97 protein-coding genes, 2 tRNA genes and 1 other RNA gene (2 of these 100 cut by a window edge) are annotated in these 115,343 nt (G+C 65.5%); 32 read left to right on the forward strand and 68 right to left on the reverse strand.

Annotated features, from left to right (window positions below; genetic code table 11):
- The 3 genes in view from GPA25_RS00555 to GPA25_RS00565 are tightly spaced (at most 32 nt apart) and all read left to right on the forward strand, a layout consistent with a single transcriptional unit that may run on beyond the window.
- Positions 1-2,547, forward strand: partial view of an EAL domain-containing protein gene (locus GPA25_RS00555; RefSeq protein WP_169258399.1) — the 3' portion only. It extends 57 nt beyond the left edge of the window; the window shows 2,547 of its 2,604 coding nt (coding positions 58-2,604); its start codon lies off the left edge, out of view; the stop codon is at positions 2,545-2,547.
- Between the two features lie 27 nt (positions 2,548-2,574).
- On the forward strand, positions 2,575-3,951 hold the full coding sequence (locus GPA25_RS00560) for a cyclic di-GMP phosphodiesterase (protein ID WP_169258400.1): 1,377 nt from the start codon (positions 2,575-2,577) through the stop codon (positions 3,949-3,951).
- Positions 3,952-3,983: 32 nt separating this feature from the next.
- Complete coding sequence (locus tag GPA25_RS00565; RefSeq protein ID WP_343034778.1) at positions 3,984-5,693, forward strand: putative bifunctional diguanylate cyclase/phosphodiesterase; 1,710 nt, start codon at positions 3,984-3,986, stop codon at positions 5,691-5,693.
- Between the two features lie 18 nt (positions 5,694-5,711).
- Here the strand turns inward: GPA25_RS00565 and GPA25_RS00570 are convergent, their stop codons facing one another.
- On the reverse strand, positions 5,712-7,481 hold the full coding sequence (locus GPA25_RS00570) for an autotransporter assembly complex protein TamA (RefSeq protein ID WP_169258401.1): 1,770 nt from the start codon (positions 7,479-7,481) through the stop codon (positions 5,712-5,714).
- Positions 7,482-7,544: 63 nt separating this feature from the next.
- Entirely contained in the window at positions 7,545-11,207 is a 3,663-nt protein-coding gene (putA, locus tag GPA25_RS00575) for a trifunctional transcriptional regulator/proline dehydrogenase/L-glutamate gamma-semialdehyde dehydrogenase (protein ID WP_169258402.1), read from the reverse strand.
- A 190-nt stretch (positions 11,208-11,397) separates the two neighbouring features.
- On the opposite strand from putA, the gene GPA25_RS00580 reads away from it, so the two are divergent.
- Positions 11,398-11,862 (forward strand): winged helix-turn-helix transcriptional regulator, encoded by a 465-nt coding sequence (locus GPA25_RS00580; protein ID WP_169258403.1) that lies wholly within the window; start codon positions 11,398-11,400, stop codon positions 11,860-11,862.
- 34 nt (positions 11,863-11,896) lie between these two features.
- On the opposite strand, the gene GPA25_RS00585 is transcribed toward GPA25_RS00580, so the two are convergent.
- On the reverse strand, positions 11,897-12,898 hold the full coding sequence (locus GPA25_RS00585; RefSeq protein ID WP_169258404.1) for a class 1 fructose-bisphosphatase: 1,002 nt from the start codon (positions 12,896-12,898) through the stop codon (positions 11,897-11,899).
- Between the two features lie 255 nt (positions 12,899-13,153).
- On the opposite strand from GPA25_RS00585, the gene GPA25_RS00590 reads away from it, so the two are divergent.
- Positions 13,154-14,419, forward strand: coding sequence for a D-amino acid dehydrogenase (locus GPA25_RS00590; RefSeq protein WP_169258405.1), 1,266 nt, complete (start codon positions 13,154-13,156; stop codon positions 14,417-14,419).
- Positions 14,420-14,508: 89 nt separating this feature from the next.
- Here the strand turns inward: GPA25_RS00590 and GPA25_RS00595 are convergent, their stop codons facing one another.
- The 14 genes from GPA25_RS00595 to GPA25_RS00660 form a co-directional block, all read right to left on the reverse strand.
- A complete protein-coding gene (locus tag GPA25_RS00595; RefSeq protein WP_169258406.1) occupies positions 14,509-14,970 on the reverse strand; it encodes a ClpXP protease specificity-enhancing factor in 462 nt (153 codons plus the stop codon).
- A gap of 43 nt (positions 14,971-15,013) precedes the next feature.
- Complete coding sequence (locus GPA25_RS00600; protein WP_169258407.1) at positions 15,014-15,610, reverse strand: glutathione S-transferase N-terminal domain-containing protein; 597 nt, start codon at positions 15,608-15,610, stop codon at positions 15,014-15,016.
- 94 nt (positions 15,611-15,704) lie between these two features.
- A complete protein-coding gene (locus GPA25_RS00605; protein ID WP_169258408.1) occupies positions 15,705-16,460 on the reverse strand; it encodes a cytochrome c1 in 756 nt (251 codons plus the stop codon).
- On the reverse strand, positions 16,457-17,725 hold the full coding sequence (locus tag GPA25_RS00610; protein WP_169258409.1) for a cytochrome b: 1,269 nt from the start codon (positions 17,723-17,725) through the stop codon (positions 16,457-16,459). Before GPA25_RS00610 ends, GPA25_RS00605 begins: the two co-directional genes overlap by 4 nt.
- Positions 17,726-17,728: 3 nt before the next feature.
- Entirely contained in the window at positions 17,729-18,322 is a 594-nt protein-coding gene (gene petA, locus GPA25_RS00615) for a ubiquinol-cytochrome c reductase iron-sulfur subunit (protein WP_169258410.1), read from the reverse strand.
- 199 nt (positions 18,323-18,521) lie between these two features.
- On the reverse strand, positions 18,522-19,118 hold the full coding sequence (gene recR, locus GPA25_RS00620; protein WP_169258411.1) for a recombination mediator RecR: 597 nt from the start codon (positions 19,116-19,118) through the stop codon (positions 18,522-18,524).
- Positions 19,119-19,442 carry a YbaB/EbfC family nucleoid-associated protein gene (locus GPA25_RS00625; RefSeq protein ID WP_169258412.1) on the reverse strand — a complete coding sequence of 108 codons (324 nt, stop codon included), beginning with the start codon at positions 19,440-19,442 and terminating at the stop codon, positions 19,119-19,121.
- A gap of 24 nt (positions 19,443-19,466) precedes the next feature.
- Positions 19,467-21,461, reverse strand: coding sequence for a DNA polymerase III subunit gamma/tau (dnaX, locus tag GPA25_RS00630; RefSeq protein ID WP_169258413.1), 1,995 nt, complete (start codon positions 21,459-21,461; stop codon positions 19,467-19,469).
- Between the two features lie 220 nt (positions 21,462-21,681).
- Positions 21,682-23,898 (reverse strand): patatin-like phospholipase family protein, encoded by a 2,217-nt coding sequence (locus tag GPA25_RS00635; protein ID WP_246265147.1) that lies wholly within the window; start codon positions 23,896-23,898, stop codon positions 21,682-21,684.
- A 135-nt stretch (positions 23,899-24,033) separates the two neighbouring features.
- An RNA gene (gene ffs / locus GPA25_RS00640) (signal recognition particle sRNA small type) lies at positions 24,034-24,132 on the reverse strand.
- A 60-nt stretch (positions 24,133-24,192) separates the two neighbouring features.
- Positions 24,193-25,884 carry an AMP-binding protein gene (locus GPA25_RS00645; protein ID WP_169258414.1) on the reverse strand — a complete coding sequence of 564 codons (1,692 nt, stop codon included), beginning with the start codon at positions 25,882-25,884 and terminating at the stop codon, positions 24,193-24,195.
- Positions 25,885-26,109: 225 nt separating this feature from the next.
- Positions 26,110-27,444 carry a sigma-54-dependent transcriptional regulator gene (locus GPA25_RS00650; protein ID WP_169258415.1) on the reverse strand — a complete coding sequence of 445 codons (1,335 nt, stop codon included), beginning with the start codon at positions 27,442-27,444 and terminating at the stop codon, positions 26,110-26,112.
- Positions 27,441-28,898 (reverse strand): sensor histidine kinase, encoded by a 1,458-nt coding sequence (locus tag GPA25_RS00655; protein ID WP_211162868.1) that lies wholly within the window; start codon positions 28,896-28,898, stop codon positions 27,441-27,443. The genes GPA25_RS00650 and GPA25_RS00655 overlap by 4 nt, the downstream gene beginning before the upstream one ends.
- Positions 28,899-28,909: 11 nt before the next feature.
- Positions 28,910-29,779, reverse strand: coding sequence for a substrate-binding domain-containing protein (locus GPA25_RS00660; RefSeq protein ID WP_169258416.1), 870 nt, complete (start codon positions 29,777-29,779; stop codon positions 28,910-28,912).
- Positions 29,780-30,125: 346 nt separating this feature from the next.
- Here GPA25_RS00660 and GPA25_RS00665 point away from each other — a divergent pair, with 346 nt between their 5' ends.
- The 6 genes from GPA25_RS00665 to GPA25_RS00690 all read left to right on the forward strand — a co-directional run bounded on the left by GPA25_RS00665 (position 30,126) and on the right by GPA25_RS00690 (position 37,727).
- Entirely contained in the window at positions 30,126-31,364 is a 1,239-nt protein-coding gene (locus GPA25_RS00665; RefSeq protein ID WP_169258417.1) for a 4Fe-4S dicluster domain-containing protein, read from the forward strand.
- Positions 31,365-31,428: 64 nt separating this feature from the next.
- The gene (locus GPA25_RS00670; protein WP_169258418.1) at positions 31,429-33,918 is read left to right on the forward strand and encodes a molybdopterin-dependent oxidoreductase; all 2,490 of its coding nucleotides are present in this window, start codon (positions 31,429-31,431) and stop codon (positions 33,916-33,918) included.
- Between the two features lie 13 nt (positions 33,919-33,931).
- Entirely contained in the window at positions 33,932-34,690 is a 759-nt protein-coding gene (locus GPA25_RS00675) for a 4Fe-4S dicluster domain-containing protein (RefSeq protein ID WP_211162869.1), read from the forward strand.
- 13 nt (positions 34,691-34,703) lie between these two features.
- The gene (nrfD, locus tag GPA25_RS00680; RefSeq protein WP_169258419.1) at positions 34,704-35,828 is read left to right on the forward strand and encodes an NrfD/PsrC family molybdoenzyme membrane anchor subunit; all 1,125 of its coding nucleotides are present in this window, start codon (positions 34,704-34,706) and stop codon (positions 35,826-35,828) included.
- Positions 35,829-35,942: 114 nt separating this feature from the next.
- Positions 35,943-36,806, forward strand: coding sequence for a TorD/DmsD family molecular chaperone (locus GPA25_RS00685; RefSeq protein ID WP_169258420.1), 864 nt, complete (start codon positions 35,943-35,945; stop codon positions 36,804-36,806).
- A 507-nt stretch (positions 36,807-37,313) separates the two neighbouring features.
- Positions 37,314-37,727: a hemerythrin domain-containing protein gene (locus GPA25_RS00690; protein ID WP_169258421.1), complete on the forward strand. Its 414-nt coding sequence runs from the start codon at positions 37,314-37,316 to the stop codon at positions 37,725-37,727.
- Positions 37,728-37,897: 170 nt separating this feature from the next.
- On the opposite strand, the gene GPA25_RS00695 is transcribed toward GPA25_RS00690, so the two are convergent.
- The 25 genes from GPA25_RS00695 to rnr all read right to left on the reverse strand — a co-directional run bounded on the left by GPA25_RS00695 (position 37,898) and on the right by rnr (position 68,824).
- Positions 37,898-38,293 (reverse strand): hypothetical protein, encoded by a 396-nt coding sequence (locus GPA25_RS00695; RefSeq protein WP_169258422.1) that lies wholly within the window; start codon positions 38,291-38,293, stop codon positions 37,898-37,900.
- Between the two features lie 274 nt (positions 38,294-38,567).
- Positions 38,568-39,650, reverse strand: a complete 1,083-nt coding sequence (gene arsB / locus GPA25_RS00700) for an ACR3 family arsenite efflux transporter (protein WP_169258423.1) — start codon at positions 39,648-39,650, stop codon at positions 38,568-38,570.
- A gap of 17 nt (positions 39,651-39,667) precedes the next feature.
- Complete coding sequence (gene arsA, locus GPA25_RS00705) at positions 39,668-41,476, reverse strand: arsenical pump-driving ATPase (RefSeq protein WP_169258517.1); 1,809 nt, start codon at positions 41,474-41,476, stop codon at positions 39,668-39,670.
- Positions 41,477-41,490: 14 nt separating this feature from the next.
- Entirely contained in the window at positions 41,491-41,850 is a 360-nt protein-coding gene (arsD, locus tag GPA25_RS00710; protein ID WP_169258424.1) for an arsenite efflux transporter metallochaperone ArsD, read from the reverse strand.
- Positions 41,851-41,883: 33 nt separating this feature from the next.
- Entirely contained in the window at positions 41,884-42,363 is a 480-nt protein-coding gene (locus GPA25_RS00715; RefSeq protein ID WP_169258425.1) for an arsenate reductase ArsC, read from the reverse strand.
- Positions 42,363-42,734 carry an ArsR/SmtB family transcription factor gene (locus GPA25_RS00720; protein ID WP_169258426.1) on the reverse strand — a complete coding sequence of 124 codons (372 nt, stop codon included), beginning with the start codon at positions 42,732-42,734 and terminating at the stop codon, positions 42,363-42,365. Before GPA25_RS00720 ends, GPA25_RS00715 begins: the two co-directional genes overlap by 1 nt.
- 92 nt (positions 42,735-42,826) lie before the next feature.
- Positions 42,827-43,228 (reverse strand): Na+/H+ antiporter subunit G, encoded by a 402-nt coding sequence (locus GPA25_RS00725; RefSeq protein WP_169258427.1) that lies wholly within the window; start codon positions 43,226-43,228, stop codon positions 42,827-42,829.
- A 10-nt stretch (positions 43,229-43,238) separates the two neighbouring features.
- Entirely contained in the window at positions 43,239-43,508 is a 270-nt protein-coding gene (locus tag GPA25_RS00730) for a K+/H+ antiporter subunit F (protein ID WP_169258428.1), read from the reverse strand.
- Positions 43,505-44,023, reverse strand: a complete 519-nt coding sequence (locus tag GPA25_RS00735) for a Na+/H+ antiporter subunit E (RefSeq protein ID WP_169258429.1) — start codon at positions 44,021-44,023, stop codon at positions 43,505-43,507. Before GPA25_RS00735 ends, GPA25_RS00730 begins: the two co-directional genes overlap by 4 nt.
- Complete coding sequence (locus GPA25_RS00740; protein ID WP_169258430.1) at positions 44,020-45,543, reverse strand: monovalent cation/H+ antiporter subunit D; 1,524 nt, start codon at positions 45,541-45,543, stop codon at positions 44,020-44,022. The genes GPA25_RS00735 and GPA25_RS00740 overlap by 4 nt, the downstream gene beginning before the upstream one ends.
- Complete coding sequence (locus GPA25_RS00745) at positions 45,540-45,893, reverse strand: Na+/H+ antiporter subunit C (protein WP_169258431.1); 354 nt, start codon at positions 45,891-45,893, stop codon at positions 45,540-45,542. Before GPA25_RS00745 ends, GPA25_RS00740 begins: the two co-directional genes overlap by 4 nt.
- Before the next feature lies 1 nt (position 45,894).
- Positions 45,895-48,750 carry a monovalent cation/H+ antiporter subunit A gene (locus tag GPA25_RS00750; protein WP_169258432.1) on the reverse strand — a complete coding sequence of 952 codons (2,856 nt, stop codon included), beginning with the start codon at positions 48,748-48,750 and terminating at the stop codon, positions 45,895-45,897.
- Positions 48,751-49,013: 263 nt separating this feature from the next.
- On the reverse strand, positions 49,014-51,770 hold the full coding sequence (locus GPA25_RS00755; RefSeq protein ID WP_246265153.1) for a nitrate reductase: 2,757 nt from the start codon (positions 51,768-51,770) through the stop codon (positions 49,014-49,016).
- Positions 51,771-51,798: 28 nt separating this feature from the next.
- A complete protein-coding gene (locus GPA25_RS00760) occupies positions 51,799-53,493 on the reverse strand; it encodes a bifunctional protein-serine/threonine kinase/phosphatase (RefSeq protein ID WP_169258433.1) in 1,695 nt (564 codons plus the stop codon).
- A gap of 126 nt (positions 53,494-53,619) precedes the next feature.
- Positions 53,620-54,834, reverse strand: a complete 1,215-nt coding sequence (locus tag GPA25_RS00765) for a nitrate/nitrite transporter (protein ID WP_169258434.1) — start codon at positions 54,832-54,834, stop codon at positions 53,620-53,622.
- Positions 54,835-54,863: 29 nt separating this feature from the next.
- Positions 54,864-55,223, reverse strand: coding sequence for a nitrite reductase small subunit NirD (gene nirD, locus GPA25_RS00770; RefSeq protein WP_169258435.1), 360 nt, complete (start codon positions 55,221-55,223; stop codon positions 54,864-54,866).
- A gap of 8 nt (positions 55,224-55,231) precedes the next feature.
- Entirely contained in the window at positions 55,232-57,688 is a 2,457-nt protein-coding gene (gene nirB / locus GPA25_RS00775) for a nitrite reductase large subunit NirB (protein ID WP_169258436.1), read from the reverse strand.
- Between the two features lie 11 nt (positions 57,689-57,699).
- The gene (gene cobA, locus GPA25_RS00780; protein ID WP_211162872.1) at positions 57,700-58,458 is read right to left on the reverse strand and encodes a uroporphyrinogen-III C-methyltransferase; all 759 of its coding nucleotides are present in this window, start codon (positions 58,456-58,458) and stop codon (positions 57,700-57,702) included.
- Between the two features lie 388 nt (positions 58,459-58,846).
- Complete coding sequence (locus tag GPA25_RS00785) at positions 58,847-61,117, reverse strand: DUF6351 family protein (RefSeq protein WP_343034781.1); 2,271 nt, start codon at positions 61,115-61,117, stop codon at positions 58,847-58,849.
- A gap of 160 nt (positions 61,118-61,277) precedes the next feature.
- Positions 61,278-62,072: an ABC transporter ATP-binding protein gene (locus GPA25_RS00790; protein ID WP_169258438.1), complete on the reverse strand. Its 795-nt coding sequence runs from the start codon at positions 62,070-62,072 to the stop codon at positions 61,278-61,280.
- Positions 62,073-62,090: 18 nt separating this feature from the next.
- The gene (gene ntrB / locus GPA25_RS00795; RefSeq protein WP_169258439.1) at positions 62,091-63,041 is read right to left on the reverse strand and encodes a nitrate ABC transporter permease; all 951 of its coding nucleotides are present in this window, start codon (positions 63,039-63,041) and stop codon (positions 62,091-62,093) included.
- Between the two features lie 16 nt (positions 63,042-63,057).
- Positions 63,058-64,242, reverse strand: a complete 1,185-nt coding sequence (locus tag GPA25_RS00800; RefSeq protein ID WP_425486357.1) for a CmpA/NrtA family ABC transporter substrate-binding protein — start codon at positions 64,240-64,242, stop codon at positions 63,058-63,060.
- A gap of 468 nt (positions 64,243-64,710) precedes the next feature.
- A complete protein-coding gene (locus tag GPA25_RS00805; RefSeq protein WP_169258441.1) occupies positions 64,711-65,286 on the reverse strand; it encodes an ANTAR domain-containing response regulator in 576 nt (191 codons plus the stop codon).
- A 105-nt stretch (positions 65,287-65,391) separates the two neighbouring features.
- Positions 65,392-66,114, reverse strand: coding sequence for a 23S rRNA (guanosine(2251)-2'-O)-methyltransferase RlmB (rlmB, locus tag GPA25_RS00810; RefSeq protein WP_169258520.1), 723 nt, complete (start codon positions 66,112-66,114; stop codon positions 65,392-65,394).
- A gap of 76 nt (positions 66,115-66,190) precedes the next feature.
- Positions 66,191-68,824, reverse strand: a complete 2,634-nt coding sequence (gene rnr / locus GPA25_RS00815) for a ribonuclease R (protein WP_169258442.1) — start codon at positions 68,822-68,824, stop codon at positions 66,191-66,193.
- A 50-nt stretch (positions 68,825-68,874) separates the two neighbouring features.
- Between rnr and GPA25_RS00820 the strand changes: the two genes are divergently transcribed.
- A tRNA-Leu gene (locus GPA25_RS00820) sits at positions 68,875-68,959 on the forward strand.
- A gap of 162 nt (positions 68,960-69,121) precedes the next feature.
- Positions 69,122-69,206: transfer RNA gene (locus GPA25_RS00825), tRNA-Leu, on the forward strand.
- 196 nt (positions 69,207-69,402) lie between these two features.
- Here the strand turns inward: GPA25_RS00825 and GPA25_RS00830 are convergent.
- From GPA25_RS00830 to ndk, 16 genes are all read right to left on the reverse strand, one after another.
- Positions 69,403-70,713: an adenylosuccinate synthase gene (locus tag GPA25_RS00830; RefSeq protein WP_169258443.1), complete on the reverse strand. Its 1,311-nt coding sequence runs from the start codon at positions 70,711-70,713 to the stop codon at positions 69,403-69,405.
- 5 nt (positions 70,714-70,718) lie between these two features.
- Positions 70,719-71,873 (reverse strand): ATP phosphoribosyltransferase regulatory subunit, encoded by a 1,155-nt coding sequence (locus tag GPA25_RS00835; RefSeq protein ID WP_169258444.1) that lies wholly within the window; start codon positions 71,871-71,873, stop codon positions 70,719-70,721.
- 5 nt (positions 71,874-71,878) lie between these two features.
- Positions 71,879-72,064: a DUF2065 domain-containing protein gene (locus GPA25_RS00840; protein ID WP_169258445.1), complete on the reverse strand. Its 186-nt coding sequence runs from the start codon at positions 72,062-72,064 to the stop codon at positions 71,879-71,881.
- Positions 72,065-72,068: 4 nt separating this feature from the next.
- The gene (gene hflC / locus GPA25_RS00845; protein WP_169258446.1) at positions 72,069-72,950 is read right to left on the reverse strand and encodes a protease modulator HflC; all 882 of its coding nucleotides are present in this window, start codon (positions 72,948-72,950) and stop codon (positions 72,069-72,071) included.
- A complete protein-coding gene (gene hflK / locus GPA25_RS00850) occupies positions 72,950-74,203 on the reverse strand; it encodes an FtsH protease activity modulator HflK (protein WP_169258447.1) in 1,254 nt (417 codons plus the stop codon). Before hflK ends, hflC begins: the two co-directional genes overlap by 1 nt.
- A 14-nt stretch (positions 74,204-74,217) precedes the next feature.
- The gene (gene hflX, locus GPA25_RS00855) at positions 74,218-75,375 is read right to left on the reverse strand and encodes a ribosome rescue GTPase HflX (protein WP_169258448.1); all 1,158 of its coding nucleotides are present in this window, start codon (positions 75,373-75,375) and stop codon (positions 74,218-74,220) included.
- Positions 75,376-75,419: 44 nt separating this feature from the next.
- Positions 75,420-75,665: an RNA chaperone Hfq gene (hfq, locus tag GPA25_RS00860; RefSeq protein WP_026295813.1), complete on the reverse strand. Its 246-nt coding sequence runs from the start codon at positions 75,663-75,665 to the stop codon at positions 75,420-75,422.
- Between the two features lie 99 nt (positions 75,666-75,764).
- A complete protein-coding gene (gene der / locus GPA25_RS00865) occupies positions 75,765-77,093 on the reverse strand; it encodes a ribosome biogenesis GTPase Der (protein ID WP_169258449.1) in 1,329 nt (442 codons plus the stop codon).
- A gap of 14 nt (positions 77,094-77,107) precedes the next feature.
- Positions 77,108-78,250, reverse strand: a complete 1,143-nt coding sequence (bamB, locus tag GPA25_RS00870; protein ID WP_211162885.1) for an outer membrane protein assembly factor BamB — start codon at positions 78,248-78,250, stop codon at positions 77,108-77,110.
- 3 nt (positions 78,251-78,253) lie between these two features.
- Positions 78,254-78,904 (reverse strand): tetratricopeptide repeat protein, encoded by a 651-nt coding sequence (locus GPA25_RS00875; RefSeq protein WP_211162886.1) that lies wholly within the window; start codon positions 78,902-78,904, stop codon positions 78,254-78,256.
- A complete protein-coding gene (gene hisS, locus GPA25_RS00880; RefSeq protein ID WP_169258451.1) occupies positions 78,891-80,207 on the reverse strand; it encodes a histidine--tRNA ligase in 1,317 nt (438 codons plus the stop codon). The genes GPA25_RS00875 and hisS overlap by 14 nt, the downstream gene beginning before the upstream one ends.
- Before the next feature lie 11 nt (positions 80,208-80,218).
- Complete coding sequence (ispG, locus tag GPA25_RS00885) at positions 80,219-81,436, reverse strand: flavodoxin-dependent (E)-4-hydroxy-3-methylbut-2-enyl-diphosphate synthase (protein ID WP_169258522.1); 1,218 nt, start codon at positions 81,434-81,436, stop codon at positions 80,219-80,221.
- A gap of 45 nt (positions 81,437-81,481) precedes the next feature.
- Positions 81,482-82,486, reverse strand: coding sequence for a RodZ domain-containing protein (locus tag GPA25_RS00890; protein ID WP_169258452.1), 1,005 nt, complete (start codon positions 82,484-82,486; stop codon positions 81,482-81,484).
- Positions 82,483-83,289 carry a type IV pilus biogenesis/stability protein PilW gene (pilW, locus tag GPA25_RS00895; protein WP_169258453.1) on the reverse strand — a complete coding sequence of 269 codons (807 nt, stop codon included), beginning with the start codon at positions 83,287-83,289 and terminating at the stop codon, positions 82,483-82,485. Before pilW ends, GPA25_RS00890 begins: the two co-directional genes overlap by 4 nt.
- Entirely contained in the window at positions 83,286-84,419 is a 1,134-nt protein-coding gene (gene rlmN / locus GPA25_RS00900) for a dual-specificity RNA methyltransferase RlmN (protein WP_169258454.1), read from the reverse strand. The genes pilW and rlmN overlap by 4 nt, the downstream gene beginning before the upstream one ends.
- Before the next feature lie 84 nt (positions 84,420-84,503).
- On the reverse strand, positions 84,504-84,929 hold the full coding sequence (gene ndk, locus GPA25_RS00905) for a nucleoside-diphosphate kinase (protein ID WP_169258455.1): 426 nt from the start codon (positions 84,927-84,929) through the stop codon (positions 84,504-84,506).
- Between the two features lie 187 nt (positions 84,930-85,116).
- Here ndk and nifA point away from each other — a divergent pair, with 187 nt between their 5' ends.
- Positions 85,117-86,781 (forward strand): nif-specific transcriptional activator NifA, encoded by a 1,665-nt coding sequence (nifA, locus tag GPA25_RS00910; protein WP_169258456.1) that lies wholly within the window; start codon positions 85,117-85,119, stop codon positions 86,779-86,781.
- A 70-nt stretch (positions 86,782-86,851) separates the two neighbouring features.
- On the opposite strand, the gene GPA25_RS00915 is transcribed toward nifA, so the two are convergent.
- On the reverse strand, positions 86,852-87,424 hold the full coding sequence (locus GPA25_RS00915) for a hypothetical protein (RefSeq protein ID WP_169258457.1): 573 nt from the start codon (positions 87,422-87,424) through the stop codon (positions 86,852-86,854).
- A gap of 393 nt (positions 87,425-87,817) precedes the next feature.
- Between GPA25_RS00915 and nifB the strand changes: the two genes are divergently transcribed.
- From nifB to GPA25_RS00940, 5 genes are read left to right on the forward strand one after another with little or no spacing between them, the layout of a single operon-like run.
- Complete coding sequence (nifB, locus tag GPA25_RS00920; RefSeq protein ID WP_169258458.1) at positions 87,818-89,323, forward strand: nitrogenase cofactor biosynthesis protein NifB; 1,506 nt, start codon at positions 87,818-87,820, stop codon at positions 89,321-89,323.
- Between the two features lie 12 nt (positions 89,324-89,335).
- Complete coding sequence (locus GPA25_RS00925; protein ID WP_169258459.1) at positions 89,336-89,716, forward strand: HesB/IscA family protein; 381 nt, start codon at positions 89,336-89,338, stop codon at positions 89,714-89,716.
- An 11-nt stretch (positions 89,717-89,727) separates the two neighbouring features.
- Positions 89,728-90,051: a nitrogen fixation protein NifZ gene (locus GPA25_RS00930; RefSeq protein WP_211162873.1), complete on the forward strand. Its 324-nt coding sequence runs from the start codon at positions 89,728-89,730 to the stop codon at positions 90,049-90,051.
- Positions 90,048-90,260 carry a putative nitrogen fixation protein NifT gene (gene nifT, locus GPA25_RS00935; RefSeq protein WP_169258460.1) on the forward strand — a complete coding sequence of 71 codons (213 nt, stop codon included), beginning with the start codon at positions 90,048-90,050 and terminating at the stop codon, positions 90,258-90,260. The genes GPA25_RS00930 and nifT overlap by 4 nt, the downstream gene beginning before the upstream one ends.
- 19 nt (positions 90,261-90,279) lie before the next feature.
- The gene (locus GPA25_RS00940; protein WP_169258461.1) at positions 90,280-91,137 is read left to right on the forward strand and encodes an SIR2 family NAD-dependent protein deacylase; all 858 of its coding nucleotides are present in this window, start codon (positions 90,280-90,282) and stop codon (positions 91,135-91,137) included.
- 37 nt (positions 91,138-91,174) lie between these two features.
- On the opposite strand, the gene draG is transcribed toward GPA25_RS00940, so the two are convergent.
- From draG to GPA25_RS00955, 3 genes are read right to left on the reverse strand one after another with little or no spacing between them, the layout of a single operon-like run.
- Entirely contained in the window at positions 91,175-92,101 is a 927-nt protein-coding gene (draG, locus tag GPA25_RS00945; protein WP_169258462.1) for an ADP-ribosyl-[dinitrogen reductase] hydrolase, read from the reverse strand.
- Complete coding sequence (locus GPA25_RS00950) at positions 92,098-92,937, reverse strand: NAD(+)--dinitrogen-reductase ADP-D-ribosyltransferase (protein ID WP_169258463.1); 840 nt, start codon at positions 92,935-92,937, stop codon at positions 92,098-92,100. The genes draG and GPA25_RS00950 overlap by 4 nt, the downstream gene beginning before the upstream one ends.
- Positions 92,938-92,956: 19 nt before the next feature.
- Positions 92,957-93,163 carry an FmdB family zinc ribbon protein gene (locus GPA25_RS00955; RefSeq protein WP_169258464.1) on the reverse strand — a complete coding sequence of 69 codons (207 nt, stop codon included), beginning with the start codon at positions 93,161-93,163 and terminating at the stop codon, positions 92,957-92,959.
- A 329-nt stretch (positions 93,164-93,492) separates the two neighbouring features.
- On the opposite strand from GPA25_RS00955, the gene nifH reads away from it, so the two are divergent.
- Genes nifH through GPA25_RS00975 form a run of 4 tightly spaced genes read left to right on the forward strand, consistent with a single transcriptional unit; the run spans position 93,493 to position 97,736 of the window.
- Entirely contained in the window at positions 93,493-94,365 is an 873-nt protein-coding gene (gene nifH, locus GPA25_RS00960) for a nitrogenase iron protein (RefSeq protein WP_169258465.1), read from the forward strand.
- Positions 94,366-94,389: 24 nt separating this feature from the next.
- Complete coding sequence (nifD, locus tag GPA25_RS00965) at positions 94,390-95,835, forward strand: nitrogenase molybdenum-iron protein alpha chain (protein WP_169258466.1); 1,446 nt, start codon at positions 94,390-94,392, stop codon at positions 95,833-95,835.
- Positions 95,836-95,846: 11 nt separating this feature from the next.
- Complete coding sequence (gene nifK / locus GPA25_RS00970; protein ID WP_169258467.1) at positions 95,847-97,376, forward strand: nitrogenase molybdenum-iron protein subunit beta; 1,530 nt, start codon at positions 95,847-95,849, stop codon at positions 97,374-97,376.
- A gap of 12 nt (positions 97,377-97,388) precedes the next feature.
- Entirely contained in the window at positions 97,389-97,736 is a 348-nt protein-coding gene (locus GPA25_RS00975; RefSeq protein ID WP_169258468.1) for a 2Fe-2S iron-sulfur cluster-binding protein, read from the forward strand.
- A gap of 246 nt (positions 97,737-97,982) precedes the next feature.
- Here GPA25_RS00975 and GPA25_RS00980 read toward each other — a convergent pair whose 3' ends face one another.
- A complete protein-coding gene (locus GPA25_RS00980; RefSeq protein WP_169258469.1) occupies positions 97,983-98,708 on the reverse strand; it encodes a hypothetical protein in 726 nt (241 codons plus the stop codon).
- A gap of 529 nt (positions 98,709-99,237) precedes the next feature.
- Between GPA25_RS00980 and GPA25_RS00985 the strand changes: the two genes are divergently transcribed.
- From GPA25_RS00985 to tnpC, 3 genes are all read left to right on the forward strand, one after another.
- Entirely contained in the window at positions 99,238-99,633 is a 396-nt protein-coding gene (locus GPA25_RS00985; protein WP_211162874.1) for a transposase, read from the forward strand.
- Entirely contained in the window at positions 99,630-99,959 is a 330-nt protein-coding gene (tnpB, locus tag GPA25_RS00990; RefSeq protein ID WP_053420556.1) for an IS66 family insertion sequence element accessory protein TnpB, read from the forward strand. The genes GPA25_RS00985 and tnpB overlap by 4 nt, the downstream gene beginning before the upstream one ends.
- Positions 99,960-100,020: 61 nt before the next feature.
- Positions 100,021-101,577, forward strand: coding sequence for an IS66 family transposase (gene tnpC, locus GPA25_RS00995; RefSeq protein ID WP_169258470.1), 1,557 nt, complete (start codon positions 100,021-100,023; stop codon positions 101,575-101,577).
- A 375-nt stretch (positions 101,578-101,952) separates the two neighbouring features.
- Here tnpC and GPA25_RS01000 read toward each other — a convergent pair whose 3' ends face one another.
- The gene (locus GPA25_RS01000) at positions 101,953-102,321 is read right to left on the reverse strand and encodes a hypothetical protein (RefSeq protein WP_169258300.1); all 369 of its coding nucleotides are present in this window, start codon (positions 102,319-102,321) and stop codon (positions 101,953-101,955) included.
- A 92-nt stretch (positions 102,322-102,413) separates the two neighbouring features.
- On the opposite strand from GPA25_RS01000, the gene GPA25_RS01005 reads away from it, so the two are divergent.
- A complete protein-coding gene (locus GPA25_RS01005) occupies positions 102,414-102,950 on the forward strand; it encodes a DUF924 family protein (RefSeq protein WP_343034784.1) in 537 nt (178 codons plus the stop codon).
- A 52-nt stretch (positions 102,951-103,002) separates the two neighbouring features.
- Here the strand turns inward: GPA25_RS01005 and GPA25_RS01010 are convergent, their stop codons facing one another.
- From GPA25_RS01010 to GPA25_RS01025, 4 genes are all read right to left on the reverse strand, one after another.
- Entirely contained in the window at positions 103,003-104,010 is a 1,008-nt protein-coding gene (locus GPA25_RS01010) for an inorganic phosphate transporter (protein WP_169258472.1), read from the reverse strand.
- Between the two features lie 24 nt (positions 104,011-104,034).
- A complete protein-coding gene (locus GPA25_RS01015; protein WP_169258473.1) occupies positions 104,035-104,673 on the reverse strand; it encodes a DUF47 domain-containing protein in 639 nt (212 codons plus the stop codon).
- Between the two features lie 143 nt (positions 104,674-104,816).
- The gene (locus tag GPA25_RS01020) at positions 104,817-105,929 is read right to left on the reverse strand and encodes a Glu/Leu/Phe/Val family dehydrogenase (RefSeq protein ID WP_169258474.1); all 1,113 of its coding nucleotides are present in this window, start codon (positions 105,927-105,929) and stop codon (positions 104,817-104,819) included.
- A gap of 115 nt (positions 105,930-106,044) precedes the next feature.
- Positions 106,045-106,551: a TlpA family protein disulfide reductase gene (locus GPA25_RS01025; RefSeq protein WP_169258475.1), complete on the reverse strand. Its 507-nt coding sequence runs from the start codon at positions 106,549-106,551 to the stop codon at positions 106,045-106,047.
- A 235-nt stretch (positions 106,552-106,786) separates the two neighbouring features.
- Here GPA25_RS01025 and GPA25_RS01030 point away from each other — a divergent pair, with 235 nt between their 5' ends.
- From GPA25_RS01030 to GPA25_RS01050, 5 genes are all read left to right on the forward strand, one after another.
- Positions 106,787-108,223, forward strand: a complete 1,437-nt coding sequence (locus GPA25_RS01030) for a circularly permuted type 2 ATP-grasp protein (protein WP_211162875.1) — start codon at positions 106,787-106,789, stop codon at positions 108,221-108,223.
- A complete protein-coding gene (locus GPA25_RS01035; protein ID WP_169258476.1) occupies positions 108,204-109,169 on the forward strand; it encodes an alpha-E domain-containing protein in 966 nt (321 codons plus the stop codon). Before GPA25_RS01030 ends, GPA25_RS01035 begins: the two co-directional genes overlap by 20 nt.
- Before the next feature lie 77 nt (positions 109,170-109,246).
- Positions 109,247-109,975 (forward strand): proteasome-type protease, encoded by a 729-nt coding sequence (locus GPA25_RS01040; RefSeq protein ID WP_169258477.1) that lies wholly within the window; start codon positions 109,247-109,249, stop codon positions 109,973-109,975.
- Between the two features lie 52 nt (positions 109,976-110,027).
- A complete protein-coding gene (locus GPA25_RS01045; RefSeq protein ID WP_169258478.1) occupies positions 110,028-113,387 on the forward strand; it encodes a transglutaminase family protein in 3,360 nt (1,119 codons plus the stop codon).
- Positions 113,388-113,411: 24 nt separating this feature from the next.
- A protein-coding gene (locus GPA25_RS01050; protein ID WP_169258479.1) for a circularly permuted type 2 ATP-grasp protein crosses the window boundary here: on the forward strand, positions 113,412-115,343 show its 5' portion. It continues 663 nt past the right edge of the window; only the first 1,932 of its 2,595 coding nucleotides appear in the window; its start codon is at positions 113,412-113,414; its stop codon lies off the right edge, out of view.

Here is a 115,343-nt window from a genome sequence, read left to right on the forward strand (position 1 = left end):
CGGCGCTTCCGCCAGTCCCTGCTGGTTCGGCTGTCGATCATGTTTGCGCTCGGCGGCCTGCTTGTCGCCGTGATCCTGCTGTTCGGCAATCGCGTGCTCGACGACGCCAAGCAGCGCCTGGAAAACGCCGTCATCCGCCAGGTGCAGCCGCTTGCCGCCACTCACCGGCTGCAAATGCGCAGCAACGATTTGCGCACGCTCGAACTCGAACTGCCGATGGTACGGGACTTCTTCGCCCTGCCCCAGTACGTCGGGCGCATTCAGTCGGAAATCGACGCGATGAGCGCCGAACTGACGCCTTTCACCGCTGTGCTGGCACAGGGACGACCGGATGACGCGCGCCGCCTGGAGGAGCACTGGCAGCGCTATCGCGGCGATCTCGAGGAGATCATCCGGCACGCCGGCGCAATGGACCTGGCTGCAGCCGAAAACGTCACCAGCACCCGCTCGCGCAGCGCACATGCGGCGATCTCGTCCATCCTGCGCGACCTGGTCAGTGCCACCGAGCTTGCATCAACCGAGGCCTATCGTCAGGCGCAACAGGAACAACAGCGCCAGCAACGCTTCTTCCTCGCATTGTCCTTCGGCGGGTTCGTATTTCTCGCCGTCGGACTGCTCATTTTCGCGCGTTCCTTGTCGCGCCGCATCCGTACCCTGCGCGATGCCGCCACCGGCCTTGCGGCCGGCGAGGATCGCGAACCGATCGCCATTTCCGGCGACGATGAAATAGCCGATCTGGGGATGGCGTTCAACGCCATGCAGGACAGGGTGGTGTCGCGCGAGCGCAGCCTGCGTGCCGCGCGGGAAGAGCTCGAGGAGCGCGTTACGCGGCGCACCCATGCGCTGGCTGCAGCGAACGCACGGCTATGGATGCTGTCGCAGGCGGTCGAACAGAACCCCATTGGCGTGCTGATTGCCAATATCGACCGGCGCGTCGAATATGCCAATCCGGCATATGTGCGCGTCACCGGCCGTCCGGCCGATACGCAGCTAACCGGCTCGCTGCCCGATGCCGCGGACCTGGAGCGCAGCCGCGAGATCGACGCGGCCTTCCGCATGGCATTGCTGGCCGGGCAGGACTGGGAAGGCGAACGCCGCAGCCGCCGCCCGGACAATAGCGAATACTGGGAACACCTGCGGTTGGTCACGGTACGCAATGAACAGGGCCGCCCCGCACACCTGCTGCTGATGCGCGAGGACATCTCTCAGCGCCGCATGCAGGAAGAGAAGGTTGCATACCAGGCCTATTACGACAGCCTGACCGCGCTGCCCAACCGCACCCTTGCGCTCGACCGGCTGCAGCAGGCCACCAGTCACGCTGGTCGTGAGGGCAGCAAATGCGCGGTGATGTTCATCGATCTGGACAATTTCAAACAGATCAACGACACCCTGGGACATGTCGCAGGCGACGAATTGCTGTGCCAGGCAGCGGAGCGCCTGCGCTCGGCGGTGCGTGCGGAGGATACGGTGGCACGGCTGGGCGGGGACGAGTTCCTCGTCATCCTGGGAGGGGTGTCACATGCAAGCGACGCAGATGCCGTGGCGAGCAAGATCATCCACGCCTTTGCACCGCTGTTCCAGATAGACGGCCGCGAGTTCGGCGCCTCGCCGAGCATCGGCGTCTCGCTGTATCCGGACGATGGCGCGGAGCCGGCAGTGCTGCTTCGCAATGCCGATCTCGCGATGTACGAAGCAAAGGAAGCCGGTCGCAACACGTTCCGCTTCTTCAACCAGAAAATTCACGACGACTCCGTCGCGCGCATGGAAATGGAACGGCAACTGCGCGGTGCGCTGGAACGCGGCGAATTGGAGGTTCATTTCCAGCCGCTGGTGTCCGCACGCGACGGCCAGTTGGTCGGTGCCGAGGCCCTGCTGCGCTGGACCCATCCGGTGCTCGGACGCGTCCCGCCCGACCGCTTCATTCCGGTGGCCGAGCAGAGCGACCTGATCGTGAGCATCGGCAGTTGGGTGCTCGACGAGGCGTGTGCCCAGGCGGCGCGCTGGCGCAAGGCGCGCAACGGGGCGTTCATCATTGCGGTGAACGTGTCGCCGCGCCAGTTCTCCAGCCCCGGCCTGGTGGACACCATACGTGCCTGCGTGGACAAGTACGCCATCCCGCACGGCCAGCTCGAGATCGAGGTCACCGAGGGCTTGCTGATCCGCAACCCGGGCGAAGTGCGCGACGCGATGCTGGCGCTCGAAGCCATCGGCGTCACGGTGGCGCTCGACGATTTCGGTACGGGATACTCGTCGCTCAGCTATCTGCGCGCGTTCCCCTTCCATACGATCAAGATCGACCGCAGTTTCATCCGTGACCTCTCCGATGACGCCGAAGACTGTGCGCTGGTGGTTGCGGCGATCCGCATGGCGCGTGCGCTGGGCCTGAAGGTCGTGGCCGAAGGTGTCGAAACCGAAATGCAATCGCGCTTCCTGACCCGACAGGAGTCCGACGTGCTGCAGGGCTATCTGTTCGGGCCGCCGATCGCCGCTAAGGATTTTTTCGTCGACTGGGTGCAGAATCGTCCCGGAGCAGAACTTCCTGCGTGAGCGGACATGAGCACGGGCCCGACGGGGATGACAGGTTCATCAGGCACAGGCGCCGCGTCCAGCGGACGTCGTGAGCTGATCGCGGCAACCGACGCATGCATCGGCATGTTCGTCGCGGAACTCGATCGCCCGTGGATCGGCACGCCATTCCTGATGCAGGGCTTCGTCATCGAGGACGAAACCACCCTCGACCAGCTGCGCGCAGTGTGCCGCTTCATCTACATCGACCGCAGCCGCTCGCTCGACGAACACTATGCCCCGCCTGCCGCGGATGACATCGCCTCGCAAGTGGGTCGATCTCGCCGGCCTGCCGGCTTTATCCAGCCCCGAGCGGCGGACAGCGTGGGGCAACACGGCTTTCTCGAAACGCTGGCCATGGTGCGCAAAGGTGGGCTCGATGCCGCGGCCGCCCGCCGTCTGGCGGGGGATGCCGCAGCCGACCGGCCCGAGACGCGATCGGTGGAGCGCGAACTGATTCGTGTCACCCCCACATTCGTACGTACGGAAACGGTGTTCGAGCAGGTGCTCGCCGACGTGCGCGAAAGCCGCAAACCCGATATCGACGCCGTGGCCGACTGCGTCGACGAGATGATGCAGAGCGTCAGGCGCAATCCGGATGCGCTGCTGTGGCTCATCCGCCTGAAGCGCTACGACCGCTATAGTTATCAGCATGCCCTCGACGTCACTGTCCATTTGATGGTGTTTGCGCACAGCATGGGGTTTTCCGAGGATGGTGCGACGGTGCTGGGCGTCGCCGGCATGATGCAGGATGTCGGCAAGCTCAGGCTGCCGGACCGTGTGCTCAAGAAGGCCGGGCGACTCAGCCGGCTGGAGATGGAAATCGCCAAGAGCCACGTCCACTTCTCGACCCAGATCATTGCCCAGGAAGCAAATCCGCTGCCGGGCCTGATGGAGATCGTCAGCCGCCACCACGAGCGCATCGACGGCTCCGGTTATCCCGCAGGCCTGCACGGCGACCAGATCGGCCTGCGCGCCGAAATGGCAGGGATGGTCGATAGCTTCTGCGCGATGACCAGCAAGCGTGTCTATGACGAAGCACTCAGCACACAGCGCGCGCTGGAGGCCTTGATCAAGCAGCGCGACGTCAAATTCTCGGCGGCCGTGGTCGATAACTTCATCCAGTGCATCGGGCTCTACCCGGCGGGTACGCTGGTCGAGCTCAATTCGGGCGAAATTGCCGTGGTGATATCGCAGAATCGCGTGCGCCGGCTGTTGCCGCGCGTGCTGGTGCTGCTCAGTGCGGACAAGACGCCCAACCGGCATCCGCCGACACTGGACCTGCTGTACGCGCCGCTAACCCCGGCGGGCAAGCCCTATACTGTCGTGCGTGCACTGCCTGCAGGCGCGTTTGGACTCGACCCGGCGGAGTTCTATCTATCCTGAACGACGACATACCCCCCAACAATGCCGCCACGGTGCTGGCGGCGGTCGGCTTTTCCGCTGCCGAAGCGGCCGCGCTACGCGCGTTTTCGCTCGCGGTACCCGCCGAGGTGTTCGAATCCTCGTTCGCCGCGCACACCGACCGCCTCGGACCACGGCCCGCTTCGACGACCCAGACCGTTTTCCTCGCCTTGCTGCTAGAACGTCAGCACTGGGGCACCGCGGACTGGCTCGAGTCGCTCGCCAACACGTGGCTGGACTGCCAGCATAGTGGCAGCCCGGCAACGCTGCCGGCGACAGCCGGTAGCTGCCTCGTCGACGGGGTGCGCGATGCGCTCTACGCCGGAAACGGCAGCCCGGGACGAGCCGAATGCGACATCCTGGCCGCAGCGGCCAAACTCGCCCAAACGATCCAGGCAATGCTCGCAACGGCCTCGCTCGAACAACTGGACCATCGACTGGCCGCCGGCGATGGCCTCGACCCGGTCACGGGCCTGCCCTCACGGGCGCGCTTTCTGCAACTGCTGGAGCGCTGCATGAATCAATCGCAGCGCAAATCGCTCGGCCTGCTGCTGCTGCATGTGGACTGGGGACCGAGCGCGCCGCAGCAACTCAGCGCGCAACGCGACCGCATGCGCCGGACGCTAAGCGAGGCGATGAGCCGCGTGCTGCGCCCCGGCGATCTGCTGTGCGCCACTGCCGACCAGGAATGGGCGCTGATCATGCCGGAGCTGCGCAGCAGCGGCCAGGTGCAGCTCGCCGCCCGGCGACTGATCGAAATCTGCGAACGTTCGCCCGAGCACAGCTTTCCGCAGCTGCGCGGCGCGATCCACGCCGGTACCGCCTGTGCGCCCTACGACGGCGACCGGCCGCACACGCTGGAACACGCAGCCAGAGCAGCGCTGCATCGCGCCATGCGCGCAGACGTTCCCGTCGTGAGCTTCCATGCCGACATGATTGCGGCGATGGAGCACGAACTCGAACTCGAGCGCGAGATCGCGCGCTCGATGGCCCGCCCGCCATTTCAGGTCTGGCTGCAGCCGCAGATCGATCTGACCAGCGGGCGCTGCGCCGGCGCCGAGGGCTTATTGCGCTGGCAGCGCAGCAACGGCGAATGGATTCCCCCGCTGCAGATCGTCGCGATCGCCAGCCGCATCGGCATGATGCCCGGGCTCTCCCGCTGGCTGCTGGCACAGGTCGCGCGCATGATTGCCGAACTCGACGCTGCCGGCATCGCCCTGCCCGTGTCGCTCAACCTCGTTGCGCAGGATCTGCACGACGAGGATCTGCCGCAACTGGTTGCGCAAACCCTGGCGACCTGGCGCGTCCCGGCAGCGCGCCTGGTGCTGGAAGTGACGGAAGGTGCGCTGATCGGCGATCGCGAGCGTGCCGCACACGTCATCCAGCAGTTGCGCGCGCAAGGTTGCGGCGTATCGCTCGATGATTTCGGAACGGGGTTTTCCTCGCTCGCCTACATGCGCGACCTGCCGGTCAGTGAACTGAAAATCGACCAGCTGTTCGTGCGCGACATGCTGCATTCCGTCCACGACCACGCCATTGTGGCGACGGTTCAGGCACTCGCGCGCGGTTTCGGCATGACGGTGGTGGCGGAAGGGGTCGAAGATCAGGCCACGGCGGACGAATTGCAGCGCATGGGCTGCGATAACGCGCAAGGCTTCCTGTACGCACGGGCGATGCCGCTGGCGGACTTCATCCCCTGGGTGCGCTTGCGCAATGGATGCTAGACGGCCCGCTTTCAGATGTCAGAACGCAATCGCGATGCCGAAGTGCAGCCGCAGGCGTCGATCCTCCTGCCCGTAGGCGAGATCCAGCGCCAGCGGCCCGGCCGGGCTTTTCCAGCGTGCGCCCAGGCCATATCCCTTCTTCATCTCGAACAACTTGCGGTCGTCGCCGGCATCCCCCATATCGACGAATGCCGCCGCGCCCCATGCGGGCAGAAACCAGCGCACGTACTCGGCGCTGAGGGTGGCCAGGTAACGCCCCCCCACCGTCGCGTCCGCCTCGTGCACGCCGAGGCTCTGGTATGCATAACCGCGCACGGTCTGCGTACCGCCGGTGCGAAACAGGAAGTCCTGCGGCACCCCGTCCCGGCTCGACGCCAGCGTCGCCCCACCTTCCGCACGCAGGATCAGCACATCGCGCTCGGCCATCGGCCGGTAATGCACGTAACGTCCATACAGGCGCAGGAAATTCTGGTCCGACAGCAAGGCGCGCGCACCGCCGCCGATTTCGAACTGCAATACGTCGCCGCGGCGGGGGTCGAGCACATCGTCCACCTGCCGCCGCGTCCATGACCAGTTCGCGGTGAGACTCTTGCGTCGCGTCGCGGTGGCACCGTCCAGGTCGCGGGTTTCCTGCTGCAGGCGCAATGCCAGCCGCGTGTCGATCTTGCCGCGCGCAGTGGTTCTGGAATTCGCCCGTGCGACCCCCACCGCGTGCGTCGTCAGCGTCAGCCCCTCAATATCGCTGCGCTCGCTGGCGACTCCGACGCTATCGCGATGACCACTGGGCGCCGGCGGCAGAAACACGTCCGCATAGGCCGTCTGGTGCAACTGCTCCAGGCGCAATCCGCTTGCAAGCTCCCAGCCGCGACCGAGGAGGTTCACGTCACGCCAGCTGACTTCGCTGCGAAAACCGTTATTGGTCGAATAGCCGACGCCGAACCCGAGTTGGCGTGAGCGCGCCTCGGACACCTGCACTCGCACCGGCACCGCCGCCGCCAATGCCGGATCGCGTTCGATATCGACGATCACCGACGCGAACTGCGGCACGTTCTGCAAGGCGTTCTGCAGCGCCAGCAGACGCTCCTGATCGAAGGGCTCACCGGCACGGAGGGTATTGAAGCGCTCGAGCAGACCGGGGGGAAGATTCTTCAACCCGGACACTTCAAGCGGCCCGAGGAAAAACCGCGGACCGGAATCCACCGTCACCGACAAGCGCACGGAGGCGGCGTCGGGGTCGACCTCCGCACGACTCTCGGCCAGCCACGCCGCAGCGTAATCGCGCGACGCCACGCCATCGAGCAGGCGCAACTTGGCCTCGTCCCAGGCCGCCTGACGGAACACCTGCCCCGCCGGCAGCGACCAGGCGGTCTGAAGGGCCGCGCGCCGCTCGGCCTGCCCTGTGCTGTCGCCGGCAAGCTCTCCTGCGAATCTCAGTTCGACCGCCGACACCTTCGCCGGCGGCCCCGGCACGACCGACAAGCGCCACATCACATCCCCGTCGCGCTCCAGCGTGACCTCGGGCGTGAAGTAACCCTCGGTCGCCAGCAGCTCGGCGACCTCGCGGCGGGTGCGGCGCGCCAGCGCCACGCGGTCGGCGCGCTCCTCGGGCAGCCGCTGGTCGACGCGGTTGAGGATGCGCAGATGGCGCTCCAGCAAGGGCCGCACGCTGTCCGGTGCGTCGAGTTGCACCTGCAGGCGCTCCTGCGCGGCCACACCACCTGCCAGCAGGCCGATCCACAACGCAACAAACAGACGCTCGCCCAGCGAGCGGATGCGATAGGCAGTCATGGCCGGGATTGTACCGGCCGTGACGCGCGCAGTTTCCCCTTAATTACCGCGGAAGCGGCCCGCTCAGTTACCCATCGCCATCAGACTGGCGTTGCCACCAGCCGCTGCGGTGTTGATGCTCACGGTGCGCTCCACGACCAGCCTGCCCAAGTCGTAATCCGGCTGCGGACGCACCAGCGACACGATCGGCCCCTCGCGCAGCGCCAGACGCACACGCCAGGCGTCGGCCTGCTCGTCGCTGCCATCGAACAGCAGCGCACCAAACTCGCCACCATACCAGTCCGCGTCGACGCCCACCCACGGTGCCACTTCCGCCGGTAAGGCGGCGACCAGCGTACGCGTCAGCGGTTCGTCGCCTACGAGGACACGATTGCCGCTCGCCAACGCGGCCAGCAACTGATTAAGGTAACCCGCCATCGATCCGGCCACCGCAGCAAGCGTGCCACGCGGCTTGAAGCTCAGGCTGTTGTCCTCGCCGGTCGGGCCGGTCAGCGTCAGGCGCAACCCGGCGACACGATGGCCGCGACAAACTTCTGCCCGAGCACGCAACGCAGCCGTGTCGTCACCCTCCACCAACACACGGCCCGCCTCGTCGAGCCAGCCAGCAAAGCGCTCGAACACCTCGGGCGCGGCCGCCGCCATCTCGAACTCCGCGCCCGGGCTGCGGCGCAGCAGCCGATGCAGATACAGCGGACCCCCGGCCTTCGGCCCGGTACCGGAACGCCCTTCGCCGCCGAAGGGCTGCACGCCCACCACCGCGCCGATCATGTTGCGGTTCACGTAGATGTTGCCAACGTGGGCGCGGGCAATGATCTCGTTGATGGTTTCGTCGATGCGCGAATGGATGCCGAGCGTCAGGCCGTATCCGGTAGCGTTGATGTCATCGACGACGCGCAGCAGGTCGCGCGCACTAAAACGCAACACGTGCAGCACCGGACCGAAAACCTCGCGCTCGAGCTGTGCCAGGGCATCGATCTCGATCAGCGTCGGCGCCACGAAGCTGCCCCTGGCGCATGCCGGCGACAGTTCCAGCCGCGACACGCGGGCGCCTGCCGAACGCATCACCGCAATGTGCCGTTCCAGCGCGGCCTGCGCTTCGGCGTCGATCACGGGGCCGATGTCGGCCCGCACGTCGGCGGTGTTGCCCAGCGCTAGTTCCTGCGTCGCCCCCTTGATCATCTCGATGACATGGTCGGCGATATCCTCCTGCAGGCAGAGCACGCGCAGCGCCGAACAACGCTGACCGGCGGAATCGAAGCTCGACGCGAGCACGTCGGCCACCACCTGTTCGGGCAGCGCCGTCGAATCGACGATCATCGCGTTCTGGCCGCCGGTTTCGGCGATCAGCGGCACGTCACCACCGCGCTGCGCCAGCGTGCGGTTGATGATCGTCGCCACTTCGGTCGAGCCGGTAAACATCACCCCACGTACCCGGGCATCCGCCACCAGCGCGGCACCGACCACTTCGCCGCGTCCCGGCAACAGCTGCAGCGCCGCAGCGGGCACACCGGCCTCGTGGAACAGGCGCACCGCGCAGGCCGCGATCAGCGGCGTCTGCTCGGCCGGCTTGGCGAGCACCGGGTTGCCGGCCACCAGCGCCGCCGCCACCTGGCCGGCGAAGATCGCCAGCGGAAAATTCCATGGACTGATGCACACCACCGGCCCCAGCGGGTGATGCAAACCGTTGTCGAACCCGCGCGCCTGTGCGGCGTAATAGCGGCAGAAATCCACCGCTTCGCGCAGCTCGGCAACCGCGTTCGACCACGATTTGCCGGCTTCGCGCACCGCCAGCGCGATCAGCGCCAGCGCATCGCGCTCCAGCAGCTCTGCCGCACGCTCCAAGCACTCGGCGCGCTGCGCCGGCGAACGGTTCGCCCAGTCGTGCGCCACCGCAGTGGCGGCCACCAGCGCGACCTCGACATCGGCGACCGTCGCCTCCACCACCCCGCCGACGACGTCGTCGAGATCAGCCGGGTTGCGCACCGGCTGCGGTGTACCCGCGGTCAGCGACGCCCTCGCGAGCAGCGGCCCCGCCTCGTAGCGCAGCGCGCGACTCGTCTGCAGTGCCTCGGCAAAGTGCGCGCGCACGCTTTCGCTCGACAGGTCGAAGCCCAGCGAATTGCGCCGCGCGGCGCCGTACAGGCCCTGCGGCAGCGGAATGCGTGGATGCGGCGAGCCCGCCAGCGGTTCGGCCTGCGCGACCGGATCGAGGATCAGCTCTTCGACCGGCACGTTTTCATCGACGATGCGATTGACGAAGCTGGTGTTGGCGCCGTTTTCCAGCAGACGTCGCACCAGGTACGCCAGCAACGTCTCGTGACTGCCGACCGGCGCGTAGATGCGCACCAGGCGGCGCAGCGCCGGGTCGCCGACGATCTGGTCATACAGCGGTTCGCCCATGCCGTGCAGGCACTGGAACTCGTAATCGCCGACACGATAGTCCCCATCCGCCATGTGGATGATGGCGGCCATCGAATGCGCGTTGTGCGTGGCGAACTGCGGATAGAGCACATCGCGCGCCGCCAGCAGCGTCTTCGCGCAGGCCAGGTAGGACACGTCCGTATAGACCTTGCGCGTATAGACGGGATAGCCCTCCAGCCCGTCGATCTGCGCCCGCTTGATCTCGGCATCCCAGTACGCCCCCTTCACCAGACGCACCATCATGCGCCGGCCGCTGCGCCGTGCCAGATCGACGATCCAGTCGATCACCTGCGGTGCGCGCTTCTGGTAGGCCTGCACGACGAAGCCGATGCCGTCCCAGCCCGCCAGATCCTCGTCCAGCGCCAGCGCCTCGAGCAGGTCGAGCGACAGGTCGACGCGGTCGGCCTCCTCGGCGTCGATGTTGAGCCCGATGCTGTAGCCGCGCGCCAGCTGGCACAAGACCTTGAGGCGCGGCAGCAACTCGGCCATCACGCGCTCGCCCTGCGCCCAGCCGTATCGAGGATGCAACGCCGAGAGCTTCACCGAGATGCCGTTGCCATCGACGACGCCACGATTGCCCGAACCATTGCCGATCGCGTGAATCGCGTGCTCGTAGGAATCGTAATAGCGCTGCGCGTCGACAGCCGTCATCGCCGCCTCGCCGAGCATGTCGAAAGAGTAACGATAGCCGCGACTTTCCGGTCCACGTCCGCGCTCCAGCGCCTCCTCGATCGTCCGCCCGGTGACGAACTGCTCACCCAGCAGGCGCATCGCCAGATCCATGCCCTTGCGGATCAGCGGCTCGCCGCCGCGCGTCAGCATCTTGGACAGGGCACTCGCGAGCCCCTCCTCGCTGCGCGTGGCAACCAGCCGGCCGGTAATCAGCAGCCCCCATGTCGCGGCATTGACGAACAGCGACGGACTCTGCCCCAGGTGCGCGCGCCAGTCGCCGCGTGCCAGCTTGTCGCGGATCAGACGGTCGGCGGTTGCCTTGTCCGGCACACGCAACAGCGCTTCGGCCAGGCACATCAGCGCCACCCCTTCCTGGCTCGACAGCGAAAACTCCTTCATCAGCGCATCCACGCCGCTCGAACGCGTGCGCTTGGCGCGCAGGCCGACCACCAGCTGGCGTGCAAGATCGTGAATGCGTTGCTGCACCTGTGGTGCCACGCGGGCCGCCTCGACCAGTGGCGGCACGCACGCAGGCTCGGCGCAGCGATAGGCGGCGGTGATGCGCTGGCGCAGTTCGGAACGCGGCGTCGCAGGCAGGGCCGCAGGGGCAAACGGATTGATAGTGGATGTCATGAGCACACAAACTCCGCAAAAGGTAGCCGCCAAGGTCTCCGGCGGCCGGATCGAGCAGGGCGGAACCTGCCCGCCGAAAACCCGATTCTTCACCTAACAGCGTAGTTTATGGCTCCGAAATTTGCCTCCAATAAGACATAATTCCTGCAAAAATCACTTCGCACAGGCATTACGCCTGAAACGGACCGACATGGACCGCATCGACCTCAAGATTCTCGCCGAACTGCAGAAAGACGCCCGGATCTCCTTCGTTGAACTCGCGCGCCGCGTCGGCCTGAGCAAGACGCCGTGCGCCGAGCGCGTGCGACGCCTGGAAGAAAGCGGTGTGATTCGCGGCTACTACGCCGATCTCGATCCGGTGGCGATGGACCGGGGGCACGTGGTCATCGTGCAGGTGCTGCTCAGCGGCACCACCGCGCACGAGTTGCGCCAATTCAACGAGGCGGTGCAGCGCATCCCGGAAATCCAGACCTGCCAGATGATCGCCGGCGACTTCGACTACCTGTTGACGGTGCGCACGCGGGACATCCACACCTACCGCAGCGTGCTCGGCGAAAAGATCTCCGAGCTGCCGTGCGTCAAGCAGACGCACACCTACGTGGTGATGGAAGTGGTAAAGGACGAAAAAACCATCGAGGTGCGCCGCCCCGCCTGAACGCGGACACGGCGGCGCACCGGGGCTGACGGGCTCAGCCCTCGAGGTGATACTTGGTGACGCGCTCGACCTCATTGGCGGAACCGAGAATCACCGGCACGCGCTGGTGCAGCTTGTGCGGCTGCACATCCATGATGCGCTCGCGCCCGGTTGTCGCCGCCCCGCCGGCCTGCTCGACGAGCATCGCCATCGGGTTCGCCTCATACATCAGGCGCAGCTTGCCGCCCTTGTCGCGGCACTTCTCGTCCATCGGATACATGAAGATGCCACCACGGGTCAGGACACGGTGCACGTCGGCGACCATCGACGCCACCCAGCGCATGTTGAAGTCCCTGCCGCGCGGACCGTTCTTGCCTTCCTGCAGCTCCCCGATGTAACGCTGCACCGGCGGTTCCCAGTGGCGCGCGTTGGACGCGTTGATCGCAAACTCCTGGGTGTCGGCCGGCACCATCATGTACGGATGGGTGTAGATGAAGCTGCCCATCTCGCGATCAAGGGTGAAGCCATGCACCCCGTTGCCGACGGTCAGGATCAGCAGCGTTGACGGTCCGTACAGCGCATAACCCGCCGCGACCTGATCACGCCCGCGCTGCAGGAAATTCTGTTCGGTCGGCTCGCCGTCGCCTTCGGGATTGCGCAGCACCGAAAAGATCGTGCCCACCGAGATATTCACATCGATGTTCGACGAACCGTCGAGCGGATCGAACAGCAGCAGGTAGCCGCCCTTCGGATAGTCGAAGGGAATCTGATGCACCTCCTCCACTTCTTCGGAGGCCATCGCCGCCAGATGGCCGCCCCACTCGTTGGCCTGCAGCAGGATCTCGTTGGCGATCACATCGAGCTTCTTCTGGGCTTCGCCCTGCACGTTGTCGGTACCGGCCTCGCCCAGGATTCCGGCCAGTGCGCCCTTCGACACATTGACGCTGATCGCCTTGACCGCACGGGCGACCACCTCGATCAACAGCCGCAGCTCGGGCGTGGTGCGCCCCGCGCGCTGCTGCTCGATCAAGAATTGGGTTAGCGTGACGCGTCGCATGAATTGACTCCTTGTTGGTCCAGCGCCGCCGGACTTCAGATTGTTCGCAAGCTTCCGGCGCGGATTATCCCGCGGAAGAGCGTCGAGCGCACCTCCATCGGCGCACCATTTTCGGGCGAAGGCGGTTATGATCGAAGGGCCACGGGTTCGCCCGCGCACGCGACCACTCGTCGATGTCATTCCCGGCGGATGTTGCCCCCAGGCTCCCGGAACACCGGCCCGCAACCCAGCCCCCGAAAAACCGATTCACTCACTATGCACGTTCTGGTTCTCGGCGCCGGCGTCACCGGCGTCACCACCGCCTGGTATCTCGCCAAAGCAGGTTTTCAAGTCAGCGTGGTGGACCGTCAACCCGGAGCCGCCCTCGAAACCAGCCATGCCAACGGCGGCCAGATTTCCATCAGTCATCCGGAACCCTGGGCGAACCCGGGCGCCCCCCGTACGGCGCTGCGCTGGCTCGGCCGCGAAGACGCCCCGCTGCTGTTCCGTCCGCATGCCGACCCCGCCCAATGGCGCTGGGCATTGGCTTTCCTGCGCGAATGCCTGCCGCAGCGCACGCGGCGCAACACCGCCGCTGTCGCCAGTCTCGCTGTACACAGCGGCGAACGCCTGCGCGCGCTGCGCGCCGAAACCGGCATCACGTACGACCAGCTCGAACGCGGCATCCTGCACCTGTTTTTCACCCCCGCGGAGTTCGACCACGCCCGCACCAAGCTCCCCATGCTCGAAGCGCACGGTATCCGCGCCCGCGCCTGCGGCAGCGACGAATGCGTCGCCATTGAGCCGGCGCTCGCCGGCGTACGCGACGAGCTTGCCGGTGGCTTGTATGCGCCGGACGACGAATCCGGCGACGCTTGCCGCTTCACCCAGGCACTGGCCGAACTCGCCGCGCAGGCCGGGGTGCACTTTCACTACAACACCACGATCACGAACATCTCGCGCACCCGCGGCATCGTCGACAGCATCGGGGTGCGCGATGCCGCGGGGCGCAGCGGCGCACTCACGGCGGGAGCGTATGTCATGTGCCTGGGCAGCTACGGCAGCGCGCTGGTCGCACCGCTGGGCGAACGTCTGCCGATCTACCCGGTGAAAGGCTATTCGGTGACCGTACCGGTTCTCGACCGCGCGCTCGCACCCAGCGTCAGCCTCACCGACGAATCGCGCCGCATCGTCTGCTCGCGCCTTGGCGAGCGCCTGCGCATCGCCGGCACCGCCGAACTCAACGGCTTCAATACCGCCATCCACCCGGCGCGCTGCCAGGCAATCCTCGACTGGCTTAACGCCCGTTTCCCCGGCGCCACCGACATCGCGCAGGCGCAACTATGGACCGGACTGCGCCCGGCGACACCCGGCAACGTCCCGCTGATCGGCCGAAGCGGCCTGCCGAACCTGTGGTACAACACCGGTCACGGCACACTCGGGTGGACGCTCGCCTGCGGTTCTGCCAGTTCGCTGGCCGATCTGATGTCGGGCCACCGTCCGCCAGTGCGCGGATTTCCGTTTCTGCACTGCGACGACTGACGCGCGGCGAAGCAGCCTGCCGGCAGGAGATGTCGACAGAAAATTCTGCGTCCGGTATCGCTACCGGCCGCAGGCATGCATAACGCTCTTTACTTGACCACTTTCAGATGGCCACCGCGACCAGCCGGCGCACGACCACCCGCGGGCGGCGTGTCGGGGCCGCTTCCGGGCCCGGCATCGTCCGCGGATTCGATACCTTCATCCGCATCGCCGGCCTCATCGTCAAACTCCGGCGACAACGATTCGGCCTCGAATGCCATGCCGTGCCCGTTCTCGCGGGCATAGACCGCGAGCACATTCGCCACCGGCACGGACAGCGCATGCGCAACGCCGCCGAAGCGCGCCTGAAAGGTGATCAGATCATTGCCCATCACCAGATGATTGGTCGCGTCGGGCGCCAGATTCAGCACGATTTGACCGTCGCGCGCATACCCGGGCGGCACGACAGTGCGCTCGTCGACCGTAACGGCAATATGAGGGGTGAAACCCTGGTCCACGCACCATTCGAAAATGGCGCGAACCAGGTAGGGTTTGGTGGATACCTTGCTCATGGGAACCTTCTGCAGCGCCCCCGTGGCCGGGGGCGCCTGCGCATCAGCGCCGCATCACCTTTTCAGACGGGGTCAGGGCGTCGATGAAGCCCTGCCGGCTGAAAATGCGCTCGGCGTATTTCTGAAGATTCGCGGCCGCCTTCGGCAGCTCGATGCCATAGTGCTCCAGGCGCCACAGCAAGGGCGCAATGGCCACATCGAGCATCGAGAATTCATCGCCCAGCATGAATTTCTGCTTGGTGAAGATCGGCGCGAGCTGTACGAGCTGGTCGCGCACATGGGCGCGGCTCTTGTCCGAACCCTTCTGGTTCTTTTCCAGCACATCGATATGCGAAAACAGCTCATGCTCGAAAGTGTGCAGCAATTGCCGTGCGCGTGCGCGCATGATCGGGTCGGGCGGCATCAACTGGGGATGCGGAAAACGCTCGTCGATATATTCGTTGATGATGTTCGACTCATACAGGATGAGGTCACGATCCACCAGCACCGGCACCCGGTTGTACGGGTTGATCACGGCAATATCTTCCGGTTTGTTGTAGAGATCGACATCGATAACCTCGAAGTCCATCCCCTTTTCGAACAGCACGATCCGGCAGCGGTGGCTGAACGGATCGGTGGTGCCGGAATACAGGTTCATCATGGTCTTGCAGCTCCGGATACAAAAGCAAAGCGCACCACGCGACAATCGCGTGGTGCGTCAGAGGTCAGAACAGCGAATTAGTTCGCGTCGACGCTCAATGAATGTCCTTCCAGTAATTCTTCTTCAGTGCGAGCGCGAGTACGAACAGGCCGGCAAGGAAAATCAACACGACAATGCCGATCGTCTTGCGCTTCTCGGCCACCGGCTCGCCCATCCACACGAGGAATGAGACCAGGTCGGCAACCGACTTGTCATATTCCTGCGCCGACAGCTTGCCCGGCTTGGCCAGTTCCAGCGCAATGGACTTGGTGCCATCGGCGTTATTGGTCACCTTGGCGACCTGCTCACCCTGCAACTCCCACAGCACGTGCGGCATGCCGACGTTCTCGAAAACGACGTTATTCCAGCCGGTCGGACGGTTCGGGTCGCGGTAGAACTGGCGCAGATAGGTGTACAGCCAGTCGGCACCGCTACCGAATTCCGACGCACGCTGGCGTGCGATCAGGGTCAGGTCCGGCGGGGTCGCACCGAACCAGGCCTTCTGCTCCGCCGGGCTGGCCGAGACCTTCATCAGGTCGCCGACGCGTTCGCCCGTGAACATCAGGTTGTCGCGAATCTCCTGTTCCGTCAGGCCGATCTGCGTCAACGTGTTGTAGCGGGCGAAGCTCGCGTTGTGGCAGTTCATGCAGTAGTTGACGAAGATCTTCGCGCCGCTTTGCAGCGCGGCTGGCTCGGTGCTTACCGGCGCCTTGTCGAGGTGCAGCACGGCGCCCGCCGCCATCGCCAGCGCGGGCGCGAACAGCGCAACCGCGGCGAAGCGCTTGAGGGTCTTGATTACACGATTACTCATTTGAAAGTCACCCTTTCCGGTTCGGGTTTGCACTTGTCGAGTTTGCTGTACCACGGCATCGCCAGGAAGAAGCCGAAATAGATCACCGAGCAGATCTGCGCCACCAGGGTGCGCCCAGGAGTCGGCGGCAGCACGCCCAGATAGCCGAGGATGAAGAAGGCAACGATGAACACCGCCAGGATCGCCTTGAACAGCCCGCCCTTGTAGCGGATCGACTTCACCGGGCTGCGATCCAGCCACGGCAGGAAGGCGATCACGACCACCGATGCGCCCATTCCGACCACGCCCCAGAACTTGGCGTCGATACCGAACAGCGGATAGGTGATGGCACGCAGAACCGAGTAGAACGGCGTGAAGTACCACACCGGCGCAATGTGCAGCGGGGTCTTCAGCGGGTCGGCCGGGATGAAGTTGTTGTACTCGAGGAAGTAGCCGCCACCTTCGGGCGCGAAGAACACGATCGCCGAGAAGAAGATCAGGAAGCCGACGACGCCGACGATGTCCTTCACTGAGTAGTACGGGTGGAACGGGATGCCGTCCAGCGGAATGCCGTTGGCGTCCTTCTTCTTCTTGATCTCGACCCCGTCCGGGTTGTTCGAACCGACTTCGTGCAACGCGACGATGTGCGCCAGCACCAGGCCGATCAGCACCAGCGGCACGGCGATGACGTGGAAGGAGAAGAAGCGGTTCAGCGTGGCGTCGGAGACGACGAAGTCACCGCGGATCACCAGCGACAGGTCCGGGCCGATCACGGGAATGGCCGAGAACAGGTTGACGATCACCTGCGCGCCCCAGAACGACATCTGCCCCCACGGCAGCAGATAGCCCATGAAGGCCTCGGCCATCAGCGCAAGGAAAATCAGCGTACCGAAGATCCAGATCAGTTCGCGCGGCTTGCGGTAGGAACCGTAAAGCAGTCCGCGGAACATGTGCAGATACACCACGACGAAGAACGCCGAGGCGCCGGTCGAGTGCAGGTAGCGGATCAGCCAGCCACCCGGCACTTCGCGCATGATGTATTCGACGCTGGCGAAGGCCACCGGAATGCCGGAAGCATTGAGCGAGGCATCAGGCTTGTAGTGCATGACCAGGAAGATGCCGGTCACGATCTGGAGCACCAGCACCAGCAGCGCCAGTGAGCCGAAGAAATACCAGAAATTGAAATTCTTCGGCGCGTAGTACTCGGACAGATGCGCCTTCCAGGTCGACGTCAGCGGAAACCGCTCGTCGATCCAGTTAAGCAATTCTTGTGATTTTGTAGTCATCGCTTAGGCCTTTGCGTCATCACCGATCAGGATGGTCGTGTCCGCGAGAAACTTGTACGGGGGAATTTCGAGATTGTCCGGCGCCGGCATGCTGCTATAGACGCGCCCGGCGAGGTCGAACTTGGAACCGTGACAGGGACACAGGAAACCGCCTGCCCAGTCCTCACCCATGCCGCTTTCGGCGCCGACTTTGAACTTGTCGCTCGGCGAGCAGCCAAGGTGCGTGCAGATGCCGACGGTGACGAGGTATTCAGGATTGATCGAGCGGTGCTTGTTCTTGGCGTAGTCCGGCTGCATCGGCTTGTCCGACTCCGGATCGCTGACGCTGGCGTCGGTCTTTTCGAGCGAAGCCAGCATCTCGGGGGTGCGGCGCAAAATCCACACCGGCTTGCCACGCCACTCCACCGTCATCATCTCGCCTGGCGAGAGCTTGCTGATATCCGCTTCTACCGGCGCCCCTGCTGCCTTGGCACGCTCGGACGGAGTCAGACTGGCAACGAACGGCACCGCCGTCGCAACCACGGCGACGCCACCGGCGGCCGATGTTGCGACAAGCAGTTGCCGACGGCCACTGTCCATCTTTTGATCCACGCTCATGAGCCTCATCCCTGAAAAGAAACCCGTTTCCGGACACAAAAAAACCGCGGGATTCTACCAAAAAACCCGCAATATAAAAAGGGGGCATGCTCACGGCATGCCATCAACATAGCCCTGATTCACCGGCGATATTCGCCGGGCAAATAGGCCGAAAGTGGTACCGCGCAGCCCGATTTGCGCAGCGCAACATGCTACTGTGTCACACGGCGCGCCTTTCCACCAGCGCCTGCGCGATGGTTCCGGTATCGGTGTGCTCGAGCTCACCGCCGACGGGCACGCCGCGCGACAAGCGACTGACCGCCACTCCGCGCGCCCCGAGCAGCTCGGCGATCATGTGCGCAGTGGCCTCGCCTTCGTTGGTAAAGTTCGTTGCCAGGATCACTTCCCGGACCGCGCTGTCAGCCGCACGGGCGAGCAGCTTGTCGAGCTTGAGCTCGCGCGGCCCGATGCCATCAAGCGGTGACAGACGTCCCATCAGGACGTAATACAGACCGTTGTAGGCGTGGGTCTGCTCCATCATTGCCAGATCAGCCGGCATCTCCACGACGCACAGCAGTGAACTGTCGCGCTGCGGATTGGCGCAGCGCTGGCAGATCGCGGTTTCGGCGAAAGTGTTACAGCGCTCACAGTGGCGCAGCACGTCGAGCGCGTGCCCCAACGCCCGCGCCAGCCGGCCGGCTCCGCGCTGATCGCGCTGGAGCAGATGGTAGGCGATCCGCTGGGCGGATTTCGGCCCTACCCCGGGCAGCGCACGCAGAGCATCGATCAGCTCATCCAGACTGGAGGGCGATGACATTCAGAAGGGGAGCTTCATCCCGGGCGGCAGGTTGAGGCCCGCGGTGAAACCGGCCATTTTTTCCTGCGTAGTGGTCTCGACGCGGCGCACTGCGTCGTTGACTGCCGCTGCAAGCAGGTCTTCGAGCATTTCCTTGTCATCCATCACCGAGGGGTCGATGGTGACACGACGCACGTCGTGCTTGCAGGTCATCAGCACCTTGACCATACCGGCACCGGACTGGCCCTCGACTTCCACCGAGGCCAACTGGTCCTGCATTTTCTTCATGTTTTCCTGCATTTGCTGGGCCTGTTTCATGAGCCCGGCGATTCCGCCTTTCATCATGGCGTGATTCTCCGAAGAAGGGATTCAAAGAGGCTTTACCGATGCTTCCACAAGGGTCGCATCGAATCGTTCGATAAGTTCGCGCACGAAGGGATCGCGCTCCAGTGCTGCGACGGCTTCGATGTGGCGCGCGCGTCGTTCCGCCTCATCGCGTTGCGCGGGGGTTTCGCCGGCAATCGCACCGATCTCGGCGCGGAGTTTCAGCGGGCTGCCGTACAGCGAAACGAGCGCGTCCTGCAGACGGTCGACGAGGCCTGGATTCATGCCAAGCAGATGGCGATGGGCTTCCGAGAGACGCAGGTTGAGAACACCGTCGGCGAAGCCAAGCCATTCGCAGTGCTGCGCGAATTCGCGCACCATGCCCCCGAGCCCCAGTTTGCGGATGATGCCATGCCAGTCTGCGGCAGCGAAGACGGCTGCGACGGCGGCCGCCGCGTCTGGCTGAGCGGCATTGGCGAGCTCGACGACCGTCGCCCCGGCTACGCTTGTGGCCGCGGGCACGTTCTCGGCGACCCCAGGCGCCGGTGGCGGCACCCGCGTCGTCGCAGGCAAGAGTGGGGGCGCGACGGCGGGCGCGGCAGGTGCCGGATTTTCCGTTTCGGCGCGCTCGGCGCCACCGTCCGAAGCTTGTCCAAGCAGGGCTTCAGGGGGCAGATCTTCCCACGGCGGCACCGAATTCGCTGGCTCGGCGCGCGTTTCGGACGTGGACGGCTGCTTATTGATCGTTTGTGCCAGAGGCGCGACCTGAACGGCCGCTCGCTCGGGGACGGCAGGACGCACCAGCTGATCGGGCGCAGCCGGCACCCGAGTCACAGGCGCGGCGGACTGCACTGCCGCAGGCCCGCGCTGCGCCTCCGCGAGCGGGCGTGGCGGCGGCAGGCCACGCGCCAGCCCGCCGCCGTTGCCGCTGGCAGCAGGGCTCCCCAGTGCGGCCGGCTGCTCGGGGCGGAAGGCGTGGAGACGCAGGAGCGTCATCGTGAAACCGGCGTAATCGTCCGGCGCGAGCGAGAGCTCGTCGCGGCCGTGGATCGCGATCTGGTAGGCGAGTTGCAGGAACTCGGCGTCGAAGGCTTCGGTGTAGGGCGCGAGGCGCTGGCGTTCGGCCTCGTCGGCGATGGCGGCGGGCGCGAATTGCGCGAGCGCGGCGCGGTGCAGCAGCGAGGCAAGTGCCTGCAGCGCGGCGTCGAAGGACAGGCTGCGTGTTTCCATGCGGTCGGCGACCGCCAGCAGCGCGGTGACATCGCCCGCGACAAGCGCGTCGAGCACGGCGTAGAGGTGATCGTCGCCGACCGTGCCGAGCATGTGGGTGACCTGCTCTTCCTCAACTTTGCCGGAACCGTGGGCGATGGCCTGGTCGAGGAGCGACAGCGCATCGCGCATCGAGCCGCTCGCGGCCTTGGCGAGGTGGCGCAGCGCCAGTGCCTCGAAGGGGATCGCTTCGGCTTCGAGGATGCGCGAGAGGTGGTCGACGATGTGGCCCGGCGGCATCTGCTTGAGGTTGAACTGCAGGCAGCGGCTCAGGACGGTGACCGGGATCTTCTGCGGGTCGGTCGTGGCGAGGATGAACTTGACATGCTCGGGCGGCTCTTCGAGGGTCTTGAGCATCGCGTTGAAGGCATGCCCGGTGAGCATGTGCACTTCATCGATCATGTAGACCTTGTAGCGGCCCTGGACCGGCGCATACACCGCCTTGTCCAGGAGCGCGGCCATGTCCTCGACGCCGCGGTTCGACGCCGCATCCATCTCGACGTAGTCGGGGAAGCGGTCGGCGTCGATCGCCTGGCACGCGGCGCACTGGTTGCAGGGTTCGGCGGTGACGCCTGTCTCGCAGTTGAGCGCCTTGGCGAGGATGCGCGAAATGGTGGTCTTGCCGACGCCGCGGGTGCCGGTGAACAGCCATGCGTGGTGCAGACGACCGGTGGCGAGTGCGTGACTGAGCGCGCGGACGACGTGCTCCTGACCGACCAGCGTGGCGAAACTCTTCGGCCGCCACTTGCGTGCGAGAACCTGATAACTCATGGCGGGATTCTAGCAGAGCCGACCCCCACCCCATGCAGGCAAGATCCGCGAGAAACGCCCTCTCGACTTAGTCCTTATTGAGAGACGCTAAGTCAATTAATTTCTGCTATCAAACTTTGGGCGGCCCAAATCGTTAATCCGGTCCGGTTTTCACCGCTCCCCGGCGATAGCGGGAGCCCGCACCATGATCGGCAAGGTCGCCGGCGTCCGGCGGCGGCCTTCACTGCGGCTGACCGACTTGCAGGTAGTAGCGCACCTCGCCAAGCTCCGGCGAATAGCTTGCGCCGAGGTAGACCGGGCCGAGCACGGTGTCGGCGCCGAGGAACAGCGAGACGGCGCGACGGTTGCCCGGGTCCGGCGTCAGCGAACTGCCGTAGTTGCGCAGGGTGGCCCATTCGGCGGTGGCGCCGGCATACACGCCGAGCCCGAGTGCGTCGGGCAGACGCGTGATCTGGCGGAGGTAGGCGGCACTTGCCAGCGCCACCTGGTCGCCGGCCAGTTCGCCGTAGCGATAGCCGGAGAGGCGGAACGGCCCGCCCAGCAGCGTGCGTCCGACCTCGGGCAGGTCATGGTCGGGACTGCCGGCCAACATGCCGCGCAACTGCCAGATGTTGGGACCGAACGAGACCGCTGCGTTGCTGTCGAGTTCGGTGAACAGGTAGCGCTCGTCGGCGCCAAAGGACGGCGAGTGCAGTTCCGCGCGCAGGCGCGCGGCGTAGCCGCGACGCGGGAAGAACGGGCTGTCGAGACGGTCGAGCACGGCGCTGGCCTGCAGCCAGCCGTCCTCGATGTGGCGCTCGGGATACAGCTCCGGCCCCGACACGACTTCCGACCAGCGCCGGCCGCGCCGCCAGCCTGCACGCAGTTCGCCCCACATGCCGACCTCGTAGCCGGCATCGAGGCCGAACAGCCCGCCGCGCTCCTTGTTTTCCGACAGCTTGCGGCCATCAACGAAGACCGGCAGCACGCGGTTGAAAAGTTCGAACGACGGTGCGACGAACCATCCGCTATCCAGATCGAAGGGCTGAAATAATTCGGACCGCAGCCGGTTGGTGGTGCCGAGCTGCATGTCGACGTCCCAGCGCCCGCCGCGGGTGTTGAGCCAGCGGCGCGAGAAGCCGGCATAGACACCGACTTGCGAATCGCCTTCGAAATCGGCGGAGAAGCCGCCGCCGAAGCGCAGCAGATTGGGACCGGAGGCTTTCTCGTCGGCCTCGATCTGCACGGTCGCGCGCGGGCCGTCGTGCAGCACGCTGTAGCGCAGGCGGTCGAAGTCGCCGCGCTCGTAGATGCGCCCGATGTCCTGCTCTAGCCGGCGCGCGTCGAGCGGTTCGCCGACCTTCTGCGCCATGGCCGTGTCGAACAGGCGCTCGGGGACGACCTTCAGGCCGTCGATCTTCACCGCCGTCACCGTCGGTGCGGGCCTTTTCCAGCGGATCTGGCGCAAGGCCTGCCATTTCGCATAGGTTTCGGCATCGACGCTGAAGCGCGACAGGGAAGCGGACTGGCGCAAAGCGGCTTCGGTGCCGGGCGGGATGGTTTCGAGCACGCGGTCGAAATCGCGCGAGCTGACATTCGGCAGGTTGACCTGGATCAGCGCGTCGTCGGGACCGAGGCGCTGGAGCTGCTGGCGGACGTTCTGTTCGAGCGCCAGGTTGATCGCCTGCAGCGCGATGTCGGTGGCCGAACGCAGGCGATCGCGAGGATGCGGCGGCGTACCCAGATTGACGGCGATGACGCGGCCACCGCACAGCTCGCGGCCGATATCGACCGGCAGGTTCATCACCAGGCCGCCATCGACGAGCAAGCGGTCGTCGTTCTCGATCGGCAGGAACACGCCGGGCACCGCCATGCTGGCGCGCATCGCCCGCCACAGTGGCCCCTTGTCGAGCAGCACCAGTTCGCCGGTTTCGAGGTCGGTCGCGACCGCGCGGTAAGGGAGAGACAGGGTGTCGAAGCTGTCGAGGACTTCGGCGCTGCCCGCGAGGCGAGTCAGAAAGCGGTCCATCGCCTGGCCCGAGATCGCGCTCTGCGGCAGCCGCAGACCGCCGTTGCCGTAGCCCATGACGATCGCCGAACGGTTGCGCGCCCCCTCCTGTTTGTCACGGAAGGGCTGATCTTCGCGCGGCACGCTGTTGGCGAACATCTGGCCCCAATCGACGGCATGGATCACGCGCACCATGTCCTCGAGTTCCATCCCCGCGGCGTATGCGCCACCAACGATGGCGCCCATACTGGTGCCGACGATGCAGTCGACGGGAATGCGCATGTCCTCGAGCACCTTGAGCACGCCGACGTGGGCGACACCGCGCGCACCACCGCCGGACAGCACCAGCGCGACCCCCTCGGGTCGTTCGGGCGGAGCGGCAAAGCCGGCCGCAGAGGTCAGACACAAGAGCAGGAAGGCGACGGTACGCAGCTTCAAGGGCAGGCTCATGAACGTAGTGCGCGACGATAGTGCGCCCAAGATACCGCATCGGGATTGGCGCGCGCGACGCGCGTAACGCACGGTTTCCAGGCGCACAAATTGAAACGGGCGCCCCGTTGCCGGAGGCGCCCGTTCGATGTCTGGGGTGGCGAGCCTGACCCCCGGCACTTGCAGGGAACGGCTGTGGCTGCTGCCTTCCGGCCCTGACCAGGTTCACCGCGCTGCAATGCGGGGAGACCCGCCACGGCCGCGATTGTACCAGCTAATGCGGCCGCTGCACGCTCCCCGTGATGCAGTGCGGGATCAGCCCTTCAGTTCGGGGAAGTCTTCCTCGAAGAACTCCAGCGCACCGCGAACGGTGGAGCTGTCCTTGCCTTCCTCGCTCTTGCGCAGTTCGACGCGGCGGATCTTGCCCGAGATGGTCTTCGGCAGATCGGAGAATTCCAGGCGGCGGATACGCTTGTACGGGGCGAGCTTGTCGCGCGTGAAGGCGAAGATGTCCTTCGCGAGTTCCTTCGTCGGCTCGAAGCCGGCGGCGAGGATCACGTAGGCCTTGGGCACGGCCAGACGCACCGGATCGGGACTCGGGACGACGGCGGCTTCGGCGACCGCGGGGTGCTCGATTAGCACGGATTCGAGTTCGAACGGGCTGATGCGGTAGTCGGACGCCTTGAACACGTCGTCGGCGCGCCCGACGTAGGTGATGTAACCCTCTTCGTCGATGTTCGCGACGTCGCCGGTGCGGTAGTGGCCGTCACGCATGGCTTCGGCGGTCTTGGCTTCGTCGCCGGCGTAGCCGAGCATCAGGCCGACCGGGCGCTTGGCGAGCACCAGGCTGATCTCGCCTTCATCGGTGGGCTTGCTGTCGGCGTCGAGCAGCGCGATCGTGTAGCCAGGCAGCGGACGGCCCATCGAACCGGGCTTGAGCAACTGCCCCGGCGTGTTGCCGATCTGCGCGGTGGTCTCGGTCTGGCCGAAACCGTCGCGGATCGTGATGCCCCAGGCCTTCTTGACCTGCTCGATCACTTCCGGATTGAGCGGTTCGCCGGCGCCGATCAGTTCGCGCAGCTTGGTCTTCACCGAGGCGAGATCCTGCTGGATCAGCATGCGCCACACGGTCGGGGGCGCGCACATCGTGGTGATCTCGAACTTCACCAGCACATCGAGCAGCGCCTTGGCGTTGAAGCGGTTGTAGTTGTACAGGAACACGCAGGCGCCGGCGTTCCACGGCGCGAAGAAGCAGCTCCAGGCGTGCTTGGCCCAGCCCGGCGAGCTGATGTTCATGTGGCGGTCGCCCGGCTGCAGGCCGATCCAGTACATCGTCGACAGGTGGCCGACCGGGTAGGACTGGTGGCTGTGCTCCACGAGCTTGGGCTTGGAGGTCGTGCCGGAGGTGAAGTACAGCAGCAGCGGGTCGGTGACCTTGGTGACGCCCGACGGGGCGAACTCGGGCGCGGCGGCGTAGGCGTCCTCGAAGGAGAGCCAGCCATCGGTCGCACCGCCGACACTGACGCGGGTGTAGCTGCCGGCGAGGTCGGCGAACTTGTCAGTGTGGGCCTTGCCGATCACGACGTGCTTGACCTGGCCGCGTTCGAGGCGGTCGAGCAGGTCATCGGGGGTCAGCAGCGTGGTGGCGGGGATCACGACGGCGCCGAGCTTGATCGCGGCGAGCATGGTTTCCCACAGCGGCACTTCGTTGCCGAGCATGATCAGGATGCGGTCGCCGCGCGCGACGCCCTGCTCGCGCAGCCAGTTGGCGACGCGGTTCGAACGCGCCGACATTTCGGCGAAGGAGAGCTTCGCTTCGCGGCCGTCTTCCTCGACGATCCACAGCGCGGGCTTCTCGTTGCCCTTGGCCATGGCGTCGAAATAGTCCAGCGCCCAGTTGAATTCGGTGAGCTGCGGCCACTGGAAACCGGCGTACGCCGTGGCGTAGTCGGTACGGTTGGCCAGCAGGAAGTCCCGTGCTTTCAGAAACTCGGCAACTGCAGTCATATCCTCTCCTTTCCCAGAAGCAGCGTGCCGGACACCTGTCCGTCACGCGTGATGTACGCCGGCTCGCTCCCCCTGCCCGGCCCGCCACGCGTCGCGCGGAAAGCAGTGCCCGGGGCCTGTGCGGCTGGCGACTGTGTTTTGATTCGGCAAGCCCGAAAGAGTGCCGGGCGGTATTGTGACGTTGACGTCAACGTCATGCAACCATCCTCGACCTAGGTTGGGGCGTCAGGGCTCGGCGTCACCGAGGTCGAGCTTCTTCATCTTCTCCCACAGGTTCTTGCGGCTGATGCCGAGCCGCTCGGCGGTCTGGCCGATCTGGCCGCCACAGGATTCGAGGGCGCCGCGGATGTAGCGGCGCTCGCATTCGCGCAGGTAGTCGCCGAGCGAGGCCTGCGCATCGCCTGCGGGCGGCGCGAAATCGGCATCGGGAAACAGCGCGGAAGGTGGCAGCCATTCGGCGGCACTCATGATGCACGCGCGCTCGACCGCATGCTTGAGTTCGCGCACGTTGCCCGGCCACGGGTAATTCATTGCCGCCTCCTCCGCAGCGGGGAGCAGGTGCCGGCGGGCTTCGCCGCTTTGCCGCGCGATGTCGGTGAGGAAACGCTTGATGAGCCAGGGGATGTCTTCGCGCCGCTCGCGCAAGGGCGGCACGCGGATCTGCACGACGTTGACGCGGTAGAACAGGTCTTCGCGGAACGCGCCTTCCGCCACCAGCGTCTTGAGGTCGCGGTGGGTCGCGCAAACCAGCAGCAGCTCGACCGGAATCGCGGTTTCGCCACCGACACGCGTGACCCGCCGCTCCTGGATCACGCGCAACAGCTTGACCTGCATGCCGGGCGTCATCTCGCCGATCTCGTCGAGGAACAGCGTGCCGCCATCGGCTTGTTCGAACACGCCGGGGCGCGTGCGCGCCGCGCCGGTGAAGGCGCCCTTCTCGTGACCGAAGAGCTCGGCTTCGAGCAGGGTTTCGGCAATCGCGCCGCAGTTCACGGCGACGAAGGGGCGCGTCGCGGCCCCCGCCAGGATGGCGTGCAGGCGTTGGGCGACGCGCTCCTTGCCGACGCCCGACTCGCCGACGATCAGCACGGTGTTCGCGGCGCGGGCGAGGCGCGGCAGCATCGCCTCGATGCGCTGCATTGCCGCCGACACGCCGAGCGGCTCGCTGCCGGGTGCGCCCCCCGTCGCCGCCGTCGCAGTGATCTCGATCACCTTGGCGACGAGGGCGTCGAGGTCGAAGGGCTTGGTGACGTAGTCGTGCGCGCCGCGCTTGATCAGTGCGACGGCCTGGTCGACGGTGCCGTAGCCGGTGATGAACACGAAGGGCGGGGCCTGCGGCAGGGCGCCGGCCGCCCAGTCGAAGACCGCCTCGCCCGTAGTGTCGCCGAGGCGCATGTCGCTGATGACGACGTCGAAGGCCTGCTCGCGCAGGCGGCGCATCGCTTCCGCGCCACTGCGGCACCAGCAGGCATCGAAGCCTTCGAGGCGGAAACGCTCCGCGAGCGATTCGCCCATGATGGGGTCGTCCTCGATCAGGCACACGCGTACGGCGGCATTCATGGCGGAGACTCCAGTTCGAGGGCGACGCGCAGCGGCAATTCGACCGCGAACACCGTGAGCCCCGGTTCGCTCTGCACCGAGATGTGCCCGTCGAGCTCGTTGACGATCTGGTAGGTGATCCAAAGCCCCAGCCCATGTCCGCCGTTGGCATCGCCGACGAAGGGCTCGAACAGGTAGGGCAGGCGCGATGCTTCGATGTGGCGGCCGTCGTTGCGCACCGCCATCGTCATGCCTTCGGCGGTGACACCGATGTCGCAGGCGACGGTGCCGCCCGGCTCGACTGCGTGCAGCGCGTTGAGCACCAGGTTGATCAGCACCTGCCGCACGAGCGTCGCCGGCAGCGGAATCTCGTCGGGCAGATCGCAGTTCCACAGCAGCGCCGCGGATTTCTTCGCGGCTTCCGGCTTGAGCAGGATATGCACGTCCTCGATGTCCTGCGGCCCGAGCGGGTGGCTCGGCGCCTTGGCCTCGACCAGCAGTGCCGACACGGTGTCACGGATCTGCAAGAGGCCGCGCTCGAGCAGCGACATCGTGCGGGCGGCCAGTTCGGGATCATTGCTGCCGTGGCGCCGGTAGGTGCTGATGGCGTTGAGCATGCCGCCGAGCGGGTTGTTGATCTCGTGCGCGATGCCGCCGGTGAGCCGGCCGATCGCGGCGAGACGCTCGGAGAACATCATCTCGTGCTCCAGCGCCTGCTTCTCGCGCAACTCGTCGAGCATGCGCGCGACGGCCCGGCCGACCTGACCGAGCTCGTCCTGCGACTGCTCGAGGCGAATCGCGTCGGCATCGGGAATCTTCGTGCCGACCTGGCCGATACAGTCCGCCAGATGCACCAGCGGATCGGCCATGCGCCGCCCCCAGTACCACGACACCGGCAGGATCAGCAGCAGCACGACCAAGGTCACCAGCGTCGCGCTGAGCCACATGCCGGCAAAGCGCGCCTGCATGAAGCTGCTGGTGTGTTCGAGGATCATGTGGCCAAGGCGCACGCCGTCGGCATCGATCGGCGTGATCACGTACAGGCGGTCGCCGATCTCGAGGCTGCGCGAATCCGACCCGGCCGCGTCGTCGATCAGGCTGGCGATCTCCCGCGCCGCGTCGCCGCGCTCGTGCAGCGGCAGGAGGATCGGATAGCGCGCGGGATCGGTGGAGACGTAAATGCGCTCACGCGGGTCGACCAGCGTGATGACGCCGGCCTGGTCGCCGCCGCCCGGCGAGGTCGCCGCGCGGATGATCTCGAAGGCGCGCCACAGGTCGTCGTGCAGCATTGGCGACACCAGGGTCTGGCTCAGCACCGCGGACCAGCGCGCCGAGCTGTCGAGCATGTCGCGGCGCAGGTCGCGGTATTCGCGCAGCAACAGCGACGCGGTGAGCACGCTCGCGGTGAGGAACACCAGCACCGTCGCGCGCAGCGGAATCTTGTAGCGGAAGCTGATGTCGCGGAAGTTCAGCACTCGCCCTCCTCCTAGCCGACGGGCTGACCGATGGCCCGCAGCATGCGCTCGATGTCGGCGTACAGGGCCGGCGAGCCGCCCGTGAAGCGGTCGAGGTTGAGCTGGCGCAGGAAGCGGGCGCCGGCGGGGTCCTCATGCATCGCGAGGAGGATTTGCTGCATGCGCCGATGTAGCGCCGGCGACACGGAACGGCCGGTGACGAAGGGCGGAAAGCCGAAGGGTGGCGAACGGTCGGCCACCCGCGTGCGCGATGTCAGCTCGGGGTGGGTGCGGGCCAGCGTATCCCAGACGTAGCCATCGACCGCGCCGCCGTGCGCCACCGCCAGCGCGACCGCTTCGACGACCTTCTTGTGCGCATAGGTGAAAAAGCTGCGCCGGAAGAAATTGGCCGGCGAAGTGTTGGCGCGGTTGAGCTGGTAGTGCGGATAGAGGTAGCCGGAGTTCGAATCGGGGTCCGAGAACGCGAAGACGCGGTCGCGCAGGTCGGTGACTTTGGTGGTCACGCTGTCGTGCGCGGGCACAATGAGGTAGGAGCGGTACAGCGGCTGCCCCTCGTAGACCGGCACGGCCAGCAAACGCATCCAGCGCTGCTCGCGCACGTAGGGGTAACCGCACAGCCACGCGAAATGCAGCTTGTCCTGGCGCATCAGTTCGACGATCTCGCGGTAGCTGCCGCGCTGGATGAACTCGACCTGGCGCCCCATCGCCTGCGCAAGATGATCGCGCCAGGCGCCGAGAAAGCCCACCTGGTCATCGAGGAATACCGGTGTCAGGCCAATGCGCACCGGCTCCGCGCCGTTCGCGGCGACGGCATGCCCGAAGCGGCCCGCGAGCGCGAGCGCGAGCCCGACCAGTCCGGACAAGGCCTGACGACGATTCATCACGCAATCCACCCAGCAGCCTTCATCGTTCGGCCCCTCCCCGTCCGGCCCGTCGTACACGGCCCCAAAGAGCGCGCAACATTCGTGCCGTACATCGGACAGCGCGCGGTATCAGGCGGCTGCGCGGTACCGCCGGAGCATCGCGCGAGGGGTGCGCACGCACGGCTAACCCGGTCGGTTACCGAATCGTAACAAAACCCTGATCGCTGCAGGTGGAAGCGTTACCGAACCGTAACGGGCCGCCATCGCGCCGAATCAAAAAATGCATTAAATATCAATTAATCAATAGCTTGCAATAACAGGCGCGGATCCTGCGGAGCGTGGTACATCCCTTCGGACGCCAACCATGAACCAGGATCTCCGCAGCCTCGCCACCGACGCCCCGCCCCACGGCGAACGCCAGGCCTTCCGGCGACTGCATGCGCTCGGGCGGATTGGTCTGCGCAGCGTGGCCTGCCTCGCGGCTCGCGGGGCGCGCGCGGACTGCCGGTGCTGCATCGAGGCCTGTCCGCGCGCGAGCCTGGCGCTGCACGACGGAGGCCTCGAGCTTGATCCGGTCGCGTGCAGCAGTTGCGGTATCTGTGCGGCGAGCTGCCCGACCGGGGCACTGGCAGTCGAGGGCTTTACGTTGCCTGCGGTAGTGCCGCCGCAGGGCATCACCGTCGCGTGCGAGCGCGTCCACGGCGCGGCGCCCGGCGCGGCACATCGCGTGCCGTGCCTCGGTGGCCTCGCGCTGACTGACTGGTTGCGTCTGGCACTGACGGCCGGCGACGCGCCACTGCGCATCGTCGACGATGGGTCCTGCACGCATTGCGCAAACGCAACCGGAGCGGGCGAGCCGGCAATTCCGTTGCTGGACGCGGCACGCCGCGCGCTGACGGAAGCCGGCGTACCCGCCGAAAGCCTGCCGCAGCGTGTCAAGCCGGCGCCGTTACCGAACGGTAACGAGGGTCGGAACGCCTCCGCCGACGAGGTCGTCGCCAGTCGTCGCGGCTTTTTCGCCGGTCTTTCGCGCTCTGTCGCGTCGGCACTGACGCAGACCACGACCGGCGATGCGCAGTTCGCCGCGCCCGCCAGGATCCAGCGGCCGCGACGCGACACCATTCCCGGGCAGCGCGGCGAGGAGACCCGCCTGTTGCTGTTGCAGATCGCGCAGCGCCACGGTCGCCCCCACCCAGTGCGTGCGACGCTGCCCGCGCTCGCGGCGAACAGCGCATGCCGCGCCCACGGCGCCTGCACGGGTGTGTGCCCGACCGGCGCGCTGCAACTGGAAAGCGACGCGGACAACGCATCCGCACATCTGCGTTTCGACGCCTGGCTGTGTGTCGCTTGCGGCGCCTGTTCGGGCATTTGCCCGTCGCGCGCACTGACGCTGGAACCCCGCGCGTGGCGGCCGTTCGCCGTCGCGCCGGTCGAGCTTGCGGTGATCGGGCAATGTGAATGCCGGCGCTGCGGCGCGCTGTTCGCCGCAGGCGAGGACGAGTCGCTGTGCGAGCGCTGCCGCAAGACCGAAGCGCTGGCACGTGCCGGCTTCGCGCTGTTCCACCGACACAGGGAGACGCCTGCTGCGCCGGAAGGTCCGTGAGGGCTGCGGGCTGCAATCCGCAAGGGAATACCACGCCAAGAAGGTCATTGGAGGAGCAAGGAAAATGGAAATACTGAAGAAACTCATTTCACGGCGCCGCTTCCTGCAGGTCAGTGGTGCGGGTACCGCCGCGGGAGCAGCAGTGGTCGGCAGCGGAGGGGTGGGCATCGGCGGTCTCAGCACGCTCACCGAGGCGCAGGCCGCCACGGTGGACGGCAACACCGTCGTCACGAAGAGCATCTGCGCGCAGTGCCCGGCGCGCTGCGGCATCGACGTCTATACGACCAACGGCAAGGTGCACGCGATCTACGGCAACGCGGGACATCCGATCGCCAACGGCAAGGGCTGCCCGAAGATGCATCTGGGCACCTACATCCTGTACGACCCGGACCGCTTCAAGGGGCCGATGAAGCGCACCAACGCGAAGAAGGGACGCAACGAGGATCCACAGTTCGTGCCGATCTCGTGGGAAGAGGCCTACCAGACCGTCGCCGACCGCATGAACGCGCTGCGCGACAAGGGCGAATCACACCGCTTCGGCCTGTTCTTCGGCCGCGGCTGGGGCGCGACCGACGTCGGCGTGACACTGGCCCCGATGGCGAAGCTGTATGGCTCGCCCAACATCGGCATCGGGCATTCGTCGATGTGCTCGGACGGGTCGGTGCTCGCAAAGCAATGCACCGACGGCAACGCGTCGTACAGCTCCTACGATTACCGCAATGCGAACTATCTGCTGATTTTCGGTGCGAACTTCCTCGAGTCCTTCCGCCCGTACAACAACAACCTGCAGGTGTGGGGCTACATCCGCGGCGAGAAGGCGCCGAAGACGCGCGTGACGGCGGTCGACGTGCATATGAACCAGACGCTGGCGGCGTCGGACCGCGCGCTGCTGGTCAAGCCCGGCACCGACGGCGCGCTGGCGCTGGCGATCGCCCACGTGATCCTCACCGAAGGGCTGTGGGACCGCAAATTCGTTGGCGACTTCGCGGACGGACAGAACCACTTCAAGGCGGGCGAACCGGTCGATGCGCCCTTCACCGAGAAATGGACGCTGGGGCTGGCCGAGTGGTGGAACGTCGAGTTGAAGGACCGCACGCCGCAGTGGGCCGCCGGGGTGACGACCATCCCGGCCGAGCTGATCGTGAAGACTGCCCGCGAATTCGCAACGACCAAGCCGGCCATCGCGCTGTTCGAGCGCGGCGCGCACAACCACAGCAACGGCGTGCTGAACGGCATGGCAATCCATTCGCTGAACGCGCTGGTGGGCTCGCTGTTCGCCGAGGGCGGGCTCGCCTACCAGATGGGTCCGGCCTATGGCCCGGCGCCGGCAAACCCTGATGAACACCTCGACGATTACGCGAACAACGGCCCGCACAAGGCCATGGCACGCATCGACCTGAAGGGCCACGAGGACGGCTACATGTTCGCGAAGAACATGCTGCAGGAAGTGCCGAAGAACCACCTCGCGAACAAGCCGTACAAGATGGACACGGTGATGTTCTACATGACCAATCCGGTGTTCTCGTCGCCCGACGCGACGGCGTGGGAGAAGATGCTCGCCGAAGTGTTCGTCATCGACACCTCGCCCTTCCCGGGCGAGACCGCGGTGATGGCCGACCTGATCCTGCCCGACTCGACCTATCTCGAACGCTGGCAGGATGCGCCGACCTACCCCTTCCAGGGCTGGCCGCTGGCGCAGATCCGCACCCCGGCCATCAAGCCGCTGTATGACACGAAGACGTTCGGCAACACGCTGATCGAGATCGGCAAGCGCATCAAGGGACCGACCAGCGAGTACTACGCGAAACTCGACAACGTCGAGAACATCCTGCGGCATCTGGCCAAGGGTTTCGAGGCGAGCCCCGGCGACAACGGCGTGAACAGCTTCGAGTCGTGGGTCGAGAAAGGCGTCTGGTACAAGAAGCCTTACCACTGGCGCCAGGTGCGCGGCGAGTTCTTCGAGTGGGACGGCCAGGGGTGGAACAAGCCGATGAGCGCCGACGACGTGAAGAAGAACTTGCTGAAGACCGATTCGGGCAAGTTCGAGTTCAAGTCCTCCTACCTCGACCACAAGCGCGACTGGGTGATCGCCAAGACCGGCCGCGACCCGGCGAAATTCAATTTCCCGCACTGGGAAGAGCCGAAACACACCGGCAGCGGCGATCTGCATTTCGTCAGCCCGAAGAACGCAATGCACGCGGAAGGCCGCAGCGCGAACATCCCCAACGCGATCTCGCTGATGCAGCCGACGGTCGGCGGGCGCAAGCATGTGTGCGCCGAAGTCCACCCGTCCGTCGCGAAAGCCAAGGGTTTCAAAGACGGCGACCGGATCCGCATCAAATCGACGCTCGGCGAGATCACCGCGATCGCGCGCGTCACCGAGCTGACCCGCCCCGACGTCATCGTGCTGCCCTTCGAGCACGGCCACTGGGCGCACGGACGCTGGGCGAAGGAGCGTGGCTCGCACGTGGATTCGATCATCGACAACCAGTCCGACCGCATCTCGGGCATGGCCAATTACTACACCGGCAAGGTGTCGGTCGAGAAGGCTTGAGGAGATCACCAAAATGGCTAAATGGGGAATGGTCATCGACCTGGAGAAGTGCACCGGCTGCCAGGCCTGCAGCACTGCCTGCCAGATGGAAAACAACCGCCTGCCCGGCGAAAACTACCAGGATGTCCTGTACTACACGGAAGGCAAGCAACCCACGCCGACGCTGAAGTGGTTCCCGCGCCCGTGCATGCACTGCGAGGAGCCGTCGTGCATGCACGTGTGCCCGACCAAGGCCACCTACAAGACCGAAGACGGCGTGGTGCTGATCGACTGGGACAAGTGCATCGGCTGCAAGTACTGCATGATCGCGTGCCCGTACGGGGTGCGCTTCTATACCGACGAGAAGGCGCTGATCGAGCCGAACATCAAGCAGGTGTTCAAGGGCGACGGCGACCTGTCGTGGAACCCGCCGTACAAGGGCCCGCAGCAGGATCCGAAGCATGGCGTCGGCATCCAGCCCAACGGCGTGGTGTCGAAGTGCAACTTCTGCTACCACAAGATCAGCAAGGCGCCGAAAGGGGTCGCGGATCTCGACGAGAGCAATCCCGAACTCGTCGAATACGTGCCCGCCTGCGTGCGCACCTGTGCGCCGAAGGCGCGCTATTTCGGCGATCTGGACAACCCGAACTCGCAGGTCAGCCGGCTGATTTCCGACAAACAAGGCACGCGCCTGCTCGACCACACCGGCAACAAGCCGCAGGTGTACTACCTGACCGGCGGCGGCGCAGCCGGCAGCGCGGTACCGGGCACCCGTTCCAACAAGAAAGCGTGAGGAGGAGCAGACCATGGCAACACAAGCACAAGGCAGCGGCCCGGTGAGCGCGGTACTGATGGCGGGCCTCGCGGGGCTGGTCATCAGCCTCGCCATCGCCTTCATGAACCTGCTGTCGGGCGGCCACAGCGCCTTCAACACCGGCAGCGACGGCGTCTCGTGGGGACTGCCGGTCGTCAACTACGTGTTCTTCGCACTGACCTCGACCGGCCTCACGCTGGTCTCGTCACTTGCGATGACTTTCGGCAACAAGGGCTGGTATCCCATCGCCAAGCGTTGCGTGTGGCTGTCGCTGGTGACGCTGGTGGCCGGGTTCGCGTCGCTGGCACTCGAGCTGGGCCACCCGTTCCGCATGCTGTGGGCGATCCCGCTGAACGCGCAGCTGGTGTCGCCGCTGAACTGGATGGGGATCTTCTATGCGGTGTTTCTGGTGCTGGGCATCCTGAAGTTCATGCGCATCCACAACGGTGACTGGAACAGCAGCACCAGCAAGCAGATCGGTGTCGCGGCGCTGGTCACCGAACTGCTCGCGGGCGGCATGCTGGGGATGGCCTTCGGCGCGATGGCGATGCGGCCGATGTGGTACGGCAACCTCGTGCCGCTGTACTTCATCCTGACCGCGGCCTGCACCGGCGCGGCCTTCGCGATGCTGGTCACGTATCTGAGCTACGGCAGCGAGGAGGCGATGCCGGGCCAGGTGCGCTCGTTGATGCAGGGGGCGCTGCCCACCGCCTTCGCCGGGCTGCTCGGCATCACCATCCTGGTGATCGGCTACCGCACGGTGATCGGCCTGTGGAGCAATGCCGACGGGCTGCAGGTGTGGGACACGATCGTCGCTTCGCCGTGGTTCTGGATCGAGGCGGCACTGCTCATCGGCGCCTTCTGGCTGCTGCTCCAGCGCAGGGCCTTGGCGCTCGCGTCCGTGATGGTGATCGGCGGCTTCTTCATCGACCGCTACGAGTTCGTCATCGGCGGGCAACTGCTGCCGCTGTTCAAGGGCAGCTGGGTACCGGACCTGATCGCCTACACGCCCTCGACGACCGAGTGGATGCTGACCCTGATGGCGTTCTCGATCGTGCTGGTCGGCTGGGCATTGGGCGAGCGGATGTTCAATCTCGGCGCCGTGCCGCGGGACTGAGCACCGGCCCTTCCACGCGGGCCGGGCAGGCGCATGGGTACGCGCCCCGCCCGGTCCGCAACCACGCCGGGGCAGGCTGCTTGCGCCCGCCCCGGCGGCACTTCGGGAAGACACATGATGGACGCACGAAATCTCGAATCCCTCGCCGAACGCGGCGAGTTCTACCTGTGCCTCGCGCGCGCCTTCCTGACGCCCGTCCAGCCTGCAGCCTTTGCCGGCCTGCGGGACGCACTCGCCGACGACCTTGCGGAACTCGGCGAATCCCTCGGCTACACCTGTGCCGGCGATGTGGCGTGCTACCGCGAGGCGATCGCCACGATTCCCGACCATGCGTCGTTGCTGCGCCTCTATAGCAGCCTGTTCGTCGCGCCCCCGCGATCGATCCAGATCAATACCGGCAGCTATCTTGATGGCGCCGTGAACGGCGGCTCGGTGGCGGCCATGGACGAGGCCTATCGCCGCTGCGGCGTCGCGCGTGACGCCGATTTCCACGACCTGTCGGACCACCTGTCGGTGCAGCTCGAATTCGTCGCGCTGCTGTACTTCCGCAGCGCCGAGACGATCGCCGGCGGCGCCCCGCTGCCCGCAGTGAGGCCGGAACACTTCCTCCATGATTTCGTGTCGCGCTGGCTGCCGCACTTTATCGGCGATCTCGAAAAGGACGCGGAAAACCGCGGCGCCAGTCCGAACCCCTACCTCCCGCTCGCGCGTATCCTGGCCGCCGCGGTCGCGCACGACGCCGTCGCCGAGGCGCTCCCGGCCACCACGCAACGCGCACACAAGGCCATCAGCAAGGCGCGCCACGATCGCGCCGAGCGCGGCGTGACCGACGAGGACATGGCGTTCATCGCGCGCAAGCTGCGCGAAAAGGGCCTGTCGACCGACCATCTGGCGATCCCGCCCGAACGGCGCGACGAAGCGCAGGGCTACTCGCGCGGCCAGCCCCCCGGACCACGCAGGGGATCGCGTTACGAATGAGGCGGTCTGCGGGCCAGTGACAGGCGGTCATCGTCCCGCTACCTGGCCGAAACCTTTCCGCCCGACATCGAGGCACGGATCCTCGACCATGGGCTGCCGGACGGCATCGAGCTGGCGCCCGGCGGGGTGCTCGAACCGGGCGGCGCCTGATTGCCGGTGAGTCCGCGCAGGGCGGATGAGCGTCGCAGCCGCGTCAAAGCCAAGCTGCATTGGTCCAAGGTCGCCGCATCGGGCAAACCGCCCATCCTCGTCATCAGCGCCATAATGCGAAAGCGCGCCCTCGGCGTGCGCAAATCCGGCAAGGCGGTCGCCCCGCCATGCCTCACGCATGACTCCGATCGCTGTAACGACGTGCTGTCCGCAGCGGCGCCCCTTCAGCCATCACTGCAATCGCGGCGATATTCGCCTAGGATACGAGCGGTGCGCGCGCGGCATGCCGGGATCCGGCGCTTGGGCGTGACAAATGGAACAGGCGATGGTGCACTAATTGGTTAACAGGAGAAATACGTGATCGACATCAGATGGGACAGCAAATTCGAAGTCGGGCATCCACGCATCGATCCCGAACATCGGGTGTTCGTCGACCTGATCCGCACGGTGTCGCTCGAGGCCGAAAAGAACTGCACGCGGGAGAAGGCGTTACGGCTACTGCTGGAGGTGCGCAAATACGCGGAATTCCACTTCATCAGCGAAGAAAACATCATGCTCGACATCGGCTACCCGGACTACGAGGAGCACCGCGACGAGCACGCATGGCTGCTGCGCCGACTCGAGCACGAGACGCACCTTTACTACACCGGCGACGCGCCCCTCGAACATCTGGCGCATTTCATGTTCGACTGGTTCGCACGCCACACGACGGTGGACGACAAGAAGCTCGTTGATTGCATCGCCGCACACAATGCGCTGGCCAACGTGTAATCCCCTTCGCCGTATGGCATCGCGTCGTGGTGTGGCGATGCGCGGCGCGCTGCGAAGCCTTCGGCGGCGCCGGGCAGACGGGGCGCATCAAGCCGCCGCCGCACGGCCGGCTTGCCCGGCGCCATGCGACCGCGGAATTCGCTCCCGCCGCGCGCTCAACGTCCCCGCGCTCAGGATCGCCCGCCCGCCTCGCGCTCGGCCTCGAACAGCAGGCTAGCCAGCGAACTCAGGCCCTCCTGCTGTGCGGCCTCGGAAATCTCCTCCAGGCTCGCGCCGCGGTCGATCATCCGCGCGGTCTCGCTCGTCGCGGGAAGCTGCTGGCGAAACTCCTGCAGCCGCGCCGCTACCGCATCGATCACCGTACGCTGCGGCGCGGGTTCACCGCCCGCATCGAGGTTTTCCTCGCAGGCCTCGAACAGCGCCCCGGCCAGCGCATGCAAACCCTCCTCGGTCGCGCACGCCGAAATCTCCTCCGGCGCGGCCCCACGATCGATCGCCGCTGCGGTCGTGCTGCCGTCCGGCAACGTGCCCCTGAAGTTTTCCAGAATCTGCCTGATCGCATCCATGTCGCTCTCCTCGCTCGGACCCCCACTATCCAGTTTCAATCTAGGTTACGAGTGCGTCATGTGAAAGGAGTACGCGACCACGGCCAGACGCGGAGCTACCGGCACCGCCAAAACCATGTTCAGATCGGCATGCTGTCGCGCGACCCGAAAGACGCGGAAAAGACCGCGGTGGCCCTGACCTGCCGGCGCAGCGCATCACGAGGGAAGTCGGGCGCAGCACGCGCGAACGGGCCGCCAGCCTGCGCGCTTCCGCGTCTGATCCGGCCGGAATCGATCAGGCGGAAACCGGCAGCGCGCGCTCGTACCACTGTCGGGTACCCATCACCATCTTCACCAGCCACAGCATCACCGGCACCTCGATCAGCACACCGACCACCGTGGCCAGCGCTGCGCCCGAATCGAAGCCGTACAGCACGATGGCCACCGCGACGGCGAGTTCGAAGAAGTTCGACGCGCCGATCATCGTCGACGGCCCGGCCACGTCGTGGCGCACGCGCAGCTTGCGGTTCAGCCAGTAGCCGATCGCGGCGATGAAGAGCGTTTGCAGCAGGATCGGCACCGCCAGCATCGCGATGATGGCCGGCTGGGCGATGATGGTGCGGCCCTGGAAGGAGAACAGCAGCATCAGGGTGGCGAGCAGCGCCATGATCGAGAACGGGCCGATGCGCGCCAGCGCCGCATCGAACACCGCCCTGCCCCGGCGCATCAGCCGCGCGCGGATGAACTGCGCGATGGCGAGCGGAATCACGATGTACATCACCACCGACAGCGTCAGCGTGTCCCACGGTACCGGAATCGACGACACGCCGAGCAGCAGCGCGACGATGGGCGCGAAGGCGAACACCATCACCAGGTCGTTGAGCGCCACCTGGGTCAGCGTGAAGTTGGCATTGCCCTTGCACAGGTTGCTCCACACGAAGACCATTGCCGTGCACGGCGCGGCGCCGAGCAGGATGAGACCGGCGATGTAGCTGTCGAGCTGCTCGGCCGGCAACCAGGGCGCGAACACGTGGCGGATGAAGATCCAGCCGAGCAGCGCCATCGTGAAAGGCTTGATCGCCCAGTTCACGAACAGCGTGATGCCCATGCCCGCCTTCTGTTCGCGCACCTCGTGCAACGCGCCGAAGTCGATCTTCATCAGCATCGGGATGATCATGATCCAGATCAGCACACCGACCGGGATGTTGACGTGTGCCAGCTCGAGCGCGCCGACGGCCTGCGCCATCGCCGGTGCGATCTGGCCGAAAACCGTGCCGGCGATGATGCAGAGAAAGACCCACACGGTCAGGTAGCGTTCGAAAAAGCTGATGGGTGCGCCGGCGGCCTGCTTGCCGACCACTTCACATTGGGCAGACATGGTTCCGTTTCTTTCCTTCAGGGATGGGAGGGAGCGGCGGCGGGAGCGACCGTGCCGCCTTCGGCCAGCGCGAGCAGGCGCGCCACGCCGATCGGCTCCGCGGCCTGCACCGGTACCAGCGCCACGCGCTTCGCGTGCTGTTCGCGCACGGCCGCGATCTGCGGCCATTCGCGCGTGGCGCGCTGGGCCAGCAGCTTCGATTCGGTGCGCGCGGCGGCGGCGAGGCTGTTGTTGATGACCCAGGCCCACGGTTCGATGCCGGCGCGCCGCAGGTCGGCCTGCAGGTTCGCCGCCTCCAGCACCGGGGTGGTCTCGGCGAGCGTCACGAGGATGACCTTGGTCTGTTTCGGATCCTGCAACTGCATCATCGGCGTGGTGAAGTGCTGCACTCCGCTCTTGTCCATGTTGCGCGCGATCTCGCGATGGTAGGCGCCAGTCGCATCGAGCAGCAGCAGCGTGTGGCCGGTCGGCGCGGTATCCATGACGACGAACTTGCGCCCGGCCTCGCGGATGATGCGCGAGAAGGCCTGAAACACCGCGATCTCCTCGGTGCAGGGCGAGCGCAGGTCCTCTTCGAGCACCGCGCGGCCGCGGGCGTCCAGATCCTTGCCCTTGGTGTCGAGCACATGCTGGCGATAGCGCTCGGTTTCGGCCTGCGGGTCGATGCGGCTGACCGTGAGATTGTCCAGCGAGCCTTCGAGCGTCTCGGCCAGATGCGCGGCCGGGTCGGAAGTGGTGAGATGCACCGCGAAGCCGCGCTGGGCAAGCTCCACCGCAATCGCGGCGGCGAGCGTGGTCTTGCCGACACCGCCCTTGCCCATCAGCATCACCAGGCCGTGGCCGTCCTGCGCCAGATCGTCGACGAGGCTCGCGAGCTTGGGCAGTGCCGGACGTCCGGCCGGCGACGCCCCCGCGCCGGGCACGTCGTCCTGCGCCGCGGCACTGCCGAGAAGGGCGGCCAGCGCCGGCAGCCCCACCAGGTTGAACGGCATCAGCGGCACATGGTCGGTCGGCAGCTCGCGCAAGGCCTCGGGCAGTTCGACGAGCGCCGCCGCTTCGCGTCGCAGCACCGCCACGGCGAGCGCGTCGTCCGTGGCGCCTTCGGCCTCGGGCAACACGCCGTTGATGACGAGAAACTGGCGGGTGAGTCCGATCGCCGCGAGTTCCGCATGGGTGCGGGCGACTTCGCGCAGCGTCGACGCCTGGGCGCGCGCGACCAGCACCAGCCGCGTACGCGCCGGGTCGGCCAGCGCGGAAACCGCGGCCGCGTATTGTTCGCGCTGCGTCTCCAGCCCCGACAGCGGTCCGAGACAGGATGCGCCTTCGGTATTGTTTTCAAGGAAGCCCGACCACGCGCCCGGCAGTTGCAGCAGGCGGATCGTGTGGCCGGTCGGCGCGGTGTCGAAAATGACGTGATCGAAGCCGTCGGTGAGCCGCGTGTCGGTCAGCAGGCCGGTGAATTCGTCGAAAGCGGCGATCTCGGTGGTGCAGGCCCCGGAGAGCTGTTCCTCGATGCCGCGCACCACGTCGTCCGGCAGCACGCCGCGCACCGGACCAACGATGCGGTCGCGATAGGCTTGGGCGGCGGCCTCAGGGTCGATCTCGAGCGCGCTGAGGTTCGGCACCGCGGCGATTGGCGTCAGCGCGTTGCCGATCGGCTGTTCGAACACCTGGGCGACGTTGGAGGCCGGGTCGGTGCTGACCAGCAGCACCCTGCGGCCGAGGCCGGCGAGACGGATCGCGGTCGCGCACGCGAGCGAGGTCTTGCCGACCCCGCCCTTGCCGGTAAAAAAGAGGAAGCGCGGGGGCTGGTCGAGGAAGCGCATGGTCGTCTCGGCGCTCAGCAGCACCGGCCGCCGCTGCAGCACCCGCCCGCCGCCTGCGCCGCCAGCACGGCGGTGACGCCTGCCCAGCGCGCCAGCTCGTCGCGCGTCGGATAACGCCCGGCGAGTGCGAACTCGCCGTCGATCAGGATCAGCGGCAGCGATTCGGCGCCCGAGCGCTCGAGAAAGCCTTTCACCACCGCGTTCTGCGCGAAGGCCAGCGGCTGCTGCGCGAGATTGACGCGCTCCACCGCGATGCCCTGCTGCTTCGCCCACTCGACATTGGCGGCGAAAGTCACGAGCTGCTGGTCGACATCCACGCCGCACACACCGGAACTGCAGCACAACGCGGGATCGAAGATCTGGATCGATTTCATGATGATGGCCTCGGAAAACTGGACAGGGAAATTTCAGGCAGACAGCGCGCCGATGCGATCGACTTCGGACTGGAACGCCGCGGGATCGCGCGCGGCGAGATCGGCGGGCAGCGCGAGGAAAGCTTGGATGCGGGTGCGCAGCACGCGGTAGGCGTGGTCGAACGCGGCGTCGATGCGGGCCTCGCTGCCGGTCGCCTTCGCGGGGTCATCGACGCCCCAGTGCGTGCGTGCCACCTTGCCGAGATACATCGGGCAGGTCTCGCCGGCGGCGCTCGCGCACACCGTCACGACCAGGTCCGGCGTCTGCGGCAGGTCGTCCCAGGACTTGCTGTGCAGGCCCGCGGTCGCGATGCCCTCGCGCGCGAGCAGCGCCAGCGAGCGCGGATGCACGTAACCGGCCGGCTGGCTGCCGGCGCTCATCGCGCTCAGGCCGGCGGGCGCCAGCGCGTTGAAGGTTGCTTCGGCGAGGATCGAGCGGCATGAATTGCCGGTACACAAGAAAAGCACGTTCATCACTGGATTTCCGGATCGGAATGCGAAAGGGGATTGCAGCGCGGCAGTTGCACGGCGAGTTCGCGCGTGTCCCGGCAGCCTTCGGGCGCGCCGCTGCAGCAGTTTTCGGTCAGAAAGCCGATCACTTCGGTCATCAGCGCGAGGTTGGCGCGATAGCGCAGGAAGCGCCCTTCCTGTTCGACCTGCAGCAGGCCGGCCTGCGTCAGCGTGCGCAGATGGAAGGACAGGCTGCTCGGCGCGATGTCGAGCGCAGTGGCGATCTCGCCGGCGACGATGCCGTTCGGCTCCGCCTTTACAAGAAGGCGAAAGACATCGAGACGCACGCCGGAGGAGAGGCTTTCGAACACGGCAAGGGCGGATTTCTGGTCCATGATTCCACGATTCGAATATTGTGGAATTATTCTAATCTTGCGCCGACACCGCCGTCAATGCCGCCGCACCTGCAAACCCCGCGAGGTCCCCGCTAACGCCCGTCCGTCGGCTCGGACGGGCGGGCGTTCCTCTGCTCGGGCAGTGCGTCGAAGGTACTCCAGCCGTGTTCCCCGCTGGTCGGTGGCAAGGCCGCAGCCGGGTCAACATGGAAATGCAGATACGCCTTGGCGATGAAATGGGCGGTGATCGGGGCCGTCAGGAACAGGAACAGCGTGATCAGCAGTTCGTGCATCGACGGGCCGCCTTTCAGCGCAAAGAAGTACACCATCGATCCGACGAGCGTGCCCCCCACCCCGGCGGTGGTGGCCTTGGTCGGGGCATGCAGGCGCCGCAACAAGTCGGGCAGCTTGATCAGCCCCCACGAACCGACCAGCACGAACACGCTCCCCGCCACGATCAGCAAGGACACGAGGGCTTCGTAGTAGATGCTCATCACCGCCGCCTCACTCGATCACATCGCCGCGCAGCACGAAGCGGCAATAGGCCACCGTACCCACGAAACCGAACATCGCAAAAAGCAGCGCAGCCTCGAAATACATGGTGCTCGACTGCTGAATGCCGAACAGGATGATCAGCGCGATGACGTTGGTCACCATCGTGTCGCCTGCCAGCACGCGGTCGGCCACGGTCGGGCCGGCAACGAGGCGCCACAGGTTCAGCAGCAGGGCGAGCGAAATGGCGGTAAAGCCGAATCCCAGTGCGTATTCGATCATTGGAAGATCTCCTTGAGCCGTGCCTCGTAGCGGGCCTTCATCTCCTGCACCGCAAGCTCGGCATCCGGCGCGTCGAGGCAGTGCACCAGCAGGCAGCGGCCGTCCGCGGCGAGATCGCAACTGACCGTGCCCGGCGTCATCGTGATGGTGCCGGCGAATACCGTGATCGCCTCGGGCGACTCGAGATCCAGCGGCACGCAGACCCATCGCGTGCGCAGCTTGCTCACCGGGCGGAACAGGATCAGCCATGCGACGTGCACGTTGGCGACCAGGATGTCCCACATCACCAGCAGGACATACGCAGCGACCTTGCGATAGGAGCGCAGGGGGGGGCGCCTCGGCCAGAAGCGGATGGTGATCGCCGGGATCACGACACCGAGCGCGATCCCCAGCAGCACCCCGCCGACGGTCACGCTGTTGAGCAGCAGCACCCACATCGCCGTCAGCACGATGGAAAGTACCGGATGCGGCAGCCAGCGGGCTGCGAAGCTGTCGCGCGAGTCCCTGAGCATCATTCGTTCCCCCGTTCGGCGCCCAGCACCGCATCGATGTAGCCCGTCGGGGCGAACAACTGGGCCGCCGTATCATCGAGATAGCGCGTCACCGGCCCGGCAAAGACGGTGAGCAGGATCGTACCTGCGATCAGCGATCCCGCTGCGACAACGGGCAACGCTGCGCGCCGCGGTGGCGCGATCTCGATCGCCCCGGCGAGCGCGGCGCTTTTCCAGAACAGCGTGCTGCCACAGCGGGCAAAGCCGATGATGGCGAGCAGCGAGGTCGTCAGGATCACGCTCCAGATCAAGGTCCGCCCCAGCACGTCGCGGGCGCTGTCGAGAATCAGCAGCTTGCCGACGAAGCCGGACAAGGGCGGCATACCCGCCATCGCGATCGCCCCGAGGAAGAACAGCGCGCCGACCAGTCCGATCTGGGCGAAGCGCGGCGCCACGGTGATCAGGTCGCCGTATCCGGGGCGGCGCTCGGCGACCAGATCCGCAATCAGGAACAGGGCGCCGGCCGTCAGCGTGGAATGGACGAGGTAATACAGCGCGGCCGACATCGCCTGCGGCGTGAAGAGCGCCACCGCGATCAGCACGGTGCCGATCGAGCCGATGACCGCGAAACTCACCATCTGCCGGAGACGCTCTGCCGCGAGCACGCCGAGCATGCCGAGCGTCAGCGTCACCAGCGCGGCCGGCATCAGCCATGGCGCGGCGAGCCACGCCGACGCGCCCGCCCCTTCGCCGAACGCCAGCGTATACAGCCGGATGATGCAGTAGGTCCCCACCTTGGTCATGATCGCGAACAGCGCCGCCACCGGCGCCGGCGCGTTGGCGTAGGTGCCGGGCAGCCAGAAATGCATCGGCACCAGCGCCGCCTTTACCGCGAACACCAGCAACAACAACAGCGCGCCGGTATGCAGCAGCGCCCGATCGCCCGCCACGACCTCGGGCACGCGCACCGCCAGATCGGCCATGTTCAGCGTGCCGGTAACGCTGTAGATCAGGCCCACCGCAATCAGGAACAGCGAGGAGCCGACCAGATTGATGATGACGTACTGCACCCCGGCCCTGACGCGCTTCGCTCCGCCACCGTGCACCATCAGGCCGTAGGAGGCGATCAGCAGCACCTCGAAGAAGACGAAGAGGTTGAAGAAGTCGCCGGTGAGAAACGCACCGTTGATACCCATCAACTGGAACTGGTAGAGCGCGTGAAAATGACGTCCCCGCGTATCCCAGCCATTGCTCGCATACAGCAGCACCGCCAGCGCGAGTGCGGCCGTCAGTACCAGCATCAGCGCCGAGAGCCGGTCGAGCACCAGGGCGATGCCGAACGGCGCCGGCCAGTTGCCGACCGCGTAAGTCTCGATGCGGCCCTCGCTCGCCAACGCCATCAGCGCGATCGCGAGCGCCAGCAGCGCCGCGGTCGAGGCCAGCGAGAACACGCGCGCCAGCTCGATGTCGCGGCGCGTCGCCAGCACGATGATCGGTGCGACGATTGCCGGCAGGACGATGGGCAGGATGATCCAGTGCATCATTGCCCGTCCTTCCCGCCCGACCGCCGCTCCGGCATGGCGTCCACATGGTCGCTGCCGCTCTCGAGATAGGCGCGCAGCGCCATCACCACGATTACCGCGGTCATGCCGAACGAGATCACGATGGCCGTGAGCACCAGCGCCTGCGGCAGCGGATCGGTGTAGCCCTTGTTGAGGTCGTTGATGACGGGCGGCAGATTTACCGCCAGCCGGCCCATCGAGAACAGGAACACGTTGATCGCGTAACTGAGCAGGGTGAGTCCCAGCACCACCGGAAAGGTGCGCGCGCGCAGCAGCAGGAACACGCCCGCCGCCGTCAGCAGCCCCACCGCACTGGCCACCAGAAATTCCATCTCAGGCCTCCCGTGGCCGCACTTTGAGCACCGCTGGTCGGTATGCGTCCATCGGTTCGTCGTTGACGGCCTGATGCGCAGCCCGACGGCCGATCCGCGAAAGATTGGCGAGCGCAAGCATCACTGCGCCGATGACCGTCAGGAATACCCCCAGATCGAACGCCATCGCGGAGGCCAGCTCGATGTCGCCCACCAGCGGCACATGGAAATGGCCGAAAGTGCTGGTGAGGAAAGGGAAGCCCGCCAGCCACGACGCGACCCCGGTGACGGCGGCGATCAGCACGCCGCTTCCGATCAGTGCGTGGTAGTCGATCTTCATGCGCTGCGCGGCCCAGCCGAAGCCGCTCGCCATGTACTGCATGACCAGCGCAATCGCCACCACCAGCCCGGCGATGAAGCCACCGCCGGGCACGTTGTGGCCGCGCAGGAAGATGAAGACCCCGACCGTCAGCGCCAGCGGCAGCATCACGCGGGTGGCGACGACCATCATCATCGGGTGGCGTCCCTTTGAACGCGCCTGATCCGGCACCCACGCATCGAGTCGGCGGCCGACCGAACCGCGCAGCGCCCCGTCGAGCAGCGCGAAGATCGCCAGCGCGGCAATTCCGAGGACGATGATCTCGCCGAAGGTATCGAAGCCGCGGAAGTCCACCAGGATCACATTCACCACATTGCTGCCGCCACCGCCCGGAAGCGACTGCTCAAGGTAGTAGCCGGACAGCGATTCGAAGTCCCGCGTCATCGCCGCCCACGCCAGCCCGCCGACCCCCAGCCCGGCGAGACCGGCGATCGTCGCATCGCGCAGCCTGCGGCCGACGCTGCTTTCGGCCGGCATCCGCTTGGGCAGGAAGTTGAGTGCGAGCAGCATCAGGATCACGGTGACGACCTCGACCGAGATCTGCGTCAGGGCCAGATCGGGCGCCGACAGATAGACGAAGCCGAGCGACACGATCAGCCCGACCACCCCCACCGCCACCAGCGCCACCAAGCGCCGTCGATGCAGCAAGACCGCGGTGGTGCATGCGCCGATCAGCAGCAGCCAGGCGACCACCGCGACCGGCACGGCGGGCAGCGTGGGACGCATGCCCGGCGCGTGGCTGGTCGTCAGGAAGACGGTGAAACCCAGCGCCAGCATCGCCGCGAGCATCACGACGAGATAGCGTTGCAGCGAACCGTTGTGCACGCCGTGCACCAGTTCGCGGCTCGTCGACACCAGCGCGTCGATCGTCGCCCGGAGCATCGCCTTCGCCTCCGGATGCGGCCCGGCCTGCCACGCGGCACGCACCACCGGGTAGCGCCACAGCAGCGACAGGCCGATCGCCACGGCCGCGACCGACATGCCCACGGCAGGCGTCAGGCCATGCCACAGCGCCAGCTGATAGTCGGGTAGCGGCCCGCCGACCACCGCCGCGGCGGTTGCCGCCACCAGCGGCCCGGCGAACGTCGCGGGGAACAGCCCGATCAGCACCACCAGCATCACCAGCAGCGCCGGCGGCAGCCACATGCCGACTGGCGGATCGTGCGGAGGATTCGGATAGCTGTCACGCCGCGCGCCGAAAAACACCCGCACGACATACCGGAAGGAGTAAGCGACGGAGAACACCGCCCCGAGCGTCGCGAACAGCGGCACCACCCAGACCTGCCCCGCCCAGCTCGTCTGCGCCGCCGCGTCGAGCATCATTTCCTTCGACAGGAAGCCATTGAGCAGCGGGATGCCGGCCATCGACGCGCCCGCCAGGGTGGCGAGCGTCGCGGTGATCGGCATCAGCGTGGCAAGCCCGCCGAGGTGCGCCATGTCGCGCGATCCGGCCTCGTGGTCGACGATGCCGGCGCTCATGAACAGTGCCGCCTTGAAGGTCGCGTGATTGATGATGTGGAACACGCCCGCCACCGCCGCGATCGGCGTACCGAATCCGAGCAGCATCGTCACCAGGCCGAGGTGGCTGACCGTGGAGAACGCCAGCAATCCCTTCAGATCGTCCTTGAACAACGCGATCACGGCCGCAATCACCATCGTCGCGAGCCCCGTCGTGGCAACCAGATAGAACCACGCGTCGGTGCCGGCGAGCACCGGCCACAGGCGCGCCAGCAGGAAGATGCCGGCCTTCACCATGGTCGCCGAATGCAGGTAGGCCGACACCGGCGTCGGCGCCGCCATGGCATGCGGCAGCCAGAAGTGGAACGGAAACTGCGCCGACTTGGTGAAGCACCCGCCCAGGATCAGCACCAGCGCCGGCAGGTACAGCGGCGACGCCTGGATCAGCTCGGGTTGCTGCAGGATCTCGGTGAGCTCGTAGGAGCCGGCGATCTCGCCGAGGAGCAGCATCCCGGCAATCAGCGCCAGGCCGCCGGCGCCGGTGACGGTGAGCGCCATGCGCGCGCCCTGCCGGCCCTCGGGCAGATGTTTCCAGTAGCCGATCAGCAGGAACGACGACAGGCTCGTGAGCTCCCAGAAGATCAGCAGCAGCAGCACGTTGTCGGACAGCACGATGCCGACCATCGCGCCCTGGAACAGCAGCAGGAACGAATAGAACGTGCCCATCGGATCGTCGGGCGACAGGTAGAACCGGGCGTAGGCGATGATCAGCAGGCCAATGCCGAGAATCAGCCCGGCGAACAGCAGGCCGAGGCCGTCGAGGAAGAAATTGACGTTCAGCCCGAGCCCCGGCAGCCACTCCCAGCCCGCCTCGACGAGCTCGCCGCGCAGCACCGCCGGCGCGTGGGTGAGGAGCAGCACGAGCGCGACAAGGCTCACCGAGCCGGTCGCCAGCGCACAGGCGTTGCGCCCGGCGCGGATCATCAGCGCCGGCAGCGCGGCCCCGAGGAAGGGCAGCATCACGATCAGGGCAAGGCTCATGGTCCATCCCGGCTGCTTCTTGATCGGTCCGAGCGTGCCGACCGGCGGCATGGCATCGAATGACTCGGCGCGGCAGTGCCGGGCGCCCAAGTATAGCCACCGGTGTGGCACAGCTCCACACAAACCCGACTGCAGCGCCTCTCATGCCGGGGTGGACGCCGCCGCGCCAATCCTCCCGGCATCATTCGCAACGCATCAATGTCCCTGCGGGCCCGTCTGAGTCCGACCCCCTGGCGCCGAAACCGCGTTCTCCACCTTCCGGCTCAGGCGGCGCTGCGCCCCGCGGCGACGAGGCGCTTGATCTCGGGCACGCAGGAGCCGCAGGTGGTGCCGCACTTGAGCGTGGCTTGCAGTTCGTCGAAACCCGCGCCGCCGCCGATCGCCGCGGCGATGTCGCTCTCGGCGACGTTGAGGCAGTTGCACACGATGCGGCCACGGCTCTTCGCCGCCGCCGGCGGATTCGCCAGCGGCGCGAGGATCCAGCGGCGCAGTTCGGCGGTCGGCTGACGCTCGACGATGACGTCGCGCAGCCAGCCAGCGGCGGCGGTTTCACCGGTGAGGCGCAGGCCGACGAGCACGCCGTCCTCGATGCGCGCGCGCTTGGTGATGCCGCGCCGGGTGTCGCTGTAGGCGAGGCAGTGCTCGTCGTCGAGTCCCAGCAAGGCGTCGAGTTCGGCCAGCCATTCGGGCGGGATCGGCTGGTGATGCGCGATGCGCAGTACGACCGCGGGATGGTCGCGGCCGGCGAGCGCGAGCGAGGCGTAGCTGAAGCGTTCGAGCCACGGCGCGAGGGCCTCGGCACGCGTCAGCGTGATGCCCGCCGGATCGTCGCCGCCGCCGCTGGCCTCGCCCCCCTCTTTGTCACCTTGGCCACGCATGATCAGCGCCTGGAAGGGCAGCTCGGCCTTTTCGACCTGCACCGTGGCGTGCTTGAGTTCGGGCTGCTTCGAATAGGGGTCGAACTCGCGCAGCGTCAGCGCGTTCGCGCCGGCGGAATTCAGCGTATTGGCGCCCCAGTGCATCGCGACGAAGGCCTGCCCGGAACGGATCTCGTCCGACGCAGCGGCACGCAGCACGACCTCGCCCCGACGGCTTTTCACGCGCACCAGTTCGCCGCTCCGGATGCCGCGCGTGGCCATGTCATCGGCGTTGAGTTCGATGCGCGCCTCGTCGACGTGGTTGTACAGGCGCGCGACCTTGCCGGTGCGGCTCATGCCGTGCCACTGGTCGCGCAGCCGCCCGGTCGTCATGCGCAGCGGGAAGCGCGCGTCGGCGCGTTCGGCGGTGAGCCGCCCGGTCGGCACGACGAAGCGCGCGCGGCCGTCCGCGGTCGGGAAGCGGCCGTCGGCGTAGAGCCGCGTGCGGGCCGTCGCGTCGGCAACCGTCGCCCCTTCGGGGAACGGCCACTGCTGCGGGCCGTGCGCGTCGAGCAGCGCGTAGGACAAGCCGGCGATGTCGAGGTCGCGACCGCGCGTGGTGGCGGCGTGCTCGGCGAAGATCTCTTCCGGACTCGCATACGGGAACAGACGCGCCGCGTCGTTCCGGCCGATCCGCGGCCCCAGCGCGAGCGCGAAGTCGCACACGATGCGCCAGTCGGCACGCGCCTCGCCGAGCGGCGGCAGGGCGCGGTGCACATGGCTGATGCGCCGCTCGGAGTTCGTCACCGTGCCCTCCTTCTCGCCCCAGGTCGAGGCCGGCAGCAGCAGGTCGGCGAAGGGTGCGGTCTCGGTGCTGCGGTAGGCGTCCTGCATCACGACGAAGTCGCAGCGCGCGAGCGCCTCGCGCACGCGTTCCTGCTCGGGCAGCGACTGCGCCGGGTTGGTGCACGCCACCCACAGCGCCTTGATGCGACCTTCGTGCATCGCATCGAAAAGCTCGATCGCGGTGAGGCCCGGTTTCTCCGGCACGCTGTCGACGCCCCACAGGCGCGCCACTTCGGCGCGGTGCTCGGGGTTGGCGAGGTCGCGGTGCCCCGACAGCAGGTTGGCCATGCCGCCGACCTCGCGCCCGCCCATCGCGTTGGGCTGGCCGGTCATCGAGAACGGGCCGCTGCCGGGCTTGCCGATCTTGCCGGTGGCGAGCGACAGCGCGATCAGCGCGGCGCCGTTGTGCGTGCCATGCACCGACTGGTTGAGCCCCTGGCACCACAGCGACATCGCCGCCGGCGCCTCGCCCCACCAGCGCGCGGCGGTGCGGATGTCGTCGGCTTTCACGCCGCAGATTTCGGCGGCGACCGCCGGGGTGATCTCGCGCACGTGGTCGCGCAGCGCATCGAAGCCTTCGGTGTGCGCACGCACGAAGGCCTGGTCGACCTGCCCTTCCCAAAGCAGCACGTTGAGCATCGCGTTGTACAGCCAGATGTCGGTGCCGGGCAGGATCGCCAGATGCAGGTCGGCCATCGCCGCAGTGTCGGTGCGGCGCGGGTCCACGACGATGATCTTCATGTCGGGCCGCGCCGCCTTCGCGTCCTCGATGCGGCGGAAGGCGATCGGATGCGCGTAGGCGGGATTCGCGCCGGCGATCAACAGGCAGTCGGTCAGCGCGAAGTCCTCGTACGAACAGGGCGGCGCGTCGGCGCCGAGCGTCTGCTTGTACGCCGCGACCGCGCTCGACATGCACAGGCGCGAGTTGGTGTCGACGTTGTTCGAGCCGATCAGGCCTTTCATCAGCTTGTTGAAGACGTAGTAGTCCTCGGTCAGCAGCTGGCCGGAGATGTAGAACGCGACCGCGTCCGGGCCATGTTCGTTAATGACGTCGGCGAAGCGGCGGGCGGCGACGTCGATCGCCTCGTCCCAGCCGACGCGCCGGCGCGCCTCGCCCTTCGTGTCGCGCAGTTCCGGGAATTGCAGACGGGTTTCGGGACGTGCGGTGAGGTGCAGTGTCGAGCCCTTGGTGCACAGCCGGCCGAAATTCGCCGGATGCTCGGGGTCGCCGCGCACACCGGTGATACGCGCGCCGTCGTGTTCGATGAGGACGCCGCAGCCGACGCCGCAATACGGGCAGGTGGCTTTCGTTTCCATCTTGGTCTCCGGGGTCATCGTCATGGTTTCAGTGGCGGCTGAGCAGGAACAGCAGGATCAGGTTCAGCAACACCGAGGCGCCGGCCAGCAGCTTCAGCGCCAGCGCCGGGTTGCGTTCCGCGAGCGGCGCGCGGCGCTGCGTCGCAAGCGGGCGGTGCGCGCCGCGCTCGAGCGCCAGCAGGAATTCCTCGGCGGTCTCGAAGCGGTCCTTGGCCTCGCGCGCGCAGGCCTTCAGCAGCACGGTTTCGAGCCACTCCGGGGTGTCGGGCCGATAGCGCGTCGGCGGCACCGGCTCGCCGAAGCGCGGGCGCTGGAAGGGCTCGACCTCGCCATAGGGGTATTTGCGCGTCAGCAGCTCATACAGCGTGACGCCACAGGCATAAAGGTCGGAGGATTCGTTGGCCGCCTGCCCGGCGAACAGTTCCGGCGCCATGTAGGACGGCGTGCCGGGGTTGTTGATCTCGCGCAGCGTTTCGGCCCCATGCGCGCCGTCGGACGCGGCAACCCCCAGGTCGAGCAGGCGCAGCTGGCCCTGGCGGTCGATATGCACGTTGTCGGGCTTGACGTCGCGATGCACGATGCCGAGCCGGTGCAGCGCACCGACCGCGCGCAGCAGTGCGGCGCCGATGCCGACCAGTTCGTGCGGCGCGAAGCGGTGGCCGCGCGCGAGCATGGCCTTCAGCGTCTCGCCCGCGTGCCAGCTCATCAGGTAATACAGATAGCAACGGTCCTCGGGATCGCAGACGCGCGGAAAACCCTGCCCCGGGGCGCGGCGTGCGAGCCATTCCTCACGCACCAGCGCGCTCGTCGCCTCGTCGTCGCCGGCTTCCGGGTGCAGCGTCTTCATCACCAGCGCGGCGCCGTCGCTGAGGCGGGTGACGCGGTACAGCAGCGTGACGCGCGATTCGTGCAGCAACTCCTCGACACGCAGGCCGTCGATCGTCTCGCCGGCCTTCAGGCGCGGCGGCAGCGGCAGCTTGCGGCCGGTCACGAGCCGGTCGCGCAGGTTGTCGGCCGGCACCGCGTCGACATCGGCGACCAGCGCCGTGCAGTTGTCGGTCGCGCCGCGGCGCAAGGCTTCGAGCGTCAGCGCATCGGCCGCCGCTTCCGGATCGGGCTGGCGCGCGAGCAGGTCCGCCATGCCGGCATCGCCGAGCGCGTTCCACACGCCGTCGGTGACGAGCAGGAAACGGTCGCCCGCCGCCAGTTCGCCGTCGTCGTAATCGACGAGTAGCTGCGCGTCGAGGCCGATCGCGCGGCGCAGCACGTTGTTGAGTTCGGGGTGTTCCCAGGTATGGTCTTCGGTCAGGCGGCGCAGTTCGCCATCGCGCAGCAGATAAGCGCGCGAGTCGCCAACGTGCGCGACATAAAAGCGCCGGCCACGCAGCACGATTGCGGTCAGCGTGGTTGCCATCCCCGCGTAGTCGCGCGACTTCGCCGACTGCGCGAGCAGCCAGCGGTTGAGCGCGCCGAGCACGGTATCGACCGACTTCTCGACGCTCCACGTATCGGGCGTCGAGAAGTAATCGGCAAGCAGGCCGCGCACCGAATACTCGGCCGCTTCGCGCCCGTTCGCGTGGCCGCCGACGCCATCGGCAATCGCCAGCAGCAGGCCCTTGGCTTCCAGCATCGCGCCCTCGGGCGTCGCAGCCCCGACGAAGTCTTCGTTGCGCGGGCGCAGGCCCTGCTGGGACGAATGGCCGAGACGAAGCTCGAGGGACATGGCGTGGGCGGACCGGGGCAAACCGAGGGGCGGCCGGCCGGCGAGCTTGGCCGCCGCCGGGGATCGAAGACTCGCTTCCATCATAGTCGTCATGCCGAAGTTCCCGCCCGCCTGCGCGTTACCGGCTCAGATCTTCGCCGAGGTCAGGTGCGCTGCGCCCCAGGTGGTGCGCCAGCGCGTCTTCACCGCGGTGAGCCCGATCAGCGCCGCGAGCGCGAGCACGGCGAAGATCACGAAGCCCGACTGATAGCTGCCGGTGGCCTGCTTCGCATAGCCGAGCGAGGACGCGAGATAGAAGCCGCCGACGCCGCCCGCCATGCCGACCAGCCCCGTCATCACGCCGATCTCCTTGCGGAAGCGCTGCGGCACCAGCTGGAACACCGCGCCGTTGCCCATGCCGAGCGCCAGCATCGCCAGCACGAACACCAGCAGCGCCATCCACGCCTCCGGCAGGCCGACGCTGACGATGCCGAGGAACAGCGCCGCGAACACGTACATCACCGACAGGCTCTTGATACCGCCGACGCGGTCGGCGACCGCGCCGCCAATCGGGCGCACCAGCGAACCGGCGAACACGCAGGCGGCGGTGAAGTAGCCGGCCATCTTCGCATCCAGGCCATACTGGGTATTGAAGTAGATCGTCAGCGAGGACGCCAGGCCGACGAAACCGCCGAAGGTCACCGCGTAGAAGAACATGAACCACCACGCGTCCTTGTCCTTCAGCACCTTGAAGTAGGCGCCGAGCGGCTTGGCCGGCGGGCACTCCGGCGCATCCTTCGCGACCACCAGGTAGAACACGAACACCAGCGCGAGCGGAATCAGCGCGAGGCCGAACACGTTGGTCCAGCCGTAGGCGGCGGCGAGTCCCGGCGCAATCAGCGCGGCCAGCGCGGTGCCGGAGTTGCCGGCGCCGGCAATGCCCAGCGCCTTGCCCTGGTGCTCCGGCGGATACCAGCGCGACGCGAGCGGCAACGCCACCGCGAAAGCCGCGCCGGCAACGCCGAGGAACACGCCCAGCAACAAGGTCTGCTCGTAGCTGTGGATGCCGAACTTCCATGCGACGAACAGCGCGACGATGACGACGACCTGACCGATGGCCCCGGCCATTTTCGGCTTCAGGTGGTCGACCAGCACGCCCATGAAGATGCGCAGGATCGCGCCGGCGAGCACCGGAATCGCGACCATCAGACCCTTCTGCGCGTGATCGAGACCGAGGTCGGCAGCAATCTGCACGCCCAGCGGCCCCAGGATCACCCACACCATGAAGGCGAGGTCGAAGTACAGGAAGGAGGCCAGCAGCGTCGGCGGGTGGCCGGCCTTGAGGAAGGATTGCTTGTCCATGAAAGAAACTCCGGATTCTCTTGAAAAACTCAGGCGCTGACTTGCAGCAGCACGTGGCCGTCGACGACCTTGACCGCGAACGGCCTGGTGCAGCCGACATCGGGGGCGACCGCCTCGCCGCTGTCGAGCTGGATCTTCCAGCTATGCAGCGGGCAGGTCACCTGACGGCCGTGCACGATGCCCTGCGACAGCGGGCCGCCCTTGTGCGGGCATTTGTCGTGCATCGCGAAGACCTCGTCCTCGGCGTTGCGGAAGATCGCGATGTCGCCGGCGCGCGATTTCACCACCCGCGAACCGAGGACGGGAATGTCCTCCAGCGCGCAGATCGTCTTCCAGCCGGCATCGACGGCGGCCGAGGAAACGTGTGAAGGGGAAAGCGTTGTCGTCATGATCGGCCTCATGCCTCAAGGGTTTCGAATTGCTGGCGCAGCACCGGCGCTGCGTCTTTGGCGTAGCGTTCCGCCCACGGATCCTTGGCGTCCTGCAGCGCGAACAGCAGGCGCTCGAACAGCGCCTTGCGCTTGTCGGCGTCGTCGAGCACGTGCTTCTTCACGTACTCCAGACCGACGCGCTCGACGTAATGCACCGTGCGCTCGAGGTAGTAGCCTTCCTCGCGGTAAAGCTGCAGGAAGGCGCCGGAGTACTCCATGACCTCCTCGCGCGTCGTCACCTTGCACAGGAACTGCGCGACTTCCGTCTTGATGCCGCCGTTGCCGGCGACATACAGCTCCCAGCCGGAATCGACGCCGATCACACCGACGTCCTTGATGCCGGCCTCGGCGCAGTTGCGCGGGCAGCCGGAGACGGCGAGCTTCACCTTGTGCGGGCTCCACATGCCGAACAGCATGCGTTCCAGATCGATGCCCATCGACATCGACCGCTGCGTGCCGAAGCGGCAGTGCTCGGCGCCGACGCAGGTCTTCACCGTGCGGATGCTCTTGCCGTAGGCGTGGCCCGACGGCATGCCGAGGTCCTTCCACACGTTTGGCAGGTCTTCCTTCTTGATGCCCAGCAGGTCGATGCGCTGGCCGCCGGTCACCTTCACCGTCGGCACGGCGTACTTGTCCGCCACATCGGCAATCCGACGCAGCTCGGCCGCCGTCGTCACGCCGCCCAGCATCTGCGGCACCACCGAATAGGTGCCGTCCTTCTGGATGTTGGCGTGCGCGCGCTCATTGATGAAACGGCTTTGCGGATCGTCCTTGGCCTCGTGCGGCCAGGTCGAGATCAGGTAGTAGTTCAGCGCCGGACGGCAGGTCGCGCAGCCGTTGGGCGTCTTCCACGACAGCGTTTCCATCGTGTCGGGGATGTTCAGCAGCTTGTGCTCGCGGATCGCGCGGCGCACCGCGCCATGCGACAGCTCGGTGCAACCGCACACCGCCTTGTCGTGCGCGCTCACCGCCTGATAGGCGCCGCCGACCGTCGAGGCGAGGATCTGCTCGACCAGCCCGGTGCAGGAGCCGCAGGAAGACGCCGCCTTCGTGTGCTTCTTCACCTCATCCACCGTGAACAGGCCGTTCTCCTTGATCGCCTTGACGATCGTGCCCTTGCACACGCCATTGCAGCCGCACACCTCGGCCGTGTCGGCCATCGAGGCGGCCTTGTTCTCGCCCTTGTGGCCGGCGTCGCCCAGGTGGTTCTGGCCGAACATCAGGTGATCGCGGATCTCGTGGATGTCCTGCTGATCCTTCATCAACTGGAAGTACCAGGTGCCGTCTGCGGTGTCGCCATACAGCACCGAGCCGACGATGCGGTTGTTCTTGATCACGATGCGCTTGTACACGCCGCCCTGCTTGTCGTGCAGCACGATCTCTTCGGTGTCCGCGCCGCCCGAGAAATCGCCGGCCGAGAACACGTCGATGCCGGTCACCTTCAGCTTGGTCGAGGTCACCGAGCCCTCGTAGCGGCCGATGCCGAAGTTCGCGAGGTGATTCGCGCACACCTTGCCCTGCTCGAACAGCGGCGCGACCAGTCCGTAGGCGATGCCGCGGTGCGCGACGCACTCGCCCACCGCATACACGCGGGGATCGGTCACCGTCTGCAGCGTGTCCGACACATGGATGCCGCGCACGCGCCCGGTGCCACAGTAGATGCCGGCCGACTCGGCGACGGCAAAGTTCGGGCGGATGCCGGCGGCGACCACCACCAGGTCGGCCGGGATCTCCATGCCATCCTTCAAGCGCACCGCGGAGACACGGCCACTCTCACCACGGATCAGCGCCTCGGTCTGCTTCGCCAGCAGGAAGTTCATCCCCTTCGCTTCGAGCGACGCCTGCAGCATGTCGGCGGCCGGCTTGTCGAGCTGGCGCTCCATGATCCAGTCGGCCAGATGCACCACCGTCACGCTCATGCCGCGCAGCATCAGGCCATTGGCGGCTTCCAGGCCCAGCAGGCCGGCGCCGATCACCACCGCGTGCTTGTACTGGCTCGACGCCGCGATCATCGCCTCGGTGTCGCCGATGTCGCGGTAGGCCAGCACGCCCGGCAGGTCCGCGCCGGGAATCGGCGGAATGAAGGGCGTCGAGCCGGTCGCGATCAGCAGGCGGTCGTAGTCGGCCTCGGTACCGTCGGCTGCGATCACCTTGCGCTTGATGCGGTCGATCTTCGTCACCATCTTGCCGGCGTGCAGCGTGATGTCGTTGTCGCGATACCAGTCGAGATCGTTGAGCATGATCTCCGGCAGCGTCATCTCGCCGGCGAGCACCGGCGACAGCAGGATGCGGTTGTAGTTGCCGTGCGGCTCGGCGCCGAACACGGTGATGTCGTAGAGATCCGGGGCGAGCTTCAGCAGCTCTTCGAGCGTGCGGCAACCGGCCATGCCGTTACCGATCATCACGAGTTTCTGTTTTTTCATGGCGGGCTCCTTCAGGCAGCGCGGGATGCGAATTCGGGGGAAGAGGTGGCGAACTGGCTGTCGGCGTAGGCCGCGACATCGCCGATGACGATCAGCGCCGGGGCTGGCAGCGCCGCGGCACGCGCACGCTCGGCGATGTCGGCGAGCGTGCCGACCACCTGCCGCTGCGTCGGCAGCGTGCCGTGGGCGATCACCGCCGCCGGCGTCGCGCGCGACAGACCGCCCGCCGCGAGGCGCTCGGCGATGTGCGGCAGTGCCCCGAGTCCCATGTAGATCACCAGCGTCGTGCCGCACTTCGCCAGCGCCGCCCAGTCCGGCTCCGCGCCGTCCTCGGTGTGCCCGGTCACCATCGTCACGCCGAAACAGTGCGCGCGATGCGTCACCGGAATGCCCGCCGCGCCGGCCACCGCGACGCCCGCGGTCAGGCCGTGGATCACCTCGACCTCGATGCCCAGCGCGCGCAGGTAATCGACCTCCTCGCCGCCACGGCCGAACACGAAGGGATCGCCGCCCTTGACGCGCGCCACCGTCAGGCCGCGCCGCGCATAGCGCGCCATCGCGCGGTGAATGAACTCCTGCGCCGCCGACTTCATCCCGGCGCGCTTGCCGACCCGCAGCACGCGCGCAGTGGGCTTCGCCAGCGCCAACACCTCATCCGTGACCAGCGCGTCGGCGAGCAGCACATCGGCCTCACCGATGGCACGCGCCGCACGCAGCGTCAGCAGGTCTGCAGCTCCGGGGCCCGCACCTACGAGCAACACTTTGGCCATGATCGATCTCCACTACGAAAGGCGAAAAAAAACGGCGTCGCGTCATCCCCGGGATCCAGAAATCCCCTGAAATGACGGACGCCGTTGTCCGCATGCTCTTCTTTAAGCACATCACCGGAGCCTCGTTGCTCCGGCCTACGGACTACCTATCGCAAGATGGGTGCCAGCACCCACAAGATTACGTACATGGCTGATTTATAGCGCTTTTTAACCACCAGACAAGGCGACAAAGGGACGCTCCACGCCATTTTCACGGCACTGTTCTGGTGCATCGAGCCGAATGCTGCACCACAACATGGCGCGTTCAAGGGTCTTCCGGGCGCCGCTCCGGGAGCGCGCCCTCAGGCTGTACGGCCTGACCTGCCAGGCGCCCGCATCCCGGGATCCGTTACTGCGATCGCTCGTCCGCGAAAAGATCGCCCGGCCACGCGACATCGCCCTGACGATAGTCGCACACGCCCTGCGGAAAGATCTGCACCAGTTGCGCCCGGTACGGCCGCATGTCGGCCGGCGCGTAAAGTCCGGCGTCGAGCGCGTCGGCAACGGGTTGCAGCGCGCATTTGAAACGGTGGCCGGCGATCGAATCCCCGGCCACCATGCGCGGGTTGCTGTAGATGGGATAGGCCCGCATACAGGCCCCCGGCGCCTGCTGATTCCACGCGCCATCCCAAACGCGCTCACCTTGGAACATCACCCTTCCTTGCTTGTCGATGCAGCGATCGCTCGCGACAGCCGGCCGTATCTCGGCCCAGGACTTTTCCGGATGGCTCGTCCTGGCGCGCCACCACGAATCGAGTGCGGCAAAGGCGTCGGGCGTCGGGTCGTAGCGTCTGTGGCTCACCCAGATCGCCTGATTTCCGGCATCCCCCTGTGCGGCGATCATGCGCGCCCGCGCTGAGAACGATCCGGCGACATGGTGCATATCCAGTTGCCGCTCGAGGTAATGCCGCACATCGATGACCGGGATGTCGAGACGGCCGAGAAACACCTGGCCCGACCGATAGGCCGCCGCCATCGCGGCGCGGTCGCCTTCGAAGCGTGGCGCCGGACGCCCCTGGTCACGCTCGACCCTCATGTTGTGCGCGCTCCACGGCGAGAAATCCCCCAGCGTGCTTTCCGCGCCCTCCATCAGCCAGTAGCGCTCGGGCAGCATGTCGGCGGGCGCCTTCCAGCTGCCGACGCTGGCATTGAGGCGCAGAAACTGTTCAGGACTGATCTGGCCGCGCTGCAAGGCCCCCAGACCATATTGCACGCCGACGTTGTCCCACGGAATGCGCGCATAGCCCCCGTCATCGGTGCCGAAGAAATGCTTCAGGTCCTCGAAATAGCTCCAGCGCACCTGCCCGAACACCGCGGCGGACAGTCGTCCCTCGAAATGCGCAAATCTCGGGTTCAGCACCAGCGGCGTCAGTCCGCGCCAGCCGACCACGCACTCCGTTGCGCCTTCGCGCTCGGGCAGCCATTCCCCGCGCGCCATGAAAGCCACGCGGGTGGTGTACTCGATCCGCTTCAGCCCGCCAGAGCCCTCGTGCTCGTTGCTGGCGTTGAAGCCCTCGATCCAGCGCCGGTTCTCGGCCTTGCGCCACGTCGCGTTGGCGCCGTCGGTGACGTCGAAATAATGCTCCAGCAGCTCGCAGTCGAAAACCGGAATCGTCTGGGTGATCATGTCCGGATACGAATACTGCGCGATCGCGGCGTCGATCAATCCGGGGCGATTCTGCGCCAGCAGATACTGCTGGATCGCGCCACCCGAGCCCCCGACGCCGACGGTGTATTCGGGCTCGCCATACAGCGCGACGAACTGGCGCTTGACACGCAGCGCGGTGTCCTCGGCGAGCCAGATATTGAAATGGTTCGCGGTGGTGTTGCCGGTCGATGCCACCACCGCGTAGCCCTGCGCCAACTGCTCCCGGCGGTCCTCGAGCACCTGCTTCACGCTCGCCTTGCCCTGGCGGTGGCCGATCCCCACCCCGCCGTAGAACTGGTAGATGAGGCGCCGGTTCCAGCGGTCGCCGCGCGGCGCATACGGGCTTTCGTTCCTCCCCTTGAGCGCGGCCATGATGTAGATGAAACGGTTGATCGTGCCCATCTCGACGCGCACGATGAACGGCACGCGCGCGCCGTTGACGGTGATCTGATCGACATCCGTGACCGTATCGGACCAGCGCAAAAAGTGCGTCTCCCCTTTGGGCTTGTAGAAGTACCACGCCCTCGTGGGCGCGAGGCAATCGCGGCTGAAGCCGCGTGCCCCCCACTCCTGCAGCACGGGGTCATCCCCGTCGTAATTGACAGGCGTGCCGATCCCCGCCTGATTGTCCACGAGCGGCAGTCCCAAGCCGGAGGTCCTGGTGTCGCAAATGAAGGGATACTGGCGCGGACCGGCAAACAAGGGTTCGCTGGGCCCCACGTCGCCGAGCCGGATCGGAAAACGGAAAGTTTCGACGGGCCGCTGAATTCGCGACGGGTGTGGTCCCGAATACGGTTCCGTCCGGGCCCTGGCATCGAAGTCCGCCGGCAGCCCTACCACCTGCGGACGCTCCCCGCCGGCCGACGCCCCGACGCAGACGACCAATCCTCCCAGCAACAGGCGGGGCCGGAGCCATCGCATCCTCGGCACGCTGATCATTTGACGGTTTTCCAGTCCGGCGGGACCGCCCATGATTCATGTTAGATCACGCCCGGGCGGGCGCAACGGCGGGCGACGAGCCGCCAGTGTTTCAGCTATCTGGTGCCACGGCGTCCACGAAAAAAACCGGGCAAGCCGCCCTGCCTTTCGGCAAGACCGGCTGCCCGGAGCGAAACAGCGCAGCGGGACTCGCTCAGGCCGCGTGTTTCAGCTGCTTCTTGTAAAGGAAGTCGAGCACCGCCGCGCGATAGCGGGCGAACTCCGGCTGCTCGGCCAGCGCCAGGCGGTCGCGCGGGCGTTCCAGCTTCACCTCGAGGATCTCGCCGATCGTCGCCGCCGGCCCGTTGGTCAGCATCACCACGCGATCCGACAGCAGCACCGCCTCATCGACATCGTGCGTCACCATCACCATCGTCGCCTTGGTCGCTGCGAGAATCTTCACCAGCTCATCCTGCAGCATCGCCCGCGTCAGCGCGTCGAGCGCCCCGAACGGCTCGTCCATCAACAGGATGCGCGGCTCCATCGACAGCGCCCGTGCAATGCCGACACGCTGCTTCATGCCACCCGAGATCTCGTGCGGAAACTTCGTCTCGGCGTGCGACAGGCCGACCAGGGCGAGCGCGTCCTCGGTGCGTTTTTTCAGCTTCGCCTTGCCCTCCTTCGCGCCGAACACACGATCCACGGCCAGATACACGTTGTCGAAGCAGGTCAGCCACGGCAGCAGCGAATGGTTCTGGAACACCACCGCACGCTCCGGCCCCGGTCCGGCAATCTCGCGCCCGTCGCACAGCATCACCCCGCTGGTCGGCGTCGTCAGCCCGGAAATCAGGTTCAGCAACGTCGATTTGCCGCAGCCGGAGTGCCCGATCAGGCTGACGCTCTCGCCTTCGTGGATGTCCAGGTTGATGCCGCGCAGCGCGGTGAAGGGGCCGTTCTTGGTGCTGAAAGTCTGGCCGACGTCTTCGATCTGTACGATTTTCTTGCTCATGATTGTCTCCTCCACCGCTCAGCGGTTTTCGTAGCTGAATCGACGCGCCACCAGCATCAGCGCCTGTTCAAGAATCAGGCCCACCGTCCCGATCACGAAGATCGCGATGATGATGTGCTCGACCTTGAGGTTGTTCCATTCGTCCCACACCCAGAAACCGATCCCGACGCCGCCGGTCAGCATCTCCGCGGCGACGATCACCAGCCACGCGGTACCGATCGACAGGCGGATGCCGGTCAGCATGTAGGGCAGCACCGCCGGGAACAGGATCTTCGTGAACACCTTCCATTCCGACAGCTTCAACACCCGCGCGACGTTCAGATAGTCCTGCGGAATGCGCGTCACGCCCTGGGCGGTGTTCATGATCATCGGCCAGATCGAGCAGATGAAAATCGTCCAGGTCGCCGCCGGGTCGGCACGCTGGAACACCAGCAGGCCGATCGGCAGCCACGCCAGCGGCGACACCGGGCGCAGCAGGCTGATGATCGGGTTCATCATCTGCGACAGCACCGCGAACCGCCCCAGCATGAAGCCCGCCGGAATGCCCACCAGCGCCGCAAAGCCGAAGCCGATCGCAACGCGCTGCAACGAGGCCAGCACGTTCCAGCCGATGCCCTGGTCGTTCGGCCCTTCGCGGTAGAACGGATCAGAGAAGATCACCACCGCCGCGTCCCAGGTCTTGCCCGGGCTGGGGATGCCGCCACCATTGAGCGTCGCCAGATGCCACAGGCCGATCAGCAGCGCCAGACCGGCCACCGGCGGCACCACTACCCGCAGCAGCGCGCGCCCCCACGCCCCAATCCGCACGCCACTTCGCGTCGCCGGCGTCTCCGCTGCGGCCGCCTGTTCAGCCGTCACCACCTTCATCGCCTTCCCCTTGCCGGTCGAGGACTGCACCGCCGCACGCACTCTGGAAACCTTTTCGGTCCCGGGCTCACCCGCCCGGTCCGCCACCGCTGCCAACGTCATCGCCGCACCCTCCGTCTCAGGCCTTGACCTTGAACGACCCCGCATACTTCGCGGGATCCTTGCCATCCCACACCACGCCGTCAATCAGCTTGTGGCTGCGCATGTCGCTCTTCGGCAGCGACACTTTCGCCGCCGCGGCGGCCTGCTTGTAGATGTCGATGCGGTTGATCTGCTTTGCCACGGCGAGGTAATCGACGTCCTTGTCCAGCAGCCCCCAGCGCCGGTGCTGCGTCAGGAACCACATGCCGTCGCTGAGGTAGGGGAAATTCACCGCGCCGTCGTTGTAGAACTTCATGTAATTCGGGTCGTCCCAGCTCTTGCCGAGGCCGTTCGAATAGCGGCCGAGCATCCGCTCGAGGATCACATCCATGTCGGTATTGACGTAGGACTTCTGCGCCACCGTCTCGGCGGTCGTGCGGCGGTTCACCAGCGACGCGTCGATCCAGCGGCCGGCATCAAGGATCGCCGCGGTCAGCGCGCGCGCGCTGTTCGGGTTCTTCGCGACCCAGTCCGCCGTCGTGCCGAGCACCTTCTCGGGGTGGTCGGTCCAGATATCCTGAGTCGTCACCGCAGTGAAGCCGATCTTGTCCATGATCGCGCGGTTGTTCCACGGCTCGCCGACACAAAAGCCGTCCATGTTGCCGACGCGCATGTTCGCGACCATCTGCGGCGGCGGCACGGTGATGACCTTGACGTCCTTCAGCGGGTTGATGTCGTTCGCGGCCAGCCAGTAGTACAGCCACATCGCGTGCGTGCCGGTCGGAAAGGTCTGTGCGAAGGTGTATTCGCCCGGCTTCGCGGTGATCAGCTTTTTCAGCCCGGCACCGTCGGTGACGCCCTGGTCCTTCAACTTGTTCGCGAGCGTGATCGCCTGGCCGTTGTGGTTCAGGTTCATCAGCACCGCCATGTCCTTCTTCGGCCCGCCGATGCCCAGATGCACGCCATAGACGAGACCGTACAACACGTGCGCCGCGTCGAGCTCGCCGGACACCAGCTTGTCGCGCACCGACGCCCAGCTCGCTTCCTTGGTCGGGATGATCTTGATGCCGTACTTCTCGTCGAACTTCTGCACCGCGGCCATCACAACCGACGAGCAATCGGTCAGCGGGATGAAGCCGACGCGGATTTCCTTCTTCTCCGGTGCATCCGAGCCCGCCGCCCACGCGCCGCTGCTCACACCCAGACCTGCAGACCCCATCATCGCCGCTCCCGAAAGCATCATCGTCCGCCGCATGAATTCCCGGCGCGTCATCCCGTTGTCGTCGAATGCACTCATCATCATCTCCCTGCAGGCCAGAAAAAACAAAAACGGCGCACATCGCCCGCGGATGACTCCGCAGGGATGGACGCCGTTGTCCGTAGCTTGCACCAGGCCCCAGCACTGGAACCGGTCAATCTGTTGTCGAACCGCCGTTGATTCGACTCAGTGCTTTCTTAGCAGATGGCGTGCCAGGGGCCTGCCGCGAACCGGAAAGGCTTTAGCTGCGGGGGTTGCGGGACATCCGGAGGATCTGTCCGAAGCGTGCGGGGAGCATCGCGACCGCACTATTGCAGTGCACAACACAGGGTTATTGCACCAATCGCGCGCGGGGCATTCGGGATTTTCGGGGAATTTGGCCCGCCCGGAAGAACCCGGTGCAAGGGCCGCGCTGCAGCTTCCAGCTTCCTGCTAGAGCAGGTACTTCGCCATGTCGATGAGATCCTGCGCCACCGCCGCCATCGGCTTCGCCCGCTCCATCGCAAGCTTGCGCAAGGCCGCATAGGCCTCGGCCTCATCCATGCCGCGCGACTTCATCAGCAGGCCCTTCGCGCGCTCCACCAACTTGCGCTCGGAAAGCTTCTTCGTCGCTGCCGCGAGCTCCGTACGCAGCGCCTGATGCTCGTCGAAACTCGCCACCGCCACGTCTATCACGGGTTTCAGGCGCTGCGGATCGAGTCCATCGACGACGTAAGTCGACACGCCCGCCTTGACCGCGGCGCGAATCGTCTCCTGATCGCCTTCCTGCGCAAAGATGATCACCGGCCGCGGCATCGCCGCGTTCATGACCGCCAGGTTCTCCAGCGTGTCGCGCGACGGCGAATCGGTTTCGATCAGGATCACGTCGGGGCGGATCGCCTCGATCTGCGCCGACAGGTCCGCCGACGAAGCGAGCACCGCCGCTACCTGATGACCGGCAAGCGCCAGCCCGGCACAGATTTCGGCCGCACGGGTACGGGATTCATCGATGACGAGTACGCGAAGCATGAGCATATCTATGCAAGTTTCGGGCCGTCTTCTGATGACGGATGTCTGCGCACGCAAGGAGCCCCACGCGAGCCCCCTGCGTTGACCCGGCCATCAGCGGTGAATTCAGACGCCGCGCTGGCGCCGCGCTTCGAACAGGCACACGCCGCTGGCGACCGACACGTTGAGGCTTTCCACCGTACCGAGCATCGGAATGCGCGCCAGTTCGTCGCAGGTCTCGCGCGTCAGCCGCCGCAAGCCGTCGCCTTCCGCGCCCAGCACCCATGCCACCGGCCCCTTCTGATCGACCTCATACACCGACTTCTCGGCCTCACCGGCAGCGCCGACCACCCAGATGCCGGCCTCCTGCATCTCGCGCAGCGCGCGTGCAAGGTTGGTCACCGTGATGTAGGGCACCGAATCCGCCGCCCCGCTCGCGACCTTGATCGCGGTCGCGTTCAGACCCACCGCCCGATCCTTCGGCGCCACCACCGCATGCGCTCCAGCGGCGTCGGCGACGCGCAGACAGGCTCCCAGATTGTGCGGATCCTGCACGCCGTCGAGCACCAGGATCAGCGCATTCTCGTCCAGCACCTCGAGCACGTCAGCGAGCTTCAGTTCGCGGCTGCGCGCATCGACGCGCGCCACCACGCCCTGATGGCGGCGCGTACCGACCATGCCGTCGAGGCGGTCGGCTTCGGCCGTGATCAGGCGCACGTTCTGCGCCTCGGCCAGATGCGCGACTTCCTTGGCGCGTGCATCGCTGCGGCTCGCCGACAGGTACAGCTCGAACACCGCCTCGGGATCGCGACGCAGTTTGCCCAGCACGGCATGGAAGCCGTAAATCAGGCGGGAATCCGCGCGCCCTTCGACGGGCGCATCGGCGTCGCCCGCGTGTTGCGAACGGGAACGACTTGAAGGTTTGTTAGCCACGACGTTTGCCTTTCTTTGCAGATCCTGCGGATTCATCAATATCAGTTACAGCAACTACGGCCTTCTTCGGCTTGCGGGCCGCAGGCGCCTGCGCGTCCGTGCTCACCGGCGCTGCCTTCGCCGGCGTCTTCGCTTTCGCCGGTTTGGCGGCAGTCTTCGCCTGCGCCGGCTTGGCCGCGGCTTTTTTCTTCGTCGCCGACCGGGGTGCCGGATCGGCAACCGTGGCTGCCGCAGCCGCGACGACCTTGGCCAGCTTGCTCTCCTGCCCCCCCTTCGCCACCTTCGCCGCGTCACCCCGCCCGGCGGGCCGTGTATCCTGCGCGCCGCGACCTGCGACGGCACGCTCACGCGGCGCCGCGTCGCGACTGGACCGGGCGCGATCCTTCTCGGTCTTGCCTTCCCGTTCGGTCGGGCGCGAAGCCCCTTCGATCAGGCGGAAGTCGATCTTCGTCGTCTCGAGGTCGACGCGCACGACCTGCACCCGCACCCGGTCCGACAGGCGGTGGCGCACCCCGGTGCGCTCCCCGGCCAGCTCATGACGGGTCTCGTCGAAGTGGAAATAATCGCTGCCGAGATCCGATATATGCACCAGGCCCTCGATGAAAATATCGTCGAGGGCGACGAAGAGGCCGAAGGGTACCACCGCCGACACGCTGCCGGAAAACTCTGCACCGACCTTGTCCTGCATGTAGTAGCACTTCAGCCACGCGACGACGTCGCGCGTCGCATCGTCGGCGCGGCGCTCGGTCGCCGAGCAATGCAGCCCGATCGCGTCCCAGTCGCCCGCTTCGTAGGTGCGGTTCTCGAGCGCCGCCTTGATCGAGCGATGCACCAGCAGGTCCGGATAGCGCCGGATCGGCGAAGTGAAATGCGTATAGGCTTCGTACGCCAGACCGAAGTGACCGACGTTGTCCGGGCTATACACCGCCTGGCGCAGCGAACGCAGCATCACCGTCTGCAGCAGCTGCGCGTCCGGCCGGTCCTTCACCTTGTCCAGCAGCTTCGCGTAATCGCCCGCCTTCGGATCGTCACCACCGCCGACGCCCAGACCAAACTCCGCGAGGAATCCGCGCAGCTTCTCCAGCTTCTCCGGCGTCGGCCCCTCATGCACCCGATACAGTGCCGGATGCTCGCGCGTCTGCAGGAAATCCGACGCGCACACGTTCGCCGCCAGCATGCATTCCTCGATGAGGCGGTGCGCGTCGTTGCGCACCTCCGCCACGATGCGCTCGATCTTGCCTGTGTCGTCGAAGATCATGCGAGTCTCGGTGGTCTCGAAATCGATCGCACCGCGCTTCGCACGCGCCTTCAGCAGCACGCGGAACAACTTGTCGAGGTTTTCCAGGTGCGGCAACAGCGCCCCGACGGTTTCGAGTGCGGCGGCATCCTTGTCATACAGCGCCGCCGCCACCTGGTTGTAGGTCAGGCGCGCGTGCGAGAACATCACGCCCGGGTAGAAGCGGTACGCCTTGATCGCGCCGGTCAGCGAGATGCTCATGTCGCACACCATGCACAGGCGTTCGACCTGCGGGTTGAGCGAGCACAGCCCGTTGCTAAGCTTCTCCGGCAGCATCGGTATCACGCGGCGCGGAAAGTACACCGAATTGCCGCGCTCCTGCGATTCCTCGTCCAGCGCGCTGCCCGGCTGCACGTAATGCGACACGTCGGCAATCGCAACGATCAGCCGATAGCCACGTCCCTGACGCTCGCAATACACCGCGTCGTCGAAATCCCTCGCGGTCTCGCCGTCGATCGTCACCAGCGGTAGCCTGGTGATGTCCTCGCGCCCCGCCCAGTCCTTCTTGCGCACCGCCGCCGGCAGCTTGCGCGTCTCGGCCTTCGCTTCCGGCGAGAACTCGAACGGCAGTTCGTGCTTGCGCAGCGCGATCTCGATCTCCATGCCCGGATCTGCATAATTGCCCAGCACCTCGATCACGCGTCCGATGGGCTGGGCGAACTTGGTGGGCTGCTCGATCAGTTCGACGGTGACCACCTGCCCCGGCAAAGCCTTCTTGCCCCCCGGCGCCACCAGAATGTCCTGCGCAATGCGCCGATTCTCCGGCACCACCACCTGCACGCCATGCTCGTTCAGCACCCGCCCGACCACGCGCTTGTTCGCGCGATCGAGCACCTCCACCACCTTGCCCTCGGGGCGTCCACGCCGGTCCAGCCCGGTGATGCGGGCGATCACGCGATCGCCATGCAGTACTTCGCGCATCTCCTTCGGTCCGAGGAACACGTCCGGCTGCTTGTCATCGCGGATCAGGAAACCGAAGCCATCCGCATGGCCGGCAACGCGTCCGCGGATCAGGTCCGCCTTGTCCGGCAGCAAGTAGGCGTCGCGCCGGTTACGGATCAGCTGTCCGTCGCGTCCCATCGCACGCAGGCGGCGTTCAAACAGCACCGCCTCGTCTTCGCGCACATCGAGCGCCGCGCACAACTGCTCGAATGTCATCGGCACGCCCTGCTCCGCCAGCGTCTGTTCGACGTATTCACGGCTCGGCAGCGGGTGCTCGTATTCGGCCGACTCGCGTTCGTAGAACGGATCGGCGCGCCGGATAGCGCTGGGCTGATGGGATCCGGCCGCGTTCGCAGCGGCGTTCGTTTTGCTTTTTTGTCTTTTCATTTTTTCAGTCATTGACATTCTCTTATTCGTGCTTATAATGCGCGGCTCTTGCCCAGATGGCGGAATTGGTAGACGCACTAGTTTCAGGTACTAGCGCTGCGAGGCGTGGAGGTTCGAGTCCTCTTCTGGGCACCAGTTTTGCAGGAAAGCCGACCTTGAGTCGGCTTTTTTGTTGCCTGTTCATTTGTGCTCCGACCACTCGCAGGCTGTTTGGTTACATGCGCCGTTGCGTCGGGCCCGACATCCCCACCGCCCCTCTTGGCCAGGCAGCGACTTGTCGCTATAATGCGGCCACTTGCCCAGATGGCGGAATTGGTAGACGCACTAGTTTCAGGTACTAGCGCTGCGAGGCGTGGAGGTTCGAGTCCTCTTCTGGGCACCAGATCAAAGCAAAAGCCGGTCATTCGACCGGCTTTTGCTTTTTCAGCCCCGGCTGCGCGAAGAATGCGTAGCCGGCGCGGACAGGATTCCGCAAGGCATGCTGCGCGCTGCCGCCGGCCCGGGGTGCACACCGGGCCGAGGAGGCGGGCAAGACCCCGCCCCGGGCTGGCAAACGCTGAAGCCTTGTTCAAGCGCTCTCAGGCACCGAAGGGATGGCGACGCAGGATGGTCTCATCACGCTCCGGACCGGTCGAGATCACGTCGATCGGAATCTCGCAGATCTCCTCGATGCGGTGCAGGTAGGCACGCGCCTCCTGCGGCAACGCATCCCAGCTCTGCGCGCCGAAGGTCGTGCCACTCCAGCCGGCCATCGTCTCGAAGATCGGCTCGCAGCGCGTCACTTCCTCGGACCCCATCGGCAGCAGGTCGATGCGCTGACCGTCGAGCATGTAGCCGGTGCACAGCTTGAGTTCGGCCAGACCGTCGAGCACGTCGAGCTTGGTGATGCACAGCCCGGTCACGCCGTTGATGATGATCGAGCGCTTCAGCGCGGCGAGGTCGAGCCAGCCGCAGCGGCGCTTGCGCCCCGTCACGGTGCCGAACTCGCGCCCCTTCGACGACATCTGCTCGCCGGGAACGCCCACCGTCTCGATGTCGAGTTCCGTCGGGAACGGCCCGCCGCCAACGCGCGTGCAGTACGCCTTGGTGATCCCCAGCACGTAGTGCAGCCGCCCCGGCCCGACCCCGGACCCGGCAGCGGCCTGGCCGGCGACGCAGTTGCTCGAGGTCACGAACGGATAGGTGCCGTGGTCGATGTCGAGCAGCGTACCCTGCGCGCCTTCGAACAGCAGGCTGCCCCCGGACTTGTTCACCGCGTACAGCTCGGCCGAAACGTCGGCGACCATCGGCCGGATCTCTTCGGCATCGGCCATCGCCTGGTCGAACACCGGCTGGAACTCCACCGCTTCCGCACCGAGGTGCTGCGTCAGCACAAAGTTGTGATATTCGAGGTTGGCACGCAGCTTCTCCGCGAAACGCTCGCGGTCGAACAGGTCGTACACCCGCAGCGCGCGGCGTGCGACCTTGTCTTCATAGGTCGGCCCGATGCCCTTGCCGGTGGTGCCGATCTTGTCGCCAGCGCTCTTGGCAGCCTCGCGCGCACGATCGAGGGCGGCGTGATAGCCGAGAATCAGCGGGCAGCCCGGGCTGATGCGCAGGCGCTCGCGCACCTTGATGCCACCCGCCTCCAGCACGCGGATCTCGGACAGCAGGTGATGCGTGTCCAGCACCACGCCATTGCCGATGTAGCACGCCACGCCTTCGCGCACGATGCCGGACGGCACGAGGTTCAGTTTGTACTCGTTGGCCCCGATCACCAGCGTATGGCCGGCATTGTGACCGCCCTGGAAACGCACCACGCCCTTGGCGTGATCCGTCAGCCAATCGACGATCTTGCCCTTGCCCTCGTCGCCCCACTGGGTACCGACAACCACTACGTTCTTTGCCATTTAGTTCATTCTCCCTGAAGCGCTTCGACCGTCCAGCGGTCATCGCGCTTGATGAGTTGCCGGTCGCAACCGGCCTCCTTCCAGCTTCCATCGTGTCCGGGCAGGGCCGTCATGACCACTTCACCCTCGGCACGCAATTGCGCAACCGCGCTGCGCAGCTCGGCGTCACTATCGGCGGGCGCCAGAATTGCACCTGCCTGGATCGAGTCCGGCAGCCCCAGCGCCAGCTCGCGCAGATCGAGACTGAAGCCCGTGGCCGGCCGCCCGCGGCCGAAAGCCTGACCGATGCGGTCATAGCGGCCGCCCAAGGCGAGCGCGGCCGGCGATCCATTGCCATATGCCGCGAACACCACGCCGTTGTGATAGTGGTAGCCACGCAAATCGGCAAGGTCGAAACTGATCGGCAGATCCGCGAGCGCATCCGCCAACCTGCCCAGATCGTCGAGCGCGGCCCGAATTTCGGCATCGTCCGGCAGGCGCGCACGCGCCTCATCGAGCACCTCCGCTCCGCCATACAGCGTCGGCAATGCCAGCAGCGCCGAGCGCACGGGCTCGGCAACGTCGGCGAGCAATTCGCGCAGGCCCGGCAGATCCTTGGCCTGCAGCAGGTCGAACAACTCTTCCTCGCGCTCGGGCACCATCCCGGCGCGCGCGGCCAGCACGCGGAACAGTCCGACATGCCCGAGATCGATACGACTCGCCGGCACTTCAGCGAGCCGCATTACCTCGGAAAGCAGGTGGATGATTTCGAGATCGGCATCGATACCGGCGTGACCATAAAGCTCAGCGCCGAGCTGCAGCGGCTCGCGCGTCGCCGTCAGCGTCGAGGGCAGCGCATGCAGCACACTGCCGCAGTAGCACAGGCGCGACACGCCGCTACGATTGAGCAGGTGCGCGTCGATACGGGCGACCTGCGGCGTCATGTCGGCACGCACGCCCATGGTCTTGCCGGAGAGCTGATCGACCAGCTTGAAGGTGCGCAGCTTGAGATCCTGGCCGGCCCCGGTGGTCAGCGAATCAAGATATTCGAGCAACGGCGGAATCACCAGCTGGTAGCCGTGACCGCGGAATGCATCGAGCAGGCGACGGCGCAGACGCTCGAGCTTGTCAGCCTCGGCCGGCAGCGCGTCCTGGATGTGATCGGGAAGAACCCAGCGCATGATTGTCAGGAAAACGCAAACAGTAGCAGCACGCCGATCAGCATCGAGGTCAGTCCGATAAAGCGGATCTGCCCGTCAGCCATCTGCGCGAGCCGCAAAAAAGTTTCGCGCCAGGCGGCTGGCGCGACAAAGGGCAGGAGGCCTTCGATCACCAGCATCAGTGCGAAGGCCAACAACAGCTTGTTGCCCATCCGGTCAGTTCTTCTTGCCCCCGGCGGAGTCCTTCAGGAACCTGAAGAACTCCGAGCTCGGGTCGACCACCATCACGTCGTTCTTGCTCGCAAAGCTCGAACGGTAGGCTTCGAGGCTGCGATAGAACGAATAGAACTCGGGACTCTGCCCGTACGCCTGCGCGTAGATCGCAGTTGCCTTCGCGTCGCCGGCACCCCTGGCCTGCTGCGCATCGCGGTAAGCCTCGGCAATGATGACCTCGCGCTGGCGCTCGGCATCGGCGCGAATCTTCTCGGCGATTGCGCCGCCTTCGGAACGCAGCTCGTTCGCGACACGCTTGCGCTCGGCTTCCATGCGGCGATACACCGACTCCGACACCTCGAGCGGCAGGTCGACACGCTTGAGGCGCACGTCAAGAATCTGCACGCCGATCTTGCGCGCATCCAGATCAGCGCGGGTGCGCATGTCTTCCATGATCTTTTCGCGAGCGCCCGAGACCACGTCATGCACCGTACGACGACCGAACTCTTCGCGCAGGCCACCATTGACGGTCTGCAGCAATCGGGTACGGGCGCGCGCCTCGTCTCCGGCCACCGACACGTAATACAGCCGCGGGTCGATGATGCGCCACTTGACGAAGTGATCGACAAGCACGTTCTTCTTTTCGGCGGTGATGAAGCGTTCAGGTTCCGGCGTATCCATCGTCAGGATGCGACGATCGAAGTAACGCACGTTCTGGATCATCGGCCACTTGAAGTTCAGACCCGGCTTGTCGATGACCTCCTTGATCTCTCCCAGCTGGAACACGACGGCAAACTGACGCTGATCGACGGTGAACAGCGTCATCGAGGCCAAGGCCACGAGGAACAGCAAAAAACCTGCAAGAAGCGACATCTTGTCACGCATTACCGCTCTCCCCGCTCACGATCGCGCAGCTCGCGATTGCGCGAATCCAAGGTATTGTCGGCGCGCGGCGCGGGTGCCGGCACAGCCGTACTGGTCGGGGGCGCTGACGACTCATGCGCGCCCGAAGCACTGCCGGTTGCCTGCATCAGCTTGTCCAACGGCATGAACAACAGGTTACCGTTGCCCTTGGCGTCGACCATCACCTTGCTGGTCTTCGACATCACCTGCTGCATCGTATCGATATACAGACGCTCGCGCGTGACTTCCGGCGCACGGCGGTATTCGGCCAGCACCTGGCTGAAGCGGCTCGCTTCGCCCTCGGCGTTGGCGACGACACTGGCGCGATAGCCATTGGCTTCTTCGATCAGGCGCGACGCGGCGCCTCGCGCACGCGGAATCACGTCATTCGCGTAGGCCTGACCCTCGTTGCGCAGACGCTCGCGATCCTGACCGGCCTTGACGGCGTCGTCGAATGCCGCTTGCACCTGCTCGGGCGGCTGGGCGTTCTGCATCGTCACGCGGCTGATCTGGATACCGGTATCGTAGCGATCGAGGATTTTCTGGATCGACTCGTGCGCGCTGGCCGCCATTTGCTCACGGCCCTCGTACAACACGAAGTCCATCTTGTTCTTGCCGACGATCTCACGCATCGCCGACTCCGCCGCCTGAATCACCGACTCGTCAGGATAGCGGTTGTTGAACACGTATTTTTCGGGGCTGGTAAGCACGTACTGAACGGCGAACTGGATGTTGATGATGTTCTCGTCGTCCGTAAGCATCAGGGCCTCGCGCAACACCTTGTTGCGCTCCGAGCCACGATAGCCGACTTCCACCGTGCGCACGCCGGTCAGATCGACCACCTCGCTGCTTTCGACGGGATAGGGCAGGCGCCAACGCAGGCCAGGCTCGGTGGTTTCGACGAAGCTGCCGAAGCGCAGCACCACGCCGCGCTGGTTGGCCTCGACAATGTAGAAGCCGCTGGCAAGCCACACCACCAGGATCAGGACCAGCAATGCACCGATACCGCCGCCGAACTGGCGGAACGACAACTGCGGCAGCTGCGGACCTCCGCCATTGCCGCCACCACCGCTGCGTGGACCGCGCTTGCCGAACATGGCGGAAAGACGCTGATTGAAGTCGCGCCACAGATCCTCGAGGTCTGGAGGGCCCTGATTGCCGCCGCGCTTGTCGTCGCCGCGCTTGTCGTCGCCATTCCCCTGGTTGCTGCCCCAGCGTGGGTCATTGAGAGACATTAGAACGCCTGTAATCACGTTTGAATTGGACCGATGTCGGAGAGATTCGGAGAAACGCCGAAAGGCGCTTCGGGCGCAGCTGTCACCGCGCATGCTACCTCAGCCAGGGCGTCGCGCAGCAAGCCAAGCCCTTCGCCAGTTCTGGCGCTCAAAAAAACGCGGACGATCTTACCATAATCGTCGCGCTGGACCGCCGGCTCGACCCGCGTCAGGTCGATCTTGTTCATGACCATAATCTGCGGCACGTCGCCGGCACCGATTTCCGTCAGCACCCGGTTAACGGCTTCAATCTGCGCCTCGCGGTCCTCGCTTGCCGTATCGACCACATGCAGCAGCAGGTCCGCAGTTGCGGTTTCCTCGAGCGTGGAGTGAAAGGCGGCAACCAGCGAGTGCGGCAAATCGCGGATGAATCCGACGGTATCCGAGAGCACCACGTTGCCACCTTCGCCGACGTACAGGCGTCGCGAGGTCGTATCGAGCGTCGCGAACAACTGGTCGGCCGCATAAGCTCCGGCCTTGGTCAGGGAATTGAACAGCGTCGACTTGCCGGCATTGGTGTAGCCGACCAGCGACACCGACAGCACGTTACGCCCTTCGCGACCACGACGCCGCACACGCCGCTGCTTTTCGATCTGTGCAAGACGCTCCTTGAGCAGCTTGACACGCTTGCCGAGGAGGCGGCGGTCGGTTTCGAGCTGGGTTTCACCCGGCCCCCGCAGACCGATGCCGCCCTTCTGCCGCTCAAGGTGAGTCCAGCCGCGTACCAGACGAGTGGACAGGTGATCGAGCTGGGCAAGTTCGACTTGCAGCTTGCCCTCGTGACTGCGCGCACGCTGAGCGAAAATATCAAGGATCAGCGCCGTGCGATCGACGACGCGACACTGCAGCGCCCGTTCGAGGTTACGTTGCTGGGCCGGCGACAGGGTGTGATTGAAAATGACAAAGTCGGCCTCGTACGCACGCAGCGTTTCGGCAATTTCCTCGACCTTGCCACGGCCGGCGAACAGTGCCGGATCTGGCCGCGCACGGCGCCCACCCACCACCGCTTCGACGCTGGCGCCAGCGCTGAGGGTCAACAGCTTGAGTTCGGAAAGTCGCTCGTCCAGCGCGCCCTGATTCAGGTCGAGCTGGACGAGTACGGCGCGCTCACCGGAATCGGGGCGCTCAAACATGGAGTCCTGCGGCGGTCGGCAGACGCCGCCGCAGCGGATGCTGTTCAGCTATTACCGTCACCCGAATCCTGCTGCTGGATATTGACCGGACGAGCCGGCACGACCGTCGAGATGGCGTGCTTGTACACCATCTGCGTCACGGTGTTCTTCAGCAGCACAACGTACTGGTCGAACGATTCGATCTGCCCTTGCAGCTTGATGCCATTGACCAGGTAGATCGCCACGGGGACATGCTCCCTGCGCAGGGTGTTCAGGAACGGGTCTTGTAGTAGTTGCCCTTTGTTACTCATTTTCAAACCTCGAAGCTTTGTCTTGTTGTGAATGTAAAGGATTTCATGCTGCGCCGCAACAAAGGCACGAACGCGACATCCCGGCGTGGAGTTGGATAATTATTCTTTTCCGATAAACGGATTGTGTGCGGTTCGGAACTGTATCCGCAAGGGGGTGCCCTGCAATTTGAACGCCTCCATGAAAGTACGTTCCAGGAAGCGGACGTAAGATGCCGGCACGTGGTCCAGCGCGGCACCGTGGATCACCACCACCGGCGGATTGTTGCCCCCCTGGTGCGCATAGCGCATCTTCGGGCGGAAAATGCCGTGGCGCGGGGGCGCCTGCTTGGCCAGAGCGGCCTGCAGCGTGCGGGTAAGACGCGGCGTGGACAAATTGACCATTGCGGCAGCGTAAGCCGCGTCGACCGATTTCATGACGGCGGCGACGCCCGCGCCCTTCAGCGCCGAGATGTAGTGAAACCGCGCGAACGACAGGAAATTGAGCTTGCGCGCGAGATCCTGCTTGATGAGTTCGCGACGGTAGTCGTCGACGTCGTCCCACTTGTTGACGGCCACCACCAGCGCGCGGCCGGAATCAAGGATGAAGCCGGCAATATGGGCATCCTGGTCGGAGATGTCCTGCGACGCGTCGAGCACCAGCACGACCACGTTGCACTCCTCGATGGCCTGCAGCGTCTTGATGACGGAGAATTTTTCCACCGCTTCGAAGACCTTGCCGCGGCGGCGCAGGCCGGCGGTGTCGATCAGCGTGTAGTTGCGGCCTTCGCGTTCAAAAGGAATGGCAATGGCGTCGCGCGTGGTGCCGGGCATGTCGAACGCAATCACGCGCTCTTCGCCGAGCAGACTGTTTACGAGGGTCGATTTGCCGACGTTGGGTCGCCCCACGATGGCGATGCGGGGGGAGCGCCCCTGCTCGTCTTCCGGCTCGGCGTCGTCGGGAAACTCCGCCAGCACGAGATCAACCACCTCTTTGACACCATCCCCATGCGTCGCCGACACGGGCAGGGGATCGCCGAGCCCAAGGGCGTGAAACTCGGCCGACACCATGGTCCGCTCCATGCCCTCGGCCTTGTTGACGACCAGATGCACCGGGCGACCGGCACGGCGCAGACGCGTGGCGATCTGCTCGTCGTGCGGCGTCAGTCCGGCACGGCCGTCGACGAGGAACAGCAACACGTCCGCTTCGGCGATCGCCTGCTCGGCCTGGCGCGCCATTTCGTGCATGATCCCGCTCTTGGCGACGGGGTCGAAGCCCGCGGTATCCACCACCAGGTAATCGCGATCACCGACTCGGCCGATGCCGTAGTGGCGATCGCGCGTCAGGCCGGGCTGGTCCGCAACAAGCGCATCGCGCGTGCGGGTCAGGCGGTTGAAAAGGGTGGATTTGCCGACGTTGGGCCGGCCAACCAGAACTATGGTGGGTTTCACGCGCTCATTCCCGCTTAGCGGGCCTCATAGACGTGGACGCCACCGTCCCGCGTCTGGATGACAAAACCGTCGCGCCCGAAGCGGCGCGGGTCGGCAGCGATGGCGCTGCTGTCGGCACGTGTGCGCGCCACGAAAGCGCCGGTTTCGCGGTTGAGCAGATGAACATAACCCTCGAGATCGCCGATGGCAACAAAGTCGCCGACGATCACCGGACGCGACACCGCGCGCCGCGGCAAGGCATCCTGCTTCCACACGCTGGCGCCGCTGGCGCCGTCAAGCCCATGCACGGTATCTGCGTCGTCGGTAATGACGACGAAACGCGTATCCCGATCCATGCCGACACTGCTGGAAAAATCGCGCGACCACAGCGCGTTGCCGTTACTGGCGTCGAAACACCCGGCGCGTCCCTGATAGGACACGGCGCAGATTTCCTTGCGCCCGAGCACCGGCGTGCCGGCGATGTCAGCAACGCGTTCGAGTTCGGTCGCGCCACGCGGCGTGGCGACCGTCAGCTCCCACAGTTGCCCACCGTTGGCGAGGCTCACGGCGACGAGCTTGCCACCCGGATAGCCGGCCAGCGCGGCGCCACTCTCGAGCGTGACGCCGGCAAAACTGCGCAACGAGAGGGGCGGCGTGGCGCGCTGGAATACCCAGCGGCGCGCGCCGGTGCTGGCATCCAGACCAATCAGACGGCTGTCCGAGGCACGCACCACAACGATCGCATCGCCGACGGCAGGCGGCGCGAGAACCTCGGCGCCGACCGGGGAGCGCCAGCGCTCCGATCCATTTTCGGCGTCCAGGGCAACGATCTCGCCGGCGGTCGTCGCCACGACCGCCAGGCGCCCGTTGCTGCCCACACCGGCCGAAAGGCGCTTGCCGGCGTTCGCCGTCCACACCGGACGGCCATCCTTGTATCGCGCAACAACGCCGTCATGCGCTGCGGCATAGACGTCCTCGCCCACGACCGCCGGCTGGAACACGTAGGGGCCGGACGCGCCGACGCGCACCTGCCACACCGCACGCAGTTCCGCCGAAGGCTGGATCGCCGCGAGCGGCGCAGGCTTGGGCGTCGACGACGCAAACGGGTTGAGCGAGGAGCAGCCGGCAAGCAGGGCCAGCGAGCCCGAAAACACCAGGGCGGAGAGGGGTCGCATCATCACTCAGCCCTCCAGGGCTTGTTGCTTGACGCGAATCACCTCACGCAGGGTTTCGCCGCCTTCGGCACCCTCCACGCCCAACGCATCGATCGCCGCCTGATAGGCACTGCGGGCCTCGGCGATCTTGCCGCTGGCCGCCAGCACGTCACCGCGCAAGTCTTCGAAGCGTGCCTTGAGTGCAGGCGCCGGCGCCGTCCCGCCGAGACGCGCCAGCGCTTCGTCATGCGCCCCTTCATCGAGCAGCACGGCCGCCAGGCGCAGGCGTGCAATGTCCTTGAGCGCCGCATCGTTGCCCTTGTCGAGCAGCCACTCGAGCTGAGCCCGCGCGTTCTTGCCGTCGCCGGCGGACAGCTGCACACCGGCCGAGATCAGCGCAGCCATCTCGGCATACGAAGTTCCGGGGAACTTCTCGATGATCTGCCCGGCCGCTTCGCGCGCCTTCTGTGCATTGCCCTGCTGCGCGGCAGACTGCACCGCGAAATACAGCGAACCCGCCTCGCCGGCCTGTTTGTTCTTGTAGTACTGGAACCCCTGCCAGCCGACCGAGGCCAGCGCGGCCACCACCGCGATCGCGGTCACCAAATTGCCATACTGGGCCCACCAGGCCTTCAGTTCGGAAATCTGTTCCTGCTCTTCCAGATCATAAACCGCCATCATTTTCCTCTTCGTCAATGAACAGGCATTCGGCCACCGCATCGGCGATGCCTTCAAGCGCCACACGTTGTTGCCCGCCGGGCCCACGCAGGGGCTTGAGTCCGACCTCACCGGTGGCGGCTTCGTCTTCGCCAATCACGACTGCCAGCTGCGCGCCGCTGGCGTCGGCCTTCTTCATCTGCGACTTGAAACTGCCACCACCGCAATGCGTCAGCACGGCGAAGCCATAGCCGCGCAGCGCTTCCGCCGCGCGGAACGCAAGGCGCTGGGCCTGTTCGCCGAGGTGCACGACATACACATCGGGCTGCGCCCGCTCGACTTCGCCACCGCCTTCACGCCACAAGGCCAGCAGACGCTCGACCCCCATCGCGAACCCGGCGGCCGGCGCAGGCTTGCCGCCGAGCTGCTCGACCAGGCCGTCGTAGCGCCCGCCCGCACACACCGTTCCCTGTGCGCCGAGACGCGTGGTCACCCACTCGAATACCGTGCGGTTGTAGTAATCGAGTCCGCGCACCAGGCGCGGGTTGATGCGGTAGGGAATGCCGGCATCCTTGAGCAGGGCCTGCACGCCATCGAAATGCTTGAGCGATTCGTCGCCGAGGAAATCGATCAGTTTGGGCGCGGCTTCGACGAGATCCTGCAGATCAGGATTCTTGGTGTCGAGGATGCGCAGCGGATTGGTATGCAGGCGGCGCTTGGCGTCCTCGTCCAGGCGCTCCTGGTGCGCCGACAGATAGGTGATGAGCTCGGCACGATGGCGTGCTCGCTCCTCGCTGGAACCGAGCGAATTGAGCTCGAGACGCACGTCCTCGAGACCGAGATCGTCCCACAGCCGCGCGCACATCAGGATGTGCTCGGCGTCGATGTCGGGGCCATCGAAGCCCATCGCCTCGACGCCAATCTGGTGGAACTGACGATAACGCCCTTTCTGCGGACGCTCGTGCCGGAACATCGGGCCGTGGTAATACAGGCGCTGCGGGCCGGCAAACAGCATCTTGTGCTGGATCGCGGCGCGCACGCAGGAGGCGGTGCCTTCCGGACGCAGCGTCAGCAGCTCGCCGTTGAGGGCATCCTCGAAGGAGTACATTTCCTTCTCGACGATGTCGGTGACTTCACCGATGGCGCGCTTGAACAGCGGCGTCGGCTCGACGATCGGCATGCGGATGGGGCGATAGCCGTAGCTGCGCAGCCAGTCGCGAACAATATCCTCGAAATGTTCCCAGGCCTCGGCCTCGTCGGGCAGGATGTCGTTCATCCCGCGAACGGCTTGCAACGTCTGATTGCTTTGTTTCTTTTCAGTCATAAGGGGACGGTTCAGACCGCCTTTTTTGTGTATCTGGTCGCCACGTAGTTATCCACGATGGCCTTGAATTCGGCGGCAATGTTATCGCCGCGCAGGGTAACCGTTTTTTCGCCGTCGACGAATACCGGCGCCGCCGGGGTTTCGCCGGTGCCGGGCAGCGAAATGCCGATGTTGGCATGCTTGCTTTCGCCCGGCCCGTTGACGACGCAGCCCATCACGGCGAGCGTCATGTTCTCGACGCCGTCGTACTGCTCGCGCCACACCGGCATCTGCTCGCGCACGTAGTTCTGGATGCCCGAGGCGAGTTCCTGGAAGAAAGTGCTGGTGGTCCGCCCACATCCCGGACATGCCGTGACCATCGGCGTGAACGCGCGCAAGCCCATGGTCTGCAGGATTTCCTGCGCCACGACGACTTCCTGCGTGCGGCTGCCGTTGGGCTCCGGCGTCAGCGAGATGCGGATCGTGTCGCCGATGCCTTCCTGCAGCAGCACCGCGAGCGCCGCGGTCGATGCGACAATGCCCTTCGAGCCCATGCCGGCCTCGGTGAGCCCAAGGTGCAGCGGGTAGTCGCAGCGCGCTGCCATGTCGCGATACACCGCGATCAGGTCCTGCACGCTCGACACTTTCGCAGACAGGATGATGCGGTCCCCGCCGAGACCGTATTCCTCCGCCTTTACGGCAGATTCCAGCGCAGACACGACCAGCGCTTCGCGCATCACCGCGCCGGCGTCACGCGGCTCAGCGCGCTTGGCGTTCTGGTCCATGACGCGGGCAAGCACCGACGGATCGAGGCTGCCCCAGTTGACGCCGATGCGCACCGGTTTGTCGTACTTGCAGGCAATTTCGATGATCGAGGCGAACTGCGGATCGCGCCTGGTGCCGGCGCCGACGTTGCCCGGATTGATCCGCAGCTTGGCGAGCGCCTCGGCGCAGGCCGGGTGATCGGCGAGCAGCTTGTGACCGTTGTAATGGAAGTCGCCGACCAGCGGCACGTCCATGTTGAGCGCGAGCAGGCGGTCGCGGATATGCGGCACGGCCTTCGCGGCAGCCTCGTTATTGACCGTGATGCGCACCAGTTCCGAACCGGCACGCGCGAGTTCGGCGACCTGCATCGCGGTCGCAAGCACGTCGACGGTATCGGTATTGGTCATCGACTGCACCACCACCGGCGCATCCGAGCCGATCAGCACGCGTCCGACGCGGACTTGCCGCGTGCGGTGACGCGGCATCGCCGCGGCGGGGCGCTCTAGGGAGGGGTTTGTTGCCAATTCAGCTTACTCCAGGGTCAATCTTGCGACGCTGACACGCACGTACGGCGTCATGTCGTAGGGCTTGCCGCGATACTCGAGCGACACCTGCCGGGCGTTGCCCACCACCAGGGCAAACGGCGGTTTGCCCTGCACGGTGCGGGTACCGCCGGCATGGCTGATGCCCGAATAAACGATCGAACCGCTGGCGTCACGCACCTCGACCCATGACTCCCCCTCGAAACGGAACACCATGTGCTCGACGCCGTCGGCGCGCGCGGCCACGGCGACTGGCGCTGCGGGGGCGACTGGCGCTGCGGGGGCGAGCGGCGCCGGCGCAGGCGGCGCGATGGCCGGGACGCTCGCGGGGGGCACGGAACCGGGCAGCGCCGGCACGAGCGGCGGCGGATTCACCGTGGTTGCACTGTCGGGGACTGCAGGGGGCGTCGGCATCGGCGAAATTGCCAACGCCGTGCTGTCGGTGCCGGGCGACGTGACGCCGGGAGAAGGCATGACGATGGGCTCGCCCGCCGGTGCTGCGTCGCCGGGGAGCGCCGCGTCAGGCGCAGGCTCGGTCACGGCGATGGATTCATCAGGCATCTGAAACCAGTCGAAATACCAGCCGGCGATCACCACCACCAGCAGCCCCCCGGCGATCAGCGCCGCCGGAAGCTGCACGGCACGCGACGCGCCGCCACTCGGCATGACGCCCTCGGCATTGGAAACCGGTACCAGCTCCACTACCTGCGCGCCCGCTTCGAACTCGAAAGCCGCCAGCACCGCTGACGGATCGACGCCGAGATAGCGCGCATAATTGCGCAGGAATCCGCGTGCGAACGCCGGGCCCGGCAGCAGGTCGAGCCGCCCGGCCTCCATCGCTTCAATTTGCCTGCTGGTCAGTTTGAGGGCGTTTGCCACGTTGCCGGTCGTCTCGCCGCGGCTCTCGCGCAGACGGCGCAATTGCGCGCCGACCGCGGCGGCGTCGGCAGACGGCGCCGCACTCCCCTGCGGGTCCAGATGCACTTCTGTCACTGGTATTTTCCCTGAATCATGGCCTGATATTCCGGGCTATCGGCAAAGCGCCCGCGCAACTGGGCCGCATAGCTCGCCTCCGCATCGCGGTTGCCCATGCGACGCTCGGTACGCAGGCCCAGCCATATCGACCGGGCACTCGGCTCGCCCTGCTGGTGCAATTTCACCAGATACGTACTCGCTACGCTGTAGGCGCCGCGGCGATAGGCAATTTCCGCGAGGTGATACATCGCCTGAGCGTTGCCCGAATCGAGTTGCACCGCGCGCTGGAACTCGTTTTCGGCCGCGGCATCGTTCCCCTCGCGCAGGTAGCACAACCCGGCATTGGTGTACGGCCGCGTCGGCGTGCGATAGTAAGGATTGCGCGCCGCCATCGAGAGCCGTGCAAGACCGTCCTGCGTTTGCCCGGTGACGCACTGGAACCAGCCGTAGCTGTTGTTGAATTCCGGATCATTGGGCGCCAGGCTCAGCGCGCGCTGGAAATTTTCGCGTGCGGCATTGGGGTCTTCGACATACATGTACACCAGCCCCATCAGGTGATAGGCCGGCGAATAGCTGGAATCGCTCTGGAGCGCGATGCGCGCCTCGTCGAGCGCGACGGCGTAGCGTCCGACCTGGAAATATGCGAGCCCCAGCTCGACGTGCACCTTGGCCGTGGCGGTCGTCTTGCCCGAAGCGGGCATATCCGATACGGGCCGATCGGCCAGCGGACCGCCCGCACCAGGGGCAAGGGGCGCGGTAACACACCCTGCCAGCGCCAGCGCGAACAGGGGAATTGACAGCTTCGCGATCATCCGCTTCATGCACGATCCTCGGTCGTTTTCACCAAACGTACGGTACGGCGCGTGCGATCCTGCACTTGGCCGGCGAGCTGGCCGCAGGCCGCGTTGACGTCATCGCCACGCGTCTTGCGGGTCGTGGTGACAATGCCCGCGTCAATCAGGATACCTGCAAAGCGGCGGATTCGTTCGGGGCTCGAGCGCTCGAATCCGGAGTTCGGGAAGGGATTGAACGGGATCAGGTTGAACTTGCATGGCACGTCACGCACCAGCGCCACCAGCGCCCGTGCATGGGCGTCCGAGTCGTTCACGCCGTCGAGCATGACGTACTCGAACGTCACGAAATCGCGTGGCGCGCGCTCGAGATAGCGCTGGCACGCGGCCATCAGCTCACGCAACGGATACTTCTGGTTGATCGGCACCAGGCGGTCGCGCAGCGCATCGTCCGGCGCGTGCAGCGACACCGCCAGCGCCACCGGACATTCGTCGCGCAGGCGATCCATCGCCGGCACGATGCCCGAGGTCGATACCGTGACCCGGCGGCGCGACAGGCCGTACGCATGGTCATCGAGCATCAGACGCAATGCGGTGACGACGTTGTCGAAGTTCGCGAGCGGCTCGCCCATGCCCATCATCACGACATTGCTGATGACGCGGCCATTGTCCGGCTCGCCTTCGGCATCCTTCGCGCCGGCCGGGGCGGCACTGCCGCCGAGCAGCTTGTTGGCGAGCCACAGCTGGCCGATGATCTCGGCCGCACTCAGGTTGCGGTTGAAACCCTGCTTGCCGGTGGAACAGAAGGCGCAGTCGAGCGCGCAGCCGGCCTGCGAGGAGATGCACAGCGTGCCGCGGTTGGTTTCGGGAATGAACACCGCCTCGACCGCATTCGCGCTGCCGACGTCGAGCAGCCACTTGCGCGTACCGTCACTGGACACCGTATCGCGGATGGCCTGCGGCGGGCGAATGCAGGCTTCCTGCGCGAGCTTTGCGCGCAGGCTCTTTGCGACGTCGGTCATGTTGTCGAAATCGGTTTCGCCGAAGCGGTGCATCCAGTGCATCACCTGGCGCGCACGAAAGGGCTTTTCGCCCCGTTCCGCGAACCAGCTGACGAGACCATCGACGTCGAAATCGAGCAGATTGACCGGTATAAGCATGTTTTCCTGTGCTGCCCTCAAAATGCAATCGGCCCGCGACGCACGAAGTGCGCGGGCCGATCCGCGGGCATAGCCCTGAGAGGCTTAGCGGGCGTAAACGTTCATTCCGGGGAAGAAGAACGCGATTTCAACCGCGGCGGTTTCCGGCGCATCGGAACCATGGACCGCGTTCGCGTCGATCGAATCGGCGAAGTCGGCGCGGATGGTGCCCGGAGCGGCCTTCTTCGGGTCGGTGGCGCCCATCAGGTCGCGATTCGTGGCGATGGCGTTTTCGCCTTCCAGCGCCTGGATCATCACCGGACCGGAGATCATGAAGGACACCAGATCCTTGAAGAAGGGGCGCTCCTTGTGGACCGCGTAGAACTGGCCGGCTTCGCGCTCGGACAGGTGCACCATCTTCGAGGCGACGATCTTGAGACCCGCATCTTCAAAGCGCTGGTAGATCTTGCCGATCACGTTCTTGGCGACGGCGTCGGGCTTGATGATGGACAGGGTGCGTTCGATTGCCATTTGAAAACTCCGGATTGAATCGGTAAGCAGAAAGTGAGCGGAAAAAGCGTAGCTCGTGATTCTAGCAGTTTTTCGCGGGAGACTCTCGGCAAGGCCACCACCTAAAGGAATGCAACCGGATGCTGCGGTGCAATGGCGCGGTTCTTGCGGAAGACCCTTGCCCCAACTCGGGAATACGGGATTCACCATGACGCAACCCAACAACTATCGACGCACTTCCGACATCGATTTGCTGACAATTTACGAGATCAGCAAGGTTCTGACCTCATCACTCGATTTCCGGCAATGCATTCACAGCGTCCTGCGCCTGCTGTTGTCGCAGCTGCAGATGCGTCACGCCCTGGTCGGTTTGGTGCAGGCGGACGAGCAGTTGCACATACTTGGTGCGGCGGGCGTGCCCTGGCCGATGACCGAGGCGCCCGTGCTCGACCCGCGAGAAGGCGTCATCGCCAAAGTGTTGCGCAGCGGCTCGCCGATCGTGATTCCCGACATCTCGAACGACGCCAATTTCACCAATCGTACAGGGCGCGACCCGCAGCAGCTGGTGGGGGTGTCGTACATCGTCGTGCCATTGAAGATCGACCGCGCGGTGATCGGCATCCTGTCCGCAGACCGCCACCCCGACGGTGACGAGCCGATCAATTTCGAGCGCGACGTGCGCATCCTGTCGCTGGTGGCGAACCTGCTGGGGCAGACCTACCGCCTGCATCAGTCGGTCGCCGCCGACCGCCAGGCGCTGCTTGAAGAGTCGTATCGCCTGCAGAAGCAGTTGCAGGGCAAGTACGACATCGAAAACGTGGTGGGACGCTCGAAGCGCATGAAGGAGGTGTTCGCCGACGTGCATCAGGCGGCGCCATCCGGTGCGACCGTGCTGTTGCGTGGCGAATCGGGCACCGGCAAGGAGGCGATCGCGCACGCGATCCATTACCTGTCGCCGCGCGCCAAGGGGCCGTTCGTGAAGCTCAATTGCGCGGCCCTGCCGGAAACCTTGCTTGAGTCGGAGCTGTTCGGGCACGAAAAAGGGGCCTTCACCGGGGCGACTTCGGAGCGCAAGGGGCGCTTCGAACTGGCGAAGGGCGGCACGATTTTCCTCGACGAGATCGGCGATATTTCGCCCGCCTTCCAGGCGAAGCTGCTGCGTGTGCTGCAGGAGCAGGAATTCGAACGCGTCGGCGGCAACAAGACGCTGCGCGCCGATGTGCGCCTGGTCGCGGCAACCAACCGCAATCTCGAAGAGATGGTGCAGACCAAGGAGTTTCGCGCCGACCTGTATTTCCGCCTGAACGTGGTGACGATCTTCATGCCGTCGCTGCGCGACCGCAAGGACGACATTCCCTTGCTGGCGGACTTCTTTCTCGATCGCTTCAACAGGGAAAACCGACGCCAGCTGACGATCACGCCGGGTGCGCTGGACATCCTGATGGAGTGCAACTGGCCGGGCAACGTGCGCGAGCTGGAGAACTGCATCCAGCGCGCAGCGACGATGACACGCGCGAACGTGATCCGCGAGGTCGACATGCGCTGCCAGAAGGGGCAGTGCTTTTCGGCCGTGCTGCTCGAAAGCGCACAGTCGCGGGCGTGTTTTCCGGTGGTAGGGATACCCGGGCGCGCCACGATCGCACCGCCGGTGTCGCGCCGCCCGGCGGCGGCGCCAGCGGTTCAGCCCGAGGACGCGGCCGGAGAGTTCGCCGCGTACGAGCGCGCCGCGCCCGTGAGCGAGCGCGACCGCCTGGTCGACGCGATGGAGCGCTGCGGCTGGGTCCAGGCCAAGGCGGCGCGCCTGCTCGGACTGACGCCGCGCCAGATCGGCTATGCCCTGCGGAAGTACAACGTCGAAGTGAAACAGCTTTGATCCGGTTGCAGTCCGGAGCCCCCGCAGCACGCGCTCACCGAGCGGCGGGGGCTCCAGCGCGCAAGGCGGGTCAAACCGGCCGGTTGTCGGCCACCTTCACAGGCCCCATCTCGGCCAGCGCCTGACCGTAGTCCACACGCGGGAAGCCGCCACCCGAGACGTTCGCTGCAGCGTTGACGATGGCGTCGATCTTGCCTTCGGCGGACTTTTTCTTGAGATCGCCCTTTTCCAGATACAGCAGGTCGAGCAGTTCGTTGTAGACAGTGGCTTCGTCGAGCGGGAGCACATGAAAACTCACGCCGTCGATGTCGAGCAGGTACTTCTTCGAGATATCGACATTGCCGGCGAAGATGAAGTACTTGCCGCCGGGGACCAGCGCGCTGCCGAAGGTGACACGCAATTCATCGAGATGCGCGAGCGAATCGACGTGCGCGGCAAGGAAGCTCAGCTTCTCGCCCTCGACCGCGAGGATCACCTGATCGGCCTTGATCTCGGGCGGGCGCTTTTCGCCTGCAAGGGAGGGCGGGAATTTGAGACCGAGTTCGCCGCGGAAGCCATAACGATCGGTTCTTCCGGTCGGGCCGGAAAAGGTCGGGGACAGCAGTGTGCCTTCGAGGGTGCTGAACAGGGTCGGCGTGGACATGATGTGGGTCTCTCGTGCAATGAAAAAAGGGGACTCGTGCCGACGGGCTTTCCGCAAGAAGCGCGCCACGCCACCGCCACGGTTTCTCAAAGCCCCTGCAAGACTGCGATGCGACTGGATTTTCGCGCCCGAACGGGGCACGTGCCACGCCTTCGTGCGATGCAAAGCTTGCCGTCGCGACAGGGCGGCATTCGGACACGACGCGACATTGCTGTCGCACATGCGACATCGTCCGCGAAACTCGCACTCCCTGAAACATCGTTTATTTTTAATGACTTGCAAGCACACTGAGGCGCTGGCACAGGCATTGCAACGCCATTCGCAAACGCTGCCCCGAGCCGAACGACGCGCGCCGGAGCAGCTCACGCCGGATCACTGCGAATGGAGCATTTCATGTCACCGCACGGACTCTCCCTGCCCGAAGCCCCAACTGCCCGCAAGATCATCCCACTCATCGTCGGCGGTCCCGCATCCGCAAAATCAGGCGCCTGCAGCACCGCCGTACAAGGGGGCTGCGGTTCGGGCAGCTCCGCCGGCCTGCCCCAGCACATCCGCGACAAGGTGCACGATCACCCGTGTTACAGCGCTGAAGCACATCACCACTTCGCCCGCATGCATGTCGCGGTGGCGCCGGGCTGCAACATCCAGTGCAATTATTGCAACCGCAAGTACGACTGCGCCAACGAAAGCCGGCCCGGCGTGGTGTCGGAAAAGCTCACGCCCGAGCTCGCAGCGAAGAAGGTCCTGGCGGTGGCGGCGCGGATTCCGCAACTGTCGGTGGTCGGAGTGGCCGGCCCCGGCGATGCGCTGGCCTTGCCGGAGAAGACTTTCCGCACCTTCGATCTGATCAAGGCGGCGGCGCCGGACATCCGCTTGTGTCTGTCGACCAACGGCCTCGCCCTGCCCGACCACGTCGAGCGCATCAAGGCGCTCGGGGTCGACCATGTGACGATCACGATCAACATGATCGACCCGGATATCGGCGCGCAGATCTACCCGTGGATCTTCTTCGACCACAAGCGCTGGCGCGGCGTCGAGGCCGCGCGCATCCTGCACGAGCGGCAGATGCTGGGCCTGGAGATGCTGGTGGCGGCCGATGTGCTGGTGAAGGTGAACTCGGTGATGATCCCCGGCATCAACGACCGGCATCTGGCCGAGGTGAACGAGGCGGTGAAGTCGCGCGGCGCCTTCCTGCACAACATCATGCCGCTGATCTCGGATGCGGCGCACGGCACGCATTTCGGCCTCACCGGCCAGCGCGGCCCGACGCCGGCCGAACTCAAGGCCTTGCAGGACAGCTGCGAAGGCGAGATGCAGATGATGCGCCATTGCCGCCAGTGCCGCGCCGATGCGGTCGGCATGCTGGGCGAGGATCGCGGCGCCGAATTCACGTCGCACAACATCGACGCGATTGCCGCCGAGACTGATGCCGACAGCATGATGGAGGCACGCGCTGCGTATCGCAGCTTTGTCGAGCGCGAGCGCGCCGACCAGAGTGCTGCGACAGATGCGGCAAAGGCGACGGTCGGCGCGACCGGCGAGACGCGCCTGGTGGCCGTCGCGACCAAGGGATCGGGTCGCATCAACCAGCATTTCGGCCACGCCGAGGAATTCCAAGTGTACGAAATCTCAAGCGCGGGCGCGAAATTCGTCGGCCATCGCAAGGTGTCGCTGTACTGCCAGGGCGGTTACGACGACGACGAGGCGCTGCCCGGCATCGTCGAGGCGCTGGCGGGCTGTGTCGCGGTGTTCGTCGCCAAGATCGGCCACTGCCCGCGCAAGGACCTGACCGCTGCCGGCATCGAGACCGTCGAGACCTACGCCCACGAATACATCGAAGCCTCGCTGATCGACTGGTTCGCCAAGTCGATGCAGGCGCACCAAGTCAATGCTGCCTGAGGAGAATCAGCCATGTGTGTAACCCTTACCCCTGCTGCCGCAACGTTCATGAAACGCATCGTGCGCTTCGGCGGCGGCAAGGCCGACAGCGGCTTCCGTCTGTCGGTGAAAGCCGGAGGCTGCTCCGGTTTCGATTCGAGCTTCACGGTGGAGACCGCTCCCGGCGACGGTGACGCGGTGATCGAGCAGCACGGCGTGCGCCTGTTCCTGACCGCCGACAGCTGCACCCTGTTGCGCGGCTACACCGTGGATTTCACCGAAAGCCGCATGGACAGCAAACTGAGCTTCAGCAAGGCGGGAGCGCCCGAGGCCTGCGGTTGCGGCGCGGGAGCCCCGGGCAGCCAGACGACGATCGTGTTCATGCGGCCAAGTGTCGGCTGCGTGAAGAAATAGGCGCAGCGATCATGTTTGCGCGCGACTCGGACATCGTCGAACTCGATGGGCCGCCGGCCTTCGACTATGGCGAGAAAGTCATTTCGAGAAAAAACGTCAAGAACGACGGTACCTTCTACGGCAGCGACGTGGGCGACGTGCTGGTGAGGAAAGGCGACATCGGTTACGTCAAGAGCATCGGCAGTTTCCTGCAGCAGTTCTATATCTACGGCATCGACTTCGTCGATCGAGGCTACGTGGTCGGCATGAAGGGGCGCGAACTGCGCTCGCTCGATGCGCGCGATACCACGGACGATGCGGACGAAGCATTTTCCGACGAGGAAGCGATCACATGAAAGTCACGGTCCGCAAGGAAGCCACCGGCAATTATTCGATCTACGTGGCGAAGAAGGATCTGGAGGCGCGCGTCGTCAGCGCCGAACAACCCGCGATCTGGGGCGGCAAGGTCGAGCTGGATAACGGCTGGACGCTGGAGATGCCTGCGATGGCGGCTGACACCCGCCTGCCGATCACCGTCGAGGCACGCCGCCTGGGCGAAGCCTGACCTACTGGAGAGCGCGACCATGAACGCCCCGAACAGTCTCGCCATCAGCCTTGAAGGGATTCTTCGCGGCTTGAGCAACGACACCCTCATTCCCTACCTGGGGGCCGAAGCCGTCTTGCTCGACTCCGCCAACGCGGGGCTGCCGGTCAGCCATCCGGCGTTGATCGAGCGGATGAGCAAGAAGGTGCCGATCCCCGGCCGCCTGCGCACCAACCTGACCGCGGCGGCGCAATTCATCGAAACCCACCGGCACCGCAAGGTGCTGCGGGCGATCATGAACGAAAGTTTCGCGCAGCCGGCCATTCCGTCGCTGCTGCACCGCTGGCTGGCCGGATTGCGGCCGGCACTGATCATCGACCTCGGCTATGACGCCGCGACCGCCACGGCGCTCGCCGAGGGCTCGTCGTGGGGCCAGGTGCAGGGCGTCAGCCGCGCCGAGTCGCGGGCCGGCCAGGGAATCGAATGGGTGCGCTATTACGACGCCAGCGGGAAAGACTGCGAGCAAAGCGCCGCCCCTGACTGGCGGACATTGCTCTACAAGCCGCTGGGCAGTGTCGCGCCGGCGGGCAATTTCCTCGTTTCGGACGCCGACTTCGTCGAAGTGCTGACCGAAATCGACCTGCAGACGCCGATTCCGGCCGAAGTGCAGAAACGCCGTGCGACACGCGGCTTCGTGTTCCTCGGCTGCCGCTTCGACAACCAGCTGGCGCGCACCTATGCCCGCCAGGTGATCAAGCGCAGCAGCGGTCCCCACTTCGCGCTGATCGAGGACGAGCTCACCCGCAACGAGCGACAGTTCGTCGAGGAACAGGGCATTACGGTGATTCCGGGCTCGGTCCGACACCTGCTCGCCGCGCTCTGCCTCACCGTCGCCTGACGCGCGGTGCGGCCGAAGGGCCGCCGGCAGGCAGCGCTCACGCACCGTCCGGGGCCTCCACAAGGCTAGCACCGAGCGCCAGCAGCGCCGGTGCCTGGTGCTCGATCTCCCGCCGCACGGCCCCATCGAGGCGGCGCAGCCAGCGTGCGGGAATGGCCTCGACACCATAGTGGGCGCCGGCAAGCATGCCGGCGATGGCGCCGGTGGTGTCGGCGTCGCCGCCCCAATTCACGGTCGTGATCACACAGGACTCGAAGCTGTCGGTGCTGAAGAAGGCATGCAGCACGGTCTGCACGGTATCGACGACATAGCCGGTGGCGCGCTTCGGATAGGGATCGAAGCGGAACTGGCGGTGCGCTTCGACCAAGGCCAGCGCGGTGCGGCGGGTCTGCTGCAGATTGTCGCGCCAGTGCCCGCCGTGCAGCAGATCCGCCAGCATGCGCGCAAAGCTCAGCGTGGCGGCATCGGACAGCGGGTGATGGTGGGTGACGTGGGCCTGTTCGATGGCGCAGCGCGCGAGCCGTTCGGCATCACGAAAAGCGAACAGTATGGCGGGCAGGTTGCGCATCAGCGCGCCGTTGCCGGCATCCCCGTCGGAAAACGCCCCTGCGAGCGAGCCGTCGCGTCCGTATCGGACGAGCCCGCGGCGACAGGTGTTGCCGACGTCGATCGGCTTCGACTTCAGCCACGCCAGCCAGTGCGCGGCGATATTGCGCAGATCCCAGCCGCCCGACTCGAGGATCGCCGCGCCCAGCGCCAGCGACATCTGCGTGTCGTCGGTGACCTGCCCCGCCTTGAGCCTGAGCCAGCCGCCGCCGACGATGTCGCGCAGCTCTCCGTACTGCTGCCGGATCTCGTTGGGCGTCAGAAACTCGACCGTCGCGCCGAGCGCGTCGCCGACGGCGAGGCCGAGGTAGGCACCGAGGGCCCGTGAGTGCAGCGAGGCTTGCGCCGCGCTGTTCATAGCGTCGCCATCTTCACGCGATATTCGCCCCCCAGCACCAGCAGCTCGCCCTCGCCGCGCAGCACCGGCCCCGGCATCAGCGCGTTGCAATACACGATCTTGCAGATCGGCACCTCGACTTCGAGGATGGTGTCGCCGAACTGGTCGGCAATCTCGCGTTGTGTCGTGAATGAGACAAGATTGTTCAGCCGCGCAATCGCCTCGCGGGGGCGGCAATGCAGTTTGCCGTCGGCGCGCGGCAGCCATGCGACCACCTGGTGCTCGGCAAAGTCGTTGACGCCGCGATACAGCCTCAGATGACGAAGCCCCGGAAACAGCCAGCGCCGGAACACGTGCTGCGCGTACTCGTAGAGCAGGTCGAGCTGCAGGTGGATGCAGTTGTTGTGAAAGCGCGCGCTCATTTTCTCCTCGACATAGGTCATCCACGCCGCCGACGGGTACCGCCCGAGCACCATCCTGTGGAAGGTCGGTTGCAGCCCGAAGCGCGATTCGACCCAGCCTTTCAGGACCGCCGCCTCCTTGCCGTTGGCATTGAAACCCCAGCCACGCAACAGGCGCAGATAACTCGCGCGAAAGCGCTTGCGGCCGAGGGCGTCGCGCTCGGACGGGGCGTCGAGCTCGAACACCGAGCGCATGTAGATCTGGAACGCGAGCACCGCCTCGTCGCCATTCGTCGCGTCCTGCAGCATCGCGAACAGCGCACGATTGGTTTCGCTCACCCCGTGGATCGTCAAGGCAAGCGGATTCTCGTTGAAGACCGCGCTGGCGAGCAGCCCCGTCGGAATGCCGACGAGGTTGGTCGAATGCCCGTATGCCGCGTCCAGGCGCGCGCTCATCGGCCGCGTCGCCACGAGCTCAGTAATTGCTGAAATGTCCTTCGCGTTTCGCCTGCGCACGCGCGCGCTGGACCATCGCCGCCGACTGGCCGTGGGGCGCCGGTCGCGACACCTGCTTTTCCAGCGAGGCGCTGCCGCACTGCGGGCATTGCGGCGTCTGGCTGCCACGCACCAGCAGTTCGAAGGTCTTGTCGCAGGCGGGGCAGTGGAAATCGAAGATGGGCATGGCAAAGCTCCGGTAATCGGTTGTCGGTTCCGAATACCGCAGCAAGATTGATGCCCCACCCGACTACGCGGCTTTTCGCCCTGCCCCGCGCGCAAACCCGACATTTGCGAGGGGAAACGCGGGGCCACTGTCCGACAGACGCCGCGCATTTGTCGCGTTGCCGACAGCGTCAAAGCGTGCCACGTGGAAGCCGCATTTCTCCCCGAATCCTGCATGAACACTGGGCTTGCGCGATTTATTCGACGACTGGCACAACCCTTGCCATAGGGGAAGTGTGCCGGTTCGCCGGCTGTGAAAAGCAGGGCTCACTTTTCTTGAGGAGAAATGAAATGTCGCTTCGTCAAATCGCGTTCTACGGTAAGGGTGGCATCGGCAAGTCGACCACCTCCCAGAACACCCTCGCCGCGCTGGCCGAAATGGGTCAGAAGATCCTGATCGTCGGCTGCGACCCGAAGGCCGACTCGACCCGCCTGATCCTGCATGCCAAGGCCCAGGACACCGTGCTGTCGCTGGCCGCCGATGCCGGCAGCGTCGAGGATCTCGAGCTCGAGGATGTGTTGCGCGTCGGTTACCGCGACATCCGCTGCGTCGAATCCGGTGGCCCGGAACCCGGCGTCGGTTGCGCCGGCCGTGGCGTCATCACCGCGATCAACTTCCTTGAAGAAAACGGTGCCTACGACGGTGTCGATTACGTCTCCTACGACGTGCTCGGCGACGTGGTGTGCGGCGGCTTCGCGATGCCGATTCGCGAGAACAAGGCGCAGGAAATCTACATCGTGATGTCCGGCGAAATGATGGCGATGTACGCCGCCAACAACATTTCGAAGGGCATCCTGAAGTACGCCAACGCCGGCGGCGTGCGTCTGGGCGGGCTGATCTGCAACGAGCGCCAGACCGACAAGGAATGGGATCTCGCCGACGCGCTGGCGCGCAAGCTCGGCACCTCGCTGATCCACTTCGTGCCGCGCGACAACGTCGTACAGCACGCCGAACTGCGCCGCATGACGGTGCTCGAGTACGACCCCGAGTCCAAGCAGGCGGGCGAATACCGCCAGCTGGCGCAGAAGATCCACGCCAACAAGGGCAACGGCACGATCCCGACGCCGATCACGATGGAAGAGCTGGAAGACCTGCTGCTCGAGTTCGGCATCATGCAGAAGGAAGACGACAGCATCGTCGGCAAAGCCAAGGCCGTCGCCTGATAACGGCGCGCAAGGAGAATTGACATGAGTGCAGTTCTGGATGGCAAGACGCGCAACAAGGCGTTGATCAATGAGGTGCTCGAGGTCTACCCCGAGAAGGCCGCGAAGAAGCGCGCCAAACACCTCAACGTGTATGAAGAAGGCAAGCCCGACTGCGGCGTGAAGTCGAACATCAAGTCGCTGCCCGGCGTGATGACCATCCGCGGCTGTGCCTACGCCGGTTCCAAGGGCGTGGTGTGGGGCCCGGTCAAGGACATGATGCACATCAGTCATGGCCCGGTCGGCTGTGGCCAGTACTCCTGGTCCACGCGCCGCAACTACTACAACGGCACCACCGGGGTGGACGCCTTCGGCGCCATGCAGGTCACCTCCGACTTCCAGGAAAAGGACATCGTCTTCGGCGGCGACAAGAAGCTGGACAAGGTGATCGACGAGATCACCCAGCTCTTCCCGCTCGCCAAGGGCATCTCGATCCAGTCGGAGTGCCCGATCGGCCTGATCGGCGACGACATCGAGGCGGTGTCGAAGAAGAAGTCGAAGGAAATCGGCCTGCCGCTGGTGCCGGTGCGCTGCGAAGGTTTCCGCGGCGTGTCGCAGTCGCTCGGTCACCACATCGCCAACGACGCGATCCGCGACTGGGTGTTCGACAAGGCCGACTACAACGCGCCTTTCGAATCGACGCCGTACGACGTCGTGCTGATGGCCGACTACAACATCGGCGGCGACGCGTGGTCGAGCCGCATCCTGCTCGAGGAAATGGGCTTGCGCGTGATTGGCCAGGGCACCGGCGACGCGACGCTCAAGGAAATCGAGATGATGCCGCGCGCCAAGCTGCTGCTGCTGCACTGCTATCGCTCGATGAACTACATCGCGCGGCACGTGGAAGAGAAGTACGGGGTGCCCTGGTTCGAGTACAACCTCTTCGGCCCGACCAAGATCGCCGAATCGCTGCGCGGCATCGCTGCCTTCTTCGACGACACGATCAAGGAAAACGCCGAGAAGGTCATCGCCAAGTACACCGCACTGTCGCAGGCGGTCATCGACAAGTACAAGCCGCGTCTGGCCGGCAAGACGGTGATGCTCTACGTCGGCGGCCTGCGTCCGCGTCACGTCATCGGCGCGTACGAAGACCTCGGCATGGAAGTGGTCGGCACCGGCTACGAATTCGGCCACGGCGACGACTACCAGCGCACCACCCACTACGTGAAGGACGGCACGCTGATCTACGACGACGTTTCCAGCTTCGAACTGGAGAAGTTCGCCGAGAAGATCCGCCCCGACCTGATCGGCTCCGGCGTCAAGGAGAAGTACATCTTCCAGAAGATGGGCATCCCCTTCCGCCAGATGCACAGCTGGGATTACTCCGGCCCCTATCACGGCTTCGACGGCTTCGCCATCTTCGCCCGTGACATGGACATGGCGATCAATTCGCCGGTATGGGGCATGACCAAAGCCCCCTGGAAGAAATAAGGAGATTCATCATGCCTCAGAGTGCAGACAAGGTACTTGACCACTCCGACCTGTTCCGGGAGCCCGAATATCAGGAGATCTTCGAGCGCAAGAAGGGCTTCGAAGGCGGCTGCGGCGCGGCCAAGGTCACGGAAATCGCCGACTGGACCAAGTCGATGGAATACCGCGAGATCAACTTCAAGCGCGAAGCCCTCGTCGTCAATCCGGCCAAGGCCTGCCAACCGCTCGGCGCGGTACTGTGCGCGTCGGGCTTCGAAGGCACCCTGCCCTACGTGCATGGCTCGCAGGGTTGCGTCGCCTACTTCCGCTCGCACTTCAACCGTCACTTCAAGGAGCCGTGTTCGGCGGTGTCCGACTCGATGACCGAAGACGCGGCGGTGTTCGGCGGCCTCAACAACATCGTCGATGGCCTGGCCAACGCCCACGCGCTGTACAAGCCGAAGATGATCGCGGTGTCGACCACCTGCATGGCGGAGGTCATCGGTGACGACCTCGACGGCTTCATCAAGACGGCCAAGGCGAAAGGCTCGATCCCCGAAGACTTCCGCGTGCCGTTCGCGCACACCCCGAGCTTCGTCGGCAGCCATGTCACCGGCTACGACAACATGCTCAAGGGCTTCCTGACGAACTTCTGGGAAGGCAAGACGCGGGTTGAAACGTCCGCTCCGGCGATCAACATCAACGGCGGCTTCGACGGCTACTGCGTCGCCAACAACCGCGAGATCAAGCGCCTGATGAAGGAAATGGGCGTCGCGGCGACGATCATCTCGGACCCGTCCGAGGTGTTCGATACCCCGGCCGACGGCGAATTCCGCATGTATGCCGGCGGCACCACCGCCGAACAGATGGACGCCGCGCTCAACGCCAAAGGCACCGTCTTCATGCAGGGCATCTCCGCCGTCAAGTCCGCCGAGTATGTGGAAAAGGCCGGACAGAAGACCATCTCGCTGCACTGCCCGGTCGGCGTCGCCGGCACCGATGCCTTCCTGATGGCAGTCGCCGAACTCACCGGCCAGGCGATCCCCGCCTCGCTGGAAACGGAGCGCGGCCGTCTGGTGGACGCCATCACCGACTCGCAGGCCTACCTGCACGGCAAGAAGTTCGCGCTGTTCGGCGACCCCGACATGCTGCTCGGGCTCACCGCCTTCCTGCTCGAACTCGGCGCCGAGCCGGTGCATATCGTGTGCACCAACGCCACCAAGGAATGGACCGCGAAGATCACCGAACTGCTCGCGGCCAGCCCCTTCGGCAAAGAAGGCAAGGCCTGGCCTGGCAAGGATCTGTGGCACATGCGTTCGCTGCTCGCCACCGAGCCGGTCGACTTCCTGATCGGCAGCTCGCACGGCAAGTACCTCGAACGCGACACGGATACGCCGCTGATCCGTATCGGTTTCCCGATCTTCGACCGCCACCACCATCACCGCTTCCCGATCTGGGGCTACCAGGGCGGTCTCAACGTCCTCGTCAAGATCCTCGACAAGATCTTCGACACCCTGGACGCGACGACCACCGATTCGGCCAGCTTCGATCTGGTGCGCTAAGGAGAACCCGGCATGCCCAACATCACCTTCAGCTCACCGAAGATGCGCAAGGACGTCACGGTCTATGCGGCTGCCGGGGATCGCACGACGATCCTCGGCGTCGCCAAGCACCACAGCGTCGAGATCGATTGCGAGTGCGAAAAAGGCGAGTGCGGCTCTTGCACGGTCGAAGTCATCCACATCGGCAACAAGCCGCCGATGGCGGTGCACGTCACCGAAAAGGAGAAGCTCACGCTGCTGACCTCGGGCAAGCTCAAGAAGTCGGAATTCGACGAACTCGAACTCCTCGACCTCGCGCCGCGCTACCGACTGGCCTGCCAGTACATGCTGCTCGACGAGGACATCGTGGTGAAGTTCTGAGCGCCTGAACCCCGCTCACGGCATCCAGCGATCTCTCCGCGTCGCTTGCCGCCCGGCCCGCCCGCAAGGTGGGCCGTTTTTCTTTGGCGACACCGAAATCCGGAACTACCACAGACAACCCGAAACCGACACTTTGATCGTGTGCGTAGCGGACGCACAAGGTGGACGCAACAGGCGCCCGCACTGCGACGCACGATGCTAAGCGCCCCGCTTACCGGGCGTCTTGTTGACTCATGAGATGGCCGTTCAGACCTTGATGATAGGAGCTTGCCCGCACTGCGCACTTCCGTAGTGAATTGCCATGACCTTCTCGACGTTTCCCCTCTGAAAGATCATTCCGCCGGGGCGATACAGGTAGTCTGAGCCAGACTCCACTCTTTTCGTATGCAGGTGAAATACGAACCCCAAGAATGAAGTGGTGACCCCGACGCACTCTTCATCCATCCAGTTTAGGCGAATGGTGAACTCGGGCATCATCTCAGTGGTGCCGCACGCCGGGCGTTCCAGGAACAGACCGCAACCCTCGCTGAAGTCCGCCTTCCGCATAAGTATGCTTGGCCACGTCGGATTGAGGCTTGACCGAATGACTTGGCCGTTCCTTGTTGCGTTTCCCGACGCGAGCAGAGTTGCGGCAGTCTTGAGCATCCATCTTTCAACGTTCAGACCATTTACAACGCATTCTTCGCGTTGTTCGGTTTCCACGATGCGTTTGGGCAGCTGATGCAGACAGCGAAACAACAGGCTGGCTGACGAATCGAAGTCCGACAGCTGACTGTTGTGCAAACGACATAGAACGCGTCCCGTAATGCTGTTGACACCGACTCGCTTCAAGCCCTTGCACCAAGGCAGGCCCTCAATATATACAGCGTTGTCCCCGAGTTGAGAGAGGAGACTCTTCGAAATGAGGTGATCTCCGCTCAATTTGGCGTCGCAGGGAGAGTAGCCGCTCAAGTAGCAGGCAGGGTTTTTCACGACGGGTGTCTCAACTTGCGCAGTTACGCGGCCTATCGAAGTTCAGGGGCAGACGGACAGCGAAGCTGGCTGGCTGCCCCGAACGGAATGTTGGGCGGCACCGCGCGAGATGCGTATGAGGAGTCAATTTACTCTCTTGCGGCAGTAGTCTATTGCTGACTGCACCGACTCCCGGAATCCCATTGTCGGGAGACGCACTCGCTCACCATATGGCGTGACATATTCGAGAGAGTCCAGATTGACGAGGAACTGCAGCAGAACGTCATTCGTGACACCGAAACCTGCCTCGTATCCATTGTCATACTTGGTCATGGCAGCGTGCCAAGTATGGAACTTTCCATTCAGAACCACCCCGATCTTCGAGTCGTTCAAGACTGATTGACTGATTGGGGTACCGAGACGGCTCCCAGTGACCTCGGCAAACGAGAAGATAGGGTCACATCGGCGTGCGTACTCAAATACGATTAACGCTGTTCTTCCGTAAGCACCCGGGGAAGTCATCTGTGATGGAGCGCCGCGATTGAGGAGGATGGTGTCCACCATCAACTTGATCGTGGACACCATCATGGAGATTGCGAAACCGCAACGCCAGAAGCGGCAGCACAGCGAGGAATTTCGGCAGGCGGTTGTTCAGGCGTGCGGCGAGCCGGGCGCGTCGGTGGCTGGGGTGGCGCTGGCCAACGGCGTGAATGCCAACCTGGTGAGGAAATGGATGGCCAAGCGCGGCGTGAGGCCGCCAGGCCAAAGCGTGCGGCGGGGTGAATTGCAGGCTGCCGTTTCCGAATTTGTTCCGCTCCACGTTGCGCCGGCATCGCCCCCGGACATCCGCATCGAGCTTTGCCGGGGCAACACGACGGTGCGCATCGAGTGGCCTGTGCAGGCGGCCGGCGAATGCGGCGCCTGGTTGCGTGAGTGGCTTCGATGATCCGGATCGACGCGGTCTGGCTGGCGGTGCAGGCGCTGGACATGCGGGCCGGCACCGACACGGTGCTGGGTCGGGTGGTTCAGGTGTTCGGTGAAGCGCGGCCGCACCATGCCTACCTCTTCGCCAACCGTCGAGGCAACCGAATGAAGGTGCTGGTCCATGACGGCTTCGGCATCTGGCTGGCGGCGCGCCGACTCCAACAGGGGCGCTTCCATTGGCCGGCCGGCGAGACGACGGCAACGCTGAGTCGGGCGCAGTTCGACGCCCTGGTGCTGGGGCTGCCGTGGCAGCGGATCGGCGACGACGGCATCATCCGGGTGCTGTGAGCCGCGGCAATTCTGACCTACCCTAATAGCCAACGAGCATCAGGGCGGGCATCATGCCCGCATGCTTCTTCCTGCCCGGCTTGACGAACTGAATGCGGATGAACTGCGCCACCTGGTGCAGGAATTGGCCGCCGAAGTCAGCCAGCAAGCGGCGCTGATCGGCCAGAAGGATCACGAGCTGAACTGGCGTCAGGCCAAGATCGACAAGCTCACGCATGAACTGGCGTTGCACAAGCGCTGGCGGTTCAGTGCCCGATCCGAGCAGCTGTCGGCCGAGCAGGCGCGACTGTTCGAGGAAACCGTCGACACCGACCTCGCCGCAATCGAAACAGAACTCGAACAGCTGTCGAGTCCGAAGCCACCGGACGAGAAAGCCAAGCCGCGTCGGCAGCCGCTGCCGCCGCATTTGCCACGCCACGACATCCACCACGAACCGGAGCAGAGGACCTGCCCCTGCGGCTGTCAGCTCAAGCGCATCGGCGAGGATATCGCCGAGAAGCTCGACTACACGCCGGGCGTCTTCACCGTCGAGCGGCACATTCGCGGCAAGTGGGTCTGTGCCCAGTGCGAGACGCTGTTCCAGGCCCCGGTGCCGGCGCAAGTGATCGACAAGGGCATTCCGACCGCCGGCCTGCTGGCGCACGTGATGGTCGCCAAGTTCGCCGATCATCAACCCTTGTATCGGCTGAGCGGCATCCTCGATCGGTCCGGCATGACGATTCCGCCCTCGACGCTCGGCCAGTGGGTCGGCGTAACCGGCGTCGCGCTGCAACCGCTGGTCGACGCGCTCAAGGAGGCGTTGCTCGAGCGTCCGGTATTGCATGCCGATGAGACGCCGGTGGCGATGCTCAATCCCGGTGCCGGCAAGACGCATCGGGCGTATTTATGGAGTTACGGCACGCCGGTCTTCGAAACGATGAAGGCGGTGATCTACGACTTCGCTGACAGCCGGGCGGGCAAGCACGCGAAAGCCTTCCTCGGCGACTGGCGAGGGACACTGGTCTGCGACGATTACGCGGCCTATAACGCCCTGTTTGCCCACGGGATCACCGAAGCAGGATGCATGGCCCATGCGAGGCGACGCTTCTTCGACCTGCATGCCAACCACCAGAGCCAGATTGCCGGCGAAGCGCTCGAGATCTTCGGCCAGATCTATGGCGTCGAGCGCGACGTGGCCGACCTGACCGCCGATGAACGGCTCCGAATACGACAGGCGAAAGCGCGACCGATCGCCGATGCCTTGCATACCTGGCTGATGACGCAACGACAACGCGTGCCAACCGGTTCGGCGACGGCCAAGGCCATCGATTACAGCCTGAATCGATGGGTGGCACTGACCCACTATCTTGACGACGGCCGGGTGCCGATCGACAACAACTGGATCGAGAATCGAATCCGGCCGGTGGCCCTCGGCCGTGGGAACTGGCTATTCGCGGGCAGCCTGCGCGCCGGCCAGCGGGCGGCGGCGATCATGAGCCTGATTCAGTCGGCCAAGCTCAACGGCCACGATCCGTATGCCTATCTGAAGGACGTCCTCGCCCGGCTGCCGACCCAACCGGTCAGCCGGATCAGCGAATTGCTGCCGCATCGCTGGCAGCCCCAATCTCGCGCCTGCTGATCCGCGTTACCGGCCGTCAAGATGAGATGGCCGGTTGGATACGTTCTTCTTTTGGTACCGGCGTCTGGTAGCGCCACTTGGGCAAGAGGTCCATTGGCCCCTCTGCTGTCGACACGCCAGGAGGCTTGAGCATGAGCAACGGTGGTGGCGCCTGCGAGTGCAATAGCGGCAAACGCGTAGGCGATAGCACGAGCGCGAGAGAAGTTCATAGCTCGATCCGGTCAACGTGGGGAGATTGTGACGTCCAACGTCCAAGCTCAGGGGCGCTGCGGGGCATTATTGTGCAGCGTCCCTTGGAGGCAGTATTAGGCAAAATGTCGCCGTCTTGCAGGCGCCAACTTTCGATGACGTGCGTTTGATCTCTTGTGTTCTAATTCACCAAATACCCAACCAAACCCCGAAACCATGAATGATTGCAACGGGAAAGAAGATGGCTCCCGCAATGAGGAACCCCCACTTTGCCGTAGTGAAACAAACATAGAGATGGGTGAGCCAGGCGGCAACGCAGGCGATGCCTATTAGCAACGCTATTTCAGCTTCGCCTTTCTGACGATTGAAGATATTTTTTAGCATACGGTTTCTCCCTCGAGGCTTAAAAAAAGCACGACGAATATTCATGATGACGTGATTGCTGCCCAATGTGCTGTAGACGGCAAGAGTGACGATTACCCTTGTCAGTGACGCATACGCCGGAACGCGTTGCAGTGTAAGCGATTGTTCTAAACCAACAAGCCTAAGGAACATGATCTTATACGTCAATCATAGAGGGCATGACGTCGAGATTTGCCCCGACCGGCGCGCCAATCCAGAATCGGCGCACACGAGAGATCAACGCTGTGTACCGAGATATCCTGGAATTCTGGTTCGACGAGGCGTCGCCGGCGCAATGGTGGAAGAAGGACGCAACGTTCGACCATCTGGTCGCTGATCGCTTCGGTCACGTGCACGCGCAGGCCGCGCGCGGCGAGTTGTTCGAGTGGCGCGGCACGGCGTCCGGGCGGCTGGCGGAGGTGATCGTGCTGGATCAGTTTTCGCGCAACGTGTTCCGCGACTCTGCGGCGGCCTTCGCCTGTGACGGGATGGCGCTGGTGCTCGCGCAGGAGGCCATCGCGGCAGGGGCGGAGCAGGCGCTGCGGCCGGTCGAGCGCAGCTTCCTGTACATGCCCTTCATGCACAGCGAGTCGCTGAAGATCCACGAGATTGCGGTGCAGCTGTTCGAACGCAATTCCATCCGGGACAACCTGGACTACGAGCTGAAGCACAAGGCGGTGATCGAGCGCTTCGGGCGCTATCCGCATCGCAATGCAGTACTGGGAAGGGAATCGACCCCGGACGAGGTCGAGTTCCTGAAGCAGCCGGGTTCGCGTTTCTAGACCCGTTCGGTCCGGCAATCCCGCGAGGCGGGCCGTTTCTCTATGAGACCGATCAGAGAATCATGCTGCCGAGATACCACGCAAGACCGGCCATCAGCGCACTGCACGGGATCGTCAGGACCCAGGCCCAGACGATGCTGCCCGCCACGCCCCAGCGCACGGCCGAGACCTTGCGCGAGGAGCCGACGCCGACGATGGCGCCGGTGATGGTGTGCGTGGTCGACACGGGGATGCCGAGCGCGGTGGCGAGGAACAGTGTGATCGCACCGCCGGTTTCGGCGCAAAAGCCGCCGATGGGTTTCAGCTTGGTGATCCGCTGGCCCATGGTCTTGACGATGCGCCAGCCGCCGAACATGGTCCCCATGCCGATCGCGAGATAGCAGGCGATGATGACCCAGGTGGGCACCGGGTCCGAACTCTGGCTGATGCCGGCCGCGATGAGCAACATCCAGATGATGCCGATGGTCTTCTGCGCGTCGTTGCCGCCGTGGCCGAGGCTATACAGCGACGCCGACACGAGCTGCAAGCGGCGGAACCACTTGTCGACCTTGCGCTGCGAGGTGCGGAAGCAGATCCACGACACCGCGACCATCAGGATCGACCCGAGGAGGAAACCCAGCAGGGGCGACACCAAGATGAAGGCGATGGTCTTGATCAGGCCCCCGGCGAGCAGCGAATCAAAGCCGCCCTTCGCGACCGCGGCGCCGACCAGGCCGCCGATCAATGCGTGCGACGAGCTCGACGGAATGCCGTAATACCACGTGATGACGTTCCACACGATCGCCCCGACCAGTGCGCCGAAGACGACGATGTGATCGACGATGGCGGGGTCGATGGTGCCCTTGCCGATCGTCGTCGCCACCTTCAGCTGGAAGACGACGATGGCGAGGACGTTGAAGAATGCGGCCCAGGCGACGGCCTGATGCGGCTTGAGCACGCCAGTCGAAACGACCGTCGCGATGGAGTTGGCCGCATCGTGGAAACCGTTCATGAAGTCGAACAGCAGTGCCAGCACCACGAGGAATATCACCGTGGCGAGGCTGATCTCCAGAGTTGTCATATTGTTTTCCGGGGAGATCGCAGGTCAGGAGTTTTCGAGAACGACGGCCTCGAGGATTTTTGCGACGTCCTTGCAGCGATCGGTGACCGATTCGAGAAGTTCGTACACGCCTTTCATCTTGAGCACCTGGCGGACGTCCTGCTCCTCGCGGAACAGGCGCGACAGAGCCGTACGCAGGACACGATCGGCATCGGATTCGAAACTGGAGATTTCGCGACAGATGCGCAGGATTTCGTGGCCGTTGTCCATGTTCGACAGCAGGACCACCGCGGAGCGCACGCGCTCGGCGCAGTACAGGGAGAGGTCGGCGAGCTTGCGCGCCTCCTCGGTGACCTCGACGATGTCGTACAGGGAGACCGTCTCGGCGACGTCCTGGATGGTGTCGAGCACGTCGTCCATGCGCGAGATCAGCTGATGAATTTCGTCGCGATCGAGCGGCGTGATGAAGGTGGAGTGCATCAGCGCCATCACGTCGTGAGTCAGCGTGTCTGCCCGTGTTTCCGTTTCGTCGATGTCGGCGATGGTCCTGGCGACCAGAGCTTCGTCCTTGCCGACTGCCTGCATCAATGCGGCCAATGACTTGGCACCGATCATGATCTCGTCGGCATGGGCGTCGAAAAGCTTGAAAAACTGTCCCTCTCGGGGCATGAAGCGGGAGAACATGATGGTATGTGCCTGAAGGCGGATAAAAATAGCTGCGGATTCTACCACCGGCGGTAAGCAGACTTCTTGACCCATGCCAAACGCCGCAACCGTGTACATGGCTTACGACGTTGCGGCGGCGGCGATCCGACCGCGCCCCCGGTTCAGGACGCCCTCCAGCGCCGCAAGGACATTGCCTTTCGGACACGCGCCCCGGCCAGTTCCAGCGCCGCGTCGCGCGGCAGCAGCCTGCGTGAGGTGGCGGCCACCAGTACCTCGCGGGTGTTGCGCCGGACCTTCTCGGCGATCGTGTCCAGCGCGGCGGTTTCGATACCCCCGCGATATTCGACCGCGGCACAGATCACCCCGCCGGCGTTGGCGATGAAATCGGGCACGCACAGTACGCCGTGGTGATGGAGATATTCCTCCGCGGCCCGCGTAAACGGGATGTTGGCGCCCTGAATGACGAGACGCGTTTTCAGGCGACCGACATTGTCTTCATGCACCACGTCGGGACGGGCGGCGGGAATCCAGATGTCGCATTCAAGGTCGATCACCGCGTCGCGACCCGACTTTACCCCGCGGGGGTAGTCGAGCACCGATTTCCCGTCGGCCTTGAGCAGATCCAGCACTGCCAGGTCGATGCCCGCCGGATCGAACAGCGTTCCGCGAGAATCCGACGCGCCGACCAGGACGGCCCCTTTCTGCGCCAGAAAGCGGGCGGCATGCCTGCCCACCGCACCATAGCCCTGGATCACGACGCGCGCGCCGGCCAGCGGAAAGTTGCAGTAAGACAGCGCCACCTCCGCCGCGTTGGCAACGCCCCAGCCGGTGGCGCCGATCTCGTCCAGCGGAATGCCGCCGAACTCGCGCGGCAAGCCGACGGCGCGACCGATTTCGTCCTTGACCCACGCCATGCAGGTCTCGTCGGTCCCCATGTCGGGACCGAAAATGTAGTCGCGGATATCGCCGAGCGCGCACGCCAGGCCGCGGATCAGGCGTTCCTTGTCGGCGACGGGCATTTTCGGGTTGCCGTAGAGCACCACCTTGCCGCCGCCATGCGCGAGCCCTGCGGCGGCGTTCTTGAAGGTCATCGCGCGCGCGAGGCGGAAACATTCTTCCGTGCTGACGTCGGGCGCCATGCGCACGCCGCCGATCGCCGGTCCGGCGGCAACGTTGTCGACCACCAGTACGGCCTTCAGGCCGATCGCCGGCTCATGGACATGGATGACTTTGGCCGGGCCCAACTCGTCCGCAAAGCGAAATTCGTCGCTCATTGCAATCCCCATGATCCGGTCGATCAAGCCCCTGCGTCGCCGGGGCGAAGCGGCCGCCCTGATCCAGCCCGAACGGCCGGATCAGGCACCCGATGCAAAAACTGCGTTCACATCATCACAGCTTGATGCCAAAGGCCTTGCCGATCGCTTCGGCGGCTTCCGGGCTGTCCCACTCCTTGGCACCATAGACCTTGTGCAGCACCCGTCCTTGCGCGTCGATCAGCAAGGTAAGGGGCAGTCGGTCGGCACCGAGCATGTTTTCGAGGAACAGCTTGCTGTCGATGAAGTGCGGGAACGACGTGTCGGCCTGTTGCAGGAAGGCCTTGGCACGATCGCTGTAGTCGTCGGTCGAAATACCGATTACGTTGAAGTGTTTGCCGTGGCGGCGCGCGAGGCGGTCGAGCGATCCCATTTCTTCGCGACACGGGGCACACCAGCTCGCCCACACATTGATGATCAGCGGCTTGCCGCGGTATTCGGACAGCAGCGTCGAGTTGCCCGACAGGCCCTGCATCGGGGCCTCGCGCAGGATCCCGCCGACCGGCACCTCGCCCGGCGTGGCGGCTGACGCTGTCGTCGATAGCAGGGACAGGCACAGAAGGAGGGAATAAAGTGTCTTCATGCGGAAGAGTTTACCAGCCGATCGCCATTGCTCGACAGGGACACGGCAACCGCCGGCACAATTTCCGCGGCGGGCCGTGCATGCGCCGCACAGCGCCGGAGCGTCACGCACGCCTTTGGTGCGCATTACTGGTGCATTTTTCCCATTAGCAGTCTAATACTCTGAAAATACGGCAATCCGCGCACTGGCACAGTATTCGCTGATACTTGTTGAAACGTTTCTGGACTGAATCATCATGACGCCGACGTTCTACGACGAGATGCACGATACCGCCGGCACAACCCGGCCGCACTATGCCCACTTCGAAGCCTGGGCAAACGCCTTGCCGCCCGAGTTGATGGCACGCAAGCGTGCCGAAGCCGACCTGGCCTTTCGCCGCCTGGGCATCACTTTCGCGGTGTATGGCGAGGAAGCCGGGACGGAGCGGCTGATTCCCTTCGACACCATCCCGCGCATCATTCCCAGCGCGGAATGGAAGACCTTGCGTGCCGGACTGAAGCAGCGCGTCAAGGCGCTGAACATGTTCCTCGACGATATCTATCACGGGCAGGACATCCTACGCGCGGGCAAGATTCCGCCCGAAGAGGTGCTCAACAACGCGCAATTCCGCCCGGAGATGCGTGGCTTCAAGGTGCCGAACGGGATCTACGCGCACATTGCCGGGGTCGATGTGGTGCGCGCCGGCGAAGGCGAGTTCTACGTGCTGGAGGACAACCTGCGCGTGCCGTCCGGCGTGTCGTACATGCTCGAGGACCGCAAGATGATGATGCGGCTGTTCCCGGAACTGTTCGCACACCAGAAGATCGCGCCGGTCGAGCATTACCCCGACCTGCTGCTGGAGACGCTGCGTGCGGTGGCTCCCAACGGCGTCGATGATCCGACGGTGGTGGTGATGACGCCAGGGGCGTTCAACTCGGCCTATTTCGAACACTCCTTCCTCGCGCAGCAGATGGGCGTGGAACTGGTCGAGGGGCGCGATCTCTACATCGACCATGATGTGGTGTATATGCGCACGACGCACGGGCCGAAGCGCGTAGACGTGATTTACCGCCGCATCGACGACGACTTCCTCGATCCGGAGGCCTTCCGCGCGGATTCGATGCTCGGCGTGCCGGGTCTGTTGAAAGCCTATCGCGCCGGCCGGGTGACGCTGTGCAACGCGATCGGCACCGGCGTCGCGGACGACAAGTCGATCTATCCGTATGTCGGCGAGATGGTGCGCTTCTACCTCGGCGAGGAACCGATCCTCAACAACGTGCCGACCTGGCGCTGCCGCGAGCGGCATGACCTGAAATACGTGCTGGACCACCTGGCCGATCTGGTGGTGAAGGAAGTCCACGGCGCCGGCGGCTACGGCATGCTGGTGGGACCGGCGGCGACGAAGGCGGAGATCGAGCAGTTCCGGCAGGCGCTGATCGCCCATCCGGAAAAATACATCGCCCAGCCGACGCTCGCGCTGTCGACCTGCCCGACCTACGTCGACAGCGGCATCGCCCCGCGCCACATCGACCTGCGGCCGTTCGTGCTCTCGGGCAAGGAGGTGTCGCTGGTGCCCGGCGGCCTGACCCGCGTGGCGCTGCGCGACGGCTCGCTGGTCGTCAATTCGTCACAGGGCGGCGGCACGAAAGATACCTGGGTTCTGGAGAATGGCCATGCTGAGCCGCACCGCTGATCATCTTTTCTGGATGGCCCGCTATACCGAGCGGGCCGAGAATCTGGCGCGCCTGCTCGACGTCACCTACCAGATGTCGCTGGTGCCGCACGATGCGCAGACCGAGCGCAGCAGCTGGAATGCGGTGCTGGTGCTCAACAGCCTGGAAGCGCCGTACGCCAAGCGGCACCGCGAAATCACCGCGGCGAACGTGCTGCATTTCATGGTGCGCGACGATACGCATGCTTCGTCGATCTACAGCTGCCTGCGCAGCGCGCGCGAGAACGCGCATGCGGTGCGCGGCACGCTCACGGCGGAGATGTGGGAGACGATCAACGAGACCTGGCTGCAGGTGAGCAGGCTGAGCATCGTGGAGATCAACCAGGGCGGCATCGCGGCCTTCTTCGACTGGGTCAAGCAGCGCGCCTCGCTGCTGCGCGGCGCAATGTTCGGCACGATGCTGCAGGATGAAGCCTTTCAGTTCATCCGCCTCGGCACCCTGCTCGAACGCGCGGACAACACTGCCCGCATCCTCGACGTGAAGTACCACAGCCTGGCCAGCGCCGGGCAGCAGCAGAGCCAGGAACAGGGCGAAGAGCTGGTCGGGGCCAACGACTTCTACCACTGGGGCGCGCTGCTGCGCTCGGTGTCGGCGTTCGAGGTGTATCGCAAGGTGTATCGCGACGCCATTACGCCGGAGCGCGTCGCGGAACTGCTGATTCTGCGCGATGACCTGCCGCGCGCGCTGCATTCGTGCCTGCACGGCGTCGTGACGATTCTCGACCGCGTGCGCAACAACCGGTCCGACGAAACCCTGCGCCGCGCCGGGCAGATCTACGCCTCGCTGCAGTACGGGCGCATGGAGGACATTTTCGAAATGGGATTGCACGCGTGGCTGGATGATTTCATCGAACGGGTCGGCGATCTGGGCGGGCGCATCAGCAAGGATTTCCTCGTCGGCAGTTGAATCCGGCGTTTCCCCGCGCACCGCCCTCCGGGGCCGGTCGTACCGACGGCCCGCACATTTTTTTGCGAGCGAAGACCATGACCTATTGTGTTGCGATGAACCTCGAGGCGGGGCTCGTCTTTCTGTCCGATTCGCGCACCAACGCGGGCGTCGATCACGTCAATACCTTTCGCAAGATGACGGTGTGGGAACGCACCGGCGAGCGCGTGCTGGTGATGATGACGGCCGGCAACCTGTCGGTCAGTCAGTCGGTGATCAATCTTCTCAATGAGCACCTTGCCAGTGCCGAATCGCCGAACCTCTACAACGCCGCCAACATGTTCGAAGTCGCACGCCGGGTTGGCGAGGCGGTGCGCGAGGTGGACCGACGCGATGCGGCGGCGCTGAAGGAATTCGGCGTCGACTTCAACCCCTCGCTGATCATCGGTGGCCAGATCCGTGGCGAAGCGCCACGCCTGTTCCATATCTACGCGGCCGGCAATTTCATCGAAACCACCAACGACACGCCCTACATCCAGATCGGCGAGGCCAAGTACGGCAAGCCGATCGTCGACCGCATCGTCAGGCGCACCACGACACTTTCGGATGGCGCCAAATGTGCGCTGGTGTCGATGGATTCCACGATCCGCTCGAACCTGTCGGTCGGCCTGCCGCTCGATCTGTGCGTCATCGAGCGCGACGCCCTCGCGGTGAAGTCGCATATATCGATCGGCCAGGACAACACCTACTACGCCCAGATTCGCGGCCAGTGGGGCGAGCGGCTGCGAGAGGCGTTCACGGAACTGCCGAATCCCGAGTGGCTGTAGGCGCCGTGCCGACTCATTCGCCCCCTTGAATTGAAGCAAACGGAGAACTGCCGTGTCGATCCACGTCGCCCTGAACCACGTCACGCACTACCAGTACGACCGGCAGGTGAACCTCGGCCCGCAGGTGATTCGCCTGCGACCGTGCCCGCACAGCCGCACACGCATCCTGTCGTATTCGCTGCGGGTGCTGCCGGGAAATCACTTCATCAACTGGCAGCAGGATCCGCAGGGCAATTACCTGGCCCGCCTCGTCTTCCCGGAACCGACGCGCGAATTCCGCGTGGAGGTCGACCTGGTCGCCGAGATGGCGGTGCACAACCCTTTCGACTTCTTCCTCGAGCCGGAGGCGGAGGACTTTCCGTTCGCCTACAACGACGCCCAGCGGCACGAGTTGCAGCCTTACCTGGAGAAGGTCGCGGACAAGGCCGCTGCCGGCGATAAATTCTCCGCATATCTTGCGGGCATTTCGCGCGAAAAACAGCGCACGGTGCCGTTTCTGGTCGCGCTCAATGCGCAACTGCAGAAGGACATCGGCTATCTGATCCGCCTCGAACCCGGCGTGCAGACGCCGGAGGAAACACTGCAGAAGGCCAGCGGATCGTGCCGCGATTCGGCGTGGCTGCTGGTGCAGTTGCTGCGCCATCTGGGGCTGGCCGCGCGCTTCGTGTCCGGTTACCTGATCCAGCTGACGGCCGACGTCAAGTCGCTCGACGGCCCCTCCGGCCCCGAGGCGGACTTCACCGACCTGCACGCCTGGTGCGAAGTCTATTTGCCCGGGGCGGGCTGGGTCGGACTCGATCCGACCTCCGGCCTGTTTGCCGGCGAGGGCCACATCCCGCTGGCGTGCAGCCCGGAGCCGTCGTCGGCGGCGCCGATCAGCGGGGAGGTCGACGAGTGCGAGTGCGAGTTTGCGCACGCGATGAAAGTCGAGCGCGTGTGGGAGGCGCCGCGCGTCACCAAGCCGTACAGCGAGGAACAATGGGCGGCGATCGAGGCGCTCGGCCATGAGATCGACGCCAAGCTCTTCGGTAGCGACGTGCGCCTGACGATGGGCGGTGAGCCGACCTTTGTCTCGGTCGACGACCCCGATGGCGAAGAGTGGAACACCGCCGCACTGGGGCCGGCGAAGCGCGTGCTGGCGACCGACCTGTATCACCGGCTGCGCGACAAGTACGCACCGCGAGGGCTGATGTTCTTCGGCCAGGGCAAGTGGTATCCCGGGGAGCAGTTGCCGCGCTGGTCGCTCAACGCATACTGGCGGCGCGACGGCGAGCCGATGTGGAGCGACACCGCGCTGTATGCCGACGAGCGCCACCCGGGGACAGCCGACGCGGCGCTTGCGAATCGCTTCCTGTGCGCGGTGGCCGGGCGCCTGGCGCTGGATCCGAAGCATGTCTTCGATGCCTACGAGGACGCCTTGTATTACCTGTGGCGCGAACGGCGCCTGCCGGCGAACGTCAATCCCTTCGACGCGCGGCTCGACGAGCCGATGGAGCGCGAGCGCCTGGCGCGCGTGTTCTCACAGGGTTTGTCCAGCGCCGTCGGCGCGGTGCTGCCGGTGGCGAAATCCCCCGCGGGACGATGGATGAGCGGCCAGTGGTTTCTGCGCAGCGAGCGCTGCTACCTGATTCCCGGTGATTCGCCCCTCGGCTATCGTCTGCCGCTCGATTCGCAGCCCTGGGTGCGCAAGACCGATTTCCCCTATCTGCATCAACCCGACCCGACACAGAGCTTCCCGCCCTTGCGCAGCTACGCCGACCTGCGCCAGGATGCGGCTTCGGGTGCCGCCATACGGCTTACCGACGCGCACCCGGCAGCCGGCAGCGAAGCTTCGTCCGGACGCGTGCCGCAGGCGGGGGAGTCGGCAGACTGGGTCACGCGCACGGCGATGTGCGCGCAGGCGCGCGAGGGCACGCTGTATATCTTCATGCCGCCTACGGACGCACTCGACGACTATCTCGACATCGTCGCCGCCGTCGAGGCCACCGCGGCAGAGCTGCAGCAGCCGGTGATTCTGGAAGGCTACGAGCCGCCGTCGGACCCACGCATCACGCACTTCCGCATCACGCCCGACCCCGGCGTGATCGAGGTGAACATCCACCCGGCGAGCAACTGGGATGAACTCGTCGAGCGCACGACGCACCTCTACGAAGCGGCGCGCGAGTCGCGGCTGTCGACCGAGAAGTTCATGATCGACGGTCGCCACACCGGCACCGGCGGTGGCAACCATTTCGTGCTCGGCGGCGCCACGCCGAACGATTCGCCCTTCCTGCGGCGGCCGGATCTGCTGCGCAGCCTGGTGAGCTACTGGCATAACCACCCCTCGCTGTCGTATCTCTTTTCCGGACTCTTCATCGGACCGACCTCGCAGGCGCCGCGCATCGACGAGGCGCGCAACGATTCGGTCTATGAGATCGAGATTGCCTTCCGCGAGATGGAGCGGCTGCGCGGTCTCAGTGATCAACCCGCCGGGCAGTGTCCGCCGTGGCTGGTCGACCGGCTGCTGCGCAACCTGCTCATCGACGTCACCGGCAACACGCACCGTGCCGAGTTCTGCATCGACAAGCTGTACTCGCCGGACACCGCGACCGGCCGCCTCGGCCTGCTCGAATTCCGTGCCTTCGAGATGCCGCCCCACGCGCGCATGTCGCTCACCCAGCAGTTGCTGCTGCGCAGCCTGATCGCGCGCTTCTGGCAGCAACCCTATGCGCCGCCGCGGCTGGTGCGCTGGGGCACCGAACTGCACGACCGCTTCCTGCTGCCGCACTTCGTCGAGCAGGATTTTGCCGACGTGATCGAGGAGATCAATGCGTTCGGCATTCCGATGCAAACGGAATGGTTCGCGCCGCACTTCGAGTTCCGCTTCCCGAAAGTCGGCGACTTCGCCGTGCGCGGCATCGAAGTGGATCTGCGGCACGCCCTCGAACCGTGGCATGTGATGGGCGAGGAAGGCGCCGCGGGCGGTGCCGTGCGTTATGTCGACTCCTCGCTCGAACGCCTGCAGGTCAAGGTCCGCGGCATGCCGCCCGACCGCTACGCGCTGACGGTCAATGGTCACCCGCTGCCGCTGCAAACGACCGGCACCGTCGGCGAGGCGGTGGCCGGCGTGCGCTACCGTGCATGGCAACCGGCCTCGTGCCTGCATCCGACCATCGGCGTCGATGCGCCGCTGGTGTTCGACCTGGTCGATACCTGGATGCAGCGCTCGCTGGGCGGTGCCCAGTACCACGTCGCCCATCCCGGCGGGCGCAACTACGACAGCTTCCCGGTCAATGCCTTCGAAGCGGAAAGCCGCCGCCTGGCACGCTTCTTCCGCTTCGGTCACACGCCGGGGGCAGGCACTTTTGCACACCTGCCTCCTTGCGAACCCAACGCCACCTTCCCCTTCACGCTAGACTTGCGCGCATTCTGACCGGTCCTGCTCCGCCACCCGAAGATGCCGCACACGCTGCTTTCGCTTTACTCCCGCCCGACCGGCCGCTACGACGAGTTGCTGGCCGCCGGCGGGGGTTTGCGGGCGCACTGGCGACCGCTGTTCGACGCCCTCAACGCCTCGACGCCGGATCAGATGCGCGCGCGGCAGATGTTCGTGTCCGAGCGCATCCGCGAAAATGGCACGACCTACAACATCTACGCAGATCCGCGCGGCACCGACCGCCCGTGGACGGTCGATCCGCTGCCCTTCATCCTGCCGGCGGCCGAATGGGCGCACATCGAGCACGCCGTGAGCCAGCGCGCGGCACTGCTCGATCGTGTGCTGGCCGATCTCTACGGCCCGCAAACGCTGATCCGCAGCGGCGCGCTGCCGGCCGCGCTGGTGTACGGTCACAACGGTTTCCTGTGGTCCTGCCAGGGCAGCCGGCCGCCCTCCGGGCATTTCCTGCACGTGTACGCCGCCGACCTCGCACGTTCGCCGGACGGCAATTGGTGGGTGATCGCCGACCGCACGCAAGTCCCGTCCGGGGCCGGCTACGCGCTGGAAAACCGGCTCATCGTGTCACGGCTGTTTCCCGATCTGTTCCGCGATCAGCAAGTGCATCACCTGGCGGCCTTTTTCCGCCATCTGCAGGACAGCCTCACCCACTGGGCGCCGGTGGACGCCGGAGAGGCGCCGTTCGTCGTGCTGCTGACGCCGGGGCCGTACAACGAGACGTACTTCGAACAGTCGTACCTGGCTCGCTATCTGGGCTTTCCGCTGGTCGAGGGGCAGGATCTGACGGTTCGCGGCAACACGGTCTACCTCAAGACACTGACCGGCCTGCGACGCGTGCACGCGATCCTGCGCCGGCTCGACGACGACTACGCCGACCCGCTCGAACTGCGCGGCGAATCCTCGCTCGGCGTGCCGGGTCTGGCCGAGGCGGCGCGCGCGGGCCGCGTGCTGCTCGCCAATGCGCTGGGCAGCGGCGTGCTGCAATCGGCAGGCTTGCTCGCCTTCATGCCGGAACTGGCCGAACATCTGCTCGGCGAACCGCTGGCGATGCAGGCGGTGGCCAGCTGGTGGTGCGGCGAAACGCCCGCGCTCGACTATGTCACCGAACATCTGGATACGCTGGTGATCAAGCCGGCCTATCCGTCACAGCACATGGAGCCGGTATTCGGACGCACCCTCAGCGCCACCGAGAAGGCCCGCTGGATCTCGCGCCTGCGTCAGCGCCCGCATGCCTACGTCGGACAGGAGCTGGTCGAGTTGTCGCAGGCGCCCACGCTGCCGCCGGCGACTTCGTCGGGCCTCGACCGCAGACTGCTGTCGCGCGCCATCGGCCTGCGCGTGTATGCCGTCATTACCCCTGACGGCTGGCGCGTGATGCCCGGCGGCCTGACCCGCGTGGCCGGCGGCGGCGAAGTCGACATCCTGTCGATGCAGCGCGGCGGCTCGTCGAAAGATACCTGGGTGCTGTCGGACCTGCCGGTGAGCCAGTTCACGATGTTGAAAGGCGAACTCGGCGCCCGCGACATCGTCCGCGCCACGCCGCAACTGGCCAGCCGCACGGCGGAAAACCTGTTCTGGATGGGGCGCTACGGCGAGCGCGTGGAAAACACCGCGCGACTGCTGCGCATGGCCTGCGAGCGCCTGTTCGAGGAAGGCGACTCGTCCGCGCCACGCAAGCATGCGAAGGCCGGTCAGCCCCTTGTCAGCCCGCCGGGGCAGCTCGCGGCGGCACTGCGTTATTGCGAACTGTTCGGTTTGCTGCCCGACGAGAAAGGGCGATCGACCGGGCGAAGACTGGTCGAGGGCGTGCACAGCAGCGAACTCGCCAGCAGCCTCTCCAATACCCTGCGCCGTACCCTGTGGGCCGCGACCCAGGTACGCGACCGCTTGTCGCTCGATCACTGGCACTCGCTCAACCGCCTGCAGGACATCCTG

Origin of the sequence: Aromatoleum diolicum (assembly GCF_012910955.1) — a bacterium.
GTDB classification, from domain to species: Bacteria; Pseudomonadota; Gammaproteobacteria; order Burkholderiales; family Rhodocyclaceae; genus Aromatoleum; species Aromatoleum diolicum.

What these genes read in the sequence shown, in the direction of transcription:
- GPA25_RS00570 (WP_169258401.1), bottom strand. Translation starts at nt 7,481, where the DNA reads ATGACTGCCTATCGCATCCGCTCGCTGGGCGAGCGTCTGTTTGTTGCG.
- GPA25_RS01040 (WP_169258477.1), top strand. Translation starts at nt 109,247, where the DNA reads ATGACCTATTGTGTTGCGATGAACCTCGAGGCGGGGCTCGTCTTTCTG.
- cobA (WP_211162872.1), bottom strand. Translation starts at nt 58,458, where the DNA reads ATGGCCAAAGTGTTGCTCGTAGGTGCGGGCCCCGGAGCTGCAGACCTG.
- GPA25_RS01010 (WP_169258472.1), bottom strand. Translation starts at nt 104,010, where the DNA reads ATGACAACTCTGGAGATCAGCCTCGCCACGGTGATATTCCTCGTGGTG.
- nrfD (WP_169258419.1), top strand. Translation starts at nt 34,704, where the DNA reads ATGGCAACACAAGCACAAGGCAGCGGCCCGGTGAGCGCGGTACTGATG.
- GPA25_RS00930 (WP_211162873.1), top strand. Translation starts at nt 89,728, where the DNA reads ATGTTTGCGCGCGACTCGGACATCGTCGAACTCGATGGGCCGCCGGCC.
- GPA25_RS00685 (WP_169258420.1), top strand. Translation starts at nt 35,943, where the DNA reads ATGATGGACGCACGAAATCTCGAATCCCTCGCCGAACGCGGCGAGTTC.
- GPA25_RS00790 (WP_169258438.1), bottom strand. Translation starts at nt 62,072, where the DNA reads ATGAGCAAGAAAATCGTACAGATCGAAGACGTCGGCCAGACTTTCAGC.
- rlmN (WP_169258454.1), bottom strand. Translation starts at nt 84,419, where the DNA reads ATGCTTATACCGGTCAATCTGCTCGATTTCGACGTCGATGGTCTCGTC.
- GPA25_RS00875 (WP_211162886.1), bottom strand. Translation starts at nt 78,904, where the DNA reads ATGGCGGTTTATGATCTGGAAGAGCAGGAACAGATTTCCGAACTGAAG.
- hflK (WP_169258447.1), bottom strand. Translation starts at nt 74,203, where the DNA reads ATGTCTCTCAATGACCCACGCTGGGGCAGCAACCAGGGGAATGGCGAC.
- GPA25_RS00730 (WP_169258428.1), bottom strand. Translation starts at nt 43,508, where the DNA reads ATGATCGAATACGCACTGGGATTCGGCTTTACCGCCATTTCGCTCGCC.
- GPA25_RS00665 (WP_169258417.1), top strand. Translation starts at nt 30,126, where the DNA reads ATGAACCAGGATCTCCGCAGCCTCGCCACCGACGCCCCGCCCCACGGC.
- GPA25_RS00750 (WP_169258432.1), bottom strand. Translation starts at nt 48,750, where the DNA reads ATGAGCCTTGCCCTGATCGTGATGCTGCCCTTCCTCGGGGCCGCGCTG.
- GPA25_RS00745 (WP_169258431.1), bottom strand. Translation starts at nt 45,893, where the DNA reads ATGGAATTTCTGGTGGCCAGTGCGGTGGGGCTGCTGACGGCGGCGGGC.
- GPA25_RS00925 (WP_169258459.1), top strand. Translation starts at nt 89,336, where the DNA reads ATGTGTGTAACCCTTACCCCTGCTGCCGCAACGTTCATGAAACGCATC.
- arsD (WP_169258424.1), bottom strand. Translation starts at nt 41,850, where the DNA reads ATGAAATCGATCCAGATCTTCGATCCCGCGTTGTGCTGCAGTTCCGGT.
- GPA25_RS00765 (WP_169258434.1), bottom strand. Translation starts at nt 54,834, where the DNA reads ATGGACAAGCAATCCTTCCTCAAGGCCGGCCACCCGCCGACGCTGCTG.
- GPA25_RS00830 (WP_169258443.1), bottom strand. Translation starts at nt 70,713, where the DNA reads ATGGCAAAGAACGTAGTGGTTGTCGGTACCCAGTGGGGCGACGAGGGC.
- hflX (WP_169258448.1), bottom strand. Translation starts at nt 75,375, where the DNA reads ATGTTTGAGCGCCCCGATTCCGGTGAGCGCGCCGTACTCGTCCAGCTC.
- nifK (WP_169258467.1), top strand. Translation starts at nt 95,847, where the DNA reads ATGCCTCAGAGTGCAGACAAGGTACTTGACCACTCCGACCTGTTCCGG.
- bamB (WP_211162885.1), bottom strand. Translation starts at nt 78,250, where the DNA reads ATGATGCGACCCCTCTCCGCCCTGGTGTTTTCGGGCTCGCTGGCCCTG.
- GPA25_RS00590 (WP_169258405.1), top strand. Translation starts at nt 13,154, where the DNA reads ATGCACGTTCTGGTTCTCGGCGCCGGCGTCACCGGCGTCACCACCGCC.
- GPA25_RS01035 (WP_169258476.1), top strand. Translation starts at nt 108,204, where the DNA reads ATGCTGAGCCGCACCGCTGATCATCTTTTCTGGATGGCCCGCTATACC.
- GPA25_RS00660 (WP_169258416.1), bottom strand. Translation starts at nt 29,779, where the DNA reads ATGAATCGTCGTCAGGCCTTGTCCGGACTGGTCGGGCTCGCGCTCGCG.
- ispG (WP_169258522.1), bottom strand. Translation starts at nt 81,436, where the DNA reads ATGCCGCGTCACCGCACGCGGCAAGTCCGCGTCGGACGCGTGCTGATC.
- GPA25_RS00605 (WP_169258408.1), bottom strand. Translation starts at nt 16,460, where the DNA reads ATGAGTAATCGTGTAATCAAGACCCTCAAGCGCTTCGCCGCGGTTGCG.
- arsA (WP_169258517.1), bottom strand. Translation starts at nt 41,476, where the DNA reads ATGCGCTTCCTCGACCAGCCCCCGCGCTTCCTCTTTTTTACCGGCAAG.
- nifH (WP_169258465.1), top strand. Translation starts at nt 93,493, where the DNA reads ATGTCGCTTCGTCAAATCGCGTTCTACGGTAAGGGTGGCATCGGCAAG.
- GPA25_RS01025 (WP_169258475.1), bottom strand. Translation starts at nt 106,551, where the DNA reads ATGAAGACACTTTATTCCCTCCTTCTGTGCCTGTCCCTGCTATCGACG.
- GPA25_RS01000 (WP_169258300.1), bottom strand. Translation starts at nt 102,321, where the DNA reads ATGTTCCTTAGGCTTGTTGGTTTAGAACAATCGCTTACACTGCAACGC.
- nifT (WP_169258460.1), top strand. Translation starts at nt 90,048, where the DNA reads ATGAAAGTCACGGTCCGCAAGGAAGCCACCGGCAATTATTCGATCTAC.
- petA (WP_169258410.1), bottom strand. Translation starts at nt 18,322, where the DNA reads ATGAGCGTGGATCAAAAGATGGACAGTGGCCGTCGGCAACTGCTTGTC.
- draG (WP_169258462.1), bottom strand. Translation starts at nt 92,101, where the DNA reads ATGAACAGCGCGGCGCAAGCCTCGCTGCACTCACGGGCCCTCGGTGCC.
- GPA25_RS00985 (WP_211162874.1), top strand. Translation starts at nt 99,238, where the DNA reads ATGGTGTCCACCATCAACTTGATCGTGGACACCATCATGGAGATTGCG.
- GPA25_RS00975 (WP_169258468.1), top strand. Translation starts at nt 97,389, where the DNA reads ATGCCCAACATCACCTTCAGCTCACCGAAGATGCGCAAGGACGTCACG.
- GPA25_RS00760 (WP_169258433.1), bottom strand. Translation starts at nt 53,493, where the DNA reads ATGTCCCTCGAGCTTCGTCTCGGCCATTCGTCCCAGCAGGGCCTGCGC.
- GPA25_RS00585 (WP_169258404.1), bottom strand. Translation starts at nt 12,898, where the DNA reads ATGCGACGCGTCACGCTAACCCAATTCTTGATCGAGCAGCAGCGCGCG.
- GPA25_RS00625 (WP_169258412.1), bottom strand. Translation starts at nt 19,442, where the DNA reads ATGATGAAAGGCGGAATCGCCGGGCTCATGAAACAGGCCCAGCAAATG.
- GPA25_RS00740 (WP_169258430.1), bottom strand. Translation starts at nt 45,543, where the DNA reads ATGATGCACTGGATCATCCTGCCCATCGTCCTGCCGGCAATCGTCGCA.
- tnpC (WP_169258470.1), top strand. Translation starts at nt 100,021, where the DNA reads ATGCTTCTTCCTGCCCGGCTTGACGAACTGAATGCGGATGAACTGCGC.
- GPA25_RS00840 (WP_169258445.1), bottom strand. Translation starts at nt 72,064, where the DNA reads ATGGGCAACAAGCTGTTGTTGGCCTTCGCACTGATGCTGGTGATCGAA.
- GPA25_RS00650 (WP_169258415.1), bottom strand. Translation starts at nt 27,444, where the DNA reads ATGAATGCCGCCGTACGCGTGTGCCTGATCGAGGACGACCCCATCATG.
- GPA25_RS00595 (WP_169258406.1), bottom strand. Translation starts at nt 14,970, where the DNA reads ATGAGCAAGGTATCCACCAAACCCTACCTGGTTCGCGCCATTTTCGAA.
- GPA25_RS00915 (WP_169258457.1), bottom strand. Translation starts at nt 87,424, where the DNA reads ATGTCCACGCCGACCCTGTTCAGCACCCTCGAAGGCACACTGCTGTCC.
- nirD (WP_169258435.1), bottom strand. Translation starts at nt 55,223, where the DNA reads ATGACGACAACGCTTTCCCCTTCACACGTTTCCTCGGCCGCCGTCGAT.
- nifB (WP_169258458.1), top strand. Translation starts at nt 87,818, where the DNA reads ATGTCACCGCACGGACTCTCCCTGCCCGAAGCCCCAACTGCCCGCAAG.
- ndk (WP_169258455.1), bottom strand. Translation starts at nt 84,929, where the DNA reads ATGGCAATCGAACGCACCCTGTCCATCATCAAGCCCGACGCCGTCGCC.
- GPA25_RS00645 (WP_169258414.1), bottom strand. Translation starts at nt 25,884, where the DNA reads ATGACTGCAGTTGCCGAGTTTCTGAAAGCACGGGACTTCCTGCTGGCC.
- GPA25_RS01030 (WP_211162875.1), top strand. Translation starts at nt 106,787, where the DNA reads ATGACGCCGACGTTCTACGACGAGATGCACGATACCGCCGGCACAACC.
- GPA25_RS00735 (WP_169258429.1), bottom strand. Translation starts at nt 44,023, where the DNA reads ATGATGCTCAGGGACTCGCGCGACAGCTTCGCAGCCCGCTGGCTGCCG.
- GPA25_RS00670 (WP_169258418.1), top strand. Translation starts at nt 31,429, where the DNA reads ATGGAAATACTGAAGAAACTCATTTCACGGCGCCGCTTCCTGCAGGTC.
- GPA25_RS00725 (WP_169258427.1), bottom strand. Translation starts at nt 43,228, where the DNA reads ATGAGCATCTACTACGAAGCCCTCGTGTCCTTGCTGATCGTGGCGGGG.
- recR (WP_169258411.1), bottom strand. Translation starts at nt 19,118, where the DNA reads ATGTCATCGCCCTCCAGTCTGGATGAGCTGATCGATGCTCTGCGTGCG.
- dnaX (WP_169258413.1), bottom strand. Translation starts at nt 21,461, where the DNA reads ATGAGTTATCAGGTTCTCGCACGCAAGTGGCGGCCGAAGAGTTTCGCC.
- rnr (WP_169258442.1), bottom strand. Translation starts at nt 68,824, where the DNA reads ATGAAAAGACAAAAAAGCAAAACGAACGCCGCTGCGAACGCGGCCGGA.
- hfq (WP_026295813.1), bottom strand. Translation starts at nt 75,665, where the DNA reads ATGAGTAACAAAGGGCAACTACTACAAGACCCGTTCCTGAACACCCTG.
- hisS (WP_169258451.1), bottom strand. Translation starts at nt 80,207, where the DNA reads ATGACTGAAAAGAAACAAAGCAATCAGACGTTGCAAGCCGTTCGCGGG.
- GPA25_RS00720 (WP_169258426.1), bottom strand. Translation starts at nt 42,734, where the DNA reads ATGGACCAGAAATCCGCCCTTGCCGTGTTCGAAAGCCTCTCCTCCGGC.
- GPA25_RS00800 (WP_425486357.1), bottom strand. Translation starts at nt 64,242, where the DNA reads ATGATGGGGTCTGCAGGTCTGGGTGTGAGCAGCGGCGCGTGGGCGGCG.
- GPA25_RS00635 (WP_246265147.1), bottom strand. Translation starts at nt 23,898, where the DNA reads ATGAGCCTGCCCTTGAAGCTGCGTACCGTCGCCTTCCTGCTCTTGTGT.
- GPA25_RS00695 (WP_169258422.1), bottom strand. Translation starts at nt 38,293, where the DNA reads ATGGATGCGATCAGGCAGATTCTGGAAAACTTCAGGGGCACGTTGCCG.
- nifD (WP_169258466.1), top strand. Translation starts at nt 94,390, where the DNA reads ATGAGTGCAGTTCTGGATGGCAAGACGCGCAACAAGGCGTTGATCAAT.
- GPA25_RS00755 (WP_246265153.1), bottom strand. Translation starts at nt 51,770, where the DNA reads ATGGAAACGAAAGCCACCTGCCCGTATTGCGGCGTCGGCTGCGGCGTC.
- ntrB (WP_169258439.1), bottom strand. Translation starts at nt 63,041, where the DNA reads ATGACGTTGGCAGCGGTGGCGGACCGGGCGGGTGAGCCCGGGACCGAA.
- GPA25_RS00940 (WP_169258461.1), top strand. Translation starts at nt 90,280, where the DNA reads ATGAACGCCCCGAACAGTCTCGCCATCAGCCTTGAAGGGATTCTTCGC.
- GPA25_RS00805 (WP_169258441.1), bottom strand. Translation starts at nt 65,286, where the DNA reads ATGCTTCGCGTACTCGTCATCGATGAATCCCGTACCCGTGCGGCCGAA.
- GPA25_RS00835 (WP_169258444.1), bottom strand. Translation starts at nt 71,873, where the DNA reads ATGCGCTGGGTTCTTCCCGATCACATCCAGGACGCGCTGCCGGCCGAG.
- hflC (WP_169258446.1), bottom strand. Translation starts at nt 72,950, where the DNA reads ATGCGTGACAAGATGTCGCTTCTTGCAGGTTTTTTGCTGTTCCTCGTG.
- putA (WP_169258402.1), bottom strand. Translation starts at nt 11,207, where the DNA reads ATGACATCCACTATCAATCCGTTTGCCCCTGCGGCCCTGCCTGCGACG.
- GPA25_RS01015 (WP_169258473.1), bottom strand. Translation starts at nt 104,673, where the DNA reads ATGTTCTCCCGCTTCATGCCCCGAGAGGGACAGTTTTTCAAGCTTTTC.
- GPA25_RS00560 (WP_169258400.1), top strand. Translation starts at nt 2,575, where the DNA reads ATGACAGGTTCATCAGGCACAGGCGCCGCGTCCAGCGGACGTCGTGAG.
- nifA (WP_169258456.1), top strand. Translation starts at nt 85,117, where the DNA reads ATGACGCAACCCAACAACTATCGACGCACTTCCGACATCGATTTGCTG.
- GPA25_RS00675 (WP_211162869.1), top strand. Translation starts at nt 33,932, where the DNA reads ATGGCTAAATGGGGAATGGTCATCGACCTGGAGAAGTGCACCGGCTGC.
- GPA25_RS00715 (WP_169258425.1), bottom strand. Translation starts at nt 42,363, where the DNA reads ATGAACGTGCTTTTCTTGTGTACCGGCAATTCATGCCGCTCGATCCTC.
- GPA25_RS00955 (WP_169258464.1), bottom strand. Translation starts at nt 93,163, where the DNA reads ATGCCCATCTTCGATTTCCACTGCCCCGCCTGCGACAAGACCTTCGAA.
- tnpB (WP_053420556.1), top strand. Translation starts at nt 99,630, where the DNA reads ATGATCCGGATCGACGCGGTCTGGCTGGCGGTGCAGGCGCTGGACATG.
- arsB (WP_169258423.1), bottom strand. Translation starts at nt 39,650, where the DNA reads ATGTCTGCCCAATGTGAAGTGGTCGGCAAGCAGGCCGCCGGCGCACCC.
- GPA25_RS00610 (WP_169258409.1), bottom strand. Translation starts at nt 17,725, where the DNA reads ATGACTACAAAATCACAAGAATTGCTTAACTGGATCGACGAGCGGTTT.
- GPA25_RS01020 (WP_169258474.1), bottom strand. Translation starts at nt 105,929, where the DNA reads ATGAGCGACGAATTTCGCTTTGCGGACGAGTTGGGCCCGGCCAAAGTC.
- GPA25_RS00785 (WP_343034781.1), bottom strand. Translation starts at nt 61,117, where the DNA reads ATGGGCGGTCCCGCCGGACTGGAAAACCGTCAAATGATCAGCGTGCCG.
- nirB (WP_169258436.1), bottom strand. Translation starts at nt 57,688, where the DNA reads ATGAAAAAACAGAAACTCGTGATGATCGGTAACGGCATGGCCGGTTGC.
- pilW (WP_169258453.1), bottom strand. Translation starts at nt 83,289, where the DNA reads ATGAAGCGGATGATCGCGAAGCTGTCAATTCCCCTGTTCGCGCTGGCG.
- GPA25_RS00580 (WP_169258403.1), top strand. Translation starts at nt 11,398, where the DNA reads ATGGACCGCATCGACCTCAAGATTCTCGCCGAACTGCAGAAAGACGCC.
- GPA25_RS00600 (WP_169258407.1), bottom strand. Translation starts at nt 15,610, where the DNA reads ATGATGAACCTGTATTCCGGCACCACCGATCCGTTCAGCCACCGCTGC.
- GPA25_RS00950 (WP_169258463.1), bottom strand. Translation starts at nt 92,937, where the DNA reads ATGAGCGCGCGCCTGGACGCGGCATACGGGCATTCGACCAACCTCGTC.